Source organism: Dyadobacter sp. (assembly GCF_039919315.1).
Lineage (GTDB): Bacteria > Bacteroidota > Bacteroidia > Cytophagales > Spirosomataceae > Dyadobacter.
Genome location: NZ_JBDSFX010000024.1, coordinates 1 through 115,343, shown reverse-complemented (window position 1 = coordinate 115,343; position 115,343 = coordinate 1). Strand labels below are relative to the sequence as shown.

General features: G+C 46.1%; 100 protein-coding genes and 1 pseudogene (1 of these 101 running past the window's edge). 47 read left to right on the top strand and 54 right to left on the bottom strand.

Features of this window, described 5'->3' with window-relative positions; all coding sequences use genetic code 11:
* On the top strand, nucleotides 1-922 hold the end of the coding sequence (locus tag ABIO93_RS07490) for a T9SS type A sorting domain-containing protein (protein ID WP_348066089.1). The gene continues 1,250 nt to the left of window position 1, outside the view; only the last 922 of its 2,172 coding nucleotides appear in the window; its start codon lies beyond the left edge, outside the window; it ends in the stop codon at nucleotides 920-922.
* A 54-nt stretch (nucleotides 923-976) separates the two neighbouring features.
* Here the strand turns inward: ABIO93_RS07490 and ABIO93_RS07485 are convergent, their stop codons facing one another.
* From ABIO93_RS07485 to ABIO93_RS07465, 5 genes are all read right to left on the bottom strand, one after another.
* Nucleotides 977-2,461, bottom strand: coding sequence for an alpha-amylase (locus ABIO93_RS07485; protein ID WP_348066087.1), 1,485 nt, complete (start codon nucleotides 2,459-2,461; stop codon nucleotides 977-979).
* A gap of 64 nt (nucleotides 2,462-2,525) precedes the next feature.
* A complete protein-coding gene (locus tag ABIO93_RS07480) occupies nucleotides 2,526-4,283 on the bottom strand; it encodes an ABC transporter ATP-binding protein (RefSeq protein WP_348066085.1) in 1,758 nt (585 codons plus the stop codon).
* A complete protein-coding gene (locus tag ABIO93_RS07475) occupies nucleotides 4,267-6,012 on the bottom strand; it encodes an ABC transporter ATP-binding protein (RefSeq protein WP_348066083.1) in 1,746 nt (581 codons plus the stop codon). Before ABIO93_RS07475 ends, ABIO93_RS07480 begins: the two co-directional genes overlap by 17 nt.
* Nucleotides 6,013-6,123: 111 nt before the next feature.
* Nucleotides 6,124-6,552 (bottom strand): hypothetical protein, encoded by a 429-nt coding sequence (locus ABIO93_RS07470; protein ID WP_348066081.1) that lies wholly within the window; start codon nucleotides 6,550-6,552, stop codon nucleotides 6,124-6,126.
* Nucleotides 6,553-6,716: 164 nt separating this feature from the next.
* Nucleotides 6,717-7,400: an AAA family ATPase gene (locus ABIO93_RS07465; protein WP_348066079.1), complete on the bottom strand. Its 684-nt coding sequence runs from the start codon at nucleotides 7,398-7,400 to the stop codon at nucleotides 6,717-6,719.
* Between the two features lie 36 nt (nucleotides 7,401-7,436).
* On the opposite strand from ABIO93_RS07465, the gene ABIO93_RS07460 reads away from it, so the two are divergent.
* Together ABIO93_RS07460 and ABIO93_RS07455 are read left to right on the top strand one after the other, a co-directional pair.
* Entirely contained in the window at nucleotides 7,437-7,610 is a 174-nt protein-coding gene (locus ABIO93_RS07460) for a hypothetical protein (RefSeq protein ID WP_348066077.1), read from the top strand.
* Between the two features lie 462 nt (nucleotides 7,611-8,072).
* Nucleotides 8,073-8,609, top strand: coding sequence for a hypothetical protein (locus tag ABIO93_RS07455; protein WP_348066075.1), 537 nt, complete (start codon nucleotides 8,073-8,075; stop codon nucleotides 8,607-8,609).
* Nucleotides 8,610-9,086: 477 nt separating this feature from the next.
* Here the strand turns inward: ABIO93_RS07455 and ABIO93_RS07450 are convergent, their stop codons facing one another.
* A complete protein-coding gene (locus ABIO93_RS07450) occupies nucleotides 9,087-9,371 on the bottom strand; it encodes a hypothetical protein (RefSeq protein ID WP_348066073.1) in 285 nt (94 codons plus the stop codon).
* Between the two features lie 298 nt (nucleotides 9,372-9,669).
* On the opposite strand from ABIO93_RS07450, the gene ABIO93_RS07445 reads away from it, so the two are divergent.
* Nucleotides 9,670-10,296: a hypothetical protein gene (locus ABIO93_RS07445; RefSeq protein WP_348066071.1), complete on the top strand. Its 627-nt coding sequence runs from the start codon at nucleotides 9,670-9,672 to the stop codon at nucleotides 10,294-10,296.
* A gap of 43 nt (nucleotides 10,297-10,339) precedes the next feature.
* Here the strand turns inward: ABIO93_RS07445 and ABIO93_RS07440 are convergent, their stop codons facing one another.
* The gene (locus tag ABIO93_RS07440; protein WP_348066069.1) at nucleotides 10,340-12,970 is read right to left on the bottom strand and encodes an ABC transporter permease; all 2,631 of its coding nucleotides are present in this window, start codon (nucleotides 12,968-12,970) and stop codon (nucleotides 10,340-10,342) included.
* A 20-nt stretch (nucleotides 12,971-12,990) separates the two neighbouring features.
* Nucleotides 12,991-13,326, bottom strand: a complete 336-nt coding sequence (locus ABIO93_RS07435) for a helix-turn-helix transcriptional regulator (RefSeq protein WP_348066067.1) — start codon at nucleotides 13,324-13,326, stop codon at nucleotides 12,991-12,993.
* Nucleotides 13,327-13,640: 314 nt separating this feature from the next.
* On the opposite strand from ABIO93_RS07435, the gene ABIO93_RS07430 reads away from it, so the two are divergent.
* The 9 genes from ABIO93_RS07430 (at nucleotide 13,641) to ABIO93_RS07390 (ending at nucleotide 21,004) form a co-directional block, all read left to right on the top strand.
* The gene (locus ABIO93_RS07430; RefSeq protein WP_348066065.1) at nucleotides 13,641-13,961 is read left to right on the top strand and encodes a metalloregulator ArsR/SmtB family transcription factor; all 321 of its coding nucleotides are present in this window, start codon (nucleotides 13,641-13,643) and stop codon (nucleotides 13,959-13,961) included.
* Entirely contained in the window at nucleotides 13,958-14,458 is a 501-nt protein-coding gene (locus ABIO93_RS07425) for an SRPBCC domain-containing protein (RefSeq protein WP_348066063.1), read from the top strand. Before ABIO93_RS07430 ends, ABIO93_RS07425 begins: the two co-directional genes overlap by 4 nt.
* An 8-nt stretch (nucleotides 14,459-14,466) precedes the next feature.
* Complete coding sequence (locus ABIO93_RS07420; protein ID WP_348066061.1) at nucleotides 14,467-15,087, top strand: YdeI/OmpD-associated family protein; 621 nt, start codon at nucleotides 14,467-14,469, stop codon at nucleotides 15,085-15,087.
* 123 nt (nucleotides 15,088-15,210) lie between these two features.
* A complete protein-coding gene (locus ABIO93_RS07415) occupies nucleotides 15,211-16,443 on the top strand; it encodes a PQQ-dependent sugar dehydrogenase (RefSeq protein ID WP_348066059.1) in 1,233 nt (410 codons plus the stop codon).
* 103 nt (nucleotides 16,444-16,546) lie between these two features.
* The gene (locus tag ABIO93_RS07410; RefSeq protein ID WP_348066057.1) at nucleotides 16,547-17,461 is read left to right on the top strand and encodes an AraC family transcriptional regulator; all 915 of its coding nucleotides are present in this window, start codon (nucleotides 16,547-16,549) and stop codon (nucleotides 17,459-17,461) included.
* A gap of 81 nt (nucleotides 17,462-17,542) precedes the next feature.
* Nucleotides 17,543-18,439, top strand: coding sequence for an alpha/beta hydrolase (locus ABIO93_RS07405; protein WP_348066056.1), 897 nt, complete (start codon nucleotides 17,543-17,545; stop codon nucleotides 18,437-18,439).
* Between the two features lie 168 nt (nucleotides 18,440-18,607).
* On the top strand, nucleotides 18,608-19,108 hold the full coding sequence (locus tag ABIO93_RS07400) for a hypothetical protein (RefSeq protein ID WP_348066054.1): 501 nt from the start codon (nucleotides 18,608-18,610) through the stop codon (nucleotides 19,106-19,108).
* A 55-nt stretch (nucleotides 19,109-19,163) separates the two neighbouring features.
* Nucleotides 19,164-19,730 (top strand): sigma-70 family RNA polymerase sigma factor, encoded by a 567-nt coding sequence (locus ABIO93_RS07395; protein ID WP_348066052.1) that lies wholly within the window; start codon nucleotides 19,164-19,166, stop codon nucleotides 19,728-19,730.
* Nucleotides 19,731-19,732: 2 nt separating this feature from the next.
* Nucleotides 19,733-21,004, top strand: coding sequence for an outer membrane beta-barrel protein (locus ABIO93_RS07390; RefSeq protein WP_348066050.1), 1,272 nt, complete (start codon nucleotides 19,733-19,735; stop codon nucleotides 21,002-21,004).
* 22 nt (nucleotides 21,005-21,026) lie between these two features.
* On the opposite strand, the gene ABIO93_RS07385 is transcribed toward ABIO93_RS07390, so the two are convergent.
* Entirely contained in the window at nucleotides 21,027-22,217 is a 1,191-nt protein-coding gene (locus tag ABIO93_RS07385; protein WP_348066048.1) for a cytochrome c peroxidase, read from the bottom strand.
* A 226-nt stretch (nucleotides 22,218-22,443) separates the two neighbouring features.
* Here ABIO93_RS07385 and ABIO93_RS07380 point away from each other — a divergent pair, with 226 nt between their 5' ends.
* The gene (locus ABIO93_RS07380; RefSeq protein ID WP_348066046.1) at nucleotides 22,444-23,055 is read left to right on the top strand and encodes a gluconate 2-dehydrogenase subunit 3 family protein; all 612 of its coding nucleotides are present in this window, start codon (nucleotides 22,444-22,446) and stop codon (nucleotides 23,053-23,055) included.
* Between the two features lie 12 nt (nucleotides 23,056-23,067).
* The gene (locus ABIO93_RS07375) at nucleotides 23,068-24,783 is read left to right on the top strand and encodes a GMC family oxidoreductase (RefSeq protein ID WP_348066044.1); all 1,716 of its coding nucleotides are present in this window, start codon (nucleotides 23,068-23,070) and stop codon (nucleotides 24,781-24,783) included.
* 4 nt (nucleotides 24,784-24,787) lie between these two features.
* On the opposite strand, the gene ABIO93_RS07370 is transcribed toward ABIO93_RS07375, so the two are convergent.
* The 3 genes from ABIO93_RS07370 to ABIO93_RS07360 form a co-directional block, all read right to left on the bottom strand.
* Nucleotides 24,788-25,750: a TraB/GumN family protein gene (locus ABIO93_RS07370; RefSeq protein WP_348066042.1), complete on the bottom strand. Its 963-nt coding sequence runs from the start codon at nucleotides 25,748-25,750 to the stop codon at nucleotides 24,788-24,790.
* 236 nt (nucleotides 25,751-25,986) lie between these two features.
* On the bottom strand, nucleotides 25,987-26,718 hold the full coding sequence (locus ABIO93_RS07365) for a rhamnogalacturonan acetylesterase (protein WP_348066040.1): 732 nt from the start codon (nucleotides 26,716-26,718) through the stop codon (nucleotides 25,987-25,989).
* Nucleotides 26,719-26,852: 134 nt separating this feature from the next.
* Nucleotides 26,853-27,998 (bottom strand): TlpA disulfide reductase family protein, encoded by a 1,146-nt coding sequence (locus ABIO93_RS07360; protein ID WP_348066038.1) that lies wholly within the window; start codon nucleotides 27,996-27,998, stop codon nucleotides 26,853-26,855.
* Nucleotides 27,999-28,163: 165 nt separating this feature from the next.
* On the opposite strand from ABIO93_RS07360, the gene ABIO93_RS07355 reads away from it, so the two are divergent.
* Entirely contained in the window at nucleotides 28,164-28,550 is a 387-nt protein-coding gene (locus ABIO93_RS07355) for a transcriptional regulator (RefSeq protein WP_348066036.1), read from the top strand.
* 95 nt (nucleotides 28,551-28,645) lie between these two features.
* Here the strand turns inward: ABIO93_RS07355 and ABIO93_RS07350 are convergent, their stop codons facing one another.
* The gene (locus ABIO93_RS07350; RefSeq protein WP_348066034.1) at nucleotides 28,646-29,890 is read right to left on the bottom strand and encodes a hypothetical protein; all 1,245 of its coding nucleotides are present in this window, start codon (nucleotides 29,888-29,890) and stop codon (nucleotides 28,646-28,648) included.
* Nucleotides 29,891-30,108: 218 nt separating this feature from the next.
* Here ABIO93_RS07350 and ABIO93_RS07345 point away from each other — a divergent pair, with 218 nt between their 5' ends.
* Nucleotides 30,109-30,912 carry a pseudouridylate synthase gene (locus tag ABIO93_RS07345; RefSeq protein ID WP_348066032.1) on the top strand — a complete coding sequence of 268 codons (804 nt, stop codon included), beginning with the start codon at nucleotides 30,109-30,111 and terminating at the stop codon, nucleotides 30,910-30,912.
* A 16-nt stretch (nucleotides 30,913-30,928) separates the two neighbouring features.
* Here the strand turns inward: ABIO93_RS07345 and ABIO93_RS07340 are convergent, their stop codons facing one another.
* The gene (locus ABIO93_RS07340) at nucleotides 30,929-31,855 is read right to left on the bottom strand and encodes a polysaccharide deacetylase family protein (protein WP_348066030.1); all 927 of its coding nucleotides are present in this window, start codon (nucleotides 31,853-31,855) and stop codon (nucleotides 30,929-30,931) included.
* A 150-nt stretch (nucleotides 31,856-32,005) separates the two neighbouring features.
* Nucleotides 32,006-33,580 carry a VCBS repeat-containing protein gene (locus ABIO93_RS07335; RefSeq protein ID WP_348066028.1) on the bottom strand — a complete coding sequence of 525 codons (1,575 nt, stop codon included), beginning with the start codon at nucleotides 33,578-33,580 and terminating at the stop codon, nucleotides 32,006-32,008.
* Nucleotides 33,581-33,771: 191 nt separating this feature from the next.
* Here ABIO93_RS07335 and ABIO93_RS07330 point away from each other — a divergent pair, with 191 nt between their 5' ends.
* From ABIO93_RS07330 to ABIO93_RS07320, 3 genes are all read left to right on the top strand, one after another.
* Nucleotides 33,772-36,114: a GAF domain-containing protein gene (locus ABIO93_RS07330; protein WP_348066026.1), complete on the top strand. Its 2,343-nt coding sequence runs from the start codon at nucleotides 33,772-33,774 to the stop codon at nucleotides 36,112-36,114.
* A 178-nt stretch (nucleotides 36,115-36,292) separates the two neighbouring features.
* The gene (locus ABIO93_RS07325) at nucleotides 36,293-36,976 is read left to right on the top strand and encodes a hypothetical protein (RefSeq protein ID WP_348066024.1); all 684 of its coding nucleotides are present in this window, start codon (nucleotides 36,293-36,295) and stop codon (nucleotides 36,974-36,976) included.
* Nucleotide 36,977: 1 nt separating this feature from the next.
* On the top strand, nucleotides 36,978-37,331 hold the full coding sequence (locus ABIO93_RS07320) for a hypothetical protein (RefSeq protein WP_348066022.1): 354 nt from the start codon (nucleotides 36,978-36,980) through the stop codon (nucleotides 37,329-37,331).
* On the opposite strand, the gene ABIO93_RS07315 is transcribed toward ABIO93_RS07320, so the two are convergent.
* The gene (locus ABIO93_RS07315; RefSeq protein ID WP_348066020.1) at nucleotides 37,298-37,585 is read right to left on the bottom strand and encodes a hypothetical protein; all 288 of its coding nucleotides are present in this window, start codon (nucleotides 37,583-37,585) and stop codon (nucleotides 37,298-37,300) included. The genes ABIO93_RS07320 and ABIO93_RS07315 overlap by 34 nt on opposite strands.
* Before the next feature lie 151 nt (nucleotides 37,586-37,736).
* On the opposite strand from ABIO93_RS07315, the gene ABIO93_RS07310 reads away from it, so the two are divergent.
* Nucleotides 37,737-38,072, top strand: coding sequence for an XRE family transcriptional regulator (locus ABIO93_RS07310; RefSeq protein ID WP_348066018.1), 336 nt, complete (start codon nucleotides 37,737-37,739; stop codon nucleotides 38,070-38,072).
* 3 nt (nucleotides 38,073-38,075) lie between these two features.
* On the opposite strand, the gene ABIO93_RS07305 is transcribed toward ABIO93_RS07310, so the two are convergent.
* The 3 genes from ABIO93_RS07305 to ABIO93_RS07295 all read right to left on the bottom strand — a co-directional run bounded on the left by ABIO93_RS07305 (nucleotide 38,076) and on the right by ABIO93_RS07295 (nucleotide 40,183).
* Nucleotides 38,076-38,498 carry a hypothetical protein gene (locus tag ABIO93_RS07305; RefSeq protein WP_348066016.1) on the bottom strand — a complete coding sequence of 141 codons (423 nt, stop codon included), beginning with the start codon at nucleotides 38,496-38,498 and terminating at the stop codon, nucleotides 38,076-38,078.
* The gene (locus ABIO93_RS07300; RefSeq protein WP_348066014.1) at nucleotides 38,495-38,968 is read right to left on the bottom strand and encodes a hypothetical protein; all 474 of its coding nucleotides are present in this window, start codon (nucleotides 38,966-38,968) and stop codon (nucleotides 38,495-38,497) included. The genes ABIO93_RS07305 and ABIO93_RS07300 overlap by 4 nt, the downstream gene beginning before the upstream one ends.
* 339 nt (nucleotides 38,969-39,307) lie before the next feature.
* A complete protein-coding gene (locus ABIO93_RS07295) occupies nucleotides 39,308-40,183 on the bottom strand; it encodes a hypothetical protein (RefSeq protein ID WP_348066012.1) in 876 nt (291 codons plus the stop codon).
* Nucleotides 40,184-40,799: 616 nt separating this feature from the next.
* Here ABIO93_RS07295 and ABIO93_RS07290 point away from each other — a divergent pair.
* On the top strand, nucleotides 40,800-41,213 hold the full coding sequence (locus tag ABIO93_RS07290) for a hypothetical protein (RefSeq protein ID WP_348066010.1): 414 nt from the start codon (nucleotides 40,800-40,802) through the stop codon (nucleotides 41,211-41,213).
* A gap of 17 nt (nucleotides 41,214-41,230) precedes the next feature.
* Here the strand turns inward: ABIO93_RS07290 and ABIO93_RS07285 are convergent, their stop codons facing one another.
* The 9 genes from ABIO93_RS07285 to ABIO93_RS07245 form a co-directional block, all read right to left on the bottom strand.
* On the bottom strand, nucleotides 41,231-41,368 hold the full coding sequence (locus ABIO93_RS07285) for a DUF5522 domain-containing protein (protein WP_348066099.1): 138 nt from the start codon (nucleotides 41,366-41,368) through the stop codon (nucleotides 41,231-41,233).
* A gap of 32 nt (nucleotides 41,369-41,400) precedes the next feature.
* Nucleotides 41,401-41,586 (bottom strand): hypothetical protein, encoded by a 186-nt coding sequence (locus ABIO93_RS07280; RefSeq protein ID WP_348066008.1) that lies wholly within the window; start codon nucleotides 41,584-41,586, stop codon nucleotides 41,401-41,403.
* Nucleotides 41,587-41,642: 56 nt separating this feature from the next.
* Nucleotides 41,643-42,800 (bottom strand): sialidase family protein, encoded by a 1,158-nt coding sequence (locus tag ABIO93_RS07275; protein ID WP_348066006.1) that lies wholly within the window; start codon nucleotides 42,798-42,800, stop codon nucleotides 41,643-41,645.
* Complete coding sequence (locus ABIO93_RS07270) at nucleotides 42,797-44,029, bottom strand: AGE family epimerase/isomerase (RefSeq protein WP_348066004.1); 1,233 nt, start codon at nucleotides 44,027-44,029, stop codon at nucleotides 42,797-42,799. The genes ABIO93_RS07275 and ABIO93_RS07270 overlap by 4 nt, the downstream gene beginning before the upstream one ends.
* 14 nt (nucleotides 44,030-44,043) lie before the next feature.
* The gene (locus ABIO93_RS07265; RefSeq protein ID WP_348066002.1) at nucleotides 44,044-45,534 is read right to left on the bottom strand and encodes a sialate O-acetylesterase; all 1,491 of its coding nucleotides are present in this window, start codon (nucleotides 45,532-45,534) and stop codon (nucleotides 44,044-44,046) included.
* The gene (locus tag ABIO93_RS07260; RefSeq protein WP_348066000.1) at nucleotides 45,534-48,137 is read right to left on the bottom strand and encodes a sodium/solute symporter; all 2,604 of its coding nucleotides are present in this window, start codon (nucleotides 48,135-48,137) and stop codon (nucleotides 45,534-45,536) included. The genes ABIO93_RS07265 and ABIO93_RS07260 overlap by 1 nt, the downstream gene beginning before the upstream one ends.
* 47 nt (nucleotides 48,138-48,184) lie before the next feature.
* Nucleotides 48,185-49,126, bottom strand: coding sequence for a dihydrodipicolinate synthase family protein (locus ABIO93_RS07255; protein ID WP_348065998.1), 942 nt, complete (start codon nucleotides 49,124-49,126; stop codon nucleotides 48,185-48,187).
* Between the two features lie 158 nt (nucleotides 49,127-49,284).
* On the bottom strand, nucleotides 49,285-50,865 hold the full coding sequence (locus ABIO93_RS07250) for a RagB/SusD family nutrient uptake outer membrane protein (protein ID WP_348065996.1): 1,581 nt from the start codon (nucleotides 50,863-50,865) through the stop codon (nucleotides 49,285-49,287).
* A gap of 1 nt (nucleotide 50,866) precedes the next feature.
* The gene (locus ABIO93_RS07245) at nucleotides 50,867-54,253 is read right to left on the bottom strand and encodes a SusC/RagA family TonB-linked outer membrane protein (protein WP_348065994.1); all 3,387 of its coding nucleotides are present in this window, start codon (nucleotides 54,251-54,253) and stop codon (nucleotides 50,867-50,869) included.
* Nucleotides 54,254-54,434: 181 nt separating this feature from the next.
* Between ABIO93_RS07245 and ABIO93_RS07240 the strand changes: the two genes are divergently transcribed.
* Nucleotides 54,435-55,139 (top strand): FCD domain-containing protein, encoded by a 705-nt coding sequence (locus ABIO93_RS07240; RefSeq protein ID WP_348065992.1) that lies wholly within the window; start codon nucleotides 54,435-54,437, stop codon nucleotides 55,137-55,139.
* A 107-nt stretch (nucleotides 55,140-55,246) separates the two neighbouring features.
* On the opposite strand, the gene ABIO93_RS07235 is transcribed toward ABIO93_RS07240, so the two are convergent.
* Nucleotides 55,247-55,420 carry a hypothetical protein gene (locus tag ABIO93_RS07235; RefSeq protein ID WP_348065990.1) on the bottom strand — a complete coding sequence of 58 codons (174 nt, stop codon included), beginning with the start codon at nucleotides 55,418-55,420 and terminating at the stop codon, nucleotides 55,247-55,249.
* A gap of 222 nt (nucleotides 55,421-55,642) precedes the next feature.
* Here ABIO93_RS07235 and ABIO93_RS07230 point away from each other — a divergent pair, with 222 nt between their 5' ends.
* From ABIO93_RS07230 to msrA, 3 genes are all read left to right on the top strand, one after another.
* The gene (locus ABIO93_RS07230) at nucleotides 55,643-56,413 is read left to right on the top strand and encodes a cytochrome b/b6 domain-containing protein (protein WP_348065988.1); all 771 of its coding nucleotides are present in this window, start codon (nucleotides 55,643-55,645) and stop codon (nucleotides 56,411-56,413) included.
* 21 nt (nucleotides 56,414-56,434) lie between these two features.
* Nucleotides 56,435-57,178: a molybdopterin-dependent oxidoreductase gene (locus tag ABIO93_RS07225; protein ID WP_348065985.1), complete on the top strand. Its 744-nt coding sequence runs from the start codon at nucleotides 56,435-56,437 to the stop codon at nucleotides 57,176-57,178.
* A 94-nt stretch (nucleotides 57,179-57,272) separates the two neighbouring features.
* Nucleotides 57,273-57,764 carry a peptide-methionine (S)-S-oxide reductase MsrA gene (gene msrA / locus ABIO93_RS07220; RefSeq protein WP_348065982.1) on the top strand — a complete coding sequence of 164 codons (492 nt, stop codon included), beginning with the start codon at nucleotides 57,273-57,275 and terminating at the stop codon, nucleotides 57,762-57,764.
* A 50-nt stretch (nucleotides 57,765-57,814) separates the two neighbouring features.
* On the opposite strand, the gene ABIO93_RS07215 is transcribed toward msrA, so the two are convergent.
* Nucleotides 57,815-58,960 (bottom strand): membrane dipeptidase, encoded by a 1,146-nt coding sequence (locus ABIO93_RS07215; protein WP_348065979.1) that lies wholly within the window; start codon nucleotides 58,958-58,960, stop codon nucleotides 57,815-57,817.
* 447 nt (nucleotides 58,961-59,407) lie between these two features.
* Between ABIO93_RS07215 and ABIO93_RS07210 the strand changes: the two genes are divergently transcribed.
* Nucleotides 59,408-60,301, top strand: a complete 894-nt coding sequence (locus ABIO93_RS07210) for a DUF6528 family protein (protein ID WP_348065976.1) — start codon at nucleotides 59,408-59,410, stop codon at nucleotides 60,299-60,301.
* 214 nt (nucleotides 60,302-60,515) lie between these two features.
* Nucleotides 60,516-61,577 (top strand): ribosome small subunit-dependent GTPase A, encoded by a 1,062-nt coding sequence (gene rsgA / locus ABIO93_RS07205; protein WP_348065973.1) that lies wholly within the window; start codon nucleotides 60,516-60,518, stop codon nucleotides 61,575-61,577.
* Nucleotides 61,578-61,809: 232 nt separating this feature from the next.
* On the opposite strand, the gene ABIO93_RS07200 is transcribed toward rsgA, so the two are convergent.
* Complete coding sequence (locus ABIO93_RS07200; protein WP_348065971.1) at nucleotides 61,810-62,808, bottom strand: 2-hydroxyacid dehydrogenase; 999 nt, start codon at nucleotides 62,806-62,808, stop codon at nucleotides 61,810-61,812.
* A 180-nt stretch (nucleotides 62,809-62,988) separates the two neighbouring features.
* On the opposite strand from ABIO93_RS07200, the gene ABIO93_RS07195 reads away from it, so the two are divergent.
* The gene (locus ABIO93_RS07195; RefSeq protein ID WP_348065968.1) at nucleotides 62,989-63,792 is read left to right on the top strand and encodes an SDR family NAD(P)-dependent oxidoreductase; all 804 of its coding nucleotides are present in this window, start codon (nucleotides 62,989-62,991) and stop codon (nucleotides 63,790-63,792) included.
* 48 nt (nucleotides 63,793-63,840) lie between these two features.
* Here ABIO93_RS07195 and ABIO93_RS07190 read toward each other — a convergent pair whose 3' ends face one another.
* The gene (locus ABIO93_RS07190) at nucleotides 63,841-64,236 is read right to left on the bottom strand and encodes a hypothetical protein (RefSeq protein ID WP_348065966.1); all 396 of its coding nucleotides are present in this window, start codon (nucleotides 64,234-64,236) and stop codon (nucleotides 63,841-63,843) included.
* A 218-nt stretch (nucleotides 64,237-64,454) separates the two neighbouring features.
* Between ABIO93_RS07190 and ABIO93_RS07185 the strand changes: the two genes are divergently transcribed.
* Nucleotides 64,455-65,168: an outer membrane beta-barrel protein gene (locus ABIO93_RS07185; RefSeq protein WP_348065962.1), complete on the top strand. Its 714-nt coding sequence runs from the start codon at nucleotides 64,455-64,457 to the stop codon at nucleotides 65,166-65,168.
* A gap of 52 nt (nucleotides 65,169-65,220) precedes the next feature.
* On the opposite strand, the gene ABIO93_RS07180 is transcribed toward ABIO93_RS07185, so the two are convergent.
* Nucleotides 65,221-65,847: an intradiol ring-cleavage dioxygenase gene (locus ABIO93_RS07180; protein ID WP_348065959.1), complete on the bottom strand. Its 627-nt coding sequence runs from the start codon at nucleotides 65,845-65,847 to the stop codon at nucleotides 65,221-65,223.
* A 255-nt stretch (nucleotides 65,848-66,102) separates the two neighbouring features.
* On the opposite strand from ABIO93_RS07180, the gene ABIO93_RS07175 reads away from it, so the two are divergent.
* The 8 genes from ABIO93_RS07175 (at nucleotide 66,103) to ABIO93_RS07140 (ending at nucleotide 70,933) form a co-directional block, all read left to right on the top strand.
* Complete coding sequence (locus tag ABIO93_RS07175) at nucleotides 66,103-66,447, top strand: LytTR family DNA-binding domain-containing protein (protein ID WP_348065956.1); 345 nt, start codon at nucleotides 66,103-66,105, stop codon at nucleotides 66,445-66,447.
* A gap of 82 nt (nucleotides 66,448-66,529) precedes the next feature.
* Nucleotides 66,530-67,108 carry a Crp/Fnr family transcriptional regulator gene (locus ABIO93_RS07170; RefSeq protein ID WP_348065952.1) on the top strand — a complete coding sequence of 193 codons (579 nt, stop codon included), beginning with the start codon at nucleotides 66,530-66,532 and terminating at the stop codon, nucleotides 67,106-67,108.
* 96 nt (nucleotides 67,109-67,204) lie between these two features.
* Nucleotides 67,205-67,741, top strand: coding sequence for a YceI family protein (locus ABIO93_RS07165; protein ID WP_348065950.1), 537 nt, complete (start codon nucleotides 67,205-67,207; stop codon nucleotides 67,739-67,741).
* An 11-nt stretch (nucleotides 67,742-67,752) separates the two neighbouring features.
* Nucleotides 67,753-67,974: a 4-oxalocrotonate tautomerase family protein gene (locus ABIO93_RS07160; RefSeq protein WP_348065947.1), complete on the top strand. Its 222-nt coding sequence runs from the start codon at nucleotides 67,753-67,755 to the stop codon at nucleotides 67,972-67,974.
* Nucleotides 67,975-67,993: 19 nt separating this feature from the next.
* Complete coding sequence (locus ABIO93_RS07155) at nucleotides 67,994-68,740, top strand: SDR family oxidoreductase (RefSeq protein ID WP_348065943.1); 747 nt, start codon at nucleotides 67,994-67,996, stop codon at nucleotides 68,738-68,740.
* 78 nt (nucleotides 68,741-68,818) lie between these two features.
* Nucleotides 68,819-69,196, top strand: a complete 378-nt coding sequence (locus tag ABIO93_RS07150) for a nuclear transport factor 2 family protein (protein ID WP_348065940.1) — start codon at nucleotides 68,819-68,821, stop codon at nucleotides 69,194-69,196.
* A gap of 4 nt (nucleotides 69,197-69,200) precedes the next feature.
* Entirely contained in the window at nucleotides 69,201-70,292 is a 1,092-nt protein-coding gene (locus ABIO93_RS07145; RefSeq protein ID WP_348065937.1) for a nitronate monooxygenase, read from the top strand.
* Nucleotides 70,293-70,411: 119 nt separating this feature from the next.
* Nucleotides 70,412-70,933 carry a hypothetical protein gene (locus ABIO93_RS07140; protein WP_348065935.1) on the top strand — a complete coding sequence of 174 codons (522 nt, stop codon included), beginning with the start codon at nucleotides 70,412-70,414 and terminating at the stop codon, nucleotides 70,931-70,933.
* Nucleotides 70,934-71,107: 174 nt separating this feature from the next.
* Here ABIO93_RS07140 and ABIO93_RS07135 read toward each other — a convergent pair whose 3' ends face one another.
* Nucleotides 71,108-72,079, bottom strand: coding sequence for a helix-turn-helix domain-containing protein (locus ABIO93_RS07135; protein WP_348065932.1), 972 nt, complete (start codon nucleotides 72,077-72,079; stop codon nucleotides 71,108-71,110).
* A gap of 115 nt (nucleotides 72,080-72,194) precedes the next feature.
* Between ABIO93_RS07135 and ABIO93_RS07130 the strand changes: the two genes are divergently transcribed.
* Complete coding sequence (locus ABIO93_RS07130; RefSeq protein WP_348065928.1) at nucleotides 72,195-72,623, top strand: VOC family protein; 429 nt, start codon at nucleotides 72,195-72,197, stop codon at nucleotides 72,621-72,623.
* Between the two features lie 6 nt (nucleotides 72,624-72,629).
* Nucleotides 72,630-73,010, top strand: a complete 381-nt coding sequence (locus ABIO93_RS07125) for a DoxX family protein (RefSeq protein ID WP_348065925.1) — start codon at nucleotides 72,630-72,632, stop codon at nucleotides 73,008-73,010.
* On the opposite strand, the pseudogene ABIO93_RS07120 reads toward ABIO93_RS07125, so the two are convergent.
* The 4 genes and pseudogenes from ABIO93_RS07120 to gap all read right to left on the bottom strand — a co-directional run.
* A pseudogene (locus ABIO93_RS07120) lies at nucleotides 73,007-73,246 on the bottom strand (helix-turn-helix domain-containing protein); the annotation flags it as partial. The gene ABIO93_RS07125 and the pseudogene ABIO93_RS07120 overlap by 4 nt on opposite strands.
* A 56-nt stretch (nucleotides 73,247-73,302) precedes the next feature.
* A complete protein-coding gene (locus ABIO93_RS07115; protein ID WP_348065921.1) occupies nucleotides 73,303-75,954 on the bottom strand; it encodes a reprolysin-like metallopeptidase in 2,652 nt (883 codons plus the stop codon).
* Nucleotides 75,955-76,224: 270 nt separating this feature from the next.
* Nucleotides 76,225-77,232, bottom strand: a complete 1,008-nt coding sequence (locus ABIO93_RS07110) for a helix-turn-helix domain-containing protein (protein WP_348065917.1) — start codon at nucleotides 77,230-77,232, stop codon at nucleotides 76,225-76,227.
* Nucleotides 77,233-77,242: 10 nt separating this feature from the next.
* Nucleotides 77,243-78,238: a type I glyceraldehyde-3-phosphate dehydrogenase gene (gene gap / locus ABIO93_RS07105; RefSeq protein WP_348065914.1), complete on the bottom strand. Its 996-nt coding sequence runs from the start codon at nucleotides 78,236-78,238 to the stop codon at nucleotides 77,243-77,245.
* Nucleotides 78,239-78,519: 281 nt separating this feature from the next.
* Between gap and ABIO93_RS07100 the strand changes: the two genes are divergently transcribed.
* A complete protein-coding gene (locus ABIO93_RS07100) occupies nucleotides 78,520-79,284 on the top strand; it encodes a DUF72 domain-containing protein (RefSeq protein ID WP_348065910.1) in 765 nt (254 codons plus the stop codon).
* 36 nt (nucleotides 79,285-79,320) lie between these two features.
* Here ABIO93_RS07100 and ABIO93_RS07095 read toward each other — a convergent pair whose 3' ends face one another.
* Together ABIO93_RS07095 and ABIO93_RS07090 are read right to left on the bottom strand one after the other, a co-directional pair.
* Complete coding sequence (locus ABIO93_RS07095; RefSeq protein ID WP_348065907.1) at nucleotides 79,321-79,935, bottom strand: hypothetical protein; 615 nt, start codon at nucleotides 79,933-79,935, stop codon at nucleotides 79,321-79,323.
* A 75-nt stretch (nucleotides 79,936-80,010) separates the two neighbouring features.
* Nucleotides 80,011-80,697, bottom strand: a complete 687-nt coding sequence (locus tag ABIO93_RS07090; protein WP_348065904.1) for a GNAT family N-acetyltransferase — start codon at nucleotides 80,695-80,697, stop codon at nucleotides 80,011-80,013.
* A 132-nt stretch (nucleotides 80,698-80,829) separates the two neighbouring features.
* On the opposite strand from ABIO93_RS07090, the gene ABIO93_RS07085 reads away from it, so the two are divergent.
* The 3 genes from ABIO93_RS07085 (at nucleotide 80,830) to ABIO93_RS07075 (ending at nucleotide 84,615) form a co-directional block, all read left to right on the top strand.
* Entirely contained in the window at nucleotides 80,830-81,309 is a 480-nt protein-coding gene (locus ABIO93_RS07085) for an ankyrin repeat domain-containing protein (RefSeq protein ID WP_348065901.1), read from the top strand.
* A gap of 175 nt (nucleotides 81,310-81,484) precedes the next feature.
* Nucleotides 81,485-82,030, top strand: coding sequence for a ferritin-like domain-containing protein (locus tag ABIO93_RS07080; protein ID WP_348065898.1), 546 nt, complete (start codon nucleotides 81,485-81,487; stop codon nucleotides 82,028-82,030).
* Nucleotides 82,031-82,230: 200 nt separating this feature from the next.
* The gene (locus ABIO93_RS07075; protein WP_348065896.1) at nucleotides 82,231-84,615 is read left to right on the top strand and encodes an FtsX-like permease family protein; all 2,385 of its coding nucleotides are present in this window, start codon (nucleotides 82,231-82,233) and stop codon (nucleotides 84,613-84,615) included.
* A 70-nt stretch (nucleotides 84,616-84,685) separates the two neighbouring features.
* On the opposite strand, the gene ABIO93_RS07070 is transcribed toward ABIO93_RS07075, so the two are convergent.
* From ABIO93_RS07070 to ABIO93_RS07055, 4 genes are all read right to left on the bottom strand, one after another.
* Complete coding sequence (locus ABIO93_RS07070) at nucleotides 84,686-86,128, bottom strand: metallophosphoesterase family protein (protein WP_348065892.1); 1,443 nt, start codon at nucleotides 86,126-86,128, stop codon at nucleotides 84,686-84,688.
* Between the two features lie 7 nt (nucleotides 86,129-86,135).
* Nucleotides 86,136-87,974: a cytochrome c peroxidase gene (locus ABIO93_RS07065; protein ID WP_348065888.1), complete on the bottom strand. Its 1,839-nt coding sequence runs from the start codon at nucleotides 87,972-87,974 to the stop codon at nucleotides 86,136-86,138.
* A gap of 57 nt (nucleotides 87,975-88,031) precedes the next feature.
* The gene (locus tag ABIO93_RS07060) at nucleotides 88,032-91,112 is read right to left on the bottom strand and encodes a TonB-dependent receptor (protein ID WP_348065885.1); all 3,081 of its coding nucleotides are present in this window, start codon (nucleotides 91,110-91,112) and stop codon (nucleotides 88,032-88,034) included.
* Between the two features lie 267 nt (nucleotides 91,113-91,379).
* Nucleotides 91,380-93,011, bottom strand: coding sequence for a tetratricopeptide repeat protein (locus ABIO93_RS07055; protein WP_348065882.1), 1,632 nt, complete (start codon nucleotides 93,009-93,011; stop codon nucleotides 91,380-91,382).
* A gap of 152 nt (nucleotides 93,012-93,163) precedes the next feature.
* Between ABIO93_RS07055 and ABIO93_RS07050 the strand changes: the two genes are divergently transcribed.
* Entirely contained in the window at nucleotides 93,164-94,429 is a 1,266-nt protein-coding gene (locus tag ABIO93_RS07050; RefSeq protein WP_348065879.1) for a hypothetical protein, read from the top strand.
* A 32-nt stretch (nucleotides 94,430-94,461) separates the two neighbouring features.
* On the top strand, nucleotides 94,462-95,769 hold the full coding sequence (locus ABIO93_RS07045) for a TlpA disulfide reductase family protein (protein ID WP_348065876.1): 1,308 nt from the start codon (nucleotides 94,462-94,464) through the stop codon (nucleotides 95,767-95,769).
* Nucleotides 95,770-95,817: 48 nt separating this feature from the next.
* On the opposite strand, the gene ABIO93_RS07040 is transcribed toward ABIO93_RS07045, so the two are convergent.
* Together ABIO93_RS07040 and ABIO93_RS07035 are read right to left on the bottom strand one after the other, a co-directional pair.
* Nucleotides 95,818-96,186 (bottom strand): VOC family protein, encoded by a 369-nt coding sequence (locus ABIO93_RS07040; RefSeq protein WP_348065873.1) that lies wholly within the window; start codon nucleotides 96,184-96,186, stop codon nucleotides 95,818-95,820.
* A gap of 64 nt (nucleotides 96,187-96,250) precedes the next feature.
* Nucleotides 96,251-96,814: a Crp/Fnr family transcriptional regulator gene (locus ABIO93_RS07035; protein WP_348065871.1), complete on the bottom strand. Its 564-nt coding sequence runs from the start codon at nucleotides 96,812-96,814 to the stop codon at nucleotides 96,251-96,253.
* A 216-nt stretch (nucleotides 96,815-97,030) separates the two neighbouring features.
* Here ABIO93_RS07035 and ABIO93_RS07030 point away from each other — a divergent pair, with 216 nt between their 5' ends.
* A complete protein-coding gene (locus ABIO93_RS07030; RefSeq protein ID WP_348065869.1) occupies nucleotides 97,031-97,525 on the top strand; it encodes an ester cyclase in 495 nt (164 codons plus the stop codon).
* 2 nt (nucleotides 97,526-97,527) lie between these two features.
* Here the strand turns inward: ABIO93_RS07030 and ABIO93_RS07025 are convergent, their stop codons facing one another.
* The 8 genes from ABIO93_RS07025 to ABIO93_RS06990 all read right to left on the bottom strand — a co-directional run bounded on the left by ABIO93_RS07025 (nucleotide 97,528) and on the right by ABIO93_RS06990 (nucleotide 115,116).
* Nucleotides 97,528-100,686 carry a GH92 family glycosyl hydrolase gene (locus ABIO93_RS07025; protein ID WP_348065867.1) on the bottom strand — a complete coding sequence of 1,053 codons (3,159 nt, stop codon included), beginning with the start codon at nucleotides 100,684-100,686 and terminating at the stop codon, nucleotides 97,528-97,530.
* Between the two features lie 16 nt (nucleotides 100,687-100,702).
* Entirely contained in the window at nucleotides 100,703-102,865 is a 2,163-nt protein-coding gene (locus tag ABIO93_RS07020; RefSeq protein WP_348065865.1) for a chitobiase/beta-hexosaminidase C-terminal domain-containing protein, read from the bottom strand.
* Nucleotides 102,866-102,970: 105 nt separating this feature from the next.
* Nucleotides 102,971-104,431, bottom strand: coding sequence for a DUF1501 domain-containing protein (locus tag ABIO93_RS07015; protein ID WP_348065863.1), 1,461 nt, complete (start codon nucleotides 104,429-104,431; stop codon nucleotides 102,971-102,973).
* Between the two features lie 138 nt (nucleotides 104,432-104,569).
* Entirely contained in the window at nucleotides 104,570-106,891 is a 2,322-nt protein-coding gene (locus tag ABIO93_RS07010) for a PSD1 and planctomycete cytochrome C domain-containing protein (protein WP_348065861.1), read from the bottom strand.
* 279 nt (nucleotides 106,892-107,170) lie between these two features.
* Nucleotides 107,171-108,577, bottom strand: a complete 1,407-nt coding sequence (locus ABIO93_RS07005) for a sugar porter family MFS transporter (RefSeq protein WP_348065859.1) — start codon at nucleotides 108,575-108,577, stop codon at nucleotides 107,171-107,173.
* Nucleotides 108,578-108,602: 25 nt separating this feature from the next.
* Nucleotides 108,603-109,895, bottom strand: coding sequence for an ROK family protein (locus ABIO93_RS07000; RefSeq protein WP_348065857.1), 1,293 nt, complete (start codon nucleotides 109,893-109,895; stop codon nucleotides 108,603-108,605).
* Between the two features lie 291 nt (nucleotides 109,896-110,186).
* Nucleotides 110,187-111,503 (bottom strand): vanadium-dependent haloperoxidase, encoded by a 1,317-nt coding sequence (locus ABIO93_RS06995; protein ID WP_348065855.1) that lies wholly within the window; start codon nucleotides 111,501-111,503, stop codon nucleotides 110,187-110,189.
* A gap of 34 nt (nucleotides 111,504-111,537) precedes the next feature.
* Nucleotides 111,538-115,116 (bottom strand): VCBS repeat-containing protein, encoded by a 3,579-nt coding sequence (locus ABIO93_RS06990; RefSeq protein WP_348065853.1) that lies wholly within the window; start codon nucleotides 115,114-115,116, stop codon nucleotides 111,538-111,540.
* Nucleotides 115,117-115,343 lie beyond the last annotated feature (227 nt).

Sequence of the window (115,343 nt, the reverse complement as noted above, 5' to 3'; positions counted from 1 at the left end):
TATTTTTGGGAAAACGCTTACAGGTGTTGCTTTTGGAAACGGACGGTTTGTTGCAGTTGGGTACGATGGCCTCATCCTTTGGTCCCTGGACGGAAAGGCCTGGTATAAAGCCAATTCGGCAGGAACTGTCTCCTACAATAAGGTTCGTTTCGTGAACAACCAGTTTGTTCTGGTCGGTCGGGAGGGTGTTTTGGCCACTTCCACAATGGGAGCGAACTGGGAATTCAAAGCCACTGGCACCAAGAATAACCTAACCAGCATAGCTTATGGAGGAGGTAGGTCGATAGCAGTAGGCGCGTACAATACGATTGTTACATCATTGAACGGTTATGGCTGGAAGTCTCAGCAATTTTCGCCGTCAGATGTTCATTTTTCAGATATATGCTACGCAAACGGGCAATTTGTCCTGGTCACAAGTGGCGGTAAATTTTATACTTCCACGAGTACCAACTTCTGGGCCATAGTCCCCAACTATTATACCAACACGTATCTGAAAGCCATCACACATGGCAATGGTCAGTTTCTCGCGGTGGGTAACGCAGGTACTATCGTGACGTCTCCCGATGCAGAAGCGCCTTTCCTTTCCGATCCACCGAAGGCAATGCAATGTTACAATTGCCGCACTTCCGAAGCAGAGGGTACACCCGACGCAGATTCTGAAAGTAAGGCTGATTTCAATGTTACCACTTATCCAAACCCGGTCGATGACCAGTTTTCAGTCCATGTGGAAGGTGCTATCGGTGAAAAGGTACGGTTGATTTTAATGGACGTTTCGGGACGTACCATTCTCGACAAGCTGGTAGCTCCCGGAGCCGGCGACTACCAGGAATCCATTCCGATGACACAAAAACAGACCGGTATGTATCTTCTGCGTGTGAGCACACCTACACAAACGCAGACCGTAAAGATTATGAAACGATAATCATGATAGCGTTTTTGAAACAGCAGGCTTCGCGAGGAGCCTGCTGTTTTTGCTTTAAGATATCACCCACACACTTACGGAACGGCCTTTCACCCGAAACTCTCCATTTCCGTCTTCACCAATTATAACTGGTTCTCTCATGAATTGTAGCTGATCGATGAACGTCTTCCCAGCGTGTTGCACGCCTACATGCATAACCTTAGACGCCTCCTCGTGGTTGGAGACCAGAACGGCGCACCCGGAATTTCCATGCGCTTCGTCGCCCTCCCTCGTCCAGCCAATGCAGTTGACATCGTCGAAATAATCATGCTGAGGACCGTAGGCTAGGTGTTTTCTGGTGTGCAAAAGCGCTTCCAGGTTATCACATTTCTCCAAACTAATTTCATGTTCCTGCTCATCTGGTCCTACATCCCGGTATTTGGATCCGTACATATCCGTGTAAAAAATGCATGGATAGCCTGCTTCTCTCAAAAGGATAATAGCATAGGCAATCGCACGGAACCAGGGTTCGACGGTTTGTTCCAAAGATTGCAATGGCTGCGTATCGTGATTTTCCACCAGCGTCACTGCCAGCTCGGGCATGGTTTGAACCAATGTTCCGTCCAGTATGGTACGCATGTCATAATGCTCATTTTCTTTGGACGCCCTGAAAAAGTTGGCTTGTAAAGGCGCATCGAACAACGACATTCTGTGCTCGGTAGCTTCAATGTAAGCCAGCATGGAACCCAGGTCATACGGTGCCCAGTATTCGCCTACCGTGTAAAATTCCTTTTGATATTTCCCGCGAAGATGATCCAGCCATTCATTAAAAAACGCCGGATCCATGTGTTTGATGGCATCCAGGCGGAAACCGTCACAGTTTACAGTCTCGACAAACCATTCGCCCCAGTTTTTCAATTCCTGCCGCACGAACGGATTGCGGAACTCAATGTCCGAAAGCATCAGGTAATCATAGTTACCGTTTTCCAGGTCCAGCACGTCCTGCCAGCCCTCACCATATTCATTTTGAATGCTGAAAATCGAGTTTTGCTCACTTGTTGCATTAAAATCCACACCCGAAAAACAATGGTAGTCCCATTCAAACTGCGAATATTTGCCAGCCCGGCCGGGAAACGTAAACTTCGTGTAGGCTTCTATTTCAAAAGTATCGCTGACAAACTCGTTCCTGTTTTCAGGCGTAACTTCTTTGACGGGCACTGTTTCCTTTTCATCCGCTCCGCCCATGTGGTTCAGAACAATGTCACAATAAACTTGCATACCGGCCTCTTTTCCCGCCGAAATTGCCTCGATGAGCTCTTCTTTCGTCCCGTACTTGGTTCTGACTGAACCTTTTTGATCAAACTCCCCCAGATCGTACAAGTCGTAGGAATCGTAACCCGCCGAATCCGCACCCTGCATTCCTTTGTGCGCAGGAGGCAGCCATACCGAATCGATACCCATGTTTTTTAGGCGGGCGGCCTCATTTTTAAAATGTCGCCAAAGGCTTCCGTCCGCTGGGTAGTACCATTCAAAGAACTGAAGCATTGTAAAATTTTCCATAATAAGTCAAAAGCTGCTGATGTATTTGATACAGCATTGACTTACCAAAATAACCATACCTGTTCTAGCTGCTCCGCTTATCTTTCAGCAACATATGCATAGCATCGTCCAGTGAACCTGCGCGGTTGACTTCGCCGGAATTGACGAAAAAGATCTCGTCCGCATTCTCGATCGTATTCAGCCGGTGGGCGATAATGACCTGGGTCGTGGACTCGGGAAGTTGCTTCAAGATGTTACCCAGCAGCTTTTCGGTAACCGTGTCAATGTTGGCGGTGGCTTCATCCAGGATCAGTACCTCGGGGCTGCGCAGTACCGCGCGCATGAATGCGATCAGCTGTTTTTGCCCCAAACTAATGCTGTCCCCCGACGAAGTAACTTTCGTTTCAAGCCCATCCTCAAACAATGCCAGTATCTCACCCAAATTCGCTCCCTGAATGACCTGTTCCAGTTTTTCATTGGAATAACTGTTCAACTGATCATTGCCATAAAGGATATTTTCACGGATCGTTCCGCTAAACAGAAACGGTTCCTGCAAAATGAAGCCGATCTTTTGGCTGCGTTCCTCCGCGCTATAACTGCGGATATCCTTACCGTCCAGCAGAACAGTACCTTCTTTGGGATCGTAAAGACGGGCAATGAGTGATGCAGTAGTCGTTTTTCCGCCGCCGGTCGGCCCTACCAATGCGTAGGTTTTGCCGCGTTCCAGCTTGAAACTCACATGGTGCAAAATCTCCTTGGTATCATATCCAAAATTTACATTCCTGAATTCCAGCAAAGAAGCAACAGGCTCCGCCTGTACCTCAGGTATGGCAACCAGATTTGTTTCCAAAGAAAGAATGTGAGAAATGCGGTCCCAGCCCGCCATAGCCACTTGAAAGCTCGTCCACAATGCCGCCAGCTGTCTCAACGGATTATAAAAGTTGACCGCATACGCAATATAACTCACCAATAACCCAATGCTGAACTCGCCGGTACTGATCAGATAAATGCCATAAGTAAGTACGATCAGCTGCGCAATGTTGGAAAAGAGCGTGTACACCGGCATAAAGATGTTATTGGCAAGCCCCGCCCGGATGGCCGTCTGATAGTTATCAAGGTTCGCGGCCTGAAAACGTTTCCTGAAATAATCTCGCCGGTTGAACGCGATTACCACTTTGAAGTTGCTCAGGCTCTCCTGAATTTCGGCGCTCAACCCGCCTGTGCTTTTCAGGTTTTTCGCATTGGCGCTTTTGATCCAGGGCGACAATATCATTGTAAAAATTAATATCAACACCGCAGGCGATAATGCAGCGGCACCCAGCTTGAAATTGATCGCCAGCAGGAAAATACCCGCCCCCAGCATGGTGAAGATACTCCCTACAAAATTCATCAGCGACTGTGAAAAGAACTGGTTCAGCTTGTCGGTATCATTATTGACCCGCGATATGAGGTCACCTGCTTTGTTTTGATTAAAAAATGCGACGGGCAGCTGTTGTAATTTGTTAAAAATAGCATTGCGCAATGTGAACAAAAGCCGCTGCCCCACCCCGCCCATCAGCTTGGTTTGCTGATAAGACGTGACCAGTCCGATCAGGTACATACCCAGTAATATGGCCCCAAACACCAGCAAACCATGAAACTGTTTCGTCACCACATATTTGTCGATCGCGTGCCCGATCAGGAACGGGCCGAACAAATTGACGGATGTGTTAAGTATGATCGCTACAAATGCCAGCGACAGGTTACCACGCTCGTGGGCGATCAGTTTCAGCAGTTTCCCCAGCGCCTTGTAGGTAGACGTTTTCTGTTCCTCCTCCGAAAGCTTGTTAAGATCGTAATTCATAGTTGCTGGTACTTTGTTGTGAATTAAAAATCTGGACATACTCGGGACTCGTGGCCAGCAGGTGCTCATGCGTTCCATTTCCGATCACTTCTCCTTCCATCAGCACGATGATCTGGTCGTAATGCTCAATCGCCGCGATTTTTTGGGTAACTGAAATCAATGTAATGCCCGGATAATTGTGCTCTACATTGGCCAGGATCTTCTTTTCAGTGTTATTGTCCACCCGGGCTGTGAAATCATCGAGTAATAACACTTTCGGATTCACCGCCAGCGCCCGGGCCAGCATAATGCGCTGCTTTTGTCCGCCCGACAGGCTTGAACCTCGTTCCGAAACAATCGTATCCAGTTTCTCCGGTAAACTTTCAATAAAATCTGCGAGTTCTGCCGTAACAATAGCTTTTTGCAGCGCTTCGTTGGTAACGGTTGTACTGAAAGCAATGTTCTCCCGAATGCTCATATTGAAGACAATACTATCCTGAAAAACAAAACCGACCTGCTGATGAAACGACTCACTATCGTAATCGTCAATGGGTTTCCCGTCAAACTCCACAATGCCTTCTTGCGGGGCGATCAACCCGGTAAGCAGGTATAGTAGTTGTGTCTTTCCGGCAGCAGTCGGGCCGATCACCGCAATTTTGGAACCCGCTTTAACTGACATGGAAACGTCTTTCAGGGCAGGTTTTTCACCATACCGCAGCCACACGTTTTTCAGATCGATATCTCCTTTTAAAATTTCCTTAGTGCTGCCTTTCTCTTCCGGGTCCGGCGCATTCAAAATCACTGAGATCCGCTGGAATGAGGCCGTCGACTGCGCGATCACATTGCTCATAAATCCAATGATCATAATCGGAAAAATCAGCATCATCAGGTAACTGTTGAACGCGGCAAAACTACCGAGCGTCATCGACCCGTCTATCACGAAATGCCCGCCCAGTACCAAAATGGTCAGCCCGGACAAATTGGCCGTGAAAGTAATAACCGGGATCAGCGCCGCAAACAGGCCCAAAATAGCTAGCCCAAAGTCCTTTGCTTTGGTATTGGCTTCCAGAAATTTAGCATATTCCGCGCTCTGGGAGTTAACCACCCGGATCAATGCAGAGCCAAGAATGCTCTCGTTGATGATTTTATTGAGCCAGTCGATCACCTCCCGGCTTTGTACAAAAAGTGCACGCACTTTACGGAGTGTCAGGAAAAAAGTACCACCAATGATCGGGATGATCGCGATCACTGTCAATGCCAGTTTCCAATTGATACTCAATAAGAGAATGCTGGCCCCGATAATGATAAATAATGAAGATACGATCGACACGATCGCCTGGGAAACAAAAAGTTTGATAGAATCCGTATCAGCTGTCAGGTTAGTCAGGAGTTTGGATGGGTTCGCTTTTTCGATAAAAGCATGACTTTGCCGCGAAATCTTGTCCGATAACCTGGTGCGCAGGTCCCTCGCCACTTTTTCCGAAGCATATACCTGAATAATACTCTGAAGATACCCAAACACGAATATCAAAACCACCGCGACCGAAAACTGAATCAATGTGGTTTTCAGATCGAAGCGCTGGTGAGTATAGTCGTCTATCCCGTCGGCGATGATCCTGGGCAGCCAAAGGTTGATGCCATTGCTCAGCAATGCAAAGAGCAACAATAACACAATCAAGCCTTTATATGGAACCAGCAAGCTAAATATTCCAGGTTGTCCCGCTGCCCCGGGCTTGGCTTTTTCAGACATATAGGGGTTTAGTTAAATCCAACCGTAAATATAATGAGTTTGACTAGTAGCGATCAAAGAATCTGCTAATCTATCACGGTCGAATTTAACCTTACCCGATTTATTTGAATGCTAGCGCGTTTTTGCAAATTTCAGAATTTTGCTGTCCCGCACGCCCTGCTCGTTAACGATCGTAATGTCAGCATCCAGCGTCTGCTTGGCTACAAGCGTCGCCTGGCCATATATCATGCGGCCCGTTTCCGTTCCTTTGTACTTGTTATTGAATCGTAATGTAAACTCCGAATCGACCAGAACAGAATCCACTGACAGGCTTTCAACCTGATCCGCTTTCCCAGCCTGAGTGAAATCAGTTTTGACGGTAATGTTGATCTTTATTTTATCCTTGTATTTGTCCTGCCAGATTTCCCAGGTCGTATGAACCGACTCACTGGGTGACTGCTGTTCGCAAATGTATTTTCCAACAAATTTACTCGCGATGTCCGGGTTAGGATCCGAGCAACCCCAGAGCATTGTCAGTAAAAAAATGAAGCTACGTTTCATGGCTATTTTTCGAAAAGTAAATGATTGAACCCCGATACAATTTTGCTTGTACCACCTGGGTTTTACATCTACAATGATGCGTAACTTAATCTGCATTAATAAATTAGGTCTGCCGAAAACCTGTTTCGTCGACGAATGGCATTTGTATTTCGTAATGGCCGGGCCTATTGCAATTGCGCCTCCCTAATCAGCCGCAGGCGTTCATCGACAGTCGTGTCGCCTCTGATTTCAAGCACTTTGCAGGTAATTTGAGTTAACCAATTCTCATGTATCCGAATGTTCCTGCCCGTGAAATCCACATCATCATACTTTGATGCCCAATCCAGAAACTCCTGAAATAGCTGCCTACGCTCCGCGTCTGTGTAAATCATGTCTCCATAACGTTCCTCTTCCCTTTCCACCAAACGTTGGAGCCTGATCTCTTTTGGGATATAAAGAAACACGACCAGATCGAACATGGCCGCCCAATGCTTTCCCCAGCTAATCAAAGATCCGCCAAGTATCCAGTCATTTTGGCGGGCGAGGTCGTCCAGGAGCATTTGATTCCGGAGTTCCGCGTTTCGCTTTACTGTGTAGGGTGTTTCAGCCGGTTCCCAGAAATAGTCGTCCGTATCGAAATAGGGAATCCCCGATTGCTTTGCCAGGGCCATACCCAATGTGGTCGATCCCGCACAGGATGCGCCCATTATGTGAATTTTCATGGTTTTGATCGCGAGGTTTTTTGCAAAAATATGGAATGGGGTATAGAGCCTCCGCACGCCCTTGATTTTTCGCACCATACAAGCGAAATTTTTGAGATCTGACAAATACAACTCAAATTTTTGAAGCGTCTCTGTTGTTTTTTCCACAAAACATTGTTTTTTTAAACATAGAAACAAAAGATCATGAGCCAAACAGAAAGAAATCAATTTCTCGCTGCAATTCAAGATAAGAAAAAACAGCTGGCAGGGAAACAGAAAGAATCGCTTTCTTTTCTGAAAGAGGCTGGGATTGTCAACAAACAGGGAAAACTACGAAAAGAGTATAAAAACCTATGTATTCCACAAGAGCAGGCCTGATCTTGGGTTTTCATGGATGTGAACTGCATCAAGGGTTTCTTCCTCCCTCGCGAATACGATGAAAATTATGCAAAGTATAACTGATAGTAAAGCTCACCAGGTTGCACCTTACCAATTTGGCCATGCTTATGTCGTTGATTCGTATTTGAAATGCACCCCAGGCAATGGCCGATTGATCAGCCCAAATAGCTAACCTCAATGTGAATTTTTAATAGTTAAATTTACATATAGCAAAAAAATACAATCCTATTCCTTCTGCTTTAAAGTTCAAAACCATAACTAAGCCCAGAAATCCACCTTTGAGTCTTGATAACCGTTTTTATGTTAAACAACAAACACAGAACAAGAGGGGGAAAGGCAATAGGTGAAAGTTCTTGGTTTTGTACAAGGAGGTGGGACTTTGCCTATTTCGATCTGAAGAAGCAGCCTTGCATCACAAGGGATAAACGAGGATATATTACAATGGGAAAAATTATTAAGACTGCTTTTTTAATCGCAATTGCTATTTGGTCATGTAAGGCCAAAGTAGATAGAGATCACCTAGTTTTCAATAGTAGTGTCGCGGAAATAGAAAACAGTATTCTATTGATTGATAGCATATTAGTGAGCTTTCCTGAAACAAAGAAAAATGTAATCAGGAGTTTTTATTATAAAATTGATGAAGGTGACACACTGTTATTTATAAATTCAGAAAAAATCGGCAATATACATGACGTTGATACATCCTTGATCGCAACTACGCTCAATGTGACAAGAAATCAAGCAACAAAAGTTATAGATGCTTCCTTAATTTTGCTCCGTAACGATGTAAGTCATCGTCTTGAAGATCAATGTGGATGGATTTATGTGTACAAGTATAGTAATGAACGTGGTGAATTCAGGCCATTAGTTTATTCACGTGACTCTCAGTATATAAGTCAACTTGCTGATGGCCAGTGTGGCTACAATATCATTGATCGAAAAGGCAAGCTAGTTCTTTTTGAGTTTTCTAGGCCGTAAAATTTGTTTTGCCATCGACTATTAACTGAGATTAAGTCAATGGTTAGTGATTATTAGCAAAGTTTTCTGGACAACGCTTTGCAGGTCAAGCCAATAAACAAGAGAGTCGCAAATAACCTCCCTCTCCTGCGACTTGTGCCGGCGGACGCCAGGTGCGCTAAACCCGTCCAGAAGTGGCTTAAATAGCCGTCTCACCAATCAATGTACCACTTACAGGCTCGTGATTGAGTTTACAAAACATCAGATTTTATCCCCACTCCGGATTTTCGAAAAAAAAACATATGCAAATTTGTATTCGCAATCCTAACTGCATCAAGGGTTTCTTCCTCCCTCGCGAATACGATGAAAATTATGTGAAAGTATAAGTGACAATAAAGCTCACAGGCTCACACCTTACCAGATTGAATTACACGTCATTTTTTCAATACTAAGCAAAAAAGGCAATCAGCTCCTCGCCGATTGCCCCGTCTTAGTCTCTTACTTCTCCATCTTCCCTACGTCCTGGAAGAAAAACACCAACTCACGGAAAGACACGAATCTGTCACTACCTCGGGGATCGTAACCCGACTCCTGCACAAAAACCGTGTAGCCCGTGTACATCTGCCAGAGATCTTCGATCCAGGTCGCAGCGTCGCATTGAGAGAGCAAATCCTGTACTTTGCGGCCGTAGGCCTGCCGGAGCGAGTCCGCAGACGCGCAGTCCGCAGACGCGTAGTCCGCAGACGCGCAGTCTTCCGACTCGTCATTTTGAATTGTGTGCATTGGACTTTGTTTTTAAAAGGATTTAAAAAAAGCCCTGTCTAAGGTGTCCTTACGCAAACAAAGTGTGCGTCCGGGGGGTTTTCACCACACCCGCACCATAACAGGGCAAAACTTCTGAGATTTTTCATTGGACTTTGTTTTTAAAAGGAATGCGAATATTCGGAGGATTTTGGAGGAAAGCAAATTTGGTTAGGGGGATATTTTTCTACTCAAAAAAAATAAACCCCTGGTTACAAATAACCCTCAGACATTCAAAAGAAAGTTCTAGCTTACATCTCCAATCATCAAAAACTCACGGATGAAAAAATTATTACTACTCAGTATTTGCTTGCTATTAACCGGAAAATCCATTGGTCAGGGCGTTCACTCGCTTCCAGACCGTCTTTTGACCGCTAATATCGGTTTCGGCAAGGCTGGTACCGGGGATATTTATGGGGTACAGGTCGGGTTTGAATACGAAAAAAAGTTTCGTCCAAGGCTTTCGTGGTCGACGGAATTCACAACCACTATTCATGATGGTTCTGAACTTTTTCTCGTACAAGTGGAAGGTCAGCCGCAAGAAGATATGTCATACCGATTCAACACTACGGGAATGCAATTAGCTGGGAAACTGGGTTATCACTTCCTGAGGCAGAAAAGGGCTGATTTTGGCGTCAAACTTGGCGCATTGGCCCGGTATCAGACAAGTTCATTATCAAGCAACGAAATTCTTTTTCCCGCACTCACCGGATATCCGTTGCCTGTAAGAATCCTTAGAAACAATGAGCCCCAACGTACCATCGCGGCGGGAGGATTATTCCAGCTCTTTGGACGATACACTTTCAAGCGAAACATAGCGATTGGTGCTACGGCAGGTATGCAATTCGATACAAACGGAGATATTATTTTTCCACAATTTTCGCTGACCATTGGTAAACGGTTTTGAACCAGGCACGGGTATTTAAAAAATAAATACCCGGCCAAGCATATCACTCGCTCCGCAAACTCTTCACCGGATTCATCAATGCCGCCTTGATACTCTGAAAACTAATGGTAAGCATCGCCACCGCGAGCGCCATACCTCCTGCCGCAGCGAACATCCACCAGGAAATACTGATTTTATAGGCAAAATCGGCCAGCCAGCTATTCATACTGTACCACGCGATGGGTACTGCAATGACAATGGCAATGATGATCAGCTGGATGAAATCTTTGGCAAGCAGCCTGACAATGCCCGTAACACTGGAACCCAGCACTTTGCGGACGCCGATTTCGCGGGTGCGAACTTGGGCCGTATACGCTGCTAGACCAAATAATCCCAGACAGGAAATCACAATGGCGATCGCTGCGAACAGGTTGAAGAGCACGCCACTTTGCTGTTCGGCTCTGTACAGATCATTAAAAGCATCGTCCAGAAAAGCATAGCTGAATGCAAAATCACCATTGTATTGTTTCCATGAACGTTCGGCTGCTGCGATCACTTTCTCCGCATCCTGACTTTTTGTTTTGATATAAATCCGGTTGGCTTCACCAGCATCGTAGAAGAAAACAGCAGGATCGATTTTCTGCCTCATCGATGTGGTGTGAAAATCTTTGACTACACCGATAATGGTACCTTCCCGATCCCAGAGCTTAAACCGTTTTCCAATCGGATCCTTTATCCGGCTTGCTTTAATAGCAGTCTCATTCAATATAAAATGCGAGGAATCGGAAACAGAACCTGTAAACCCGGCACCTTCTGTTAGCTGCATTTTAAAAAATGACATAAAATCCTTATCAATAGCCATCGGGCGCGTCATCATCGTTTCCCCCTGCTCCTTCCCATCCCACTCATTACTACCGGTCTGGCTACCAATCCTGACGATGTTTGAATTCGCGCGGGTAACGCCTGCGACGCCTGGCTGACTAAGTAAATCCGCTTTCACAGCCTCATAATGGTTCCCCATATTTCGCATTGTGAATGACAGAACGTGGCTTTTATCGTAGCCCAATGCTTTGGATTGAATGTATTTCAGCTGCGTACTGATCACAAAAGTGCCAATGATGAGAATGACAGAAACGGCGAACTGTGCCACTACGAGCACTTTTCGTAACGCAACGTCGCCAATTCCTATCGATGCTTTTCCCTTAAATGCTTTCAGCGGATCAAAAGAAGACAGCAAAAATGCCGGATAAATACTGGACACCGCCAATGTTCCCAAAAGTGTCAATCCGATGATTTTCCAGATCTGAAAATTAGTCAGATCAAAAGCCAATTGTTTGCCTGACAGCTCATTATAAAATGGTAGCAATGTATAAATAAGGGTCACAGCGACTACCGACGATATGCCGAACACGAGCGCAGTTTCAATGATAAATTGCAGGAAAAGTTGCTTTCGCGCCGCGCCCACGATCTTGCGCATACTCACTTCCTTCGAACGAAGCATAGCCCGCGCGGTGGACAAATTAACGTAATTAATGCAGGCAATGCCAAGGATCAGTAATGCAATGATCATAAACATTCTGACGGTTGAAATGCCACCATCCGATCCGTCGGCTTTATATAAATGTTTGCTGGCAAGCGGTTGCAAAAGGTAGGTAAGGTCGGTATCGTCGGCTTTATTGCGTAAATGGATGTTCCGAAGCTTGTCGGCCAGGTTAGCAATATCTTGCCCGGGTTGTAAAAGCAGGTAAGTACTGTAATTGAACTGATGGAAATCATTATCCTTATTTCGACCATCCTGCCTTCTGCTGTACATATCTTTGAACAATTTGCCGATCGGCAGGAACAGATCGCCCTGAATGGTCGAATTCTTGGGAAAATCTTTCACCACGCCACTGACCGTAAAATTCACTTTGTTATTTGCTGCGAGAATTTTCCCGATCGGGTCTTCGTCCCCGAAGTATTTTTTTGCGGTGGTTTCAGTAAGTACCACAGAATTATCATCCGAAAACGGCTTTTCAGCATTCCCTTTGATGAGATTGAAATCAAAAACAGAAAACAGACTCGGATCGGTGAAAGACGAGTTCTCTTCGTTGAAAACCTTGTCCTTGTACCTGAACAAAATATAAGAATCGTTGTACGACATTCTCACGCCATCCTTGATCTCAGGCAACTCCCTTTTCCCCAATACTGCGATGGGAGCAACCGTCGAAGTCCATATCTGCTTGCTGGAACCCGTTCCGACACGGTTTTCAAGTTTATAAATCTCGTCAGATTGTTTGTGAAACCGGTCAAAACTGAGCTCATCCTGTACCCACAATAAAATCAGGATCCCTACGCCCAGTCCCAGGGTAAGTCCGGCACCATTGATCAGGGAATAGAATTTGTTTTTCAATAAATTACGCCAGGCGATCTTGAAATAGTTTTGTATCATGGCTATACTCAGTAATAAAGGTGAAGGATATTCATTTTTTTGTCTTTTGATAAATGCAGGCCTCATATACGCCATTGTTTCCAGCCAGTAACGTCTGCGGGCGCTGGCCTTCCCGTGTATCCGCATCCGTCGCTCGTACCGCTCGTGCAGGTCGCCCATAACGTGCTCTCGCAGGTGTGGGGCCATGAGCCACTCCACGAACCGGGTCAGGTGCTTCGGCGGCTGGCCGGGTGTTTTATTTGATGATGATCGTTCTGATTTCATAGCGTTGTTTTGCTCGGCGATCAGTTCCAGTCCAGGCGAATTGTGGGCAGGATCCTGTCCCACAACCTGTTGCGAACCGCTCTTGCCTCTTCCAGGATTCGACCGCCCAGGGCTGATACAGTAAATAGCCGCTTTCTGCGCCCGCCCCTTTCGGCGGTGGCCTCTCCCCACACCGACCGCACATATCCTTTTTGTTCGAGGCGTTGAAGAGCTGCATGTACTGCTCCGGAAGTCACCATATTGCCGGTTTCCCGTTCAAGTTCCTCGGCAACGGCCACGGTGTAGGCATTGGGCGACAGGGCTGCCACTGTTAGCAGCACCACTTCTTCAAACTCGCCTAAATCACTTCTTCTCATTGATCGATCAGGTCTGTGCTTTGCAATGATATATATAATCTCTTTCGGTATAACAAATCGTGTGCCAAAATTGAAAAGTGCCGCCATAATCTCAAATGGGCACTATTCCTACCTCAGCCTGATACGATTTGTCCAGAATCGGACATTTAACGTTCACCTTTGGACAGGGAAAAGCAACTCATTTTGCTTCTAATCTGAGCAGTTTTCAACCTTTTCTCTAACTTTTTGAAAAAAAAACAGGAAAACTTTTGCGCAACCGAAAAGTTGCTCATATATTCGCAACCGATTAGTTTCTTAAATATAAGAACAGACCTATGAGAAGAGATATTTTTCAGGCCATAGCGGACCCGACCAGACGGGCCATCATTGCGATGATTGCGCTGCAGGCGATGACGCCTAACGCCCTCGCCGATCACTTTAACATGACAAGGCAAGGCGTTTCCAAACATTTGAGAATACTGACAGAATGCGAGCTGGTACATCAGGAATTCCGAGGAAGGGAAATCTACTACCAACTCGAAATCGCCAAAATGAAAGAAATTGATAAATGGCTGGAACAATTCAGGAAGATTTGGGAAAACCGTTTTGATCAACTCGACGAACTATTATTTAAACTCAAAAACAATAAATCATGAACAGTAACCTGCAATTTGACTTCCTTGTGGATAAGGAAACCAACACCATCACCGTGAAACGTGAATTCGCCGCCAATCGTCAGCTCGTTTGGTCGGCCTACACGGAGAGCGAATTACTCGACCGATGGTTCGCCCCGAAACCCTGGAAAGCCAAAACCAAAACGATGGATTTTCGGGAGGGAGGTCACTGGTTGTATGCGATGGTCAGCCCCGAAGGAGACGAGCATTGGGGACGAATGGACTATGTGAAAATTCAGCCAATTACGAGTTTTAATGCACTGGATGGCTTTTGTGACTCGGAAGGTCAGCTCAATCCGAATTTACCAAGAGCCAACTGGCAGACCAGCTTTGAAGATTTTTCAGAAAATACGATTGTAAACACCATCGTAACCTATCAATCCCTGGGCGATCTGGAAACGGTCATTCAAATGGGTCTGAAAGAAGGATTGGCGCTGACTATGGAAGGACTGGATGAATTATTGCTGACATTAAAATAGCTTTCGGAATGGCCACAACCAATCAACAAGTCGCCGACTACATTGCAAAATCACCGGATTTTGCGCAGCCGATCCTGGAACATTTACTTCAACTCGTGCACGATGCATGCCCGGATGTGAAAGAAGTCCTGAAATGGGGCATTCCGCATTTGGATTACAAAGGTGAAATGATGTGCATTCTGGCGGCCTACAAGCAACATTGCTCGTTTAGCTTCTGGAAAGCGTCCTTGATGAATGATCCCAGGTTGCAGGAAAACGCCGATTTGGAAGCGTCGCAGCGGTTTATGGGAAAAATCAAGAGTTTGTCAGATTTGCCACCGGATGCCGAGCTGGTCGCTTTGATCAAAGAAGCAATGTCGTTGAATGATAATGGTATCAAATTAAAACCGCGGAAGTCGGACAAACCGGAGGCACCGAAAGTTTTAGAAATACCCGATTATTTTGCAGAAAAATTGGCGGCAAATCCCGCAGCGAAGGAAATATTCGAAACCAAACCGGCCTCATTTCGGAAAGACTACCTGGTCTGGATCATAGATGCCAAATCAGAAGCCACGCGGCAGAGCAGAATAGAGCAGTCATTGGAGTGGATTGCGGAGGGAAAAGGCAGGTTTTGGAAATACAATAAGTGACACGTTCTTGAATTATATTGATTTATTTTGATCGTAAAATCGACCTTTGCAGTTATAAGTATGGATATATGCTAAAATGACATATCACCGGTCCGATTTCGAAACCTATTAACATCAAGAACAATGACTAAAAGTATTTTGCTGATCATCGCAGGAGCTACTTTGGCTTTTGCGTCCTGTCAAAAAAAGACGTCAGAAACATCCGACGCTGCTCAAACCGACAGTACGGCGGCGCCTGTTGAAACCCAAAAGGCCAATTCCGATTACAAACCTGCATTCGAGGGGCAAACCAGGATCGCAGGCGTGAAATCAACTACTCCTTACGAAGGCAAGGTTTTGAACAGTGACCTGAAAAACCCGTGGGGAATTACGACGCTGCCGGATGGTCGCCTGATCATCACTGAAAAGGCAGGAACAATGCGCATTGCGACTACTGCCGGCGTAGTAAGCGCACCCATTACCGGTATTCCCGCAGTGAATGCCGAAGGCCAGGGCGGTTTGCTGGGTATCCGTGTGGACCCTGAGTTTGAAAAGAACAGACTGGTATACTGGGTATTCGCAGAAGCTCGCCCCGGCGGTAACCTGACTTCGGTAGCGAAAGGAAAACTGTCAGCCGACGACAAGAAAATCGAAGGCGCGACTGTCATTTACCGCGCCACGCCAGCATTTCCGAGCAATCTCCATTACGGTGGACGCATTTTGTTTGACAAAAATAATGACCTGGTCATCAGTACCGGCGAACGTTCGGATACCGTTTCCAGGCCACAAGCACAACATTTGAATTCCAGCCTCGGAAAAGTGATCCGCATTACCAAAGACGGTAAACCTGTGGCAGGTAACCCGTTTGAAGGCAAAGCAGGCGCGAAACCCGAACTGTACTCTTACGGACACCGCAATGTGCAGGGACTTGCATTTCACCCCGTAACAGGCGATTTGTGGGAAGTTGAATTCGGGCCAAGAGGCGGCGACGAGCTAAATCGCATTGAAGCAGGAAAAAATTACGGCTGGCCTACCATTACTTACGGAATTGAGTACAGCGGCAAGAAAATCGGTGACTCTATCCAGGTAAAAGAAGGAATGGAACAACCTGTCTATTACTGGGACCCGGTCGTTTCACCGAGCGGCATTACGTTTTATAGCAGCGACAGCATTCCTGAATGGAAAAATAACTTGTTTATCAGTGGATTGAGCAGCATGCACATTGCCCGGCTTGTCATTGAGAACAACAAGGTAGTGGGCGAAGAAAGGCTGCTTTCGGGCGAAGGACAACGTTTCCGTGACATTACGCAAGGCAAGGACGGCGCGTTGTATGCCGTTACCGATCAGGGCCGCCTATACCGCGTTTACAAAAAATAAAAGGACATTCGTAAGTATTTCAAATGGTCATTAAATTGTTGTCGATCGCCCAACAGCGAGTGGCGCGATTTAATGACCATTTGTATATCTCTTTAAAAAACGTATGTACTTCACAAGCTTGCCTGATCATAATGCTGCCGGATTTAATGAGGAGGCCCATTTTGGGCAGTTCAAAAAGCACAATGTGATTTTCAATGCAGTCAGTTCGGACAGTCATTGCGATGATCATGTGGGCTGTTTGTCATTTAAGACCGTGCTCAGCGGCGAGGAATGGTACGGGATCGGTCAGCGAAAACTGGCTGTAAGACCAGGTTTATTCCTGATATTGAACAATGAGCAAAATTATTCCTGCCGGATCGATGCCCACGAAAAGGTGAGGTGCTTTTCGATCTTTTTTAAAAATGATTTTGCGATTTCCGCATTCCGCGATCTGCTTCAAAGTGAGGAATCTTCACTGGACAATCCGTTTCAGCAGACTGGAATATTACCCGAATTCTTCCAGACGCTCAATCAAATCACACCAGAAATTCAGCTGCATGTTTTGGGACTAATCAGGGACCTCAACCAGCAAGGTTACAGCGATGCCATGGTAGACGAACACCTTTTATATTTTATGCAAGAGCTCGCGCGCACCTACCGGGCAGATGTGAGAGCCATGAATGAGGTGGAAGCCATCAAGTGCAGTACCCGAAATGAGCTATACAAACGTTTGTGCATTGCAAGAGATATGCTTCATTCGTCCTACGCCGCCAGTCCGGATTTGAATAGCCTCAGTCGGGAGGCATGCATGTCCATTCCACAACTAATCCGGCAGTTTAAATCGGTCTTTCGGCATAGTCCCCACCAATATTTAATGCGGATCCGACTGATGCGTGCGGCGGAATTGTTAGTAGGGACGAATTTAGCAGTTGCCGAAATTGCCGGTTCCTGCGGATTTGAAAGTTCCAGCGCATTCAGCCGGGCATTTAAAGTCATGTATCATGTCCAGCCTATCCATTACCGAAAAGCAGGGTTGTAAAAATTGAGAATTTTGGCACATTGTGTCTTCCATTCGTGCTGTAATTTCATCGGCAGTATTGATCTAAAATCATTAAAGCCATTGAAAAACATCATTTTCGCATTCGCTCTCATCCTCGTTTTTCAGTCTGCCCACGCTCAGGACGAGGTCATCCCTCTATATTCACAAAGCATCCCGGATTCGAAAACCCCACCGGTCGGTTATGTGGAGCAAACCGACAGTTCAGGGCTGATCAGTCAGGTAACCGTCCCAACATTGAGCGCTTATTTTCCTGCCAAAAAATCTTCATCGAGAACTGCTATGATCATCTGCCCAGGTGGAGGATATTTTGTGTTGTCTCCAAAGAAATGCGTCGAAATTGCCCGTGCCTTCACTGAAATCGGCATTACTGCCTTCGTGCTCAAATACCGCCTTCCCAGTGATCAGATCATGAAAAATAAATCCATCGGCCCATTGCAGGACGCTCAAACCGCTTTAAAAATCATTCGTGAAAAAGCCACAAAATATGGTATTGACCCGGACAAAGTAGGCATGATGGGCCTTTCGGCGGGAGGGCACCTGGTATCGGCTGCCGGAACCCAGTTTGATCGAAAAGTCATAGAAAACAAAGAAGGCACCAGCGTCCGGCCCGATTTCATAATACTGCTGTACCCTGTGACCATTACAGACCCGCAGGTACCGAGGACGAGGGAAAACCTGATCGGCAAAAACCCCTCGCCCAGCGCGCTGAATTTTTACAGCACCAACAAACACGTGACAGCTCGTACACCTCCGACTTTCCTCATCCACGCGCTCGATGACGACGTTATTCCGTTGAAAAACAGCTCACTATTTTTTGACGCATTGCTGAAAGCCGGTGTAAAGACGGAGATGCACCTGATCCAATCCGGTGGCCATGGTTTCGGCTTATATGATTTGAAAACTAAAATGCTCTGGTTCGAACTATGTCGCAACTGGCTGACTGAAAACGGATTTTAATGTTTCAAATAGCTTCATTTACCGCGCTAAACCTGACTATGCAGCGCTTTTCCGCAGAACCTGTGCTGTGTGATCCTGTTTCGGGTTTATAAATATTTTTCCCTAAAAATGTAGCGTTTCGCATCCCATTTCCGACATGGGTACAAAACAAACATTAGCTGGAAAAACATGAAACAAATCAAGATTACCGCTTCAAGCCTGTTCCTATTTGTAGTAGCGACGTTCTTACTATTTGCCTGTAACGACAAAGACGCTGCCCCACTAGGCGATCCAAAAGAGCTACAGTTACAGACCAATGCCGAAGAATTTGCTCGCTTACTGGCAGCCCGCGAAAAGCACGAAGGCCCCACTTTCGAAATCAAAAACCTGAAACGCGAAGGTAATGTCCTTAAAATCATTGTAGAAGGACCTGGCAGCGTCGCCAGTTATAAGGTGGTTTGGGACGGCGTTCTGCTCGAATCCTATCCGGCGCAGGCGCGTATTGTGCTCGCGTATAGCCAAACAGGCGAAGTTGAGCATACGGCTATTCTGACCCACGAGCTGACTGTTGACCTGAAAGAACTTTTCGGACCTAACATTGACCCGAAAGATGTGACAGTAAATGTTTCGAACGGTTCCCAACCTATCGACACTGCCATTGATCCTAATGGTTCGGTAAGCAACAAATAATTACTAATCGATTGCCTGTACGGTTCGCCCGTACAGGCAATGTTATGTTTTTAATGTGGAATGGTTATCTGATTGTACAGCTATTGAGCAGGCATGGATTGAAAGGTGCGCAAAGCGTGACCCAAAGGCGCAGGAATACCTATTCAAACATTTTTTTGGCTTCGCAATGGGTATAACCCTGAGATATCTCACCCATACCGATCTTGCCCAGGAAGTTGTCAATGATTCTTTTCTCAAAATTTTCAACCAGCTTCCCAAACAGGTCAAAGAGATCAAATCGTTTCGCGGCTGGATGCGCAAATTGATCGTGAACACTTCCATTGACTATTTCAGAAAGGAAAAGCGACACTTCTTTTTCGCCAGTCTTGACGATACCATTCCCAATTTTTCTACCCAGGATGATCAGAGCGACCACCAAAGCATTAACGATATCCTGCTACTGATGAACCAGTTACCGCCTCTATGGAAAGTGATTTTCAATTTAAATGAGGTCGAAGGATATAGTCATGAAGAAATTGGAAAGATGCTGAAAATACCCGCGTCATCCTCACGTGCATACCTGACGAAAGCCAAGCAGAAACTGCGCGAGCTGATTAATTCACAGAACCGAATCATTAAATAACCATGTCAGAAAAAGCACCTTTTGACAGAAAAACATTAGATGGATTAAAGAATTACAACATTCCTTACCAGGAAGGTTCATGGGATCATTTTGAGATATTCAGAAAGAAAAAAGACGACAGAAAGCGTTTGATATTCTTTTTCTACAAGATCGCAGCAATGCTTTTCCTTGCATTAGCTGTCGGCTGGGGCGTTAATAAACTGGTAGTAGATCATTCAAAAACCACAGTTGCAGGAAAACATCTACCTGAAAGTAAATCAATAAAAACCGCGGAACATTCACAATCTGACAGCATTCAAAATCCGGCCAATTTCTCAGTGGCTTCGGCCCCGAAAAGCGAATTAGCTTCAAGAAATTTGACTGTGATTCCAGAAAATAAGAAATCATCTGTCGGAATTAACGGCTCGCATCAGGTTTCAGATTTGACAGATCAGAAATTTAGTGATTATTCCAATACAGAAACCGGGGTAGTTGCCGACCAGGATTTGAGTTACCGACAAAATTCGGACTACGAATCATTGATTGCCAAGCAATTTACATACTTGGCTGTACAAATCCCAAAGCCCTTTATCCCATTCAGAACGAATGACTTACCAGAAGAAGCACCCAACCATTCTTCGCGGCTTGGGTACAGTATGGTTTTAAACCAAAATGTCAATCGCGCGACCAGCTCCTTGCCCGGATATAGTTTTGGACTCGGCGGGCTTGCCGACATTCCATTGTCCAAAAAAATAGACCTCAGTACCGGACTGAGTTTCGGCCAGCAATCGCTGCGGATACAAAAGGAAAAAGTAGCTTTCAGTCAGGCCCAAAGCGGAATCCCGCACCTGGACCAGGTAGATTACAGGTGGCTTCATGCGGAGATACCCCTGAATGTTCGCTATCGAATGCTTCCAGCCCGGAAATGGAACATTTACGTTTCCGGCGGATTGTCCGCACTCGGTACTTTCGGCCAGAAATTTGATTATACATATAGCAACAGCCGTGTTTTGACAACCGTCACTTATCTTGAAAACGGTTCGCCCATCGTGAAAACACAAACACTGGAAGAGACAAGTGTGGTAAGAGACGATCGCGTCCGTGACAAATTTGGCTTTGGATCGACAATCAATTTTGCATTGGGCTTCGATTATCCATGGAACGCGACCAACCTTTCTGTTGAGCCATTTGTGAAGTATCCTATTGGTACATTAACTTCTGAAAATCTGCAATTTCTGAGTCTTGGGATTCAGCTAAGATGGTCCATCGTTTCTTCTGGAAATTTCAAAAAGTAGATTCTGGAATGATCATTCTAAATCATCGCCCTGATACCGGCAGGCCGCTGGGTACTTTGGCCGGAATGGTGTTATCGAACGAGTCGTCATTCAATGCATTCAGAAACTCCACGATCCGGTCAATGTCTTTGAACTTCACATTCATCTGATTGATCAGCGTATCCATTTGATACATTGCCACATTCGGATTTTCTATTTTTCCACCGGCCAGGTCCTCATAGAACAACAGCACCTGATCCAGGGTTTTGAAGGCGCCGCTGTGCATATATGGGCCTGTGTAGCGTAGGTTCCGCAATGTAGGCGTACGAAATCCGTAATTTTCATTACCGCCGGTGTCACTTTCCTTCCGGTTGCGGGTATCAGGAACCCCGAGCGTGTGCAATTTAAAATCCGACAACATAGGCCCGGAATGACATTTGGCACAGCCCGATTTCAGAAACAGGTTTAGCCCTTCTTTTTCACCAGTGGTAAGCGCGCTGCTGTCGCCTCTCATATATTGGTCAAACCGGGAATTGTTGGCGATTAATGTTCTCTCGTACGATGCAATGGCTTTGCCCAGATTACCGGCATTGACGGGATCGCTTTCTCCATTGAATGCACCCGAAAACAAACTGCGATATTCGGGGATGTCCTTCAACCTTTTAACAATTCCTTCCACGACCCGATCTTCCTCATACCCGTGTCCCCTCATTTCTTCAAATGTCCTGATCGGGAAAAGTGCCTGTTCTTCCAGGCTTTTGGCACGCACGTCCCAAAACATCACAGCCGATTCGGGGTGATAGGGTTCATCATTACGGATGCCGTTAAAAGCCACATTCAAAAGACTTTGCGAATTTCGTTTGACGAAAGGAATGTCATTGGGATCTGGGAAAACACGCTTCGAACCCCTCCCTACCCCATTCACACCAATGGACGTTTCCAGAAACTCAGCATAACTGAATTCAGGCTGATGGCAGGTGGCGCAGGCTACATCCCTATTGCCAGATAATACCGGGTCGAAGAACAGCAACCGGCCGAGTTGTACCTTCTCCGGGCTCGTCGGATTACCGGGATGATCGGTAACAAACCGCGGCAACGCTCCCAAATCGGCGATAGTTTCTGTTTCAGCCTTCTCTTTCGGTTTGGAAGTTTCCTGACTGCGCCCACACGACCAGCCCGTCAGAAGTAGCAACGTCCAATAAAAACACAACCCACTGTCAAACAATTTACGCATACCCAAGTACCTGCAAGTCAAAACATTTCTTGTAATGCTAAGGCGGGACTGGTCTAGTTTTAACCATGGCAACGAATAATTTTGTACGCTCATGATTTTTTAACAATGACATTTAGAAAATGATCATTAAAAAAAGGTACTTCCCCGCTTTTACCACAGTCCGGAAATTTGTCTGTTCGGGAATCAAACAAGTGTTCAGTCCACCGTCGATATCAAATCAAAAAAAATGAACAGAAGAGATGCTATTCAGCGTGTTGCCTTCCTGATCGGAGGAACATTTTCGGCGCCGACACTGCTGGCAATGAATCATTGGGAACTTGACCCAGGTAAGGGCCGCGCATCTTTTGCTGATTTCAATGTTACCGACCAGCAAAAACAAATTATCGCCGAGGTGGCCGAAATGATCATTCCCAAAACCGCGACTCCCGGCGCGAAGGATACCGGCGTGCCTGCATTCATCGTCATGATGTTGCAGGATTGCTACAAAACGCCGGAGCATACCAGTTTTTTGGAGGGCGTGAAAAACCTCGAACAAAAAGGATTTCTAACACTGGATGCACCGAAAAGGACGGAAGTTCTTCAACAGGTTGAACGTGATACAGTTGAACAAATGAAGGCTTATCAGGTCCAGCAAACGAAAATGGGTGACAATGACGACAGGGAACAAATGGCGGCACAAGCCAAAGGCGTACCTTATTGGCGGTTGATGAAAGAGCTGACTATGCTTGGCTATTTCACTTCCGAAGCCGGCATTAAAGCATCCTTCGACTATGTTCCGATACCGGGTCGGCTCGAAATGATCCAACTGAAACCCAATCAAAAATCTTTCGCCTACTAGCCCGCTACCCCCATGAACCTGAATTTAAAAGCACAGAAAGCCAATACATATGACGCCATCGTGATCGGATCGGGTATGACCGGCGGCATGGCGGCCAAGGAACTTACCGAGCGTGGCATGCAGGTGCTCATGATCGAGCGCGGCCGGGAGGTGAAGCACATTGAAGATTATGACACGGCGATGAAAGGCCCCTGGGAGTTTGCGCACAGAGGCAAAGTGTCGATCCAATCCGCCGAAGAATACTGGGCAAACAGCCGTTTCGGTACCCTGGCCAATGAGGAAACCGGTGCGTTTTTTACCGACGACAAGAAAAATCCATACATTGAAAAACGCCCTTTTGACTGGATCAGGGCGTATCATACGGGCGGTAAATCGATGCATTGGGGACGGCAATCGTACCGGATGAATAAAAAAGATTTCGAAGCGAATGCAAAAGAAGGCATTGCCATCGACTGGCCGATCCGGTATGAAGATCTGGAACCCTGGTATACACACGTCGAAAAATTTGTGGGTATCAGCGGCCAGGCGGAAGGCTGGGAAGTGTTGCCCGACGGACATTACCTGCCTGCGATGCCAATGAGCGCGCCGGAACTCTATTTCAAGGAGACAATGATGAAAAAACTGAATCGCCCCGTGACGATCGGCCGCATTGCTAACCTGACCAAACCGCAGCCCTGGCACACTGACCTGGGCCGTGCATCCTGCCAGTATCGCAACAAATGCGCCAGAGGATGTCCTTATGGTGCCTATTACAGTTCATTGTCCGGCTCCATCCCGGCCGCGCGAAAAACCAATAAACTGACCGTTTTACACGATACCATTGCCAGCGAGATTATTTATGATGGAAAAACAAAAAAGGCAAAAGGTGTTCGCGTGATCAACCAGAATACCATGGCCGTGGAAGAGTTTTTTGCTAAAATCGTGTTCCTGAATGCCGGTTCAATGAATTCGGCAGCATTGTTATTGAACTCAAAATCAAGCCGTTTCCCGACAGGGCTGGGTAACGACAGCGACCAGGTAGGTCGTAATATCATGGACCACCACCTCGGCGTCGGCGCGAATGCTACGGTTGACGGATTTGAGAAAGATTATATATTCGGTCAACGACCCAATGCACTTTATATACCGCGGTTCAGGAATTGGGGAACGGATAAAAAAGATTTCCTGCGTGGCTATGGCTATCAGGGAGGCGCAAGCAAAAGTGACTGGAAGCGTGGGATCACGATGGACGGTTTCGGAGCAAATTTCAAAGAAGATATGACGCGTCCGGGAACCTGGACAATGGGCTTCGGCGGTTTCGGCGAAATCCTGCCCGATCCTTCCAACCGCATGTTTTTGGATAAAGATAAAAAAGACAAATGGGGCATTCCGATGATCGTTTTTGACGCTGCATTTGGAGAAAACGAGCTGGCCATGCGGAAAGATATGATGACTTCGGCGGTGGAAATGCTGGAAGTAGCCGGTTTTAAGAACGTTTCCGGGTTCAACCGCCAGGATACGCATCCGGGGCTGGGGATTCATGATATGGGAACCGCTCGCATGGGAAAAGACCCAAAAACGTCCGTTTTAAACAAATTCAATCAGGTACACGACTGCAAAAATGTATTTGTAACGGACGGCGCTGCGATGGTTTCCTCATCTTGCGTCAATCCATCCATTACCTACATGGCGATGACCGCGCGCGCTGCACATCATGCTGTGGGCGAGTTGAAGAAGCAGAATTTGTAGTGTTTTACTGAAACTTTCGTAACAGGACTGGCTCCACCGTGTAACCTTTGGAACGCAACAATGCTATCACACCGGTATTGTACCAAAGGTGCGCGGCTCCCACAGCAATTAGAGCACTTTTCTGAGAGATGCTTGACTCTATTAACGGCATCCAGCGATCATTCCGCTCACGAACTGTATGGCTGTTTAGGAAAGACTCTTTTTCAGGATCCGTCTTGGTTAGTTTATAGTCAAGGTTCATCATCTTGTAGTCATGAAGAAATTTCCCCACGGTGTAAGTGGTATCCGAAATATTCCAGCCAGGATCATTTCCTCCTTTGCTTAGTTCCACGAAGGACGACAGTATTTCCCTGCCCCGCTCCTTATTTGTATCATCAAATTCAAAGTTTTCGATGTGATCCAGGGCCAGCGTATTCATTTGCTTATCCTTGAAAATCTTGAACAACTCGCGGTCCATACAAGGTTTCTCGTTGGGATTATTCTTATCAGTAAGCAGTGTCATTAAAATGGCGCTGCTCATTTCCGCTACATTCATTTCCAGCGCCTCTTGGTTGTTTGTGATCCCTTCGCCTACCTTGGCTATAAAAAATGAGTCCAGGGTCGCATACTGTTTCGGAGTTAATAAGTCAACTGCCCGGAGATTAACCTTTGACCGGTTTTTGATATCCATTTCCCTAGTATTGCCAATGATCGCGCGGTCATTATCCCCAAACAATTCCGTCACCAATAGTTCCGAAGACTCGATCACATCTTTGATTTCGGGAAAAGTATAAAGCCAATCAGCCGAAACAATGTGGTTAATCCCCAGAAGATAAGATGGCTTCGATAAACCCGGTTTTGAAATCTTCCAGAGAATGGTTCTCGGATTAGCGCGGTCGACGGCATTAAAAGTAACGGCCAGTCCATTGACATCAGCCTTTTGAAAGACGAAAAGAATAGTCAGAATGCAGATAAAATTAATTTTCATAATTGATCGCTGCTCATGTAAATACGTTTCTATTCACGCAATCATTAAAGGTTTTTATTGATTTGATTTACCTTATTTTGATGTGATAGGTTCACGGTGATAATAATCCCAAAGTTGGGCATAGTCTCCGACTACGTCCGAGTGATCGCCGGTCTCCGACCGGCAGGAGCACAATATACGAAAATCGGTCAGAGACCTGATGTCGCCAAGACGTAGTCAGAGACTACGCCTAACTTTCATTTACTTTTCCGAATCCGCAGGGTCAAATCTATTTTTTGCCTTTTCAAATCCGCCAACACCAATTCCGCCATTTTCCTCGCGCCAAACTCACTGAAATGCGTGTTATCTTCTTTACCCTCAGGATAATTCGGATGTTCATCGGGTTGCAGGTGCAGGAACAAAAATTTGGAATTTTCAGGACCCATTTTCTGCAATAAATCCTGGCTGAGCTTGTCCAGATCAATGTAGGGCAGCTGATTTTTATTCGCTACGGCACGTACAAGTTGTGAGTAGGCAGCATGCGTATCCACGATTTTTCCGGAAGCATCAAAACTTCTCCGGGCCACTGGCGTTATCAATATCGGAATAGCCTTCTTAACCTGACTTTCATCGATAAACTTTTGCAGGTTCTCCTGAAACTCAACCTCAGTCGTATAACTTTTCTTCGTTTTCACCTCATCATTATGCCCAAACTGGATCAGGACGTAATCACCTTTTTGCAGCTTGTCGGCAATGGGCTGCCAACGATTTTCTTCAATAAAAGTGCGGGTACTGCGCCCATTCATCGCTGCATTGACCACGGCAACACTATCATCAAAAAAATAAGCAAACGGCATTCCCCATCCCGTTTCCGGATAAGCGCTCACCTGCTTGATAGCGATTGTTGAATCTCCGATTAGGTAAACGGAGAGCTTACCTTCTGGTGAAAAGCTTGTCATTAGAAAAAAAGCGAGAATGAGTGTTTTCATTAGTTTATGTCAAATTTGTTAGTCATGTCAATATCCCCGTCATAATAGACATCCCGCAGGTTTTCACTCTACCATCTTCGTCATCACAATGGTGTAGTGATAATACATTGAAAAATCCCAACCTCCCGCCTCGGTTACTGTTGCTCCATATAGCTTGCAACTTTGTAGTCAATGGCATCCTTGCCCTGATGTAGGCCCACCTGCTTATCGATCAGTTTGCCCTGCGAATCCAGCAAAACCCATACCGGAATGGCATTCAGATTGTATTTTTTGTCCAGCTTCACAAATGAGCTGTCACGTGTCATGAGCAGTTGAGACCATGGCATCTTTTCTTTTGCCACAGCACTTCTCCATTGATCCTCTTTCCGGTCAATGGAAATACTGGTGACGCTGAGTTTGTCTTGATGATCAGCGTACAACTTCTTGATTTGAGGAATTTCCTGTCGGCAGGGACCACACCAGCTCGCCCAGAATACCACCAAATTGTACTTATCAGGATCAAGTACCGAGCTGGTTTTGCTATTGTCAGGCTTTTTCAGCGCAATGTCAGTTGGGAAAATTTCACCCGTTTCATTTTTGTAACTAATGTATTTATTTAAGTTTCCAAACAATGTAGAACGGTGAACTGATGCGTCAAAGAGTGACAAAAGATGTTTCAAATCCGGATCTTCAAAATTCGACTTTTGCCAGTCCAGCTGCCGCAGGAGGTGTATGGAAGCCGGGTACTTTTCGATGATTGTCGTGTTATATGCGACTGTTTCAACTGATTTTTTTGGACCCGCTTTAAAGTTCATCATTTTATAGCACGCCTCAGTTTGCACATTCATGTTTGTGAATTTCAGCGCAATCATTTCCTTCTTTTTAACAGCAGATGAAGTATCGACCGTAAAATTCATTGTACCTCTGTCGACATAAAAGTTGCTCATAAAGGTTTTGCTACGAAATGGATTCTTGTAACCCAGCAACCAATATGGGTTTGATGGATTACCTGTGGCGTACAACATCGCCGCTTCAAACGGCACGAAATTCTTACTGGGGCTGATTGACAGCTTGAACTTTCCATTCTTAACGAGCGTCGAATCCAGGAATGCTTTGGTTTCCTGATCTCCCAGATACACCTTTTTCCCTTCGAGGTACGAGTGAGTATTTTGTAAATCTACCTGAATGACAACTGGTTTATTGGCGATGTAAGTCGTGGCAATCAGGTAGCCTGCCAAACCGGTCAGTAGCGTCACCACTAACAGTCTTACTTTTTTGTTCCGAATGATGATGTTTCTCATAATGACGATCAGGCTATTTAAAACATGCAGAAGAAATTTGATTGTAATGATAGCAATAAATTTATATATAATTTATTTGTATATAAATTTTGTAACCGCAAATATTAATCGGGCAGTAAAAAGCGGCAATTATCCTGGTAAGTATCGAGTATCATACCTCAATCTATGAGCACCGTAACTGTAACACCCATAAAAACGGCATTGGATTATCAAAATGCCCTTCATCGAATCGACGAATTACTTATTTTGGCCCCAGCCCCTTATTCTGAATTGGATGATGAATTGGATGTCATAAGTACCCTGGTACACGCTTATGAACAAACGCACAATCCTATACCCTGTCCTGATCCGATTGATGCACTCAAATATCTGATGGAAGAAAACGGTTGGAAAAACAAAGATTTGGAGCAATTCATCGGACCCAAGTCAAGAGTATCTGAGATACTTAACCGGAAGCGGTACTTCACTTTGCAGCAAATTCATAATCTTCACCGTCACTTAGGACTACCCCTGGAAATATTTATTAATGAAAAAATCTTCCAGGTAGTCTAGTACAAGAAAATATTTTACCTCCCTATCAAAAACGGCTACATCCCGTAGGTATGCAGCCGTCCATTCAGTTTAGTTTAAGAATTGTGCATGGATTTTTACCTGAATCCAAACAGGAATGGAAACAGGAAAGTCACAATAATGGCCCATAGGAAGTAGATTGGCAAATAATAGGCAATCGATTTACCGACCCCAATGATGTTGCCTTTATAGTAAAGTACCTTAAAAAGTTGGCCGGCCACCAGGAGCAAATTGATCAGGATCAGGACATTACTACCTAGTACCGCAGCGCGATTGGGCGTAATCCCCCACTCTGAGATCCGGAACAAGATCGCCGACAATGCGATACCATTAACAAGGATCGTGACGGCAGATAGCAGCAAAAGCACCCAAATTTCAATCTTAGTGTCAGTTGTCTTCGATGTTTCGGCTACGGAAAAGAAAATAATAGCCAATACCCCAACCAGTAATGCGTTGAAAATCAATAAAAACTCGCGGTCGTTATAGGGATCCTTGCCAGAATACACCATAGCCACGAGATAAATCACCAGCATCACCAAAACCAGCGGACTGAATATTCTGGCAATGACAGGTGATACTTTACCTACTAATTGCGGGTTGGTCTGTGTAAGGTAAGTGCCGACTATGGGTGCGGCCGCAAGCCCGAAAATGCCGAAATATTTGAAATAAATCTCTTCAATTTTGAAACCAATCAGATTGAAAAGATTAATGGTTATGGCAGTCATCATGAAGCCCGATATTAAAATAAGACCGGTCATGACGAGCAGATCGCCATTATACCGTAGATATCCAAGCCGCTTTTCGACGTCATTTCTCTTTTCACCTACGAAAGTAAAAGCCAAAATCCCCCACAGGAATAGCGCAAGGTGAATGCACGACAAAACGAGGGTATCGCTCTCTTTTACATTGGGAAGTAAATTAATGAAAATTGAACCGGCCAGCATCGCAGCGGCTATCAAAGCAATTTTACCGACCGACAATTTGTTTTTCCAGGCGAAATAGGCCGACAATGCTGGAAATATCACAAAACCAATGTTTCTCGAATAGAAAAACTCCTCATCAATCCCCAGAATTACTGGCATCTTGGCAATCAAACCTGCTACTATCGAAGCAACGATCACAAATACCAGGTCCTTACCAGTGCCCCAGGAAATTTCCTCGTTCGCAAAATTGAGTCGCTCATTCCAAAAACCAACCAGAGCATTGTCTTTCATCTCCGGATACAACGCTTTAAATGAGCGCCTAAAAGTGGGTTTGTCGGTCCGGTACAATCTTTCGAGCTGCCGGGGATTGTCGAGATTCAACAGGATTTCGTCTTTCATAAAACAATGTCGTGATTAAGTCGGTGATTTAAAAGTACTTTGTGATACAAAGTAAATAATTAATCGAGATCATTTCCAAAGCAATTTCAGTTTTTTTTTCGCTGATTGGCAGCGCCATATCAAACAGCACGCCGGGTACTTATAATTCGCTATTTTTGTGGGCGGATACGAATCAGGTATTCCACAGTATTATTGCAAATGAAGTATATACATCACTTTTGTTAACACCCACCATTTTATCGGCAGACGATTTCTTCACACCTTTTGAGGAAGTAATAACTGGTTATCTTTTACCCGATAAGTTTACCTATCCATTTAACTATCAACCGCATCCGCTCAGTTTGCAGGCGGCTGAAATGTTACAGCTACACCTGCAAAACCAGCAGGTATGGCAACATAATTTTGGATTATCGTGTGATAACGGGGAAGTGATCGGTAAAATGTTCGGCGTGCTGGTGGTGGAAACGGCGCAGCATGAGATCGGTTATCTTGCAGCCTTTTCAGGAAAATTGGCTGGGGGAAATCATCATTCGAAATTTGTACCTCCTATTTTTGACGGCGTTGCAAAGGACGGTTTTCTGAATGCCGGCATGACAGAACTCGCCAGGATCAATGATGAGATCAGATTGCTCGAAGAAAAGCAAGAAGAACAGGCAGCATTACAGATTGCGAATCTGAAAATCTTACGAAAAAAACATTCTGTTTCCCTCCAAAATGAGATTTTTGATCAGTACCACTTCTTAAACCAGGCTGGTGAGCTGCGAAGTTTGCGTGAAATCTTTACGGATGCGTCTTACAAGAATCCTCCCGCTGGTGCCGGTGAATGTGCTGCGCCGAAGTTGTTGCAATATGCTTTCCAAAACAAGATGAAACCGCTGGCGATGGCGGAGTTTTGGTGGGGAATGTCCCCCAAGTCCGACTACTGGAAGCACGGCCATTTCTATCCATCGTGCCAGGAAAAGTGTGCGCCCATACTCGCCCATATGCTAGCGGGAATTGAAATGGAGGAAAGTCCGGCCTAGCTTTCGAATGTCCCCCTTACGGATTTATAATAGTCGCTGGTATTTCCGGCTCCCCGTCACAGAAACTCTCCGGTTTCCCCTGTGTCAATGCCCATCTCTGGATCCATGAAATTCCTTCCGGGCCAATGAACCGATCCTGCGAACGATATGCGGGATGCGCAAGTACTTTTTCCATTGTCACAAACTGATACCCCTCCTTTTCCAATCTGGCGAGCAACGTTCCCAGGAAAATGGAATTAATCGTATTGGCATGAGTCAGCAAAACGTGCGGAATAGGGTGATGAAAAAGAGAATCAGCCTGCGATTCGTAAAAATGTACCGAAGCCATCATGTATTCAATATATTGTTTACCAATGCTTTCCGCCAGGACATTGTCCTTTTTAAGCAGTGCTTTTTCATATGCCGCTGAAAAAAGATAGTCCCTGTTGTTCATCGTAACGGGAGCTTCTTTATAGCCCGACTTGGCAAGAAATACGGTAAGAGAATCCATTTTCCCGATAGTATTGCCACGAGCAAGGTACGGGTGCCGAAAATAATGGAGTTGCTTATTATACCTTAAAATCAGTGGTTTTAGAAGTTTTTCGCCTTCTGAAATGTCCCGCTGATACATAACAGCCGACATAGCATTGTAGCCCTGGTGCGTGAAAGTATGATTTCCCAAGTCAAACCCGGCATCCAGCCAGTGTACCAGTAATTTCAGTTGGTTTTGATCTGCTACCGATCCATTCATAAGCTTCTCGCCAATCACAAATCCGATCGCAGGTACCTGATGCTGTTGAAGATGTGAGAGCAAACGGCGGGTTAATGAATCGCGGCTGCCAGCGGTTTGATGCAGATCAGAAACAGTTGGTAGGTCGTCGATGGTAATGCAGATTTGCTTTTGAGCAAGAATTGATAAAGATATGTTCGTAAGTAATATTAGCAGCAGCATTATTGATCTCATCAGTCGAAACGATATAAATGGGTTCAATTAAAACAGCAAAAGTTAAGCAATGTTTAATGAAGCGCTCGTTTTTTATTGAGTTTGTAAACTGTACTAAGTCCAAAGAGGATTACCTTGCCATTTTGGTGTAACGAATGCAATCCGTCGGTCCTACCGAACCGTATTCTCCAAAACAATCACCGAAGGCCCATCAGTAAGCCACTTCTTCCCTAACCCCGTCGTGTCGCCTTGCGGCAGGAAATAAACAAACGAACCCAGAACGAGGTCAATGTCCCCGTCCGCATCCATATCACCAGCGTCCATCACTACCCAACGTCCTTTGGTGGATTGGGGAAATGAGTAGTCCTGAAACTGCAACTTTCCTTTATTTTCCAGATAAATAAAACTTTCCTCAGGATAGCTCAGGTAGTCCGGGAAAAACGAAATGGCCGCTATATCCGGATCGCCGTCCAGATCATAATCCCGTACCATCGCTTTGTATGCACCATTTAACTGGTAGAAATAGGATTGCTTGAAATTTGATTTACCATCATTCAGGAAAATATAAATGCCATGGTAATCCTTCAATACCGGCGTCTTGTCCGCATTATCGCCACAAACATAGACGATGTCATCAAAACCGTCCTTATTAAAATCCGCCAGTTCAATGTACTGCGACCCATTGAGCGGCAGGAATGATAGTAACCGCTTTTCCTGAAATTTGCCCGGTCCCTGATTTTCATATAAGAAAACCCCTTCATCAGCTTGCGCCATGAGGACATAAATATCCGGCAGCCCGTCATGATTGGCATCTTTGATGATGGCCGTGATCGCGCCTGACTTTTCTCTGAGGATTCGTTTGTCATAACCACCTTTCCCATTGTTTTGGTACCAGACCAGTTGCCCGGTTTCATTTCCAAATTCACAGGCCACAATATCCTCAAAACCATCTTTATTCAAATCTCCGTATGCCATTGAAACCGGTCGGCGCAAATCCGAAATGGGCGTGTCCGTCGGTTTAAATCCTGGTTTTGTACCATTTTTGCCAAACCGATGTAATGCGCCATCCGCCGCGTCCGTAGGAAAAACACCTTTTCCAATTGTCGTCAGGTACAGCTCATTCGCATTTTCATAGTAGTCGATTGGCGTTGAGGCAAGCGGAATGCTGTAATTTTCTTTGAGATCGAGGGTTAGGAATGTCAGCACATTGCGTCTGTTTTTAGCGTCACCGTATACGATACCCCGGTTGTCAGGCAGGATTTTGACCATGCTTGTCAATGCGGGGCGGTTGTTGAATGATGCTTCCCTGTATTTGAAATTGGGTAATCCGATCCGGATCTTGCTTTTTCGGAATGGAGTCGCAATCGTGTCGGGTGCATTGTCGAGATAATGCTTTACAATTTTAGCCCAATCTTCTTTTGCTAAAACCGGCGTTTCGGGAAAAATGCCTGCCTTACGTACAACCTCGCCACTTATACCTGCATCAAACAAACTGTCTGGCCGGAACCCGCCACTATATACGCCCATTCTGTGACCCATTGCCGGAAGTACATCTTTCCAAGTCGCTTTGGTTAATAGTTCGGGTCTTACAAAAGCATGGCAGCGGCTGCAATGTGCGATAGAAAGCTCCTGTCCCGAAAGTCCAGAGGCGGGCGGATCCTTGAATTCAACTTTTTCATTTTGCTTTTTTGCCTTGCAGGAAATGATCAGGAATAGCATTATGCAGAACGGTACCAGTTGTCTCATATAGAAAAGCGAATTCGGGGAATAAGGCAAATGACGCAGGTCACATTCGAAAATGCGAGAAGTTGGCCAATAATTTTTAATTAAAATAAATATTCCGGAAGGTTATCGCCTAATATTCAGCCGTTTCCGATTAGAAATTGTATCTTAAGTCCGGCAAAGCAAAGCACCCTAAAAAGGCACCCCTACTCGATATGAAAGTAAAAATCAAGGATGTTTCCGGCTTTCAATCCCTGGGGCTGACGATCGATGTGGCGATATCATTTATGCCATTCATGCGGTTTGTAGAGCAGCGCGCCGCAGAGGAGACGACACCGAAGGCGTTCATTTATAGGCAACTACTGACCTATTTTCAAGAACATCAAATCCCGCAAAACGATATTTCGCTGGACGACATTCACTTATACGAGGGCTTTCTCGAACACATTTATGCATGCCTTTCTCCCGTCCATAAGTCGGAAGAGAGACTGGTTTGGGGACTTAGTCTTCCGCTGAATCCACGGATTTTTTACGGCACAGACCTGCTTTTTGAAATGCTGGAACAAAAGCCCGAGGATGCGGATCAATACATTACTAAGAAGGCTCCTGCCGATTTTTTCAAAGAACGGCTTCATGTTATCTATACACTGATTTTGGAGCGACTATATGGCTTCAAAGTTCCAGCCAAAATCCAGCAGTATTACGCTTGGACCAATCCCGAAACAGGCCTGAGACGTTATTTCGAGGCAAAATTGAATACAGATTTTGTTGAGATCACGCCAAAAGAAGAGCTACCGATGCTTGATTTCGCAGAGCTTTACGCCAGGTTTGCGAAGGAAAACGGAAATCTTTTGCTCGAAAATGTGCTTCCGCTAAACCTGTTCAGGTTCCGGGGATTCGCAGTGTTGAATGTATCGGATGTTACTAGCAAGATGGCCGTCGAAAATATCCGTAAAGTAAGGCTGAACCGCATTCCAGGCCAGGAAAACGAACGCTACAAAAACATTATCGAATCCCTGAAAACGCTCGTCCAAAACAGCCGGATCGAGTTCGATTTGTTCCCGTTTTTGAGGGTCAATAACAAGGCAGTTTATGGCTATGAGACTACCGGAACGGGCATTATGTCGCAGGTATGGGGTGAAAATCACGTGACGCAGGAAGCGTTTACGAGGCAAGCAGAAAGTTATTTTGCACGTCCGATTTCCTTTTTCTCGGCCGACATTGGTGGTGAAAAGGAATTGCGCATTGGATTTCTGGAACCGTTCCGCCATCTGGGCGTGTGCTCCCTGGCGCTTCTACCCGTTTTTTACGAGGATACCGTCGTTGGTGTTTTGTGTATGCATACCTGGCAAGGTGAGGTTTTTGACGAAAAAACCTTATCGCGGCTTGACCCTGCCTTTGATCCCATTGCCCAGCTCCTGCAAGTCTACATTGATGAATTTAATCTGGAACTGGATAACACCATTAAAGAACAGTTTACCTCTTTGCAGCCGTCGGTTCAATGGAAGTTTAATGAAGCTGCGTGGCTCGTTTTACATCAGAAAAAGAAGCGCCTGCCGATTGAAACACAAAATATTTGTTTTACAGAGGTTTACCCGCTGTATGGTGCCATCGACATCCGGAATTCTACAATTGAGCGAAACCTGGCGACCCGCAAAGATCTTCAATGTCATCTCGAACTGCTGGAAAAAACATTAAACACACTAGTTACCCAGGACAGCTCTTCGCTCATGCAGGAACTTTGTTACAACTGCCGGAAATGGCAGCAGACGCTGAACTCCGACCAATGGGGCAATGTAGGGGAAAATAACCTGAACCATTTCCTTAACATTGAAACGAAAGATTACCTTACTCATTTGTTTGAATATCAGCCCGAAACGCGGGAGTATATCAACGAATATTTTCATGCTGTTCAATCCGAAACCGGAGCGGTTTTCACCTATCGGCAGGCGTTCGAACATTCCATGCACAGGATCAATGATGCGATTAATAACTATTTTGAATCCGAAAAAGAAAAGCTGCAGCAGCCTTTTCCTTGCTATTTTGAAAAATTTCGGACCGACGGGGTCGAGTATGACATTTACATTGGTCAGTCCATTAGTCCCGACAAACATTTCAATCATTTTCACCTGAAAAACCTACGGCTCTGGCAGCTTTCGTCCATGATAGCGGTTGTAAAAATGACACATTCGCTTCAATCGGAAATGTCAAAAGTGTTGCAGACGACCCAGCTCATTTTCATTCACAACCACACAATCGACATCAGTTTCAGGCCCGATGAGCGGAAATTTGATGTGGAAGGAGCTTATAACATCCGCTACCACATGATCAAAAAGCGAATAGACAAAGCCCACATCCGCGGCACGGGTGAACGGTTGACGCAGCCCGATAAAATCGCACTGATCTTCTTCGAAAAAAAGGATGTGGAAGACTACTTGCCTTTTATCCGGTATTTACAGGAAACAAATGCGATTTCGGCAGAAGTTGAAGAAGTTGATCTGGAAGATTTGCAGGGGCTGAGCGGGCTGCATGCGTTGCGGCTGGGGTTGGTTTATTGAGTTGGGTAAAAATTATATTCATATTCATTCGCCGCCGTCGCGGTGCATTCGTGGCTGAATATTCTTTGTTGCCACGAATGCACCAATAAGGCACTAATAAAATGGAAATGATCTACAGCCTATGATTAGAAAACACTCAGTTCTTATTGGAATAATCATTTCAATTGCGTTGCGGGTCATGGCAACATTACGGTATCCCGGCGGATCGCAAGTTGATATAAACTCCGTCGGGTACGACTGGAAAAATAATTACATCAGTAATCTTTTCGGTGAAAAATCCTTCAATGGTACAAAAAGCGGGTCACGTTTTTGGGCAATGAATGCTATTTCTCTTCGGGTCAGGCATTTACATCAAATTTTTGCCGATTGTGCAGAAAGTTACTTTGGCGAGTATGATAATACTGGTATTAACACTGGAATACTACCCTGCTCGTTATCCACGCACTTTATTGAATCCATGAACAATAGTTATATAAAAAGGCATGAGGAGAGCCTCAAATCCTCGGAGTTGCTTATTTACGGTCACGCCCACTATTCAAACAGCATACATTGTTCCTATTATTCTGTATTTCAGTATATGCTGCATTTTCATAAAGTCAGGCGTTCGCGAATATTACAAGACAGACATAAATTGGCAAACACCGGTTCGCATGATTTAATCATAAATGCTACCTTTGATATTCTGCTAACAATAGACCGGCAAAAGGCCGGTTATTTCTATAAACAGATACACAGATTGAAGGCCGAGCGTGTAATTGCCGATTATAAAGAACAGCACATTGATCACGCAAGAGGCACTATAGCATACGAAATGGCGAAAAGGCTCACCTCGATTCTTTCAGAAACCATAGAAATCAAATGACATGAAAAAGGAAAACAAGCTAGTTATTAAACTCCTGGATGCACTTGCTGCAAAACATAGCCATATGTCATTTTTATACGGTTTTGACGAATGGGCGAATCAGCATGTTATTGAGGTGACGCCAACCGAAAGTTACGAAAATGAGCAGTATGTAATGGATGAAATAGACGCCACCGCGGAGTTTGTGTCCAATTTCCCAAATCAGGGTATCCTTTTTCTAAGCAATGACCCATATCTAAAAGTTGAGAACCCAATCTATGATACTTCGGTAACTGTGCGCAAAGTGAAGCCCGCGAGAAGATCTGTTTCCACTGCGGTTATTCATCGAAATTCCGGAACAAGATTACCGAAATAGCCAACCCGAACCCCTTCCTCCTCCAAACACCCCGCCAAAAACCCCTTCGCCGACAATTCCGAATAATCATCCACAAAAAACCGCGCAGACTTTTCATCCGAAAACCTAACTACCCGCTCCAACATCGGCTCAGTGCCTGATGAGCTGATTACGAATGCAGTAATCCTGACAATTTCTTCTCCTTCCTCGTTACGATCACGATGGAGGCATACTTCGGTTTGCGTTTGTGGCAGGATAATGATTTTGAAATTCATAGTGCATGTAGTTTGTTTATATTTACAAAAATCGATTCAGAAGCAATTTTAGAATCAAATTTATGAAACTTTTGGAACATGTATGAAATATTAGGTAAAATATTTTCCTTATAGTTTCATTGTTGTGTTGACTGGAAAAAACTATCCTTTAATGATTGAAAACACACGCATCCTTGCAATCTTAAAAGCGCATCATTTATCCCAAACTTCTCTTGGGAAGATGTTTCAGCTGTCGCATTCTAAGATGAGTAAAGTAATGGCTGGCGAGCAAACTCTTCCAGCAGACGCAGCAGGTATACTAATCAAAGAATTTGACATCCACCCCCACTGGCTTTTCGGCTACGAAGGAACTGCCGATGAGGTCATGTACATGAAAGATCTTGTCCCAAAAAGTGAATTGGAAAAGCGGGACAAGGTTATTCAGGAGTTGAAGAATGAATTGGGGGAAGTTTACAAGCAGTTGGCTGAGGAACGTCGGAGTAAGTGATCATCAATTAAGTGCATCGCTATTTGAGCCAGTTGGAGTGAAATTCAGTCTTCTATCTACGACTGTAACTTCAAATAAATCGTTGCTATCAATGGCTTCCAAGGTTTCTTCCATAATTAAGGTTTCAAATTCATCGTTAATTGCCATTTTGCCTACCGGCCCAGTCTTAGGATACAGATAGGACAAAAAAACCTTATTGTCGAGGACATAGGCATAAAAATAAACTCGATAGCCTCCACGCCCGGCAATTCGCTTTTTTACAAGCCTTTTAGTATTGGTACCCGAGATTTTTGCTCCATAACTAATCTGATCATCCGAACGGTAAAAAAAATTGTCGATGAGCTCATTTTGCAAATCTCTATATGCGTTTTGCTTAGTCAGCTTTTTATATTCTGCCTTAAAGCGTTCGGTACAAAATATAATCATTGCAAACCGAGTAATCGGTTCGCTGCCGCCATGAATCTTTTGTTATATGGTAGCACGAAAAAGATCCTATCGACGTCATCGACGACTTCATTCAGATCATCCAGCTTGCAAGTAAATAAGTCGTAGTACTCTTCTGAAATACCACCTCTTAACTGGTCGCCCATTTTACCAATATTTTCAGAAATGTGGCGCATAGACGCGATAATGCTATTTACTTTGGGAAAATCATTCGTGTAGCCTTGAAAATGTGTAAGCCGTTCCATCGCATACGTGAGAACATCCATCGCGTTCATCAAGTGCTCCGCAATATCGACAGGCTTATATTCCGTAGTTATTTCTTCCGAATGATCCCCGTGAAAAATACCTCGGATATTATAACTTATTTCATCCAGATACTTCCTTGTACTATCCAGGTCACTCAGTGCTAATTCTTCTTTTGCCGATAACATACTCATTGGTTTGATTTTCATAGGTTTGCAAATTTCATCCAATGGAACGTGAGGTAATCACCTACAATTTACGCATTCTTCACTCACTCCGCAAACTCTTCACCGAATTCAGCGGCGCCGTCTTAATCGCCTGATAACTAACCGTCCACAAAGTAATGAGCAACACAGTGCCCAACACCATGAGAAATACTCCAACAATGATATTGATCCATAAGAAGCATTTTTGAGATTGAGTACTGTAGAAAACCGGACAACTATTGTCCATGCATGAAGAACAGCAGGATGTGGAAATGATGGAAAACAGGCATCAAAAAAGCCAGATACCTGAATAGATACCTGGCCTGTATTTAGATTCCTGCATTAATAAGTTTCATACTCGTAAATCAGCGTTTCTTTCAACACTGGCGGCTGTTCCAGGGTAAACTTCACCCATGTTTTACGAATCGTGGGCAGGCCAGAGGCATTGTAGGTATATTCGTATAAGGTTTGTGACGCTCCCTTTACATTGGCTGAGGACAAGTTGTTTTTGCTCAGGTGGAGCAAATTATTGACACCGCCATAGTAAGTGTAAAGGTTAAAGTTACCCGACGATGGCATTGGGATTTTTTCAGGCGCGGGAATCAGGAACAAGCCATAGAACGGATTCGTGTGGTTATCATAGCCAAAATCAGTAGTGACGGTACTTGTAGTCGTAATATTCCGTTCCAGTTTTGTGACCGATGAAACGCTGCTCACATTATCCATTCCAAATGTAAGGGCGTTAGCCTGTTCATATTTAATGCCTGAAATACTGAACGATCTCCTGGTCGATAGCAGCTGACCACTACCATCATACGTTAAAACAAAATCATAAAAATCATTGCCTCCGCCTGTGTATTTAATAAATGTCAGTTTCCCCCAGCCGTCGTAGGTGTACAAATATAACTCAGATCCGCCCGTGCTGAGCGTCCTTTTCATCTGGCTTAGCCTGCCCTGGCCATCGTATTGATACTCGCTTTGCTCCGACGGCGAGCCCGGAGCGCCCCATTTCACAGAGGTAAGCAACGATCCCACCTTCCCTATTTGATTGTACAAAAAAAGGCTGACTATACTATCAGTTGGCGCATCCGGCAATACCCTTGTGAGCTTTGCTACACGCAGCCTGTCAGGATTAGGTTCCTCGTGATCGACGCAGGAAATGATGAGCAGCCAAAGGATCAGGCCCAATGACCAGATTGAAAAGGAAGGTGTTTTCATAACTATTAATGATTTGTTTAAGTAAATGATCGCCACCCGGCTTATCTAAGACCTCCCGGATTGATCAAAGCGTTGCATTTAGTACTATTTAATGTATTAATAGTAATAAATCAAAAGTATAAACTTTCATGACATCATGTTAGCTTTTTAAATTAATTTGATTATTACCTGATTGCAATCCGCGACAATGGAATAGGTTTTTAGAGAGTAGCTTGCCGGGGGGCATTGTAAGAGCTGATAGCAAGCCTGGACGTGGTGCTGCATTCAAGCTACTTTTACTTTTTGAATGGTGAATCAAGAAGCTGTCATCACATCACCTGATTTGTACCTCCAAAAACGAAACAGAATAACGTGAAATGATATACGCAATAGAGTTATCACGAAAAGCTCCGGTACTTTGAATGTGCAATACAATACTTTTAATACCTTACTGAACGTGGATTTTAAGTTCGTTGACCAGACACGACATGCGGAAGGCGGTCTTTATCGTAAATATTAGATTTGTTATAATCAGGTCCGGCACAGATACTTTCCTCGCCTGATCTTTTGTTGAAAGGCCAAGGCAATAGTTTTTGATTTGCCAAGCCTTAACTTTACAAAAACTCGAACCCACTGCATGATCTTAAAAAATAAAAAATTCGTATTCCTGATCCTCATCGTTCTCACCATTGGATTCATTATTTACGATTCCACTTCCTTACCGACTACCCGCGATCTCAAAGGTAATTTCAAAGAAGTAGCCGTTTACCGGAATCAAAATAACACGGGGCCGATTGTTCGGATCTATGCAGTATCCGTGGAAGGTCAGGTTTGGGATGAAATGAAGAAATATGGTGATCTGATGCCCTACACCAAATATGGTAGCACGACTGTTTACTTTTTCGACGCTTCCAAACCAGCTCCCAAGCAATTAGCAGCGACTAACCCTCATTTTGACACTACCCTTAATTCCGGCTGTATCGCTGTGTATTCCAAAGATCCGAACGGCGAAATTTCTTTCAAAAAATCGCCGTTTGGATCTGTTCAGTAAAGTTTTTGTCAAAAGTATCAGGACTGCTTTTGAGTCAATTGAAACGGGCAGTGCCTGCAACCATTTTTGCAGCAGTAGCCGCGTTGGAGGTGATATGCTTCGGTAAAAACAAAATTACCGCCCTCCTTGTAAAAGTGTAGCCTCTCAATCAGCACGGATTTTTCTCTTAAATGCAGTCCTTTTCCCGCTACCGGATTGATTTCAGCTTCATCGTGAGGCAAATATTTTGCTTTTGCCAAAGTATAATCTGCATTAATGTCCAGCCAGGCAGTGGATTACAGTGGATTTCAGCTTCAAAACCTGTCGATTCAGCCGATCCGATAGGTTTCCAAGTTCCGTCGGGCAAAGTTTCCAGCTGGTTGTTTTTACGCATGCCTTCCTGTTTGAAAAATAAAGCAAAGAGCTTTCTTGAACCTCAAATGTACGATATTATTTCCAGGCCATTTCCTTAAAAACTATGGATTGGTAGCCATTCAATTCATACAAGATCCCAACACTTTTTTTGCCCGTCTGCACCAGATCGGAATAAGCCGTGAAGTCCTTTTCGCCATTCTTGCTCTTGTCGACGAGATACTGCTTCGTCCAAGTTTTTCCGTCGTCAAAACTAATCCTTAGCGTCAGATTGTCCCGATTTTTGGTATCAGCGGCATTCGAAAAGGCTAGTATGTTCTGTTTTTTGTTTTTTCCAATGGTCAAAATACTACCTTGGCAAACCGGATCGGGCAGGTTATGGTCAAAATAGGTGGTGTCCCATTTTACGCCGCCATCACTGCTCACCGCTACGATCCTCGCCCGTATGTCGCCTTTCTGGTTGCGTGCATTGAACATGATCCTGCCGCCGGAAATTTCCGCGGCGGTAGATTCGTTGGAGCCTTCTATGGCAATGGTCTCGCTCAATTTGAATGTCTTGCCATGATCATCACTGTAAAATCCGTGCGCCTGATAGTCGGCGCCTTTTGGTTTAGGATCACCTGCCGAATGGTTGGCGGCAATGTAAAGCCGGCCTTTGTACGGGCCTTCCGTCAGCTGCGTACCGTGCCCTGGCGTGTTGGCGTAGCTTCTCCAATCCTCATTGAAATTGTAGGCCGCATTCACTTCCGGCTGTTTGGGTTTGTGGACCTGCATAGTAATGTTCACCGGCTCGGCCCAGGTTATGCCTGCGTCGGTAGATGTTTTGTACCAGACTTCCCGCAGTCCCTTGCCTTTCCTCACCTCGCCTTCATGGTTATTTCCGGTGTTAAAAAACAAGAACAATCTGCCTTTCGGAAAAGCAGGATCACTCAGATCAACGACCGCCGCCGGATTACCAGCCTGTAATTTGTCGTAGCCAGCCACAACTTCGGCAGCGGACCAGGTTTTCCCGTTGTCTTTACTGCGTTTCATGACAATGTCAATGTCCCCGAAATCGCCGCTACCGGCAACCCTACCCTCCGCGAATGCAAGCAGGTTACCATTCGGCGCACGAACGATCGCAGGTATACGGAATGATTTGTATCCTTCTGTTCCCGACACAAAAACAGGCGTTTGTGCATGAACTGTCAGGTGGCAAAAAATGAGGGTTATAAGGATCAGTTTCACGATTTTCATATTACAATGCTTTTATTTTTAGTTTCAAAAATTCCTGTTGCCTGGTCCATTCCGGCTACTTCTTTCATAAGCTGGGCGCAATACCATTCCTGCCTCGGCAAATGGAACGGCCCTTTGAACAAATTTCCTTTCGCCGTCTGCGACACGCTCCCATCCCGATGCAGATAACCAAACCATTCACCGTTTTCCGCATCATGAAAATGGCTGTAAGCATAATCATGCACCATTTTGTGCCATTTCGCGTACTTTTCGTTTCCGGTCAATGTATAAGCCAAAAGCGTGGCAATAATTACCTCATTATGCGGCCACCAAAATTTCATATCCTGCCAATACTCCTGCACCGGCCGGTTATACACATCCCTGAAATAGAAAATACCGCCAAATTCTTCATCCCAGCCTCTCGCCCACATGTAGTCCAGCATTTTGCAGCCCAGTGCAATCAAATGCGGATCATTGTTGCGGTACTTAGCTTCGTGTAAAATAAACCACGCGCCCTCAATCGCATGCCCGGGATTCAATGTACGGCCGTCGATATGGTCTATAATGCTGCCGTCCGGCGCTACTTGCTCCATCACGCACCGTATGTCGTCTTTTACAAAATCAGTGTCTATTTCTTTGATAAACTGATCGATAAGCCCGTCACAACGTGGGTCACCGATCGTTTCGCGCAGCTGCTGGGCCGTGTTCATCAGAATCATGGGTATGCCGATGCCTTTGGCGGGGCGGATTCCGGTGAATTTCGGTTCCAAAAGGCCCGGAATGGTCGCGTACTCGATGCATTTACCAAAAAGGTACCGTGCTTTTTCGGCCGCCGCCTCATCTCCGCTGGCTTTTGCATACGCCGCATTGGCGATTACAGCAAAGGTTTCTGAGAAAAAATAGCGGCGCTTACGGATCGGTTCACCAGCTCTGGTTACATGAAAAAACATGCGCCCGTCGGTATCGAAGCAATGGTCGTTCAAAAAATCAATGCCTGATTTTGCACCATACAGCCACTCTTTTCGGGGTTCGACGGTGTTATATAATGTCGCCAGCAGCCACGCGGCCCGGCCCTGAATCCATACGGCTTTGTCATCGTCGATCAACGCCCCATGGTCATCACGCATCAACAGGTAACCACCGAATTTCTCGTCCAGTGACCTGGGAAACCAGAAAGGAACCGTATCGTGAAGTAATTGGTGACGGTAAAAAGTACCCAGATTTTCCAGGTCTGATTTTGTATAACTCATTGAAATTCAAATTTTCATTGCACAGAAATTGAAAAGGTAGAAGCTGGCAATCCTGCTTCATTGTAAAGATTGGCCCTTGTGAAAGGTTGGTAGGCGTACAAAACTGTTTTGATTTTCTCTCCGGAGGGAATCGCAATGATCACCTTGTTTTTCCTTATTATCGCAGTCGTCGCCCGTCGCTCGCCAGCATCATTCACCAGTTCAAAACCAGTCAGCGGGCTTTCGTTTTTGGTTAAAAGCTTTTGGCCCGATGAAAATTCAAGTTCAATCGCGCCATTTTTCCGAACAGCTCTTTTGGCGACAGGGCCATTGAATAGGATGTTCTTTTTGTAAACATCATGGAGCGCCAAAGCTGCCAGCCGCTCGCCGATCTCCTTTTTACGAATCGGATGCACATTCGATGAATCGCCCAGGTCGTAGCTTACCGCCATTCCTGAATTTGGGATTTTCGTCAGCATTTGGTGCTGGGAATCCCTGAATTCCGGCCAGTTGGGTCTGTCAATACTTGACAATTGCACGTAATAAAACGGAAATTCATAACCCCATTGCTCTCGCCAGTTTTTGACCAGCATTTGAAAAAGCTGCTCGTGCGATTTCACATTGTGCACATTACTTTCACCCTGGTACCAGATCACCCCGGCAATCGGGAAATCTGTCAGCGGAGCGATGCCAGCCTGAAAATTGTAACCTGGCTTGTAAGGATGATTTTGCTCCGATTTTGCATGGGCTACATTAATTGCAGCCCGCTCGCGGCACCATTCCATCACCTGTTCTGAATTTTGCCAGTTTTTGAGCATTCCAGCGAACTGAACATCCCGTCCGAGTATGGCGCGATCGATCCAGGATTCTGTCGGTGAACCGCCCAATGCGACCTGGATCAGGCCGATGGGAACATTTTCTTGGGAGGTTATTTTTTTACCAAAATAATAAGCAACCGCAGAAAACGACGCAGCAGAAGCTGTATGCAGTGTTTTCCAGCTTTCCGCAAAAAAATGGAAACGATTGATCCTCGCAAGTGCTGCCGAATCCCAGGAGACATTCCCCGTTGAAACAAGTCCACCGAATTTCAGCAAACGAATGTTAGGATTGAAATCACCCTTTTTAAGTTCTTCCGCACCGGTTTGGGCATCTTTCAGTTGAAAATCCATATTGGATTGCCCTGAGCAAAGCCATACGTCACCAATCAGAACATCATTTAAAACGATCTTCTTATCTTTTGCAGAAACAGAAATCGTGTAAGGTCCGCCCTGATTCGATGCAGGAAAAACAGCTTTCCATTTCCCTGTACCATCTGCATTGGTAACTAATGTTGTATTCAAAAAACTGACTGTTACCTGCCCGCCCCCGATCGCTTTTCCATAGATCACAACCGGCTTATTACGCTGCAAAACCATATGATCTGAGTAAACCGGCGCCAATGTAAGCCCAGTATCGCTCGCATTTTGCGCATTAGCAAAGCCAACAAACGGGACAAACAGCAGGATATATAGCAGGATTCTAACCATTATGAGCGTATCGTTAACCCTTCCAGATTTCTCTCTGCGGGCATGAACAAACTGAAAATATAGCCAAAAATAACACAACTGACCAGTCCGGTAAAGGCGTACATCAGCAAATGAATGTCGGTGTATTGCTGGATCAGGATCTGTGTCACACAACTGATCGCCATACCCGCCATGACGCCATTTCCGCTCGCTCTTTTGGTGAAAATGCCCAGGATAAACGCGCCTCCAATGCAGCCAGTGAACAAGCCGAGAATGGTATTAAACTTATCCCAAAGCGAGGAAACGCCTTTGTGTGCCATATATAAGGCAATGCAGGTCACGAAGATCCCGAGGAGTAATGTGGCAGTTCTTGCAAAAAATAAAGTCTGTTTCGGCGTCACTTCCGGCCTCAATTTCTGGTAAAAATCCGTCGTCAGCAGCGTCGCAGTGGAGTTCATGCTGGCCTCGGTACTACTCATGGCAGCAGCAAAAATCCCGGCGATCAGCAAGCCCGACAGCCCGGCCGGAAGCTGGCTCACAATGTACCAGGGGAAAATATTGTCCTGATCATTCAAAGCCATATTGACCTGCTGCGGCTGCTCGCGAAAGAACAAAAACAGTAAAGTACCGATGGAGAAAAACACGAGGGTAGAAGGTAATGTCAGCCAGGCGCCCAGTTTCAGACTTTTGACGGACTCCTGCTCCGATTTGGTGGTCAGGTAACGTTGTACCGTCGTTTGGTCGGTGCCGTAAGTGAGCAAGTTGATCGCCAATCCGCCGATCACCACCACCCAGAATGTGGGCTCGGTGAAGTCGAAACGGAAGTCAAACACTTTCAGTTTTTCCGCCTCATCCAATGCGTGCATGCCTGATTTCCAGTCATTAATGTGAAAAGGCAGATAAAACAGGCAAAACAATGCACCCGTTGCGAGTATCAAAACCTGGATCACTTCCACCCAGATCACCGCCTCGATCCCGCCTTTGACGGTGAAGAAAATACTGATCGCGCCGATCATGATGATGCAAATGTTGATATTAATGCCTGTCACCAATGTCAATGCAATGCTCGGAAGCAGTACCACGATGCCCATCCGGCCGATTTGCAACAGCACATACAATGACGAAGCCATCACCCGGCAGCCGTAGTTGAAGCGTTTGCCGAGATATTCGTAGGCGGAAGTGACATTGAGCCTTCTGTAAAAAGGAATGAAGTAGCCAGCCACCAGCGGCATCACCATAATGATCGTCATCAACAGAAAAAAGTAGGTCCAGTCGGTCCCGTAGGTTTTCGCGGGGATGCCCATGAAGGTAATGGCGCTGAGCTTGGCCCCAAAAATACTGATACCGGCCGCCCATTGCGGGATACGCTCGCCGCCTTTGAAATAATCATTCGTATTGTTGGTCTTGCCCGTGAAAATAAAGCGACCGGCCGTCATCAAGAGAAAACAAATCCCCAAAACCGCCGAATCGATCCAGGAGAAAAATGGCTTGTGCTGAATGGTACCTTTCGTGATCATCGGCGTGCGCGTACCGGGCCGGATTTCGCCGCTTGGAATGATGATATCATCGCCCCACTTCACAGCGGTGGTCGTGACCTGGGCCGGGCCGGGAAGTTCCCCTATCCTGGCCCAGGCGTCAGTAATGGTGTTGTACAGATAAATTTCCTTGCTAAAACCCTTGTGAGAAGTCAGCAAAGCCACTTTTTCCGCTTGCAGCTTTTGTTTCAATTCCTGCGTTCCAGTCTTCGCAATCTGCGCATTGTAGGTTTCAATCTGATGAAAAACATTACCCTTATCGCCGCCGATCAGGAGAATGTAGGATGCGCCATTGGCCACACCAGTTCCGGCCGACCAGGTCGTAACCGCCTTACCATCATTGATATCGCTCAATTTCTTCCATTTCCTTTTATCGGGGTCGTAGCCAAAATTGCTGCTATGCAACTCGCTGATCCCGCTCGCATTGGCGCTCCTGCCTCCGAGCACATACACATGAGAACGCTTGCCATTATTCTGCGCTACTACCACCGAATGCGACATGGCCACAGGCAGTGAGGGTAAAACCTCCCATTTGGGATTGGTCGCCGAAAGGTTTAAAGCGAAAAAACCATTCGACGCTTTTCCGTTACTTTCCCCTCCCGCAATGTAGACCACATTGCCAATGCTGGTCGCTCCGGCATTGGCCAAAGCAACAGGCATGTCAGATAGTGATTTGAAAACAACCTCATTTTTTGAGGCGTCCCATTGCATCAGAAATACTTTTTTGCTTACTCCCCCCTCCTGTTCCCCACCCATGCAAACGATACCTTCTGTGACCGAAACGCTGGCACCATAAGCTGATTTCACTGTCAAATGGGGCATTTTCGTCGCGATCCATTCGTACGAATCCTGCTGCTTTTTCAGCACATAAATATCGTCCTGGTAAGCTTTCTTACCGCCTTCCCACGGCGTCCCATCCGGAAAATTAGCACCGCCTGCCACGATGAGCACGCCATTGTGAACGCCCGTGAAGGCACCGGCGAGTCCTAGCTGTTTTTGCCCGGCAGCAGGCGACGGCAAAGTGGCCATATTTGTCCAGACAATGTCATTTGCCTTTTGATCCTGGGCATGCAGGGTTGGTAACCACATAAAATGTAAGCAAAGGAGAAAACAAAAGAAGGAGATTTTGAGCTGCATTAAAATATGGTTTTCGCTGTGAATTGGCCTGACTTAAAAGAATCAAAATCCAGTGCCGCCACATCCGACCGGAACGATGCGAACTGCGCCTCACTCATATTTTTCACAGGCAAACGGAACTGTCCACAATCCATTCCGACAAGTTTCATATAGGCTTTACCGACAGAAATCCCGCCGTATTTACCCAGCAATCTGATCATATCAATGGATTTTTGCTGCAATGAGCCTGCTTTTTCGATATCATTTTGGTTAAAGGCTTCGATCAGATCGTAGTAGAGCGGCGCGGCATAGTTGAATGTGCTCCCAACCGCTCCTTTCGCGCCAACCGCCAGGGCAGAAAGCATATTTTCATCACGTCCCCAAAGCATATCGTATTTGCAATTTTTGTAATTCAGACAACTTTGAAAATCCATAAAATCCTCATGTGTGTACTTGATCCCGGCAAAATTCGGAACACGACCGTCAATGGCTTTTAACAGATCGAACATGGCAAAACCAACACCCGTCAGCACCGGAATATGGTAGTAGTAAAACGGCATATCCGGCACCGTTTCGGCAATGGCAATGATGCATTCGGCCAGCATTTCCACATGGGCCGGTTTGAAATAAAACGGACTGGTGAATGACACTGCGTCCAGCCCGATCTGTTGCGCATGTTTCGCCAGTTCAATACAGTCCGCAATGCAAGTGCCGCCGAGCAAAGGCATGATCGTAAACGCCTGATCATCCTTCGCACATAGCGCCCAGGCTTCTGCGACCTGCTTTTTTTCTGAAACCGTCAGCGACACGCCTTCGCCGGTGGAGCCGCAAATGAATGCACCGGTGATGCCGTTTTGTTTCAAAAACTGATAATAATCCGGAATCAAATCCAGGTTAAGGCTGCCGTCCTGGTTCATCGGTGTAAACGGAGCGGCAATGAGGCCTGTTAAATGTAAATTCATCGATACTAAATATTGAAATGAAAAATCTTCCTATGTTCTTTGAGTTCGTTCAGAATGTTCTCTGAGAAGGCTTGCGAAGGTTCAAAAAGCGCAGTTTACTTTCGTAAATGAGCATTTTTGAACCGAGCGTAACGCACTCAGGGGACATTCCGGACAACTCAATTAGGTCTTGCGGTTTGGTATCCGGGCGTCTGTGCTACGAGCGGATCATTGGTCCAAATGGCGGCTTCGATCGGCCACAGAATCCGGTAACCCTGCGTGGTTTTATCCAGCAATCCATAAGGCTGACTTGCACTCTTAAATATAAGAGGTTCAGCACCATATTTCATCCTGCGCAGGTCGTACCAGCGTTTTCCTTCGTGTACAAATTCTTTGGTACGCTCATTAAAGATCGCCAATTCATTGGCGTCCTTTCCTGCATTGACAAACGGCTTTGGATCTTTACCGGGCACAAAAGCACGGTCGCGAACGGGCTGAATGAATGTAGTGGGATCACCTCCTTCTGCATTCACGATCTCGGCCAGCATTAATAATCTGTCTGCCTCGCGGTATACAGGCCAGTCGTCTGTAAAGTAGCGTTTGTTGGCATCAATCGTGCCCAGAAACTTTACCAGCGCAGTATTTCTGATCGTGGCGACATATGGTTTCGCATCCGTATTGACTTTGTAATAATCATAAAAAGTCGCATTCCGTCGGCTGTCATTCACGTCGTATGACTGGAAAAGCTCGAATGTGTAGGCATAGCGCTGGATTACCTGCTGGGAGTTACTAGCGGCCAGTAACAGCGGATCCACCAGGAAATTACCTACTCCGGCACTTGCCAGAGAATCCTTGTAATGCAATCCATTGAAGTTAAATGTAGAGTAAGTGTAAGCAGCCACTCCCGTCATTTCGCTCTCTCCTACCTTGTAACGAATTGCGAAAATGATTTCGCTATTGTTTTTCTGGCCATAGGCAAATACGCCTGCAAAGCTTGGCAGCAATGCAGTTCCGGTCACTGCATTCAATGCTGTTTTGGCTTCTGCGAGATCGGCCGACGCATTATAGACTTTGGCAGACCATAGAAAAACCTCTCCTTTGAGCATGAGCGAGGCATTAGGAGACCACTGGCTTTTATCCCCGGTAACCCCCTGCGCACCGAACAATGTGATGGATTTGCTGACATCCGTTTTTATGACCGACAGTACTTCCGCCTCCGTCGCGCGGGCTTTGCGCAATAGTACAGCGTCGGTAGTTCCATTCAGAACATCGGCTTGCAAAATCAGCGGAACGCCGCCATAGGTACGCAGCAAATGGAAGTAATAGTAGGCCCGCATCGCATACGCCTGGCCCAGCAGGTAACTTTTGCGGGTTTCGGACAAAAAGCCGATCGCTTCCACTTTCTGGATAAAGAGATTGAGCTGTAAAATCGGGCCGTAAAACCCTGCCCAGTTGCTCACACCCGAAGAAGTTTCTTCCAAACGCTGCTCGATCACCGGAAGCTCGTTCAGAGAAGTGGCCTGCCTGTCGACCGTGCTGTAAGTGCCGCCGCGCATTTCGCCCAGACGTAAAAACTGGAACTGGTTATCGCGGAATTGTTTGTGCAATCCCACCATAAAATTGCTGACCTGCGCTTCGTTCTGCCAGAAATTGCTGTCTCCAAAATAATCCTGCGGCGTGAGTTCAAGCGCATCCTGGCAGGAAGTTGCTAGCACCGAAAGCAGTGCACAGCAAATATAAAATCTGATCTTTTTCATCATTTCAAAAAGTGAAGTTGGCTCCAAGAATAAGGGTTGTAGGAATAGTATAGGCACTGTTTTGCGAGCCGGTACGCTCAGGCAGGCTCAGCATTTTGTTGGTAATGTAACCCAGGTTCTGACCCGTGGCCGTAAATGTCAGTCCTGCGATTTTTGCTCTTTGCAGCAGCGACGTCGGAACGGTATAGCTCAGTGACACTTCACGGAATGCCAGGTAAGACGAATTGACCCAAAACATGTTACTCGGCCGGTCGAAATTCTTCGAGTTCAGCTGATCGGCCCAGGTGTAGCGCGGATATTTCGCATCAGGATTGTCGGGCGTCCAGGTATCTTTTACGAGCTGGGTAGCATTGAATTCCCCCTGAAAGCTCCCTAATGACCACATTTGCTGAAAATCCATTTGCCTGTGTCCCAGAGCAAAGTCCATTCTGGCAAAAAGTGACAGGTTTTTCCAACGAATGGTCGTGTTAAATCCGCCCGTCCACCTTGGAATGGTCCGGCCCATTGAAACCATATCGCGCGTATCGATGGTGTCGTTTTGATCCAGATCCTTCCACATCATATCGCCCAGTTGGGTAGAGATGTAGGTGGTTTTGCTCAAATTTTTGGAAGTAATGAGGGTAGTGCTGGCTACTCTTTTTCCAGCCGACGCACCATACTGTACCTCTCCCGCTGCCATGTCAATTTTGTTATACTTTGCCAGATCTTCTCCGGTGCGGATGATGCCGTCGCTCACGAAACCGTAAATTTCACCAAACTCCTGCCCTTCCTGCAAGCCACCCGCCCAAATCACCTGTCCCGATTTCGGATCGTAAATCCGCTGACCGCCCTGACGATTATTCGCATTTCCGTTGTATGGCAGTTTCAGTACCAGGTTTTTGTTCCAGGCTGCATTGGCACCAATTTGCACGGTAAAATCTTGTTTTTGAACTGCTTTGAAAACTCCTTCCAGTTCAACACCGCGGTTGCGCATGCTTCCGTTGTTGGTACGGACGCTGCTCACTCCGGCAGAAGTCGGCAAGATAACGCTGGCAATTTTGTCAGTCGTCACGCGGTTGTAAACGGCGATGTTGGTCGTGATCCGGTTATTGAAAAAGCCCATTTCCACGCCGCCTTCGAGGGTATTGCTTTTCTCCCATTTCAAATTAGGATTGGCAATGCCGGTTTGTAAGAAACCGATCGTTCCATTATAGGCAGTTTGCGAACTGTACGCACCCTGCAATTCATACACGCCGATACCGTTGTTGGTACCGATACCAATGTTACCATTTTTACCATAACTGGCCCGTACTTTCAGGAACGAAAGCCACTTTTGCGTTGCGGCCATAAAATCTTCCTTATGCAACAACCAGCCTGCCGAGAATGCCGGAAATGTGCCAAACTGGTTATCGCCGATCAGACGCGAGTAGCCGTCCCTCCTTACGGTAAATGAAGCCAGGTATTTGCCATCATAATCATAATTCAGTCTTCCAAATGCGGAAATAATGCGCTCCTGGCTGTGGTAGGAATCAATGGTGCGGGTGTTGGCATCGTTAATGGTCAGTGCCAGATCTTGGAAATCGTCGGTCGGTGCGAGCTTACCCGCGGCGTTGAACCCTTTATTCGCTTCGTCGTAATATTCGAAACCAGCCATGGCATCTATGTAATTTTTGCCGAAAAATGATTTTTTGTAGTTTAAAATGGCATTATAAGTCTGGCGGATGGTGCGGTCGAAACCTGCGGATGATGCCCTGTCGCGGTTCCAGCCGGTATTGGCATTGGTGGCATTCATGATACCGATCCTAAAATCGCGGTTGAATGACTCCGCCGCAGATTCGTCGTACATAATGATCCCTCCAATCTTGAAAAACAGGTCTTCATTAAAATCAACCTTGAAAGCCTGGCCCAGCGTGAATTTGTCCGATTGATTTTTTCTTTTATACTTGGCGATGTTCAGGATCGGATTGCCGTCGCTCGCATCACGGCCGAGTATCAGCTCACCGTTCGCATTAGTTCCGCGCATGGTCGGCGGGGCGGAGAGCATTCTTCCCCAGTAGTTTGCCTCGCCATTTTGCAGGGTTTGATCGCGCCAGTTTGCACGGGCAAAAGACAAACTGCTTTCCGATTTCAGCCAGCTTTTGATCTTGTAATCACCATTCAATGTGAACGTTAGCCTGCGATAAAAGGTACCCAGCGAGAGGCCGTCTTCATTGTAATAGCCCAAATTGGCATAGTAACCTCCTTTTTCATTCCCACCATTCATCCCAATATTATAATCCTGCGAAATGGCAGGCGATTTGAAAGCATAATCACCGTAGTTAAAGTCCTTGTAGAGTAGGTCCGCATTAGTACCGTTCGGGTCATAGGCACCGGCCTCGTTGGTTTTTACCGCATCCTTCATCGTTTTCCAGCCGTCATTCGCATTCAGCAGTTCCCGGTTTTGGTCGGTCAGGCGCATCGTGCTCCATATCGCGCGCGAATCGTAATTACCGTCCAGAATGGCACCGTTTGCATCTTTATATAAGTTACCGGTTCCGCGTGGCCCGACGCCACTCAGCAACGAGGAAGTCGTCACACCATTTTTGATCGCTTCCACCACGCCCATCCGCGTCCATTTAATATAGTCTTCGGCATTCAGGTAATCGTAAGGAACATTGAGAAAATTGATCCCGGTTTTGGATTTAAAAGTGATGGACGACGAACCTTCCTTACCTCTTTTGGAAGTGATCAGCACCACACCATTGCTGGCACGTGCTCCGTAAATGGCTGTGGCAGAAGCATCTTTCAACACTTCCATGCTTTCGATATCGTCGGGATTGATGTCGCTCAGCGATGCGCGGACTTGTCCGTCCACGACGATGAGCGGGCTTCCGCTGCCGTCGAAGTTGGTACCGCCACGCAATGTGATCGTAGGTACCGATCCTGGTCGTCCGGTGGCGGTGGTAACGCGCACACCTGCAATCGTTCCCGCGAGTGCCTGCGCCGGATTGGCGCGCATGCCCGTTTCCAGCACTTTGGAGTCCAGCTTGGCAATGGATGAGGTGATCTTGGCGCGGCTGCTTGATCCATAACCTGTTACCACCACTTCATTGAGGGCAGATACATCCGGTTGGAGGGAAATGTCAAGCGTTTCGGAAATGCCCACCGGTACCTCGTGAATCACATAACCGATCATTCTGAACTGGATCACATCACCACCACCTACCAGGATTGAATAATTTCCATCCACAGAAGTTTCTGTGGCAACAGATTTTCCTTTGAGCAGCACGGTCACATTCGGGAGGGGTTGCTTATCGTCGTCGGATACCACCTTACCGGTAAGCGTCCGGGTCGACTGAGCGTGCATGACCAGCGCGAGAAACACCCCGGCGAGGCTTAGCAGCACTTTTAAGCGCGTAATATTCAATTTCATAAAAGGATTAAGTTTAAGATTTGTATTATGTATGACATAATAAAGGTAGAAGAATTAGAATGTTGATTGCAAGCATCTTGCGAAAATTATTTTTGGGATTATCAATTTCTTAATTCGAAAACAACTTGCGGATTGCCCGAAAACCACCATTTTTGTCAGACATAATACGTTAAACGGTTCAATGGACGATATTTTTCAAAGCATCAAGAGCATCGATACCAGTTCGCTGGTGGACAAGGTGGAAAGCAACCTCATCGCGTTATTTATAGAAAAGGATTTCAAGGTAGGCGACTCGATTCCGAAAGAATTGGAACTTGCGCATTCGCTGGGGGTGAGTCGGACGGTCGTGCGGGAGGCGATGCTGCGGCTTCGGCTGATGGGATTGGTGGAATCGAAAAAACACAGGGGCGCTGTCATCACGAGTCCGGATTTAGTCTCGATTCTTGAAAAAAGCATGAACCCGAAAATCCTGGACGATAATACTTTGAGGGAGATTTTTGAAATGCGGCTGTCACTGGAAATCGGAATGGCCGATTTTATCATGGAACGTGTGACGCCTGATGATGTCGCGGCATTGAAAGTACTGGTGGAGACTGAACCTTCGGCCTCGGACCGGATGATTTTCCAGATTGAACACGAGATTGCATTTCACGGCAAACTGTATGAAATCACCCGCAATGAAACGATGAAAAAATTCCAGCGGCTGCTGCTACCGGTCTTTGACTACGTCCACAAAAGCGGGCTGCTTCGTAAGTATCCGGCTAATGCTAATTTCGTATCACACAAGGGATTAGTAGACATTATAGCGTCCGGTACCTCCGAGCAGTTGCGCAATGCGATGCGAAGCCACCTCGAAAATCATTTTGCCAGGCTATTTGAAAAATGAGTAAGCGAGAGGGAAATCACCCCAATTTCTCTCTCGCCGCATTATCTTTTATTGAAATTAAGTGTGCAGGCAATTGTCTTTATTGGAAAAAAATGAAACCGGTTTGACTAATCGGCGAATTCAAGTTCTTCCGCCGGTACTAATGTGATCCACATCACAGTTTGAACTAATTCACTATCTGTAAATAGAGACAGAAAAGAACTCATCAAATCAATATGTCGAACAGGGGCGCTCATTTCAACATTCAGCGCATTTTCTTTGGCAGAATTTAGTTTTTTCATTGCTACAAATTGTCCTGGTTTTTGAAAGCCAGATGTAATCCTTATTGATTATTATGTAACAAAGCTAATATGAGGTTTCCTACCTAACCAATGGTCTTGAGTGAATGCAGGTTTGGTTTAGTGGTTGGCCATATTCGTGAGTGAATGTAAAAGCACACCAGTGCTACTTGCTTTATTATCAAGTAGTTTATACATTTATCAAATACTAAATCACCCGCTATCATGGATCAGGAAGCGACAGCCCAACCTTTGGTTCCCTCCGACAATAGTCGTCACAGGACCTGGGTCAAAAGCACACATTGGGTTGGTACTGCTAGTTTTTTATTGTTGGTTTTTAGCGGGTATGTGATCCTGATGGTGCATCCCCGGCTATACTGGGGGGAGGTAGGGAATGATCTTACACCCGCCTTGTTTGAGTTACCGATCAGCAAAAATCACCAGCATGGAGGCTGGGCAAAAGCGGCGCCATTTTTCGATGCTCCGGGATCGCCGGTGAGTTCCAGCCGCACATTTGAGATCTTCAATCAAAATGGCTGGGGCCGGAGTCTGCACTTTTTGTCGGCCTGGTTTCTTGTTTTTACTGGATTGATCTATCTTTTGCTGGGTATTTTCAGCGGACATTTTCGCAAGAATCTGGTTCCCGGTAAGAAGGAGTTTTCGCTCGGATCATTCATCAGGGACATTGCGGGTCATTTACGAATAAACAGTTCCGCGTTTCAATATGGCCCCCAATATGGTCTGGTGCAGAAATGTACTTATATCATAGTGCTGGTTTTCCTCGTACCCGTGATCGTTCTGACCGGCCTCACCATGTCGCCTGCTGTTGCTGCGGCATATCCGGTGCTATTGAAATTGTTTTTTGGCGCGCAATCGGCCCGGACCATCCATTTCTTTACCGCTACATTACTGGTCATTTTTCTGGTTGTACATATTGTGATGATTATCCGAACGGGTTTTAAGCAACACATTCGTTCCATGACTTTTGGCAAATAATTGAAGCAAAAAAGCACATTCATGAAAAAAAACAACCTCCTCAATAGGCGCAACGCCATTATCACAGGTGTATCCGCGCTGGGTTCATTGCTGCTGAATGGGTGTTCGGAGTCTTCGCCGCCGACGTATGGCAATATTCTCCGGATGGGCGATATGCTCACGTATAACGCACACCGGACACTGCTGCCGGGCCAGTCTCTGGTCAAGGAATATGCTCATCGTGATATATCGTCTTTCCCGGCGACGGGTACTACCAATCCGGGCGATTCGTCCCGTTCCGGTTTCAGTGAGGATTACGAACGTTTTCATAGGAAGGCATTTGCGGATTGGAGCCTGAAAGTGGAAGGTAGTGTAAAAAGACCGGGCTCTTATTCAATGACCCACCTTCAGCGTTTTCCATTGCGAAAACAAATCACAAGGCATACCTGCGAAGAAGGATGGACGGCGATCGCGGAATGGACCGGCTTGCCGTTGCGCGTGTTGTTACAGGATGCTGGTATCCTTCCTACCGCACGTTTCGTCAATTTTATTGCCTACGACGGCTATATTGACAGTATTGACCTGCTAGATTCATTTCACCCGCAAACTATTCTCGCATACGGCATGAATGGCCGTAACCTGCCTGTGCAGCACGGTGCTCCACTGCGGCTGCGAGTGGAAACACAGATTGGTTATAAAAGCATGAAATATTTGCAGAAGATCGTGGTAACGGATGAATTTATGGATAACGGGGACTACGGCTGGGCCTGGTACACCGGCATTTGAACCTGGAATTAATTATCGTTGTATAGTCATTGAGCTTTGCCTGAATGAAGGCATGGGATTTGTACTATAGCATTACACATTAAAAACAGACTTTATGAATACTGAAAAAGCCATTTTGGCAGGTGGTTGTTTTTGGGGAGTAGAAGAACTTTTCAGACATCAGCCAGGAATCATTTCAACTGTGGTGGGATACACCGGTGGTGATGTTCCCAATGCAACTTACCGAAACCACGGAACGCATGCGGAAGGAATAGAGATCGAATATGATCCCGCACAGTTAACCTATCGAGGCTTGCTGGAATATTTTTTCCAAATCCACGATCCAACCACAAGAAACCGTCAGGGAAACGACATTGGAACATCCTACCGTTCTGCTATTTTCTATTCGGACGAAAGCCAGCGCGAAGTCGCGGAATCATTGATCGCGGAAATGGAAGCCTCAGGCGTATGGCCGGGCAAGATTGTCACTGAAGTGGTGCCTGTTTCTGATTTCTGGAATGCAGAAGTGGAGCATCAGGATTATTTGCAAAAACATCCTGGTGGGTATACCTGTCACTTTGAGCGGCCGGGTTGGAAGTTGAACTGAGTACGAGATTGATATTAATAGGACATTCGTAGTAGCGGCAGGTCACGAACTCAACGACCTGCCGTTGCCGCTTCAAACAGTCGACTGAAATTCCCACCTCCTACCTTCCCAATTTCATCCGCATTGAACCCCGTCTTCAACATCGCATCTACCACCGCGTAGTAAAATCCGAATTGCTGATCCTTCCACGCCAGGTTGGTGCGCTCACCGACTCTTTCAGGTCTTTGGTTCCCTTGGGCGCCCGGAGCTCTATACGATGGCGTGAGCTTGGTATCAGTACCAATGCAAACGTGGTCTATTCCAATGATATCGACCAAAGCCCGCACATTCTGAGCATATTCCAGCGGCGTCTCGGCAAGATGCGACCATATACCGATTACACCTCCTGCATTGGCTACTATTTTTGCCTGTTCCTTGCTAATAAGCCTTGGTTTCATCATTTTGGCCATTTCCGGGTTTTGTCCCAACTGGGTATCAAGGCCGGTGTGAGAAATGATAACCGGATGAACCGCCAGTTTGAGGGCAGCGCCCACCGTTTCAGGGTTGGCATGTGCCAGGTCGATGAGGATTCCCAGTCTATTGCATTCCCTGATCACGTCGGCACCGAAGGCAGTCAGGCCGCCCCAGCGTACCGGGTTGGTGTAAACATCACCCAATGGTACCATTGCATCATTGTCATGAAGCAGCCCGAGGTGTCGCAAGCCCCGCTTGTACGCTTCTTCCAACCTCTCCACTTTACCTTCCAGAAAGTGGCCGCCCTCAACGGACTGGATAATGGTTGGCTGGCGTTTCTGATGCGCGGTACGCAGGTCTGCGATGTTCAGAGAACGTTGTATATCATTTTGGGACAATTGTTTGTCCATGGAATCCATTGCATTCTTAAACCTTTCGTAAGCGTCGCCGGGGCTACGCAACTCGGGACGGTCTACGGCGAATGTCATACAAATAGCAGATAAGCCCGACTTTTTCATCTCGCCGGCCAGGTCGATATGGGGACCGGGTACCTCGGCTGCCACAAATGGCGCATCGATATGATTGTGCGTGTCGATGCCGATGGTATCGGCTACGATTTTGGCTACTCTTGGGTCAGGCTCGTCAGCTGCCCAGGCTGATAGTGGGTTCATTATGGTCATTGCACCTGCCCCGGCAACGGTCTTAAGGAACTCCCGTCGCGACCATTGAATTTGAAACTTCATCCTGAGTTAGATTTAAATGAACTGCCGATAGGGTCTCGATCCTAAGCAACTTGTTCAAATGTAATCCGTATTCCAGCCAAGGTTGGAGGAAATCTGCGTTTGGCCTCATTTTGCCGACGAACCCACAGGATATCCGGATTTTTCGTGGCGGTATAAAACTAAGGCGGCCGCTGATTGAAAAAGCGTTTGTTAGAAATTTATAGTTACATTTTTCAACTGCCTGTAAACGGATACGGTGATTTGTAGGCGTTGGATACTACTGTATTGTCATCCTTGCCCACAGATACACCATCTTTTCACGATTAATTAATCTAACGACACCGTAAAAACGCAGCCGGTTTGTCTTAATACAAAACCGGTAGTTACATCAATCGCTAAAACACAACGATCAACGCAGTTTCGCAACTCTGTCAGAAACAACCTCTGACCAAAGCATTCGTTAAAACCATGAAAAAGCAACTTCTGACAAAAGCCATTACATTCATTTTAAGCACATTGCTTATCAATTTTGTCGGCATTGCCCAAACGATGCCTCCCAAATCTTTCCTGGTGTGCGGAGATAGTCAGGTGCTGATCGTAGATTATAGTCAGTCGAAAGACAGCATTCCCGCCGTAATCTGGACTTGGGACGCCCGCGAGGCATTGGACATTCCTGAACTCTACCGGACTACGAAATTCAAAACCATGGACGATTGCAAGGCCATTGAAAACGGAAAGAAAGTGTTGGTATCCTCCTCTTCCGGCGCCGTAGCTATTGTCGACATTGCTACTAAAAAAGTAGCGTTTTACGCAGAAGTTCCCAATGCGCATTCCATTGCCTTACTGCCCAAAAACAAACTCATAGCAGCTGCTTCAACCGCGAAGACCGGCAATACAATCATGCTTTTTGACATGAACAAAGGAAATGAACCTGTTTTTACTGACACCCTGTATTCGGCGCACGGCGCAGTGTGGGATGATGCCCGCAAGCGTCTATACACACTCGGGTACGAGGTTTTACGGGAGTATAAAGTTTCCGGCAATAAACTCGACCTCGTGCAACATTGGAAAATACCTGGTGTTGGCGGACACGAACTTTCAATGTTACCTAATCATAATCAACTGTTTATAACAGAGCATCACGGAACGTGGGTCTTCGATATACAAAGTCAGAAGTTTGATAAAATAAAAAATTTCCCTGATCGTGAAAATGTAAAGAGTTTGGGGCTCGACCAATCCGCTCAGTACATTTATACCGTTCCCGAAGAAAGCTGGTGGACGTTTCATGTCAATTTCCACAATCCTGCAAGAAAACTGGCTTTTCCGAATTTGCATGTCTACAAAGCCCGCTGGTTTTACTAAAATTCCCCAAAACATCCGTTACCTTTGCAACGTATGTCACAGACTGTCAACACATACCGCCCAAACGCTGATATAGCAGCCTGACACAGGTAATCATAAAGCCATTGCTACGCTTTAATGGATTTCCTGTGCCCTTTCGCCTACCATTTTATTTTTTTGTAAAACCTGCCAGGCAAGGACCTCTGGGCGGCTATGGCTCAATTTTGACACAACCATGATTTTATCATCATACGGATGGAGTACCCATTTTCAAAACCATTTTATTTCATTAAAAGAACACGACCTGGAATGCGCGCGCGTGCTCGCCATTCAGGGTTTTAAACATATACTCGTCACCAGCCATGGTATGGTGGAAGCCCTGGTCTCCGGCGCCATGCTGAATATGCTTGCACCAGCCGCACTACCCAAGGTGGGTGACTGGGTCGCATTCAAGGCTTATACGGGCGAGGGGATTATCCTGGCTGTGTTGCCGCGCGAAACGGAACTCAGCAGACGCCTACCCGGAAAAGGCACTGAAAAACAGGTCATCGCAAGCAATATCCACGGCGCGCTGATCGTGCAGGGCTTGGACGGAAATTTCAATCTCATGCGACTTCAGCGATATCTGGTACAAGTGCATCAATGTGGGATCGATCCTATCGTTGTGCTGAACAAAGCGGACCTGGTCGACGACCCGGAAGCGTACCGGTTTGAAGTGGAACAGCTCGGTTATCATTGTCCGGTGATCCTCACCAGCGCCGCAGACAGGCAGGCGGGAGACTCACATATTGCCGGACACCTGCAAAAAGGTAAAACCTACGTGCTGCTAGGTTCATCCGGTGTGGGCAAAAGTACGCTGCTGAACACCTTGCTCGGTTATTCTTTGCAGATAGAGGGCGAAACCAGTACGGCTAACCACAAGGGAAAGCATACCACGGTTTTTCGCCAGCTGGTGATGTTACCGTCCGGCAGCATGATCATTGATGTGCCGGGGATGCGGGAGTTTGGGGTGACCCTGGACTCGGACGATGCCAATGAGATCCTTCATCCGCAACTGAGCGAGCTGGCAGGCGATTGCAGGTTCGACGACTGCACGCATCAGCATGAACCCGGGTGCGCCGTCGTGGCAGCGGTAGGGGACGGCAGCCTGCCTGCGCAGGTTTACCAAAGTTACCTGAAACTCACCCGTGAGCAATATCATTACCAAGCCGATACGGTGGACAAGAAGCGAAAAGAACGGCAATTTGGCAAAATGGCAAAACAAGTATTCGCCCATCGAAAAACACGTAAGTACTGATGGTTTTTCAGCTCCCTCTTGCTGGGTGAGAGGGAGCTGAAAATTCCAATCCCACCACGCCAGAAAACGTGTTTAAGACAAGCATTGATGATGGCATTCGCAGCTATTTTTGACGTCAGGAGAATTTGCCAGGTCATTTGTCATCAACCTGAATGAGATATACCGGTTCGATTTCAATGACCGTTCCATGTTCCACCCCAATTTTCAGCAAAATCCTACATTGCCTACTGTTCTAAATTAACATAACCGCCGCATTTTCTGGCGCTTCTCCTTTTCCTAGCGAATCGACGCTGTGTAAGGTAACCTGGGCAATTTCGGAGAGGGCATCTTCCGTAAAAAATGCCTGGTGCGCTGTGACCAGCACATTTGGAAAACTCATTAAACGTTGAATGGTATCGTCTTCTATGATGCTGCCGGAGAGATCTTTGAAAAATAATTTCTCTTCCTGCTCATAAACATCAATACCCAGATAAGCGATTTGTTTTTGCTTTAATGCATGGATCACATCGGTTGTGTTGATCAAACCTCCCCTGCTGGTATTGATCAGCGTAACCCCTTTTTTCATGAGCCCGATCGTCGCCTGGTTGATCAGATAGTGCGTTTTTTCGTTAAGCGGGCAATGCAATGATAGGATGTCCGAAATACGCAATACTTCATCCAGAGCGGCATAGGTCACCCCGGACGATTGAAGTTCCTCATTAGCGGCGATATCATATGCGACCACTTTACAACCAAACCCCAGCATAATTTTGCAAAATGCAGCCCCTATTTTGCCTGCACCGATCACGCCCACTGTTCTGCCATACAGGTTGAAACCAAGCAGGCCATTTAAAGAGAAATTCTGCTCCCGGACGCGATTATAGGCTTTATGCGTCTTTCTGTTCAATGTCAAAAGCATGGCAACTGCATGTTCCGCGACTGCCTGAGGCGAATATTCAGGGACACGGCAAACCCTTAATCCGTAACGACGGGCAGCTTCAAGGTCAACATTATTGAAACCTGCACAACGCAAAGCGATGATCTTCACGCCCTTCGCAGCCAAAACGGCTATAACTTCTTCGTTGACCTTATCATTAACAAAAACGCAAACAGCTTTGGTGTCCTCCACCGCATTGACAATGTGCGGCCCCAAATGTGTTTCCAGGTATTCCATGTCAAAACCGTAGGCGTCATTGTATTGATCAAAAAACTGTTTATCGTAAGGCTTCGCCGAAAAGAAGGTGATTTTCATATTTAAGTTAAATATTGAATCTGTATTTACGGTTAAAAGCCCATTATGCCAAATCGTACCGAAAAAATTGGGTGGTAAAATCAGTTCAAATGCAGGATCAGTGAAATGGATAAGTAATCCCTTTTTATGTTTAAATGTATGCCAGGCGCGTGAAGCAACTTTGTGTCATCAAAATTTTAAATGATGAACACAGAAAATAAAACACCGAAAATTGTACTGGTAACAGGCGGAAGCCGGGGTATCGGGAAAAGTATTGCACTTCATGCAGCAGCGCGCGGGCTGGGCGTTATCCTTACGTACAATGCGCACGCCGAGCAAGGCGTAGCAGTGGCTGATGAGATCAATGGAAACGGCGAAAGGGCGGTTGCGTTAAAGTTGGATTCCGCTAACATCGAAGCACTTACTGATTTCACTGAGCAGGTTTTACAAGTGCTCCGAAAAGAATGGGGCCGCGAAAACTTGGACTATCTCGTCAATAATGCAGGCATAGCCCAGCGAATGCCTATCAAGGACACAACCGAGGCGATTTTTGACGACCTGGTTAATGTGAATTTCAAAGGGGTGTTTTTTCTCACGCAAAAGGTGATCCCAATGATCGCAGATGGTGGTCAGATCATCAATATCTCGTCCGGTCTTGCGCGGTTTGCGTTTCCTGGTGTGGCGGTATATGGTGCACTCAAATCTGCATATTTTGCCCAGCCTTCGCTGATCGAATCGGGGCTGCCTGATGTAGGGTATTTTGCTTCCCGACTGAATTCGTCTGCGAATTACCTGTCCGATCTACTCAGCAAATACACCGGAAAATCAACGCACGAACACATTCATTTGAAATTGGTTGACAAAGCAAAATCCTTACTATGGAGCACTGAGAACTCGATCAGTGAAATTGCTTACGATCTTGGTTTTGAACACCCTTCGCACTTTACGAAGGTGTTCAAAAGCAAAACCGGCCTGTCACCGAGGGAGTTTCGGAATTTGAATTAGTTTGGATTTCCATAGATTACGCATCCTCCGACTTTATGCTGCCGGACCCTATTTTTTGGTCAGCTTGAAAGTACCGCCGTCGGAATCGTTGTTACCGTAGACCCACGTCCCCGTTAAAGTGCGTTCAGAGTTGTTGTAAACGGCTTTTAGCGAGTAGGTTGCATTATAGGGGGTGTCGTTATGATACGTAGAAAGAAAATTATCGCCCGATTTGGTCCATATACCATTGCCGATTTTCTCTCCTGCGCTGTTCATCTCTCTGATCACCCCGCCCGCGCCGATCTCAAAACTCCAGAAAAAGTCGGGTGTCTTTGTCCCGTTATCATATTTCCCCTCAAATATCCCTGCGATTGATTCTGAAACCGGTGCCGGATCGTCTTTCTGACAGCCTAAAAGCGTAACAAGTACCAGCAGGGTTAACGCGTAACTTTTTAAAGTTTTCATAGCTATGATGTTTGATTTTTTGAACCAAATCTTACATTTTCAATAGCGGTAGTCAGGAAGGGTTACGTGGATAGCGTATTTTTTGAGCAGACAGGTTTTTTGTGAGTAAAGGGAATGCCGACACCCACTTAGAATATTATCAGGCACGAACAACGTTTTAAAGATAATATGTGTCTGTCAGATACAACCATCCTACACTCTAAACCAATATTTCCGCGATGAAACGACTTCTGCCTATTTTATTCGTTTTTCTGGCCTCTGTAAGTGCCTATGCACAAAGTACCGAGTTATCTTTACAACTAAGCTCCGGGATTTATCGCTATGGCGGAAAATCTGCGGCAACGAACTCCTACCTTTTTGTGAGTGACCTGGCTCCTCATTACAACGTAAACACGCCATTTGGGAAGAACAGTGAGCTATCCTACGGAATCGGAATACAGGCACAACGCGTTACCCGAAAACATTTTCTCTGGGGTCTCCGGGCCGGATATGACAAACTTTCTGTCAGTACACGGATTGAAAATTACACCTCCATGGGCGGGAATCTGGTTGTGACGGAAATCGAAAATGGAAAAGCCAAACTCAATACACAAGTGATCCGCGCAAACCCTTATTTCGGCTACCGGCTCAAACTGAAACACATCAAACTGGATTTGACTACAGGGCTAAATCTGGGATACATTTTAAAAAGCAGCGAGTACGTTACTTACTACAATCAGAACAGTGTTTTTGACAAAAAATCCGACTATACCAAAGTCAATACCAAATTCGACTTCGGACCTACGGCTGGTCTGGCTGTTTCATACAAGCGAGTAGCAGTGAGCGCGGAATACATTCACGGGCTTATAAACTATCAGCGGATGATGGATGGAGCAAACCCGGAAGTGTATTCGCGTTATGTCCGGTTTGGGATAGGTTATCGTCTTTTCTAGCCAATTGCGCAGAGTGATGGCTTCAACGCAAAATTTTGAAGCGCGGCAAAATCTATTCTTTCACAGGGTAATCCGGGATGTTCTTCCCCAAATAAATATTCCGTTCGCCTTTGTACATATTGCCCACTTCAATGATCTTGACAATACCACTGCCGCCGCGGTTTTCAAGCTTGGCTTGTTTTTCAGATGTTAGCAGCGGGTCGTCTGAAAACACAAATTCGTCAATGTAGTATTCGTTAATGTCCGGTTCTTTGACGGTCACGTGAATGTGAGCGGGCTCGTCGCGGCCGGGATACGGTGCGGGACGCAGGCAACCGAATTTGTACTGACCTTTCTGATCGGTTTTCACCCAGCCGCGCAAATAGCCATGCCTTTTGGCCCAACCCTTTTCATCGCCTTTTTTGGGATAAATACCTTTTTCATTGGTGTGATAAAGATAAAGGACCACATTGGGAGCCGGTGTTCCATCCGCTTTGAAAACAGTCCCATTGATCCCCATTGGTTTCTTTCCGTCCCAGCTAACCTCCGGGAGCTCCACAAAAGACGGGAGCTGATCGAAGGGAACTGTGTTTTCGTAGATCGCCTCGCAGCCTTCACACGGCCCGCCTACTTTCTTAGTCTGCCCAAAACCGGTTGTTAATGAACTGATTGCAAATAATAAAGGAATTAGATTTTTCATGGTCGAATGTGGGTTGTTTTCGAAACAAACAAAATACAACTAATGGTCAATTCAAAAAATAGTAGAGCAACGACGCCTTTAATAGATGACCGGTAAGGCTCAAAAACACGGTCGCATTTCCTCTATTTTTTTCGCAGTTGGTCGACAATATTTCGCAGATCAAATTCTTTTGTTTTCATTTACACAACCTAAAATACGGGTTAATTTCCAGTAATTTAATGAACACCATCTATCACGATTTTGACTTGCCAGCAAATGGATTTCCCGGATAGAAACGTTGGCGAAATGCAGACTTCTGTTTTTGTCAAAAGCGGCGTCCAGCGCATTAAGCCGCAATTCGATGATATTACGCACATTCAGGGACTGAAAGACTATGCGATCATTTACACGCATTCAGCCAAAATCGTTATCAAAGGCTCCATTAAAGCGATGCTTGACATTTTTCCCAAGACCGCATTTCTCAGAGTCCACAAATCCTTCATTGTTTCTATTTCCAAAATCACGCGGATCGAGAAAAACCGTATCGCATTGAATGGCCACCAGATTCCTATCGGCAGAAATTTCAGGGAAGAGCTTGAAAAAGTGATGGGAGAGCGCTGAGACAATAAAGGAGATTCGTTCAGGAGACAGCTTTTTAATAGGTTTTGTACATTGCGCCAAGCATCGTTAAATACCCTGTATCATGGAAGCGAAAGAAATTTTAAAACAGCATATTGCGAAAACCGCCGCATTAACCGACGAACAGTTTGATTACGTTTTTTCATATTTTAAACCATTGTCTTACAAAAAAGGCCAGGTCGTGATCAGCGAAGGTGATCCGGTTGATCATGAGTATTTCGTCATTTCTGGCTGTTTGAAGGCATTTTATGTCAGTGATGAAATTAAAATGTATATCCTGCAATTCGCTATGCCAACCTGGTGGACATCTGATTATGGGGCTTTGTACAACCAGACGAAAGCAACCATCAACGTCGATTGTATCACGGACGCAGAGGTACTTTGCCTTTCCAATCAGGACCGTGAAAAGATATGCAGTGAATTCCACCAGGCTGAGCACTTTTTCCGCTGGCGGACCAACCGGGGTTATCTGGCGTCTCAAAAAAGGCTGCTGTCCTTTATGAACAACAACACCCGAACGCGCTACGAAGACCTGCTCGCGCAATATCCCCAACTATATAACCTAGTACCCAAACACCTTATCGCCGCCTACCTCGGAGTATCCCGCGAAACGCTCAGCAGACTTTACAATACGCATAAATGACCTCCGTTCGAAAGTGATCTACATCACGTAATGCCCCGCTGATTCCTGTCCAACTTTGTGCTATCAAATTATTAACAATTGATAAACATAAAGAAAATGGAAACTCAAACATTTGCAGTTGACGGTTCAAAAAGTAACATCGACTGGACAGGAAAAAAAGTAACAGGCGCGCACAATGGCAGCATCGACATTAAAGCGGGAAAACTAACATTGCAAGATGGTAAGCTCAGCGGCGGCAATTTTGTCATCGACACTACTTCCATTAAAATACTGGACATCACCGATCCGGCGACCAACGCACAATTTGCAGGTCATTTGTTCTCCGAAGATTTTTTCTCCACTGAACGTTTTACCGAAGCAACATTCGTCATGACCAGCACCGATCAGCAAAACGCTGACAACTACCTCATCACCGGTGACCTGACTATTAAAGGTATCACGCATCCGGTGAGCTTCCCAGCCAAAGTACATTTCTCAGAAGGCTCAGTTACTGCTTCGGGTAAAATCCTCGTGGACCGTACCCGTTACGAAATGAAGTTCCGTTCAGGCAACTTTTTCACCAACCTGGGTGATACACTCATCTACAATGAATTTGAACTGGATGTAACATTGACTGCATCTGCCACCCTTTAAATTTCACAACCATGCCATTCATCAAAATAGAGGTAACCCGGGAAGGCGTTACCCGCGAACAAAAACAAAGGCTGATCGCAGGAGTGACCGAGCTGATGACCGAAGTGCTGGACAAAGATCCTTCATTGACCCATGTGATCATTCAGGAAATTGACCTCGACGACTGGGGTTATGCGGGAGAGCAGGTATCCGTGCTACGCGAGAGAGGAATAACAGCAAATAAAAAATCCTGAAAAGGCATTTTCAAAAATCATGAAAAAGCAAACAATCATCATCACCGGTGCATCCACAGGAATTGGCAAGGCCATCGCCGGTTTATTCTTAAAAAATGGCTACAATGTTGTGATCAACTCAGCCAATGAAGCTAATCTGGCAGCAACGTTTAATGAGTTGGGACATCACGAAAGGCTGGCCATGGTTACAGGAGATATCAGCAACCCGGCCACTGGTCAACAGCTTGTCGATACGGCTGTAACACGGTTCGGAGCAGTGGATGTACTGGTAAACAATGCAGGGATATTTGAACCCAAAGGCTTTTTGGAAGTCGATGAGGCTTACCTGGACCGGTTTCTGAGTATCAATTTAAAAGGGACATTCTTTACTAGTCAGGCTGCTGTCAAACAGATGCTTAAACAAGGTGAAGGCGCTATCATTAATATTGGTACTGTACTGGTGGATCACGCGATCGGCGGGTTTCCGGCCACTGCTCCTATTTCCAGTAAGGGCGGTATCCACGCATTGACCCGACAACTTGCTGCTGAGTTTGGGAAAAACAACATTCGCGTCAATGGCATAGCGCCAGGTATAATCAGGAGCTCATTGCAGTCCAAAAACGGCATTAGCGATGCAGACAGTCTCGCGGGCCTTCACCTGGTCGACCGCATTGGTGAAACCAGCGACGTAGCTGAGCTGGCCCTCTATCTGGCAGGCAGCAATTTCGTAAGCGGCGAGATCATTAATGTGGATGGCGGCCATGTTGCCGGTCACCACATTGGGTAATCATCAATTGAAATTCTAAACACTAACCAGGTATGCGGAGGCAGAAAACCTGCGCATACCTGCTAACCTGAAAGCACAATGGACAATTACACAGATAATGCAGCGGCTATAACAGCCGTATTGTCAAACTACTTTAACGGCGTTTACAAAGGAGATAGTGACCTGCTTGCCAGCGCATTTCATCCTCAGGCACTAGTAGCCGGTGATGTGAACGGACAGGCTTATTTCAAAACATTCGACCAATATTTGGATGGTGTTAAAAACCGGAAGAGCCCGTTCGAGCTGGGCGAAAAGTTTCGTATGGAAATTATTTCCATAGAAATCATCAACATGATAGCGGTTGCAAAGGTGCGTCTGCCTATGTTTGAATTTAATTACCACGACCTCCTTTCTTTGAGTAAAATCAATGGCAAGTGGGTGATTGCAAATAAGTTGTTAACCAATGTAAGCATTTGAAATCATGTGGAACCAGACCAGGATAACGCAGCTTCTGGGTATCAGATATCCGATCCTTTTAGGCCCAATGGGCGGTGGCTTTTCAACGCCGGAGCTGCTCGCCGCGGTATCTAATGCGGGCGGATTGGGCAGTCTGGGTGCCTATACCCTGACCCCTGAACAGCTTCTCCTAGCAGACCAGACCATTAAATCTTTAACTGATAAGCCATATAATGTCAATCTTTGGGTTTCGGACGTCGATCCGGAGCTGGCGAGTTATTCAGCGGAAAGCCTGGAAAAAGTAAAGGCCCTTTTCAAGCCTTATTTTGATTCGCTGAATATCGCATTGCCCGAATTGGACCAAAATATTCCTTCCAAGTTTGACAAACAACTGGAAGTACTTTTCAAGATCAAACCAGCGGTGTTCAGTTTCATTTTTGGCATTCCATCTGCTGAAATACTGAATGAAGCACGCAGACTTGGCATTAAAACCGTGGGCGCTGCCACCACATTGGATGAAGCCCTGGCTCTGGAAGAAGCCAAAGTTGATGCTATCGTGGCAGCAGGATTTGAGGCTGGCGGGCACAGACCGTCTTTTTTGAAACCCGCACAAGATTCCCTGACCGGAACATTCGCGCTGATCCAGCAGCTGAAAGCCAGAATAAAGACACCAGTCATTGCAGCCGGCGGGATCACTGACGGTAAGGGTATAGCGGCTGCATTGACATTGGGTGCCGATGCAGTACAGCTTGGGACTGCGTTCCTGGTAACCAACGAATCAAATGCTACGGCACTTCACAAAGAAGCCCTGCTTTCGGAGGGATCGAATTATACGGTGCTTTCCAAATCACTCACCGGCCGACTGGGCAGGATGGTCCGTAACACGATTTCAGAGAATGTCCCCAACCAGACTCCGGTGCTGCCATTTCCGCTGCAAACTCGCTTAATCTCCCCGCTAAGAGAAGCCGCGATGGCGCAGGGTAGAACGGATATGATCAACTTCTGGTCGGGACAAAATCCGGTTCGTATCAAACTTTCGAAGGCAGGAGAAATAATGCAGGCACTGGTCACCGAAACTCAGGCTATACTGCAACGTGGTACTGACTTGCAAACCTGAATCCATTAGCCCAAACCTTTGACGGGATCATTCAGAAAGTAACCTTTTAAACGAATTTCTTTCTGGTTTTTTGGCTAACTTTCAGCAATAGCGCTTTTATGAACATCTTTTTGTAGTCTATGCTGAACCAGCTGATCAATGTATTCTGGACCCTCGCGTCTTTCATGGCGGTTGGTTCTTATTGGGGCGTGCATTTCGCTGAAAAAAGATCTCCCTCGGTACTCGGTGCGATCATTGTAGTGAGCGTACTCTGTTACATGACTCCAAGGCGATGGCTTTCAGCATTAACACTCAGTGAAAATCGAAGAACCTATGAACGGATCGGAGTAAAATTTATGCTTTGGTTCGTTCAAAATGGAACATTTGTCAACCGGATCCAACGAAAGTTTAGCAAGGAGAAAGCAATAATCACCAGTCGAAAAAAGGCATCGACTTACCTAAGCACGATTGATATGCAGGAGAGGTACCATTACTGCTGTTTCGTGTTCTTCATCCTGAGCGCAATCAGTGCGCTACTTATCGGGAAAACAGAATCAGCGTTTTTTATTATGCTCTGGAACATTCTTTACAATGTATACCCAATCCTGTTGCAGCAATATAACAGGCTTAGAATCAACTCGGTACTATCGGTTAAATCTTAGGTAAATGACTAATTGAATTAGCATATAATTGATACTGGTTTACGAATATAAAGCAAATTAAATCACTTCTCGCTTGCTCAGTATCGCTGGATGAAGATTTAATTCAGAAGTTTTTGCAACCAAACCAGATCAAAATGCTCGTCTAACATACTTTTTGCCAAATGTTCAAAAGCACTATATCGAGTAGTTAAACTTGTTCCTGTAATCGATCGGGCTCATACCGGCGACACGCTTGAAAACCTGGCGGAATGCCTGAATGTCAATGTAGCCCACTTCTGTCATGATGTCCAGAATCGATTTTTTGCCAATTTCCAGTTGCTGTTTCGCGGCTTCGACTTTTACACGCTGAAAATACTCCGAAACGGTATGTCTGGTGGCCTTTCTGAAACGGCGCTCCAAGGTCCTGCGAGTGACGTGGAATATTTCTGCAATGTTGTCGACCGTCAGTTTTGCGGCATAATTCCTCTCCACATACTCTTGTACTTTCAGGATCAGGAGATCTTTGTGATCTTTCAGACCGTTGAAAATGACAAATGGCGACTGACTACTCTTGTCAAGATCCACTACGAAATATTTGGCCGTACGGATAGCCATTGCGCGATCGGTGAAGCGCTCTACCAGATGTATCAACAGATTCCAATAGGCATTGCTTCCTGCGCTTGAATAAATTCCATTCTGGTCGGTGATCATCAGCTCATCCACCAACTTCACGGAAGGATAATAATATTTAAATTCATTGGCAAACTGCCAGTGCGTAGTACAGTGCTTACCCTTTAAAATACCTGAAAAAGCCAGCAAAAAAGAACCCGTGCACATACTGGCAACCTCCACTCCATACTTGTACTGGTCGGCCACCCAGACCCCAAACTCTTGATTTAAATGCGTTGCTATCAGCAAATTACCCATCATAGAAGGTATGATAATCAGGTCATTTCTCTCAACGTCACATAAAAGGACGTCCGCACGGACCGTAAACAGCCCGCCATTTTGCTGCACTTCTTTCGTCAGTCCTACCAATTGAACTTTGAAAAGTGGTGGTTTTCCATTTTCAGCCAAAAAATCATTGACTTTCACAAAAACATAGCCCGCATCGACGATTGACGACAGAACTGCATTTCTTAATGTTAAAATTGAGATTGTTACCATTTGACAAAATTAGGACTTGAAAATGTCGCAATCAACCACCTCAGAATGTCGCATTTACATAATTCAGGTATCAGGTCAAGGCAATAACTTTGCATTATCACAAAACAACCAAATTATGCTAAGCACAAATCCTTATTTCAATTTCAATGGCAACACCGAAGTTGCCATGAACTTTTACAAATCAGTCTTCGGAGGCGAGTTCACCAATTTCAAGCGTTTCAAAGAGGTCTTTGGTACAGATACCTTGCCTGCCGACGAACAAGAAAAGATCATGAACATCACGCTTTCTGTAAAAGACGTATTTACATTGATGGCGACCGATACACTCAAATCTATGGAGCAAAACGCGACATTTGGCTCCGTTTTTCATATCAACCTTGTTGCCGAAAGTGAAGCAGAAGCAGATGATTTGTTCACCTTATTATCGGAAAACGGGAAGGTTGAAATGCCTATGAATAAAACGTTCTGGGGATCCTATTTCGGAGTGTGTAAAGATCAGTTTGGAGTTTCCTGGATGATTAATTACTACAATCCTCAAAACTAGAACGCCATGAAGAAACTCAATATCTGGTACTGGATTTTCACAGTCAGCTTCGCTTTGCCGCTAGGTACAGGCTCATTTTTTGAACTGAGCTCTAATCCCGATTCAATCTTGCAATATACCCGACTCGGCTATCCAGCCTACTTAGCTCCTTTCTTAGGACTAGCAAGGCTTCTCGCGCTGATCGCCATTATCGCACCAGGTTATCCGCGACTCAAAGAATGGGCCTATGCGGGCCTTATTTTTGATGTAACAGGGGCAGCATTCTCTCAAATCGCCTCCGAACATCCATTTACAGACGCTCTTTTCCCTCTTCTCACCATCCTGTTCATTGGCGGTTCTTACATTTTATATCACAAGAAAATGGCATTTGGGGTTAGTCCCGACTAAGCAAATTCAACTTCATTTTTGCTGGTCCTGAACACACGCTTGTAATCGCTGGGAGTGACCACCAGGTTTCGCAAAAACACTCTCCGCATGGATACGAGACTGACTAGCCCGGTCTTTGCTGCGATCTGCTCCATATTCAGGTCACTTTCTTCCAAAAGTTTCCGGGCCATTTCCACACGAAGCTTTTTTACGAATTTGGCTGGCGTGAGGCTGGTTTCTTTTAGAAATACCCTGGAAAATTTCCAGGGCTCTCCTCTTCAATAGCACCTAATTGTAATGTTTTCGCGCCTTTTTAAAGTTTTACGAATTTTAGTTTCTCAATAAAATTAGCTCCTTGCAGGGTAATGTGATAAAGTCCGGTCGCAAAAGGTGTCGCATCGAGCTCGAAGTCGTTTGCATAACCGGTACTGGGCGGAAGTGAAAGGACAACCTTCCCGCTCTGATTGGTGATCTGAATGCTGAATGCCTGATTTTGATGCTTGCTTGGGCTAAATCTCAGCTTACCACTGGTGGGATTGGGGTAAATCGAAAGCATGTCACCTGTACCGGTAACTTCGACGGACCTAATCTGCGAATACTCGAATTTACCGTCGTAATCAAGCTGTTTTAAACGAAAATAATAAGTACCACCTGTCAATTCGCCGATTGAATACTGGTATTGGTGGGCGATTTTAGAGTCACCGTTTCCATCCACAAAACCAGCCTTCACAAAATTCCTCGCATCGGGGCTCATTTCAATTTCAAAACCGGCATTGTTCACTTCTGATGAAGTTTCCCACGTTAGCAGGGCTGCGTTTTTCTGTTTTAGCTTTGCATTGAACGAAACCAGGGTAACGGGCATCGGCGTCCCAATCGAAAAATTGACATTAGAAATGTCAAAGAAGATATTGGCAACGTTGTCGAATTCAGTGCTACTGCTTGGTTGGATTTTTATTCTCGCCTGCGATGTATTGACCAATGGTAGCACTACGACTACTGAACCAAGTATATTGAAAACGCTAGTCATCAAGGTTGTAGGAAATGTGACGCCGCCATCCGTAGACAGTAGAACGTCCACCAGCGTGCAGCTCACAGGGCTGGTATTAGTGCCGTTGACGCTCCAGTTCACGACCATTGGCCCACCAACGGGGTATGTGCCAATAGGGCCGAGTAAGCTTCCGGCAATGTCATTTGTAATCAGAAATGGGCCCGAAGGAGCGATGTTCACGGTTACCTGCTCAGAACTAACACCGCTATCATTATCCCGCACCGTTAGCCTGTGTGTGGTAGCGAGATTCGTGGATGGTAGCTTATCCCCGATCGCATAGTTGGAGCCATTCAAGATCGCAGAAAGTCTTGGATAGTACCTGGTTCCCGGATCTGTGCTTTCGCTGGCAGTAACCGGTGCGTAACTACGGAAAAATGGTGCTGCGGATTGATCTGCAAGCGTACCAGCAGTAAGCGCCCCGTTATCAGATTCGCCACTGATATTCGTTCCTTCCCATGAATAACTCAGGACATCGCCTCCATCCAAATCGGTAGCTGTACCGCTCAACGAAAAAGGCGTTGATTTAGGAATAGTCCAGCTAGGTTGCAAGCCACTGATGACGGGTACTGCATTATTGGTCGGGGTGGTAGTAAAACACACCAACGAACCGATAAACGTATTTGCCTGATCATAATTGACGGTATGAAAATTCAAAATGGGTGTGTACGGTGCCTCGTAATCGTCATTACCTACCAAACCGTCTTCCGGAGTCGAATTCGAGCAGGTATAACCGTAACTCATGATGGTAGTGCCGGAACCTGGTTCCACAGATGTCTCGTGTGATCGCGTCGTGCATACGGGCACATTGCTGTTGTAGCTGTGGGTCATGCCAAATTGATGCCCGATTTCGTGCTGGATCAATTGTTGGTCAAAAACATCGGCATAAGACCCATCTCCTACACCCGAAACGCCCCTGCCCTTGAACAACGGATCACAAACTGATTCAAGGGATGCGACTCCTCCCCCTGAGCCTCCTGCATAACCAAGTACATGGCCAATATCATAGCCTCCCGTGATGGCAAGGTCCAGGTTCGTCTGGTTTTCATTGAGCATGGCAGACTGGCTGGTATTCGTGTATGGATCTGTGAGCGGATCGGTGTACACGACCGATTCGTCGCTAACCAATTGAAGTGCTACACTCAGCTCCCTTCTATAAACAGCGTTCATGTTGTTTACATAATTGGTAAGTGCAACGAAAGCCAGGGCAGCAGTACCGCCTTTTTGGGCAGTGAATTCTGCATTAGCTGCCATGGCCAGCCGGAATGTTCTCAGCACATCACCTGTTGCCAGTGCTGCCGACGCGCGTTCATTCTTTCCATCTTTCACGAGTGGTTTCACACGGTTTTCTGTGTCCACGGTACCACAACGGTTATCAGATTTTTTGTTTTTATCTTCCTTTGGGCTTATGGCATCACGGGAGAAATAACTCCGGTATAGACTATCAGCTACATCATTCGTAATTTTCTCAAAATAAACGGCATCACCGCCCACGCCCAAAATGATGGCGTTGAATCCAACGGATGTCAGGTTAATGCGCAGCGAATATTCCCGGTGAGTTATTCCCCTACCCGCATAAGTTTTGATTTCGGGGTGTTTCAGGGCAATTTCAGGAGAGAGAATAGGCGATTCAAACAAAGTGAAACGTTCGACACTACCATTTGGCAGCGGAAGCTCTAATTCCAATCCCGGTGCGCCTTTAGTTTTAAATTCCATCGGTGCACTCAGCAAATAGCTTCTCAGAGCGCCGGTTTTCAATTGGTACACCGAAACTTTGTCGATGCGCTTTAACTGGCTGGTGTTTAGCCGTGCGTTAGAAACTGGTTCAAAGAACCCTGTTTGGGCAAAAGCGCTTAGGCCGCCCTGTACAACAAGTAGTGCCACAAGGACGACTATCCTTCGGTAAAATTTTAATTCCATGTACGGAAGTTGAATAAAATGAGAACTTAACGTTGGGAGAGCTCAATTTTGATCGGGAATGTTTGCTAACTATTTTACCGTAAAGTATAGTCGCAAAACAATCTACTGACCATAATCGACTGAATAACAGACTATTTAGTCATTAAAACTAGTTCTATGATTTCTATCTCAAATAGATATACGTAACCGGTAGCGACATCGCCACCTAGGCATTAAATTTCCGGCTCTTACATTTTATATAACAGGAAATTGGTATTTGAAACAGTTCGGCTAAGCAAACTGAAGGTCATTTTTGCTCGTCCTGAACATCCGCTTGTAGTCACTGGGCGTGACCATGAGATTTCGCAGGAACACTCTCCGCATGGATACGAGGCTCACAAGCCCGGTTTTTACAGCGATCTGCTCCATATTCAGGTCACTTTCTTCCAATAGTTTGCGGGCCATCTCCACACGGAGTTTTTCTACGAATTTCGCAGGCGTTAAACTGGTTTCTTTCAAAAATACCCTGGCGAAGTTCCTTGGGCTCATGTTGCTGTGCACGGCAAGTTGCTCCACGCTCAGATCTTTGTCCAGGTTGGCGATCATCCATTCCTGAATTTTGCCAAAAATACCGTTCTCCGGTTCAGGCAAAAGGTCTCCAAACTGCGATTGATACCCGGGACGTTTCAAATAAAGTACCAGGTGCCGGGCCACGGAAACGGCAATTTCACGGCCATAATCCTCTTCCACAAGCGCCAGCGAAAGGTCAGTGGCCGACGATACGCCACCCGAAGTATAAATATTTCCATCCCTGATGAACAACTGGGAGGAATCGACGCGAATGTCGGGAAACTCGCGGTGTAATTTCGAAGCCTTGTCCCAATGCGTGGTCACATTCTTACTACTCAAAAGCCCGGCTCTGGCCAGTGCAAAAGTCCCTACACAAATGGATCCGATGCGGCGGACTTTGGGATACATTTCTGAAACCCATTCATAAAAATCGGATGCCTCAATGGCCGGGTTTTCAAAATTATAACCACTAATGATAAGCGTGTCAATGGGTCCCAAGATCTCGTCGCGTTTGATGGGCGAGCTGATGGTAATGCCGGACCTCGTCACGATCTGTTCCGAACGGTCCGCGGCGACCACGATCACTTTATAAGCGTTTGCAACTCCGGTTTTCTCGTATATTTTTTTGGATGCCTGAAAAAACACATCTCCCGGACCTGCTATCTCCAATAAGGGCAGATCCGGGAATGCGACAATGACAACCAGCTTTGAATGCGCCGTAGCGTCCATTTAATTCACTTTATTTGACTGTGCTTGCCAGTTCGGAAACCAGTTCTGAGATACGGTTTGAAATCCCCACTTCGTTGTCGTACCAGGCAACTACCTTCACAATGTTACCGATACTTCTTGTCAGCGTTCCGTCGACGATCGATGAATGCGTATTGCCCAGAATGTCAACCGACACAAATTGTTCCTCCGTGTATTCCAGCACACCTTTTAACTGGCCTTCCGAATAAGACTTCAATATATCATTAATTTCCTGCGCCGATGCATGTTTAGTCAGATTGAGCGAAAGGTCGACAATTGAACCATCGACAACCGGCACACGATATGAAAAACCGTCCAATTTGCCTTTCAGGTTGGGTAACACATCACCGATTGCTTTTGCAGCACCGGTGGTAGTGGGTATGATCGACTGGCTGGCCGCTCTCGCTCTCCGCAAATCCCGGTGAGGCGCATCCTGCAATACCTGGTCGGCTGTGAAAGCATGCACCGTACTCATGTAACCCGACTCAATCCCAAATTCCTTTTCCAGAATATGCAGGATCGGTGCGATGGCATTGGTTGTACACGATGCGGTGGAGTAAATGTCGTCATCAGCCACGATAATGTCATTGTTAACACCACTGACGATGGTTTTGACACCACCCGTCGCAGGAGCAGTAATGAGCACTTTTTTCGCACCAGCATCAATGTGCAGCTGAGCCTTATCCCTTTCCGTAAACCGTCCGGTAGACTCAATCACCACATCAATTCCCAGGTCTTTCCACGGTAAATTTTCCGGCGCTTTTTCACTCAGCAGGATAATATTTTTCCCGTTGACCTGAATGTGAGTACCGTCTTCCGAAACCTGGCCAGGGAAATGCCCATGCGACGAATCATATTTGAGTAAATGAGTAAGCGTTTTAATATCGGTCAAATCGTTGATAGCCACTACTTCAACATTTTCCTTGTTTTGTAAGGCGCGTAGGGTCATACGGCCTATTCTTCCGAAACCATTGATTGCAATTTTCATGTCTGTGTAATTTAAGTCTCTATTGGGTCTCTTTTCGATCCCCTTTCATAACACAAATTTACAAAATGTAAATATTGGCAGAAATGACAATTTTTATACTATTTCTGCCAAATTTATTTTGGCACACACCTGGCTACCGATCCTTGTTCAAACCTATTAGACATTCCTGATTTGTACTGGCCTGAAATTTTATAGCATTGGACTTCACTTCACATTTCTGAAAAGATGGTGGAAGGGATTAACATTAAGTGGTTCAATTGAATGATCAAAAACAACTTGTTATGAGTGAGTCAGGGGCATTGTATCTGGGGACGAGCGGCTTGGTGCTTCCTTATCGGAACCGGCAGGATTATCCGCCGGAATTGGAAGGCCAGAGCCGTATCGCCATTTACGGCACATTCTTCAACTCCATTGAGGTGAATTCCATTTTCTACAAACTTCCCAGGGCGGCTACGGTTGCGCAATGGGCTGAGTCCGTGGGTGAAGACTTTCGGTTCACATTCAAGCTCTGGAAACAGATTACTCATAGCCCGGGGCTAAATTTCAGTGAGTCCGACCTGGATCAATATTTCAAGGTAATCGAAGGTGCCGGGCCAAAACGTGGCTGCATTCTCGTCCAATTTCCACCATCGGTGAAACCTCCGTTATTTCAGAAAGTACATTCGTTACTATCCAATCTGCAAGAGAGGAACTTGGGTCAATGGGCGATCGCGGTAGAATTCAGGAGCTCGCTGTGGTATACTGAACAAACCTACGATATGCTCAATGCGTATCATGCTGCGATCGTATTTCATGACAAAGCCGGCAGCGAATCGCCTCAGACAGAGCTGGACGCCTCTACTGTGTACCAACGTTTTCATGGGCACGGTGGCAATTACAAAGGCAGCTATGACCATGGGTTACTCTACGAATACGCAGGATATGTATCCGAGTGGGTTGGTGCCGGAAAAACGGTCTATGTTTATTTCAACAATACTATGGGGGCAGCGCTGGAAAATTTACGGACTCTTGAAAGGTTTTTAAAAGAAGATTTTTCAGAAGAATGAAACGTCTGCAATTTCCTTTCATGAACTTGAATGTGATCAGTCCGCAAGCAGTCCTTCCGTAAATACTTTCCATTGTATCACCGAGAGGGCCTTTTTCCCAATAAACCCGATAATGGCGTTACGCACCTTGTCAAACAAATTATCAGACTCCGGATTTGCTTCGAGGTTACGGTCATACACTCCCGCAGAAACGGTCAGTTGATCGATAGCAACGATGAATGTACTGGTCGATTCCTTTGAATAGAAGTGTGTGGTATCGTGCCCTTCAGAAGTCGGGTCGTCCGCGGGCCGCACCCGCAAAGCAAGCGACTCGGTGGTACCCGTGCGCTCTTCCTTCACTTCTTCTATAATCACCCAATCGAAACCGTCGCCCTTTTGGGTGCCCGGCCCTGGAATGTCAATTTTAATGTAATGCCCTTCCTGTGCCGGGCCTGGCACCTGATTACCGGTAGTATCCGCCAACATAAAGTGCGCTAACTGCTCTCCCGAACATTCGTGCCATCTGTTGACGTCGAACAGCCGCAACTTTGCTCTATTAAAAAGTGCCCGGGCTTCGGCAGTGTCCCGAAAAACTCTGGATGTTTCCGTATCAATCGAATCACCGTGACGGTTTTCGGGTACGCTGTGGCTGTGATTTTTCTCTTCCATCATCGTTGATTTGTCAAAAGACGGTTCTGACAAAAAAGGCATACCAGACGGCAAACGGCTTCGAAACTGATATAGAAATTAATTGGTGCCTTTCACCAATACATAGAAAAAGATCTCCGTACGGATCACAAAACCCAGCGATTCGTAAACTCCGATCGCACGCACATTATCTGCTTTGACGTGCAGGAATGGCTTCTCATTGGTCTGCTGAATGCGGTTCACCTGCCGGAGCAAAAGATGACGGGCATAACCCTTTCCCAGGTGATCGGGGTGCGTACACACGGCGCTGATCTCCGCAAAACCTTCGGGATGCAACCGCTGCCCTGCCATCGCCACCAGCCGACCATGATCAAAAATCCCTTCATAATGTCCAAAACGAATCGTTTCCCTTGCAAACGGGCCCGGGTTGGTCAGGCTGGTCAATGCGACCATTTCGGGAACATGGCCTGCTGTCAGGGAAACCACTTCCGGCCCCACCGATTCTGGATTTGCAGGCCCATTATAGAGCATTTGATATCCACCAATGGCCGCAACCAGCTTCCACGGAAGAAATTCTTCCACTTTTTGATTGCTCACAAATATCACATGACTGCTAAAAGGGAAAGTGTCGTGTAACACCTGTAAGCCCAGCGTCGCGGGAACGTCCAGGGCTGCGAATGGCGAAACTTCGGGCAGGAAATTGGCCACCCCGTCCCCTACCTGCCCCAGCGAGCTGTTATTCGTGCGAAGCGCATTCCAGACAGGGTTATCGAGTATATGTTTCATTCCAAATCAAGGTGGGATTTCATAAATGACTGACAATATAAGTGTATCTTCAAACTTATCGAAAGCGGTCACGGCACGATTTTACCAATATCCGCAATTTGCATTCAAATATATATTACGGACAATCGATCAATGGAAAATTTCACGCAAGTTTTACTGCATGCTGCCCGGCTGGGCGAAACAGCCGTCCTGGAAGAAATCATCACTGGCGGCGCAGACCTTAATGTTCAGGACGAAAAAGGATTCACGCCTTTGATCATTGCCTGCTATAACAACCGCTATGATGCAGCCGAATTGCTCCTGAAAAGTGGAGCCGACGTCAATGGTGCTGACTTAGGCGGCAACACGGCATTGATGGGTGTGGCGTTCAAGGGGTACACCGACATTGCCAGTTTGCTGGTTGCCAACGGCGCGGGAATCGACATGCAACACGGAAACGGAGGCACGGCGTTGATGTTCGCCGTCATTTTCGGCCGTAATGAGGTGGTTAAGCTGCTTCTTGAAAGTGGTGCCGACACTGCCATCCGGGATTATCGCGGATTAACAGCATTCGACCACGCGACCCAGCAGAACAATGCTGAGGCACTCAGCCTGCTCGGACACGCGGCATAAAACAACCGGGACGTTAATGTGTAGAAATTCATTTACAGATACCCACTGTTTACGCTACACGTACACCAAGCGGTATGAGGCTCAGGGAGCAGCCAAGGACAAAGAGATGCGCTGGTATGAAATTTTATAGGGAACGCCTGTAATTACCAATTTATTTTCAAACCATTCATCAATCATGAAAGCGACTAAGAACAGTACCAAACCCAAAAAACAAATTACGGAGCAAGACGGCGAGAAGCTGAAAGAACTGTTTGTAGACGGCCTTAAAGATATTTACTGGGCTGAGAAACACCTGACCAAGGCACTCGTTAAAATGTCAAAAAATACCACGTCGGAAGAATTAAAATCTGCTTTTGATCTGCATACCACCCAAACGGAGCAACACGTTGCGACATTGGAACAGGTGTTTGAAATCATCGGTGAAAAAGCACAGGCGAAAAAATGTGCGGCTATGGAAGGCCTCATCGAGGAAGCCAATGAAATTATCGAAAGTACTGATAAAGATACTCTTGTTCGCGACTGTGGTCTTATCATGGCCGCTCAGAAGGTAGAGCATTATGAAATGGCTTCTTATGGAACGCTCAGGAATATTGCCCGCACGCTTGGCTATGAAGAAGCTGCAACGCTTTTGCAACAAACATTGGATCAGGAGGGTGAAACAGATCACTTGCTGACCGAGATTGCCGAGTCGTATGTCAATCAGGAAGCGTCCGTAGAATAACAGATAAAGTTGTAACACAAAAAACGCCAGCGGGTCTCCGTTGGCGTTTTTTGTGTTATCTAAAACCGGACATTGGTGTTCATATCCGTACAAATGATCGTCAGAAAAGTGGCTCCATTGCATCCAGAGCTGCATTTGTGCAGGTGGTATGTAAATTGTTACTTTTGGCAAGTGACTGCCACATCATCTGAATCGAACCTATGCTCTCTAATTACTTCAAGATCGCTTTCCGTGTCCTTTGGCGCAATAAAATTTATGTGGTCCTCAATGTGGTAGGATTGGGATTTGCCATTGCTTGCTGCATTCTGGCTTACCTAAACTACAACTACCGGGCCAAATTCGACCAAAATCACGCCAATGCCGAAGGCATCTATCGACTAAATAGCGAGCGGCTGGTGGATGGTACAAAGCAAACCTGGGGCGTTGTCCCGATGCCACTGGGTGAGGCGCTGCAAACGGAATCAGGTGGTGCGGACAACATTGCCCGGCTCAGCAGCGCAGCTGTGATCGTCAGACAAAAGGAAAATACATTCAACGAACGTATTCACTACGCCGACAAGGAGCTGTTTGATTTTTTTAGCTTCCCTTTGAAATTCGGTAACATTTCGGGCTTTGAGAAAGCCAATCAGGCGATTATCAGCGAAGAATTAGCGGATAAATATTTTCCAAAGCAAATGGCGGTAGGCCAGTCTTTAACCGTTGTGGACGCTGAGGGCAACCCAAAGGTTCTCACTGTGGAAGCCGTTGCACAGAAAATCCCCGCTAATTCAAGTATTCACTTCGATATCATTACCTCATTTGAAAACAGGTTTGTAAGTAAAAAAACCTCCCCCGACGACTGGGCTAACCCCACGCTCATTACCACATTCGTACAGCTGAAAGATCAGAAAACCGGACCTGTCTTGCTATCCAACCTGCATACTTATATAAGCCGCCATAACAGTCATCGTACCGACTGGTCATTAGCAGGATTTTCCCTCCAACCATTCTCTGAATTGGCCACCAGCTCGGATATTGACATGTCTGGATACGTATATGGCAGCCAATTAACGTCCAATCCCCGCGGCGTCCTCGTGATCGTCCCGGCGATCATGTCCATATTTATTTTAATTATTACCTGCTTCAATTTTACCAATGTGTCCATTGCCTTCGCCAGCAGCAGGTTGAAAGAGATCGCTGTACGGAAAGTGATTGGCGGTGTGAAGAGAGAATTGATCTGGCAGTTTTTAACCGAGAACATTATCCTATGCCTTTTAGCGTCTGCATTGGCCTTGTTGTTTATCGATCTGTTAACGCCAACCATGGTCAGTCTCACGGGCGTGGACCTGTCGCCGGATCTCAACGACTATGGTTTTTGGCTGTTTTTGATACTGGTTCCGGTCGTAAGTGCAGTTTCTTCCGGTCTTTACCCGGCCGTGTATGTGAGCTCGTTCCAACCGGTTCGGATCCTTAAAGGAAAAACCACACTGGGTTCTTCCAACCGCCTTACCCGCTTTTTACTCCTTGCCCAGTTTAGCCTTTCGTGTTTTGCATTGGTGGTGGGCATTGTCATGACCCAGAATGCGACATTCCAACAAAAGGCCGACTATGGCTATGCGATCAATGAAATAGCGGTAGTAGAGATCAGTAATCCACATGAATACAGCGTTTTAAGCCAGAACATTCGGCTTCGCCCGGATATTAAAAGTTTTGCCGGGAGTGCCCAGCAAATTGGTGATGGCACCTACACGCTGAAAGCTAAAACCGAAAAAGGCGAGCTGGACGCACAGGTAGCGCATGTAGGAGGCGCTGATTATTTAAATACCATGGGGATCAGCCTGATGCAGGGGCGTCAGTTCTATGAAGGTGAAGGAGATGCGGATCAATCCATTATAGTGAACCAGACTTTTGTGCAACGCGCGGGATTGAAACAAGCACTGGGCCAGCAGGTTACGCTGGATAGTGCCACCTACACGATTGTGGGTGTTGTAAATGACTACAAGGAATATGGCTTACATGATATAGTGCCACCTTGCGTGCTGCGTATGGCGAAGCAAGATGAATATAAGTACATGGTGGTGCGCACTACACGGGAAAAATTGCCACAAGTATCCGCATACCTGCAAACAGCCTGGCACAAAGTGGCGCCCAATGCTCCTTACCGGGGATTTTTACAATCAGATTTGGTCGAAAAGGAGCTTCGCATGACCAATGGTTTCAAATCGATCGCATTTTTTCTGGCCATCGTTACCCTGCTTCTCTCTGCGTCAGGTTTGTTTGCCCAAATTTCGCTGAACATTGATAAACGCAGCAAGGAAATAGGCATGCGTAAGGTACTCGGTGCTTCGGTGCTGCAAATTATTGCTGCTGTCAACAAGCGATTCGCACGTATCCTGCTGATTGCATTTGTGATCGGTTCGATTTTAGGTTATCTATTCACCAGCAAATTTATTTTCCAGGTTATCTTCAAGTATCATCCTGCTGCGGGGCCTGAGCCATATATAGGAACATTTCTGGCCGTGGTACTATGCTGCTGCCTGATCATCGGTTCAAAAGTGTATCACGCCGCAACTGCGAATCCGATAGAGAGATTGCGTGCTGACTAACAGGCTCGCCGGAATACGCATACACGTATCCCGGCGAGCAAACCTCATGCGAAAACTGACTTTAAATTTTCTATTTGGTAAGCTTTTTATCCTGCTTCAAGATCTTCTCTTCCTCTTTCTTTACATCCTTCATCATCGTAAAATGGTCGCCGATTTTGCCGTCCGAGCAAATCCATTTAAGATCAAGCCTGTTTCCTTCTACTTCCAGCATCACGGCACCTCCTACTTCGTTATTGGAATAATACATGGCATTATGCGGATATGTTTCCTTGTGTCCGCCCAATGCACCTGCCGATCCGCTGACGACATAAACGGTCCCGTCGGTATTGGTTTTGCTCTTCAAATAAGGCGCTGAATTTTTGCTTCCGTCGTACAATGCAGTCGAAGAACTGATCTCATACTTTTTGGAGTCATAATCCGCTTCTTTTCCATAATATCCTTTGATCAGCCTGGTGCGTTCGTACACGTGGCTGTGCCCGCAAAGTACAAGGTCTACGCCGCCGTCTTCCAAGGTTTTAATGAAATTCTCCCTGATCTTTACCAGCAAGGATTCCTTGTCGGAGTCGTGTGAACCCATAGTATAGGGAGGATGGTGCCAGTATGCTACCACCCATTGTTTGTTCTGATTAGCCGCCAGATCCTTCTTCACCCACTCTACCTGCTCACCCATCTGGTCATAAATGTGCGTTCCTTTTTTATCAGGGCCGTAAGAGTCCAGGGCCAGGAAATGGACGTTTCCAATGTCATACGAATAATAGGATTCTGTATTGGATGCCACGCCGCCCGCTTCGGCCTGAGTAGGCAACGAAAAGTTTTGATAGTAAGCGATTTTGTTCTGATCAGTGGCATGAGAAGAATTAAAATCGTGGTAATCGTGGTTTCCCGGCACTGGGTACAATGGATATTTTTTAAGCAGGTTATCTTTATAAAGGTTAAAGAACTTTGCTTGAAATTCGGCATCCGTTCCATCAGAATAGGCATTGTCTCCCATCAAAATCCAGGCATTCAGATATTTATCTCCCAGATAATTGATAACCTGGTCCCTGACAGACCTTTGATTGATCGAGTTATTTCCGCAGTCGCCAAAGCCAGCAATACGCAGCAATTCGGTACTGCCGGTTTCGGGGAAGGTATAAAAGTAATTTTCGTCGTCGCCCTGCAAAGTGGTGTCAGCCAGGTTTCCGACCGTATAAAAATACTTTGTCGATGGTTTCAGGCCTTTCAAAGTCACAATGTGTTCGTTGACCAACGTCGAGTCATCGGTTTGCATATTGAGGTTATCGCTTGTCAGGCCGTACTTCACCCGGCTGCGGTCGTACACATTGGTCCTCCACCGCACCGTCATGCTGGTGGGTGTAGCGATCTGCAAATAGGGACCTCGCAGTAGATCCGCTTGAATACCCATCAAAGGGCCTTTTTTCTTCGCTACCGGTTTTGCCGCGGGCTGCACTTCCTGCCCGGAGGATAACAGGGGAAAAAGTAATGTGAAAAGTAAAATTCTGATTGCTTTCATGTTTTGGTTAATTTGAGAAAATTTGTTTTTCGGGGTTGGTATCTGTTAAGGATTCTAGGAATAGGATAATGTCACCGGTTTCACGATCGGACAAATTCAATGGTTTTGCAGATAATGTCTGCTCTTCAACTGGCAAAGCCAGTCCTCTCCCGCCGCCTTTATTGTAAAACTCGACTACTTTGTTCAGCGTTTTGAATGATCCGTTGTGCATATACGGCGCCGTCTTGGCTGCATTCCGGACCGTGGGTGTTTTGAATGCACCTTTGTAATATTTCATTTTGTACAAATCAAACCGACCCAAATCCTTGTCCAACATAGGGTTATCGAAGTCATCGGTGGTCGTAGTACCCAGTACCTCTACTTCCGACAGGTCGAAAAGTGGCGGGAGCAGCGAATTAAAAAACGGTGGAAAATGACAGGTGCCACATTGTGCCTTACCCATAAAAAGGTTGAACCCGCTTACCTGCCGGTCTGTCAGAGCTGCTTGCTCACCATTCATGTAGCGGTCAAATGGCGAATCCATCGGGCTCAACTGCCTGATGAAAGCTGCCAGCGCTTCTGAAATCTCACCTATACCCAAATTGCCTGCGCTTTTCCCTGGGTATGAGCCATTGACCACTGCTTTGTATCGCTCGTTTTGCAGCACACTTTTTAATGATGCATTGCTTCCATTCATTTCCAAGGGATTAAAAACCACGTGATGGATCTGATCGTTGAGATTGCCGACACGTCCGTCCCAAAATTGCATGTGCTGCCAACCCGCGTACATCAACGTCGGCGTGTTTCTCTTCAAAATCGAATCAGGAACCAATGACGGGCTCTTTTCCAGTTGATCCGTGAAGTAACGTGAGGGCTGGTGGCAAGTCGCGCAGCTCGTCGAAGCATTTCCTGATAGTGATTTATCAAAAAATAATAACCTGCCCAGCTCAGTCAATGCCTTGTTTCGAGCAGAATCTTGTCCATCACCGCCCCACGTACGCAGCGCATTCCTGCTGTAAATGTGAGGGGCGCGATAGTTTAGATATTGCGTTGTATTGATTTCTAACCCCAGCGCGGACACGAACTTCCCATATTCAGTTTGCATCGGCAGAGCGTATCGGGTCAGATATTCCATTCTATTAAAGGAATCGAAATCCTGGTGTCCTTCCAGATATGTCAGTGAACTGCTTAATAGAACTTTAAGCAAATTGCTTTGCCCGGGATTGGATTCGAAATAGGGATTTAATGTATTTTGCAACGCGCCCGTAGCGTCCATTGTTTCTGCAATGCCACTTTTAAGCGACGGTGCGTCATAGCCCGAAATATACAATGTAGACATTCGCACCAGTTCAATCCGCACGCTCTCCAGGACCTGCGCATCATTGATTTCAAGTCCGTAAAGTAGCGACTGCATGTCCCTGGCAGAAGTAAGCATGGCTTCGGACTGGGTCAGTAATGTCGTTTTGTTGGATAGTACGTCATCCTCAAACAGTAGTGCTTCTATTTGCTGCAATCCCATGGGCTCTACCAGTTCCAGCGTAGGTTCCTCAACTTCAAACTTGGGCGCGGCATTGTAAAACCTTGTTTCACTTGCAAAAAAATAAGTGGTAAAAAACGCTATCCGCTTGTAGCTGCGCCGGCATTCCAACAATGCCTTCCTTGCCTGAACGATCGTTCCAGAATCAGACTTGATGTCGTCAATCGCCTGGTAAAGTGCTTCATTGCGATCCAAAAAATCACTAGCCCCTTCCTTGAAATCTTTGATACTTTGCGCTACACCAATGGACGGATCAGTGGGAGAGCTGACTTTCAAAGAAAGTAAAACAAAGCTGGTAATAGCCAGGGCAAGGACTACCGTTTTCTTCATGCTTGATCAAAATAAAAAACAAGGGTGAGGCGCTCATGGCATCACCCCTTTTGAATGTCAGTATAAATTATATTTTAAACCAATGGTAGCGGTAGCTCCCGTGTATAGCGACGAATAGGTGTATTCGGGCTTGTACTGGTACCTGCGCTGGTCCTGGTTCAAAAGATTATTGGCCGATGCATAGAGAGACAATTTTGTTGTTAAAAAATAATTCACACTGGCATCCAGGTAATGTGCTTTATCATAATACACGTCTCCCTTACTATTCGTACCTAAAATTGTTATAAAATCTGATGTACTATTATAAGATAGCCTGATATTGAACTTCTTAACTTCATAGGCCAGCGAAAGATTTAAGATATCCGCGGCGGTACCCGGCAATTTTGGATCCCCTTTTTTGACAAAGATAAAATTGTGGGTGTAGTTGGAATACACCGTCAGGTTATTGAATGGTCTCGGAAGAAAAGACAGCCCCTGCTGAAACGAGAACTCCATTCCCAGTATGTTGGCCGTTCCCCCATTACCAGGCCGCGTCCGTTCCAGATTGCCATTGGATGCTTTCAATTTGTCGTAATCCGTTTTGTATGATGCGACGGTAGCCGGGTTAGCGCCCTGCTGCAGGAGCGATTCTGGCGATTCTGCGATGTCGATCACTTCACTGAATGGCACGAGGTCCCTGGACAGGATCCGGTAGTTGGTTATATTTTTGAAATACACACCGGCCGACACCAGGCCTGTATTGCCGGTATACAGTTCACCCAAGAGGTCAAAATTATTAGAAAGTGTTGGCTTAATGTCCGGGTTACCCTGGCTGATTACCTTGTCACGAACGTTTACGCTGATATATGGGGAAATATCTTTGTAATTAGGCCTTGAAATGGTACTGGTGTATGCGAACCGGTAAACCTGGTTTTTGGTAGGCGCATACCGTGCAAGAAATGCAGGCATGAAATTCAGGAACTCGGATTTGGTAGACTGTTTGGCTGGTATAAAATCAGCCCTTACATTGTAATTATAACCCTCGTATTTCACTGAGCTGTGTTCCAAACGCCCGCCCAGGATCAATGATAGTTTTTCACCAATATTCTGGGTTGACATCACATACCCGGCCGCGATCGCTTCATCGCCATAATAATTGTTACCTAATACATCCTGATAGACCCTGTTAAGCATAAAGTCTTCGGTATCGCCGTAATAACTTTTGTTCAGGTTAGAAATCCATTCTGACGAACCCGCATTGCCCACATTGTAATCCGATTCTATGTTAAGTGTTTTGCTGATATTGGTCGAATTATTGGCAAATCCAGACCAGAACGGCGCCCAACCTACATAATCCGCCACCTTGGGATTTTTACCTGCCGCAAGCTCGGCTTCATACTTGGCGCGCAGGGCCGGATCGATTTGCGGGGTCCATCTAACTCTCCGCGTAGTCTCATTATTCAGGGTCAGGCCACGGTATTTAGCACCGAATTTGAGGATGTTACTGAATTTCCCTTCCACAAGCGGGACAGCAATGTCGAGCTGGACAAGATATTGATTGGTACTCGCTCTTTTATCCGTTCCCGTGAAATTGTCCATATACCAGGTGTCGGCAGAATCTGCGCGGTACGAGGGTTTATCTTTAAGATTTTCCAGAATATTTTCCACTTCAAAGCCATTATTGGCTTTGATAAACCGTGGATTTGTATAGTCCATCTGAACACTCTTCTCATTTTCACTTTCAAGTTCCAATTCAATCACATCAGGCCTGTCGGTTACATTTTTCAGGTACGATCCTTTCCAATTTACCTTTACCTTACCCAGGATATGCTCACCCTCCAGGCCGAAGTTGATGATCTTTTGGATGATCTGGCTGCCATTTCTGTTGTTCAGACCGCCTTCAATGTGGCGTTCCAGTTCAGGCTGGTAAACAGGGTGTTTAGGATCATTGTTGACATTGAGATAGTACTCACCCGCAACATCGTCAATGTAGTCGTTGTTAGCGTCAGTGATTTTTCTGTTGCCTTCCCAACCGGCTGCACGCTGCCAATTTTTCGGATATCCAGCACCGATATCATCTACTTTCAGCGTTGATATTTTTCGCCAGTCGTTGTACTTATTGTAGATCCCGGTAAAGGTGAGCGTGTTTTTTGCATTCAATTTATAGTCAATACCAACCGTATAGCTCTGCCTGATCCGTTCCAGGTTATTTTGGACCATATTCAAAAACCGGGGCATAAAGTAAGTTTGCTGATCCACCCATTTGACATCCTCCCAGGTCGTCTGGTGATCGTCCGAGCCCAAAAACTGCTGATAGTAAGATACAGACGCCATCACGCCCAGCTTCTTGTCTTTCAAGAACCGGTCGCCATAAACTAGGTTAGCATTATAGGCAGGTTTTTGAACAATATCGCTATAACCGGTACCCGCTGTGATCGACAGTAATCTTGAAAAAGGTGCTTTTCTGGTTACCAGGTTCACTACCCCGCCAATCGCATCCCCATCCATATCCGGTGTGATGGCTTTGGTGACCTCCACCGACTGGACCATATCCGCAGGGATCGCACTGATACCGACGGCACGGTTTTCACCTGTACCCGCAATGCTCGACCCATTGATGTTGATCGTGCTTTTGGAAGGGTCTGTTCCTCGGATACTCACCAGCGATGCCTCTCCCTGGTCCAATTGTACGTAAATGCCCGGAACCCGTTTCAGCGCATCTCCGATATTCGGATCGGGAAACCGCCCTACCTGGTCCGCCGAAATCACATTCACGATCCGGTCGGAATTCTTTTGCTGATTCAGTGCTTTCAGTGTAGCACTTCTGTTTCCAGTCACCACTACCGCTTGCAGGTTATTATCGGCCAGGCTCAATTTGAAATTGGTCTTTACATTTTGTCCGGCAACAGTTATGATTTGTTTTGAAACCTCATAACCGATGTAGGTAACAGTAACATTGTAAGCACCGTTGGGCACATCAACTAATGCATAGTTCCCATTTTGATCCGAAACCGCTCCTCGTGATAACTCCTCGATTTTGATTGTTGCACCTGGTAAGCTCAGGTTGTTGTCGTCAATGATCCGCCCGGTAATAATGCTTTGGGAAAAGCTGAGGTAAGGGATTACTGACATGCATAGCAATAGTAAGATTCTTGTCATAGGTCTTGTGGAAAATTCAATTCAATGGTGAGATGATTAGTAAGTTTTGCCTGGCGATGTAAAGGTCTTCATGAAATTTAACGAAGCTAATTTTGGAAGGCTACCAAACGTCTACAAACGATTTTTACGCGTTATCAAACCGTTACAAGAGGGAAAAATTAAAGTTAAAGACCTATTAAATAGCCACTTACAAATCAACCGGATCGCCATTATCTTTATGTTAACAGATTAAGAAACGGTTAACGGGAAGGCAAAACAGCGGTCGAATCAGAGATTGTGAACGAATTTTTGAAGACTGGCATCCTCCGGCAATTGCAGCTTTTTGCGTAACCGGTACCTGGTTGTCCGCAGGCTCGTTTGGGAAATGGCCAGCATGGTAGCGATGTCAGCAGCGTTGAGGTTCATTTTGAGGAGCGCCAGAAAACGCAGGTCCGTGGTGGTAAGCAGCCCCGAATGCTTCATGAGTTTTTCGAAAAAGTCTTGATGAACATACTCGAAAACAACCCGGAAATCTTCCCAGCTTTTATCCTGGTTGCTGTTGAAGCTGATAAACTCCAGCAGCTGTTTCATTTCCCTTCGCTGGTCGCGTTTGTCATCCTTCACCAGGGAGGCAAGTTTGTTTTTCAGCTCTTCCAGCACCTCATTCTTTTTGATCATGTGCAGCGTAATGCTGGTCAATTCCTTGCTCCTCAACTCCAACTCGGCCTTCAAACCTTCCTGCTGCAAATGCCTGTTGCTCAATTCCAGTTCCATGGCCTGTTGCCGGCTTTCATACAAGGCCTTGCTGTTACGGATCTTCAATCGCTGCCGGCTTAGCAAGCTGATACCCAGGAAAGTAGCCAACAACCCGATTACAAATAGCGAGATGGTCACAGTCTGGCTTAGCCGGTTTTTGTTTTCAAGTTGCTCGATCTCATTGTCTTTCCGTTGAACGTCAAAAAGGGTTTGAATAAGGTTCAGCTGCTTCTCACTGTCTGTATTATAACTTTTTGAATAGGCCAGTCTTGATTTTTCGCTGTAATAATAAGCGCTGTCAAAACTTCCCAAATGCTCAAAAGTTTTGGCCAGGTCGCGGTGCGCGCTGCTAAGCTGACGGTTATCGTGCAGGCTGGTCGCCATTACCTCGGCTTTTTTGCTATAAATCAATGCCTGGTGATAGTTGCCAATTTTACGATAAGTGTCCCCAATGTTGTTCAGCACTGCGGCCAGCTCGACGACGGCAGGTCCTTCCCTGTACATTTCCTCTGCAAGTGAGAAGTACTTCAAAGCCGTGTGAAATTTGGCTTGGTCTTCGTAAATGCTTCCAATACGCGAATAGGTGTACGCTACATGACTTTTATCATTCAGACTTTTGAATTCCGACAACGCCCGTTCCTGGTAAATGCGGGAACTGTCATAAGCTTCCGTTTGCTCAAATACCTGGCCGATATGGCCGTAGGACTCCGCCATTCCTTTACGATATGCGTTTCCCCGAAACAAGCGCAGGGCTTCGCGGAAATTTGTGAGCGCCTGCGGATAGCGTTTATTTTTGAAATAGATCTTCCCGATCCTGTTCGAATTGTTTCCGCGGTGAACAACATTCGCCTCTTTTCCAAAATTTGCATGCGCTTTGTGGTAGTACGAAAGCGCCTGGGACATCGCTCCCTGTTCAAACAGCATATCGCCGATTTGCTGGTAACATAGGGCTGCCCGGTTCAAATCTCCGTATTTCAGTGCCCGATCCAAAGACTGCCTGATCTTGATGTAAGCAGAATCAGGCAGTGCTAAACGGCCAGGCCTAATTTTGCCATCCGCGAAAGCATTAGAACAAACCCCAGGCATCAGCGTCGTACCAAGCAACAAAAAGAGGAAAGTCGAAAAGTAAATGATAGCAGATAAGAGGTACTGTCTTGAAGGCATAGCGATTTGGAATAACCTTCAAAGGTAAATGTGCAGTATTAACTGGCTTTTAAGGATTAATTAACATTTAGCTGGAAATGGCCGGACTCCTATCCAACCTTACTGACCATTTTGGCGTCTTTAAAGCCTAAAAACATGTTAATGACTTGGCCATGAAACGTTTACTTCTAATATTAATTCTGGCTACGCTCTCGAACTCGTGCAAGGAAAAAGCGATTGATCCCTCCAAACGTGTGCGACCAGTGTCTTTGAAAATTACTACCAGTGCTGCTAGCTATGATCTCAGCTGGGAAGAAATTCGAATCGTTTGCATTACCACACCCTGCCCTGATGTTGCGGATGTGGAAGCTGAGAAATATGAAATACAGTTCTCCGACAGTGAGTTGGGGCCTTTTCAAGCTTATAAAACCGTCGATGCGGGGCAAAAATCGATTAGCATTCCGGTCGCCGTACCAGGTGAGCAGTTAGTAGCCCGCATCATATCTAAGGCCGAAGGAGCGCCGCCAGTGAACTCGAATCCGGTTATGGCCACGAAAGGGTTTCTATCCCAGTCTGCCTATTACCCGGCATTTGGGACTTCCGGGGATCTGACGGGTGGGGACGTAACGCCGGACGGCAGGAAGGCGACGTATTTTTCATTCATAGAAGAAGGGCCGGGCCAGTCGGTAAGTCCGCTGCATGTGGCGGAATTGGAATATGAACGGATCGTTTCTACAAAACTCGTGACGCGACAGGGCCGGACAGCGAAATTTTCAAAGGATGGGCTGCAACTTGCCTATTCAGCCGAAACGGAGAATGGGCTGATCATTTACGATATTGTCTCTGGACGCAAGCAAACCCTTCCGGTCACCAACGCTGGCAAAATACAAGGTCTGGAATGGTCGCCCGACAGCAAGTGGCTAGCTTTCCTGACGGCATCCGATGAAGAATCCCGCCTATGGAAAATAGCAGTATCAGGTGGCGCCGCAATACCATTGACACCTCCATTGTCTGTTCGCCGGGCAAAACATATTCGACAAGCCGACATTGACTGGTCGCCAGACGGCCAATTTATTGCAACATCAACGGCCCAGACCGAAAACACCGATAAACAATGGCGTACTGCCATATCCTTTTATTCGCCCGAAGGAAATGGCGAATTGAAATATTTTGAGACGCAACCCGGCTGGATTGATACGAATCCCGCGTTTTCGCCGGATGGAAAACTGCTCGCATTTCTAAGCACACGAACAGACCCTTCTGCTAGGTCGTATAGTTTGTGGGTCAGAAGCCTGGCGACGGGCAAAGCGCGACGGATCGAATTATTACCCGGACTCATTCCTTCAAACGATTACGTACCACACTGGCTGGGAAATGAAAGGCTCATGTTCATGGCCACTCAACAGGATAAAAGGGGCTATTTTACTGTCTTTTTGTGAGGTCGGTCTCATAGGTGTTCAAAAATCAAACAATGATAGAAATTTGCAACTATATGAAGCACCATTCAAAAAAGTTGATGCTACTATTCATTGGCTTGTCTATTGCATCCATATCCAGCAGCCAAACGATAGATGTCCAACTAAGATCGAGATACGGAAAGAGCAATGTGTACTCGCATTACCTGGCAACCGGTCGAATTATGAACGTTGCTGGATATAAAGGGCTTGATACAACTAATTTTAGCAACTGGCGACTTCGATATATTAGTTTTAATAGCGTGCAGAAATTAAAAGAGATGGTGCTGGATCGAAAAATGAAGCAGATTGCATTCGTTGAATACATCCAACAGAATGCCGTCGATACAACTAACATCAGCCAGCATAAAATAGCAGGAAATACCCTTGCGGTGTTTGTTGGATTCAATGAAAAAGGCCGCAAAGTAGTGATCGCTGATGCCAACAATGACTCCAATTTTGTTGGAGAGCGACAATTTATTTTTGATCTGGACAGTGCGAAAAAGTTTCCGGTTATCGATTTAAGCTTTGATTACATTCAAAATGATACGATCAAAACCGCCACAATTCCCTTGACGATAGATGTTTACGACGATGCCAAGAATCCCGATATATCGTTCATAAAGGAGTTTTACCATGAAGGAAATTTTGTCAGAAACAAAAAAAAATATGTAGTTCAAATATCCGATGCATATTATGGACTATACGACCATGTTCCGGTGAACATTAATGTACGAGACGTTCCGGTTGACTCACTGACCAATTACAAATACATTCATGATTCATCGGATGAAATACCTGTCGGGGACTACGAATTTTACAAATTAAAAAACCTGACCAAAGCGGCAGCCTCATTTGAACTTGTCAGAAAAACAGAGGGTAATGTCGCGAAAATCAACTCTGCAGCACCGGATATCAATTCGCTCTCATTAAAAACCGGAGATGAATTCCATCTCAAAGCCATGCTTGGAAGATACGTCATTGTGAATTTCTGGGGCACCTGGTGCGGTCCCTGCATCAAGGAGATTCCCTATCTGAAACTACTACATCAAAAATACAAAGTCAAAGGAGTAGAGCTGTTAAGTATTGCATATGATCAAAAAGCGGATTACGAAAAGCTGCTGAGCATAATCGAAGAAAATAAAATGCAGTGGGAGCATTTATTTGCTGATAAGGGAAAGAAAACAGGAGTAACCAAGGATTATCTGGTCAATGTTTTCCCAACAAGTTTCCTGATAGGTCCCAGCGGAGTAATTTTGCTTCGCGGCGAGGGAAGTAGTGCTCTCACGGAAATTGACACGTATCTGACATTGAAATTATATTGAATAGCCGGTAATCATCGGTTCAGTACAATTTCAATGTCATACTTCTTCTCATTTCGCGAAAAACTCTCCGAAGTGCCAGAGGACGCCTGATGGATCATGTACGAAGCATTCGCGGCCCCAATAATCTACCCGAATCGGGGTCAGTCGAACGTTTTCGTACTTACTCGTCAGGTCGAGGGCGACGAGCTCGTCCCAGAAACGGTTCACATCGTCCACTTCCAGGAAAAGCATGGTGTTGTCGATCCAGTCCTTGACATATGCATCTTGCAGATAAAACCCCATACTCCCCGTTTTGAATAAGGACATATCAGGCGACAAAACGACTTCCTGAAAACCGAGGTCCGTGTAAAAGCTTCTTGATACATTAAAATCCTTAGCGCCGACGAATGGCCTGATAGACAATGCCTTGTGTTCCATATCAATTTTCGATTTTGCAAAACCAAAAATAGAACATTGCACCGACTACTCCTCTTGATCGTAATCAAGAAATGCCCCTGGCGAGCTTCTCCCTAACCCTGCTCAATGTTTCGGGTGTGATTTTCAGGTAAGAAGCGATCATTTTCAATGGAAAAACCTGGATCAGCTGCGGACGGTTGCTGAGGATGTACTGGTATTTTTCCAATGGCGTCATTGCGTTATCAAAAAAATGCAGCTTCGATACAGCCCTTTCCAGTACTTTGTTCAGCTGCAAAAATGCCACCGACTTACCTGTGAGGTAATGCAGGGTTTCTAGGCTCAATTCTAAAACACTAGCATCGTTAAATGCTTCCACGTCACATTCAGATGGTTTTTGGCTAATGAGGCTGGTGTAGTTGAACAGCCATTCATGGTCAAGATGCAGGTCAAAGACGTCGCGTTCCGTTTCCGAACCTGTTTTATATTGATAAAAAGCCCCTTTCAAAATGAAAAACAGAGACCTTGCCACCTCTCCTTTCCGAAGCAGAACTTGCCCTTTTTCAACCTGACGAACTTTTACTTCCTTCTCAAAAAGCTGGAAGTCCTGGTCGCTGTAACTCCCGGTTGCCCGCAATATTTCCGAAAACATAGGTGAATAGGTGTAAATAAAGCAACCGTAAATCAATGATTTTTTACAATGATCGCGTTTCTCAATAGCTCAATTTTGTATTAACAAAAACAGAGAGCGAATATGAAATCAATGATCATTGCAGGAATCGTTCTGTCTGGGGCATTACTCTTTGAAGTGCCTTCATTTGGACAGAAAAAAACAAATCATTCAACTACCCATTTAAATAAGGAAAAAATGAGCGCCATTCAAATTTCAGAAAAAAACAAAGAAACCATTGCAAGCCTGTACAAAGAAATCCTGAACAAAAGGCAATTTGAATTGCTGAACGACATCGTTGCAGACGACTATACTAATCCACAGGGAGAAAAAGGGGCATTGGCGTTTCAAAAGCCATTGAAATCATTGATAAATGCATTGCCCGATGCGCAATGGAAGGTGATTGACCTTATTGCAGAAAACAATAAAGTGATCGTCATTCAACAGTTTACCGGAACCCACACTCAGCAGTTTGAAACTGTCCCTACTCCCGGCCCGACCATCGTCAATTTTCAAAATATCCCTGTTACCGGCAAATCTGTTATTAATAACGGAATTGGTATTTATGAATTTAGTAACGGAAAAATCGTTGCTTCACGGGTGCAGACTGACCGTCTTGCTTTTTTACAGAACCTGGGTGTGTTACCTACTGACCTGACGTCATTCACTCCGTCAAAACCAGGTGTCAAATAGGTCTACTCATTCTTCGTCCCCCATTGCTTATTAGGCTTAGGGCCCATTTCCAACACTAGCGAACCACCTTTTAAAAGTTCGGAAGATTTAAACCAGAAGGTTTTCAGAGGGGTACCATTCAATGTTGCACTTTGTACATAAACATTTTTGCGGGAGGTATTTTTGGCCTCAATTGTAAAAGTTTCACCCCGCCCGAAAAGCTTACCCAGGTCGATGACAGACTTTTTAAACATTGGGCTTCCAATTTCATAGATCGGGTCAACGCGGGTACCGCCGTCGGTCTGGAAAAGTCCGAGGGTGGTCATCACAAACCAGGCGCTCATTTGGCCCTGGTCTTCATCGCCGAGATATGCATTGGAAACTTCGTGACCGTAATATCTGTCCACCACCGAGCGGCTCCATTTCTGTGTCAGCCAGGGCTTTTTAACCCAATTGAAAAGAAACGCAAAATGCATCGACTGCTGATTTCCCTGCACAACCGGATAGTCCCAATATTGATCATTGGGGCCATTGTAACGCCATTTCACACTTTCCTGGAAACCCCAGGAAAGTCTTTTTACAAACACCTTTTCCCCGATCGTTTTGGCGAGGCCCGGAACATCCTGTGGAACAAAAAAGGTCAGCTGCCAGGCATTTCCTTCAACATAATGGTGATTTGCGCCTGATTTGAACGGATCGAACTCGGCCAGCCAATTACCTTTTGCATCTTTCATCCGGGCAAAGCCAGTTTTCGGGTCAATCACATTTTTCCACCAGTTGGCCCTGTCACCGAATGTCTGATAATCTGCCGTTTTATTTAATGCTTTTGCAAACTGGGCGACCGTGTAGTCGTCGAAACTATATTCCAGCGAATTGGAGAACCTGCCTTCATCATAAGGCACATAGTGATGTTTCAAATAGGTAACCAGGTCTTCGTTCCCAGCCCGCCCGCCGCCAATTGGCTCAGCAGCTGTGGTTTGCATCTTATGAACAGCCTTATAAGCTTTCTCCACGTCATAGCCCCTAATACCCATTTGATAGGCCCCTACGATCAGCGGTACCTCGTGCTCCGCCACCATGACCGGGATGTACTCCATGCCAGCCGGGCCTTTTGCCAGCCAGCCTCCACGGTCGTACATCGCAAGCTGCGACTTCACCCAGCGGTTAGACCATTCGGGAGTAACGAGATTCCAGAACTGGTTCAGGTTCCAAAATGTATTCCAAAAAGCGTCACATCCCAGAGCGACATCGTCTTTATTTTCAAATTTATTGACCACTTCATCCGCATCACGCCAGCTCCCGTCCACATCACTGAATGTGTTCCTGCTCGCCAATGAGCGGTACATATTGGTGTAAAAGCGCTCTTTTTCGCGCTTGTCGTTGCTCGATATGGCCACCCTTCCAAGCAGGTCATTCCATACTTTTTCCTGGTTGTCCCTTACCTTGTCGAAATCCCAGTTGAATGGATCAGAAATTTCAGTTTTTAAATTGAGTGCAGCATTTTCGACGCTTACATAGGAGATTCCTGATCTTACCTGCACGACCCTGTTCACTTTTGTATCAAATTCAAGAAACAATCCTGCATTTTTGGCACTATCTGCGGAAAGGCTGGTTTGCTGTGTTATTTCATCATTTAACCAGACGCCGTAGTTTTGAATAGGCTGGTCAAATTCGATTACGAAATGTACCTTATACTGCTGATCGATCCCGCCCGACCATACATTGCGTGAAAGCTGGTCACTATAACCCTCGATCCGCTGCGGGCTGACCTTATCAACCTTGATGTTCTTTAACTTGTAGCCGTACTCGGTGGGAATCTGAAGATCGACCATGACACGACCTACGTCGCTATTTTGGTAAGTATATTTTTGAAAAGAAGAACGCGTGGCTGCCGTTAATTCCGCGGTAATGTTGTGATCCGTCAAATTCACCTTGTAGTAACCCAAAGGCGCCTCCTCCGTACTTTTGTCGATTCGGGAGCGGTAACCTCCGTCGGGGTTGTTCTGATCACCCATTTTGATCTGCAACGCTCCTGCGGTAGGGAAAATACCGAGGCCCGTCATGGTCCATTCGTGAATGTGGCTGAATGTACCGATCGATTCAAATGTAGGATCATAACCCGCCTGCCAGCCGCCATTCTGATTGTCTGGGCTTAATTTTACCATTCCAAAAGGCATCCACGGACCTGGCGCGATCATCCATCTGGAATGTCCCGCACCGAGCATGGTATTGACATAACCCGCCGGCGTTTGAAGTTTCTTCTTGGCACGGTCAACCTTTCCCGAACTGATCAGCCTCTTATCTGCAAAAATTTCAAATGTTCCTGAAACCGGCTGACTGACAGCAGGCATCGGAGCTTCCAATGTATATCGGCCTTGTTCTATTTTTTCGGTTAAGATCAGGTTACCGTCCAGTTTGACTTCGAGTATCGGCTGCCCTTTAAGCTGAGTAACATCCACTAGCAGCGGCTGTACCAGACTTCCGTCTACATTAACTTCGTACTCCGCCGCTTTCACATTGCGGAGTAAAACCTTACCGGGAGCAGCCAATGTGGCCTGCGCCGGACCGTCGAGTTTCACCTGATCAAATGCTAACCACCCGCCTTGCAGCGTTGTCATCACAATTTCATTGATCCCCGTTTTGATCAGGTCTGCGGGAATGTCAATTTTAACGAGCTGCTCTTTGGGATTGGCAGTAAACCTGCCCGGATCTTTAAAACTGGATCCTTTTGCCAGCTGGAACTCCCACGATTTACCATTGACCAAAACTTTAAAAAATGGCGCCGAAAGCGAATCCGTTTCCAGAATATCAACCAAAAGCTCCCATTTACCAGAAGCTGGTTTGTCCTTGATATCAAATAAAACAGTCAGAAAATGTGACCTGATGCCGGAAGTGTTGCCTGTACCACCCCAGCCATTTACCGGCCCGGGCAACACATAGGGCCAGTTTTTCTTACTATTGGCATGACCAATCAGAAAAAAATTGTCTTCATAGCCGAAATCCTTTTCCAGAAAACGCTTGAACTGATCCGGCGCCAAGGCCATGCCTGACGCGGAATTATCGGCCTCCCCGATCTTCCATATCGTTTTTTGCTGACCGTAAGTTTGCTTTACAACTAAATTTAGGATTAGAAAAAAGCAAAATGCTTTTGCAAAAAAACGGAGACCGTAGTGTTGAACCATTTGATTTCGGGATTATTTAATTCACAAGCACCTCGTCCACAAACACCCAGGCCTTTTGCCCCTTGCCTGCATGCCACTCCGGTAATTTGGCCAGTGGCTTGGCTATTACTTTAATGCAGCTCAGCTCCTGAGGTTCGAATGAGGCTTCATAAACCAGGTTCTGGGCACCGGCCATATCCTTCGCAGGTACTGTCTCGGTGATTACTTTGAGCAGTTTAAGCGACTTTTCATTTGCACCTCCCCATACTTCAATCCTGGTAGGAGGAAAAATAGAGCTTCCGAGGTTCCGAAGCATGCTAAGGGTAACATTGGCCGCCTTGACGGGTTTTTTGAAGAACAAATAGCTTTGAAAGTCATTTTCGACATAACCCAGCCAATTCCCGCTAACCCGCTCTGTATCTCCTACCTTCCCATCGGAAATCGAGGACGCGCCCTTGGCTTTGTAGCGCTGGTCCACCGGTGTGATCAATTGTACACTGTCAATATGGTAGCCTGCTTTGAAGAAATATTTATCCACACCGCTGCTGCCGTACCATCCGGTTTTGAACGCTTTCGCTTTCAGGTCTACGTTTTTGGTGATAGGAATCGGTTTATCGTAAACCAACGATTTCGCGCTGTCGGGCTCGGTGCCGTCCAGGGTATATCGAATGATGGTACCGGCGATCTGATGTTTTAGGGCCACCGTTCCGTTGTTGGCAACGAGTTGATTTTCAGTTACAATGATCGGCGCATTGAGTGCAAGGATCAGCGTATCGCTCCGGAAACCGGTTTCAAATGTAATTTTCTGTCCTTTCTTCAAGGACGCCAGCTCCTGTGTGCTCAGACCGGTACTCCATATATACACCCTTTTCAAAGATGGTATACCTTCCAACGATTTCATGTGCGCCATTTTGACCGCAGTACCACTTAGCGAAAGCTCGCGAAGGTTTTTTAGTTTTTTCAGCTCGCCCAATGTCGCGCCTGAAATATCGGTGAAGTTCAGGATCAGCTTGCGGAGTTCGGGAAAATTGGCCAGTGTTTTAAGGTCTTCATCTTTCAAAGGCATTTTACTCAAATCCATCGAAACGATCTGTCCTTTCAACGGCATTAATCCCTCAATATCTTCGCTTTTGAAATTGGCTCGGTTATAAAAATTCACAAACAATGCCGGCGACTCGGCTGACAATGGTTTGATCAGTCGGTAAGTAGTGTTCAGTTTTTTGACCTCGTCCGCATCGGCAGCACTGAAATCGTATTGTTCTTCTGTCCGGTCACCGCCTAATACATTTTGCGCATAAGCATATACCGGATTTTGCGGAGATAACGAGCTCACCAGCTGGTCAAAACGCGACCCGCCTTTGACCCATGCGGCCAGCAGCACTATCTCTTCCTCAGTCAGCTGCACTTTTCCACGTGGCGGCATGTGTTTTTTGTCGTCCAATGGTAAATGCAACCTGCTGATCAGAACGCCGAGATCGGCTTTGGTGGTATCCCAAAGTATTCCTCCTTTACCCCCTTTGGTAAGCAATGCCTGCGTCTGGATCTGCAAACCTCCTTTGGCTTTTTCCTCATTGTGGCAAGAGAGGCATTTTTGTTCGAGTACAGGCCTAACCAGATCATTGAAAACCTTGGCTTCTTCAAAAGCGACCTTAGGGCTTTCGTCCTCGGATGGTCCCAGCGGTGAAATCAAAAAGTCCTCACCATGCGTCAGGTTCCCACCCAAATGACCTCCGACAAAAAGTAAAACCAAAAACGAAGCCGCAACTACTTTCGAAGTTAACTTCCACGGTTCTAGATACTTTCGCGATCCATACCAGATAACACTGGTCAGTGAAATAGCGATCCCCAGCCATTTATGCCACTGTAATGTATCAGATTCGTAACCATCTTCTTTGGACAAAATGAAACCTGAAAATGCCGCAACCACCGCAGTAAGCGTACCAATGATCAGTAAACTGTCGGCCAGTTCCGCATTCCAGCGGGTGGATTCGGGCTTTTCGACGACCACTACCCACAAACTATACAGTATTAACACAACCAAAGGAAAGTGTAAAACCAAAGGGTGCATTCTTCCCACCGCCTGCATCCAGATCGGGACGGTAAAGCGGCTTTCAAAAAGCAAAAGAAATACGAGTAACCCGTTCAGGAAGAAGGCTAAATTGTAAATCAGCCCTTTCCAATCTGACAAATATCTGCGCACTGTATTAGAGGTTAATTCTTGATTTATACTTGCCACGAATACACAAATGCACACGAATAATTCGTGTCAATTCGTGTATTTGTGGCATTTGTTTTATTTGTCACGTTAAGCAATTATCCCTTTCACCAACTTACCTGCTACGTCCGTGAGGCGGTAACGGCGTCCCTGATGTTTGAAAACGAGTTTTTCATGGTCCAGACCAAGCTGATTGAGTATCGTAGCATGGAAATCATGAACATGGACAGGATCTTTTACGATGTTGTATCCAAATTCATCGGTTTCGCCGTACACAATGCCGGGCTTCACGCCGCCACCTGCCATCCAGACAGTAAACGCCCTCGGGTGATGGTCGCGACCATAATTATCTTTGGTCAGCGTTCCCTGGCAATAGTTGGTCCGCCCGAATTCCCCACCCCATATCACCAGTGTTTCATCCAGCAGGCCGCGTTGTTTCAGATCCGTGATCAATGCAGCCGATGCCTGGTCCACATCCATACATTGTCCTTTGATCTCAGTTGGTAGCCCGCCGTGGCTGTCCCAGCCCTGGTGGTACAGCTGTACAAACCGTACGCCCTGCTCGGAAAGTTTTCGCGCCAAAAGGCAGTTGGCAGCATAAGTACCTGGTACCAAGCATTCCGGGCCGTACATTTTCACAATCGATTCGGGCTCCTTGGTCATGTCAGTTATTTCCGGGACAGCAGTCTGCATACGAAATGCCATTTCGTACTGCTGTACTTTGGCTGTGATTTCGGGGTCACCAAACTCATTATACGTTCCCTGATTCAGCTCAGCGACCTTATCGAGCATGGTACGGCGCTGCGTGCGGTCCATTCCGTCAGGATCATTGAGATACAAAACCGGGTTTTCGCCGCTGCTGAACTGTACGCCCTGGTGAACGGAATCTAAAAATCCATTTGTCCATAATTTTGAATATACACCCTGACCATTCCCTTTTCCGCGCGACAACAACACGCAGAAACCGGGAAGGTTCTGGTTTTCACTTCCTAAACCATAGCTCAGCCAGGACCCAAAACTAGGTCGGTTGCCCACCTGCGCACCCGTTTGAAAGAATGTAAGGGCAGGGTCGTGGTTGATCGCTTCTGTGTTCAGGGTTTTGATAATGCAAAGATCATCCGCAATACTCGCCATATGCGGCAGCAGCTCACTCATCCACGCGCCACTCTTACCGTGCTGCTTGAAGTTAAATACCGAACCCGCCAAAGGGAATTTGGCCTGATTGGCCGTCATTCCCGTTAACCGCTGGGTACCCCGGATCGATTCCGGCAGGTCTTGACCATGCATTTTGTTCAGCATGGGTTTGTAGTCAAACAAATCCAGCTGCGACGGCGCCCCGTTCTGGAAAAGGTAAATAACACGTTTGGCCTTTGGTGCAAAATGCGGCAAACCGGCCATCAGCGCTTCCACATCGCCGTCTCCGCCACCACCTTTAAAAAGATCCGGTATAAGTAGCGATCCCAGGGCCGCGCTTCCAAGTCCAAGGCTTAGTTTGGACAGGAAGTGCCTGCGTGTGGTATTCATTCCAAAATCAAATATTGGCTTTTCCATGTTTTTATTGGCTATCAGCTGTCGGCCATTGGCCTTCAACTTTTAAAATAATTAATGTCTATTCTTTACCTAAATACTCCCAATCGCTTTCTCTCAAAGTATCAGCATGTAACTGATAGCCGAAAGCCGACCGCCGTACTAACTTTTTGTAATCGTCTCTTCCATATTATACAGCGCATTGATCACCCGCATCAGCGCAGCTGCCTGTACCTCGTTCGTTTTCGTTTCGTGCGGATATTCACCCACATTCAACACTTTGAATGCGTGTTTCTTATCCTTCAAAAACATCGAAACTTCGCTATTATAATAATCCGTCAGCAGTTTCATTTCCTTATCGGTCGGCTGCCGGCAGACAATCCGCTGAAACGATGCTCTGATATTGGCTTCCACGTCGGTGGATTTTACTACTGTTCGTTCGGCGAGTACACGGGACGCTTCCAGCACCGTCGGGTCATTCAGCATCACCAATGCCTGCAAAGGCGTGTTGGTTTTGGAGCGTTTGATCTCGCAATGGTCACGGTTACTGGCATCGAAAATGATCATCGAAGGCGGTGGTACCGTCAGTTTAATGAACGTGTACATGCCCCGGCGGTACAATGCTTCGCCCCTGTCCTGCTGGTAGGTGCGCAAGGTGCCACGACCCGAAGTTGCCGCTTCCCAAAGCCCTTTTGGCTGGTAAGGCTTTACGCTGGGTCCACCTATTTTCGGATTTAGCAGCCCGCTTGTAGATAACACCATATCCCGGACCAGCTCCGCTGGCAAGCGGTAACGCGGGCCGTGGGAAAGGTAAATATTGTCAGGATCGGCTTTGAGCTTTTCGTCCGTTACCTTGGCCGACTGCCGGTAGGTAGCCGATGTCACGATTTGTTTTACTAATCTTTTAATGTCCCAACCGTGGTTCATAAAATCCACCGCAAGCCAGTCGAGTAATGCCGGGTTCGTAGGTAGCTCGCCCTGCATTCCGAAATCACCTGTACTTTTTACAATGCCCCGACCGAAGAATTCCTGCCAGATCTGGTTCACAAAAACCCGCGCCGTCAATGGATTACTTTTGCTTGTCGTCCATTTGGCAAGGCCGAGCCTGTTTTGCGGAAGTTTGAGGGTATCAAATTTCATGACCGCAGGTAGCGCCGATGCGGTTACCACCCTGCCAGGCGCGTCATACACGCCCCTATTGAGAATATGCGTAGGCCTGAGTGTGTCCAGATCGCCCATCACAGACACCATCAGCCGACTGGTATCCGGCCTGTTGATGAATGATAACAATGTTTTTGCCTCTTCATCAGAAATCGTCATGACCGGGTTTTTAGCAAGCTTTGTCCGGGAAATGTCGCCTTCAAAACCCTGCTCTTTCGAGTTGTTAAAAAACGCGAACATGCGGTAATAATCTTCCTGCGAAATGGGGTCATACTTGTGATCGTGGCATTGGGCGCATTCTACGGTCAGCCCCAAAACCCCGGTACTGAAAGTTTTGGTTTTATCAATGTTATATTCAATCCGGTATTCCTCAGGGATTACCCCACCTTCTTCGGTGTATTTGTGGTTCCGGAAAAATGCAGTGGCCAGAATCTGCTCTTTGTTTGCATTTGGCAGCATATCCCCCGCTATTTGCCATGACAAAAACTGATCATACGACATATTTTTGTTGAAAGCATTGATCAGCCAGTCCCGCCACGGCCACTGCGTACGGTACTCATCATCCTGGTAACCATATGAATCGGCATACCGGGCTACGTCGAGCCAATAAACCGCCATTTTCTCGCCATAAGTCTTTTGAGCAAGCAATTCATCTACAATCTTTTCGTACGCTTTATCGCTTCCGTCGGCTTCAAATTTCTTTTGCATTTCCAGCGTCGGTGGCAAGCCCGTCAGATCCAGTGCCGCTCTTTTCAGCAAATGGCTCTTATCCGCTTCCTCGTTAGGTGTCAGTTCCGCACCTTCCATTTTCTGCAACACAAAATGGTCGATTTCGTTTTTGGACCAATCTTTATCAGACACCTCAGGCACGGCCGGCAATACCGGCGCAGTAAACGCCCAGTGCTTTTCGTACTTAGCACCCTGCTCGATCCACTTTTTCACTAACCCGATTTCATTTTCATTCAAAAGTCCCAAATGCGACTCAGGAGTCGGCATCTGGTATTCCGGGTCTACGGAAGTAATCCTTTTATAAAGTTCCGACTGCTCCGGTTTGCCCGGAAAAATGGCGAAGCCTTTTCCATCTTTTAACTTGGCATAAGCACTTTCCGCAACGTCGAGCCTCAGCCCTGCTTCCCGCTTCTTCGCGTCCGGCCCATGACATGCATAGCATTTGTCGGACAGGATCGGACGAATGTCAAAATTATAACTCACAGGATCATTGCCCGATTTGGTCTGCAATGTCCCGTTCTTTTGAAAACAAGACACTACCAGAAAGGCTACCGCGCCAGATAATATGGCTAAAAATAAAAGCTGCTTTTTCATTTATCAATCACTAAAACTGAGCAAAAACTCACAATACACGCTAACATACTACCAGTAACTCCGGCAGTTCACCCCGGACAACCACGCTATCACACAACCCGACATATTAAATTCATAATCAACTTATTGTTAAATAAAACAAAATACAGCCAAAGACAATACTTAAAATACAAGCTTATGCACCTTTGAAAGACAAGGAAATTATACAAATTTATTGCAAATTAGTCCATTGAGTTAGTTACAGATTACCAATTTATGATACTATGTTAGCTCCTACTTTCAAACCTTTATTTCGTTACTGATACTACCCGAATTCAAAAGCTGCTCGATCTCTTCCAGTCTCTTTCCTTTCGTTTCAAACAAGTTTATTTTGGCATAAACATACGAGCAGACGCAGAAAAAGGAGAACACGAAAAAAGTATTGGCGATACCCAGCCCATCCCGCATGATTGGAAATAAAAGGTTAACGATCCAGTCAGATACCCACATCGTCATGATGCAGATAGATAATGCCGTCCCCCTGATATGCATCGGAAAAACTTCAGTCGCGATGACGAATTTCAATGGCCCCAGGGAAAATGCAAAAAACAGGAGAAACAGCATGATACACAGCAGCATACCCCACCCGTTGACATTGTACATAAAACAAATGCCAGTCAAGGCCAGCGCGACTGCCGCCCAGAACGACCCAATTAAATAAAGCGACCTGCGGCCCCAGGTATCAACCTTCCAGATAGCAATGAGTGTAAAAAGCATACTCGCCGTTCCCAGCATTACCTGGTACAGCAATGCGTCACTGGTAACGATCCCAGCCGATTTCAAAATCGTGGGACCATAAAAAATCACTCCGTTGATACCGCTGAATTGCGATAATGCAGTCAAAACCATCGTCATCACCAGCAATCCGCGCAACGGGAACCTCATCAGTTCCTTGATACCGCCTGACTTTTGAGCAGCGACCTCCTTGATCGCTCCTAGCTCGAAATGCCCCTCTTCCTCACCACTTATTTTGACCAAAACATCCAATGCTTCTGCATCGCGTCCATTCTTCACCAACCAGCGCGGACTTTCCGGCACGATCATTAGCAAAAAGCAAAACAGAGATGCGGGGATTACGCTCACAAAGAACATACCCCGCCAAACCTGTTCTACAAACAACCAATGAATCAATCCACTACCTGTTCCGGCTTGCGCGACCGCATATCGTTGCAAAAACAAATTGCTGGTGTAAGCAGCGAGTACACCAATGGTGATGGCAAGCTGGTAAAAAGTCACTAACCCTCCCCTTTTTGAGGCAGGTGCAATTTCAGAAATATAGAGCGGGGACACATTAGAAGCTACCCCCACGCCGACACCGGCAAGTATTCGAAAAACAATAAGGACCGTATATGAGCTGGACAACGAGAATCCAACAGCACTGATCAGGAACAAAATAGCCGCTACAAACAGGACTTTTTTCCTTCCTATTTTGTCGCTCAGGTAACCTGAGAAAGCAACCCCCGCGATACAACCCAATAACGCAAATGACACAAACAAACCTTCCTCAGGAGCTGACAAGCCGTATTGCGCCCTCACCGGTTCGATGATACCGCTCACTACCGCCATATCAAATCCAAATAGGAAGCCTCCCAGTGCCGCAATGAGCGTGATCAGAGAGATAAAATGTTTCACCTGCTTTGTTTCCAAGATATCATTAGTTTAAACTTCGGTATCAGCCCAGCCCCTCGTGCAACATTTGCTTTTGGACCAGGTTCAGGTTAACCAATTCTCCTTTCCATTTACTTAAAGCCGCTCCCGTGCCATATACAATGCACAAATCGACCGCCTCGTCAGGGTGCAACATGCTGATCTTCTGTTCGTCAAAAAACTGCGACAGATTACCTGATCCGTCTATCAGCATTTCGCTGTGATCAATGCCAGATTTCAGACAAGCATTGATATCATACCAAAAAACGCGCTTGCCTTTTTTATTCAACGCATGATGTAGTTGCCTCCGGACATTCTCCCAGGATTCTATTCCAACGCCGTCAATCAGGCCGATTTTTTTATCGCATAACTGCTCCGCAACTGAACTAATGTTGAATTCCAGAGCATTGCTCACGTCGGTGAAGTCGTCATTGACACTACTATTTTCCAGTTTCGCCAGATGAGCCGCGCCTGTTAAAATGCATTCCTCAGTGTCTTCGCAAAAAATGATATTTAGATTGCTACCCAATGGGGCTAACTGTTCTCTTAATGAGGCTATAAACAATGTATTGGCCCTGGAAATATTCCCTCCAATTACCAGTTCGTCACATTCAAACTTTTCAAGCCAGGACAACAGGAACAAGCCCAGATTAGCACCGAATTCATTAAAAATACGCTTTGATATCTCATTATCCAGCTCGGCCAGCTCCCGCACACCTGCAATCTCGCAACCCGTGGCCTGCCTGTATGCGCTATGAAACCACCGCGTTGAAAAATAGTCGTCGGCGCTGGAAGTCAAAAACGGTTCGTTATAAAATGCCCCTATCGCTGGCAGCGCGGGGTGATGCATAAGCAGTCGCCCATTTTCCATAAATGCCGATCCGAAACCGGTACCTAAGGTGAGAAAAACAGTCCGTTTGCTACTCAGACCGGCACGGGCATAAGCTCCGGCAGCAAAACAATGTGCATCATTTGAAAACCGAAACAATGTATCGCGTAGGCCAGTGGCATCTTTCAAAGCCTGTTTCAGGTGAATGCCAAAAGTGAATTCAAACTTCCCGCCCACATTGCGAATGGTACTCACACCTTTTTGGTAATCGAAGGGACCAGGAAATGCGATACCGACTTCGGCGACCAAAGTCCCATCATTCAATATTTCGATGATACAATTACTGATGGCTTCAATAATATTAAAAGCAGTGTCGAAACTATTGATATCCTTTCTCACCAAACGCAGGGGCTGCTTGCCAGTAGCCGACGTTTCAATGACACTTGCTGTCACGTGACTTCCGCCGATATCCAACCCGAGACTCATCATGAAAGCGTTATCAAATTGCCAATTTTCGTACTTTGTATTATATGTTCAAATATACTAACATATCATTAACTTACAAGAAATTGTGTTAATTATGATATTAAAAAAATGTGACAAAAACGATACAATTCACTTATAATCAACTATATAACTTATCAAACAAAGCAGAAAATCATTTTTAGCTAATCCAAAACTCAATGGGCCAATGGCAAGTAAATCACTTAATTGGTTCTTACATGTATGTAATGTACATACATGTAAGCAAGTAGATTTACCAATTAGTATGGTACGGCCTCATTGAAGTTTATCAATAATATGATTCCCGACTTTCTTCCCTTGCTTGGCACCTTCTTCCACACCTTGCCGATAATGAATCCCTCCGTACAAGCGACTGATAGATGCTTCCGCCGCAGCTTCTTGAAATGAGTTGAAATGCCGCTGCATACCTATGTACCTGAGATCGCTCGTGTCCTGGAATGAGAAACTGCCCCCGTACAAGTGCGCAAGCACCGTGGATGCGGACGCGGTAATGCCGCTATGCCCGCTAGGGTACTCCGGGAATGGTGGTGTTTGCAAAAAGGGTACAAAATCCCGGCTGATCATTTCGTTGATGACTGTCACCGGCCTGACCACGCTGCTCCGGTATTTCTCATCCCAGCATGCAATGAATGCATCAAACAACGCAATGGCCGTAAAAGCATATCCCTGAGCCGTTTTAACCTGATCTGCCTTGGTTTGCTTTGCCGCAATGGCCGCAATACCCATCCAGTGACCGCCCGGGGTGATCTTCTTTTTACCCACGGTCAGGTGCCCCGAATGCTCGGTTACAAAAGGATTATCATCCCAGTAGCGCGCAATCTCAATCTGCTTTTCGGTTAAATTCTTCCCTAACGTAAAAACCTCCTTCGCTTCCTTGTAAAACGCGCTGTTGGTATCCTTGCTGAATGTCGGCGGCCGGGGTGGCATAAATTGCGACGCTGAGTCGAGCGCCATAGGCAGCATCTCGTTCCAGCACCATTCCACGCCATCCAGATAATCGGGCGGAGTAGGTCTCCATTTGCCGGGATCAGCGCTGCCGAGGTATTTGGGCTTGCCGCGTGATTTGATATAGCCATCTATCTTCGCCCGGGCAAGGATGGTTTTACCGATCGTATCCCCAAAAGCAACAGACCGCTGATAAGTTGAATCGTCGAGGTTTTCCTTGAAATTATGGTAGACAGACTCTTCATAGGCGCTCAGGGAGTCGACCGAAAACACCTTCACCATCCTCACGACAGTAAAAAACGCTTTGGTAGCGGCTAATGTATAATTGTAGGTTTTGCCGTTTACAGGCTGCGGCATCTTACCAAATCCATTAAGTTTATCCGTAATCGATGGACTTCCTTTTTTCGCAAAACGCACAGCTTCATAGGATGCAAGGGAGGAATAGACGTAAATGCGGGCTGCCACCGGCGGCGAAAATACGTCGTAAATGATAACCTGCGTAAGCATGTCCTGGTTTTGGTGCAATATCTCCGGATCATCCGGATTGAATGTGTTTTTTCGCGTACAGCCTATGATCAAACTCAACAAAATGATCGAAACACAGCACGATTTTCCTGATATCTTCATATTCTCTTTTCTAGTGGGTTCACGGGCAACCGCATCAAAAATCGATTCTTCTTATTTCGCCGGTACTTTCGGTAATAGATACTGACTTTACAGTTTTTCCGATACTGAGAAATCTGGCTGATTGTGAAAGGAATGAGGAGCCGTAATTTACCTCCATTTTCTGTTCTCTACCATCGATGAATGTGATATTAGCACGCAGATCGCCCGGTTTCAGAGGCACATTATTGGTGCGCTGTTTCAACTCAAACATCTTCAAAGGCCCCCTGTTTTGACCCGCTGCCGCCAGGTATCGCCCACCTTTTCCTCTCAGTTTCACGAGTGCTTTTCCATTACCCGGGATGAAAATGCCACTTTCAAGAATCGATTTGGCTACAAAATTCCCTTTGCCGTCGCCTTTCAGTATCAGGCCATTCAATGCATCGTATCGTCCTATGCTGACGTCGGTTCCGTAATCATTCGTATTTGCAATCAGGTCGAGGTTACCATCGCCATCAAAGTCATCGGTGATCATGCCATTCAATGCGGACAATTGCGCTGTAAACGGCAAAGGCGTTAATGTAAATTTGCCGCCACCATCATTCCGGCAGTAACTTGAACTGAGGTTACTGGCCTTCAATACCAACGCGCCTTCCAGCTGCTCGCTCGTGAAAAGCTTGTCCATGGTAGCATTGGCGTACGTTTTATAGTTTTGAAATTTCGCCCGCATCCCGATCATCTGCTTAACTGCGTCGTCCCGCATATGTGCCGGATATTCTTTCCAGGCAGGATCCTCCTGACTAGTCCGAATGTACAGGGAAGGAAAGGCGTCGTAACTGCCGTTATTATCAAAATCTTTGGCATAAATGGAGACCGGATGTTGTTCCGTCGCCTGAAAGAACGAATTCCGGCCAAGATTCCCGACGATATAATCCGTATCGCCATCGTTATCAAAATCACCGGTTGTCAGACTGTTCCACCATCCTTTCTGATTCGAAACACCGGTTGAAGCAGTCACATTTTTGAATGTGCCTTTATCATTTTTGAAAAAAGTAACAGGCATCCATTCACCAGTCAGCACCAGGTCCTGCCAGCCGTCATTATCAAAATCACTAAAAACAGCGTCACAGACCAATCCAATGCTGCCTAACTCACTTGCTACCTGCTTGGTAACATCCGTAAACCTGGCTTTGCCATTCTTCGAGTCATTCCTGTAAATGAAGCTGGAAACGGGTTTGGGATAATTCCATGGTTCTACCCTGCCGCCAACGAACAAATCCAAATCGCCATCCTTATCATAATCCGCAGCCCTGACACATGACTTGCTCGTGAAATTCTTCGGAAAAGCCAGACTATCCAATGCAAAATTCCCTTTACCGTCATTGACGTAAAACTGATCGCGGTAAGCTGACGTCTCGGATTTGGCATTGTACCCACCGCGCGCAATGTAAAGATCCTGATCACCGTCGCGATCTGCGTCGAACAACAGCATTCCCATATCCTGATAATACACATTAGGGTCCGCACCTGGCGGTACAATCGATTTTTGTGTAAATGAGCCATTCAACTGTTGCATGAGCACGGCAGTACCGGACGCAGAACTACCTCCGACCACAATATCATCCAATCCATCCGCATTCAGATCTCCGGCAGCCAGTGATGGGCCATATTCGGAAAGTTTGTGAGGAAGTAATTTTTGAATGGTAAAATCAATTTGGTCCATTTGTGTGTGTACGTATTGTACGCCGAGTGAAGATGTTATCTCCCGAAACAAGCTGTTTTGTACCATAGCGGGACGATTCCAGTCATACTTTTCGTGGGCACCTGTTTTACTAACCTTCACGGTCTGATCTGCTTTTACCTTGGTCATCAGCTGCTTGCCGCCGTCAGGCCATTTGACAACCAGCGAATCGATCACCGATACTGCTCCAAGGCCAAAATAGGGGTTCAGCTGAACGGATGACAGGTAACCACGGTAAGGTGTCTGCTCATACGCCTGATGCCCGCCCGGGTAATACAGCTCGACCCATGCACCCATTCCGTTCCGGTTCAGTGAATCACCCGCAAGTTGTACGGTCAGGTAATGCTTGTCAGCAGGCTTCTCGTCCATCATCGTATTTTCATAGAGCGAGGCCGCATCATTGATATTATTCACAACCATATCCAGATCGCCATCGTTATCCAGGTCCGCATAGGCGCCACCATTCGCAAAGCTGTTCGCAGTGAGGCCCCAGCTGTCGGAAACATCCGTGAATGCGCATTCTCCTGCATTTTTAAATGCATAATTATGCAGCTTCACCTCTGGTATTTGTCGTAAGGTTTCTGATTGCGGAGTTACTGGCGCTGCTTCCAGCCGGTAGGTCATAAAATCGTGATCGGTCACATCCTTCGGAAAACCATTGGTCACGACCAGGTCCCTTAACCCATCATTATCAAAATCCGCCACAAGCGGTGTCCAGCTCCAATCAGTTGCAGAAATGCCGGAAATGTAACCCGCTTCACTGAAAATCGGGTCGCCTATCGAGTCGTTTGCATTTACCCTCGGCCCCTGGTTCAGCTGGATCGTGTTTCTTACGTATTGGTATTGATATTTATAAAAATCATTGAGCTGAAAGCTTTGGTAACTACCAGGCCCCAGCATCATTTTCTTGCGGTAATTATCCTCCGGGTTCATGTCCAATTCCACAATATCCGACAGCCCGTCATTGTTAATATCGATCACATCCTGCCCCATTCCATTCGCGGAAGTATGCTTGAAGTACGACGCAGCCTTATCGGTGAACGTGCCGTCATGGTTATTGATATACAAAAGATCGTTTGAGATAAAATCATTGCTCACGAAAATATCCTTCCAGCCATCCTGGTTAATATCCGTCACATTCACGCTATGCCCGTAACCTTCTATGGTCAGTCCGGCTTCAATGGTCACATTTGCAAATACCGGATGATTTAAGGCTTTATCGAAGTCGTTTCGGTAAAGTCGCCCGGTACTTGGGAACGAGCCGTCGGTAATTTTGACTTTAAAAGTAGAGGGATCTACTCTTGGAAGCATTTGATTGACAACCAGATACACATCCAGATCACCATCATTATCATAGTCAAAAAAACTCGCCATGGTCGTATGTGAAGTATCGTCGAGCCCGTATGCAGCCGCTGATTCTTTAAAGGTAACAGACCCGTTTTCAGTCTTACCCTGATTAATGTACAGCAGGTTTTTCCTTTTCTCCGGGTCGCCATACACGGACGCGCACACGTACATATCCATCCACCCATCGTTATTGATATCGATCACGGCCACTCCCCTGCACCATTTTCCGTCACCACTCACTCCCGCACTCGCCGTAATGTCTTCAAACTGCATTTTGCCTTTGTTCAGGTACAGTTTATTAGACACCATATTGCCGGTGAAATAGATATCCTGCAATCCGTCATTATTGAAATCACCCACACCCACACCGCCTCCATTGTAAACATTGATCAGGCTGATCGGATTGATCGAATCGTTCTCTATAATCCTGTTGTTGAAATCAATGCCTGATTGATCCGAAGTTATCAGCTGGAAAAGTTTATTACTCTTTTTACAGGAACCACAAAGTAGCACGGTGCCAGCGAAGAGAAATACTAGAATGGGTTTCATATAAAAGTCAAATGGTTTCAATGGTATATGGAAGGGCAGATATTAAAAAAACCAATGGCGGCGCAATTGCCCGCCACTGGTTGAAAATACATTTACTAATTTAACGTGAATTCGGGTTAAGCGGCGGTTAGAAAAAGTTGGTTTGTTTTGACTTTTTGAATATTAAGTGACGGTTTTTTGGGAAAGAAGCAGTAAGCAACTAATGCGCCTAAAATGTTCATTATAAA

Bases quoted from the DNA above. Each gene is read 5' to 3' on its own strand.
- ABIO93_RS07355 (WP_348066036.1), top strand. From the start codon at position 28,164: ATGAGCACCGTAACTGTAACACCCATAAAAACGGCATTGGATTATCAA.
- ABIO93_RS07065 (WP_348065888.1), bottom strand. From the start codon at position 87,974: ATGAAGAAAACGGTAGTCCTTGCCCTGGCTATTACCAGCTTTGTTTTA.
- ABIO93_RS07080 (WP_348065898.1), top strand. From the start codon at position 81,485: ATGAAAGCGACTAAGAACAGTACCAAACCCAAAAAACAAATTACGGAG.
- ABIO93_RS07100 (WP_348065910.1), top strand. From the start codon at position 78,520: ATGAGTGAGTCAGGGGCATTGTATCTGGGGACGAGCGGCTTGGTGCTT.
- ABIO93_RS07110 (WP_348065917.1), bottom strand. From the start codon at position 77,232: ATGGACGCTACGGCGCATTCAAAGCTGGTTGTCATTGTCGCATTCCCG.
- ABIO93_RS07180 (WP_348065959.1), bottom strand. From the start codon at position 65,847: ATGAAAAATCTAATTCCTTTATTATTTGCAATCAGTTCATTAACAACC.
- ABIO93_RS07455 (WP_348066075.1), top strand. From the start codon at position 8,073: ATGGGAAAAATTATTAAGACTGCTTTTTTAATCGCAATTGCTATTTGG.
- ABIO93_RS07215 (WP_348065979.1), bottom strand. From the start codon at position 58,960: ATGAAGTTTCAAATTCAATGGTCGCGACGGGAGTTCCTTAAGACCGTT.
- ABIO93_RS07470 (WP_348066081.1), bottom strand. From the start codon at position 6,552: ATGAAACGTAGCTTCATTTTTTTACTGACAATGCTCTGGGGTTGCTCG.
- ABIO93_RS07265 (WP_348066002.1), bottom strand. From the start codon at position 45,534: ATGGTTAGAATCCTGCTATATATCCTGCTGTTTGTCCCGTTTGTTGGC.
- ABIO93_RS07260 (WP_348066000.1), bottom strand. From the start codon at position 48,137: ATGTGGTTACCAACCCTGCATGCCCAGGATCAAAAGGCAAATGACATT.
- ABIO93_RS07090 (WP_348065904.1), bottom strand. From the start codon at position 80,697: ATGAAACATATACTCGATAACCCTGTCTGGAATGCGCTTCGCACGAAT.
- ABIO93_RS07150 (WP_348065940.1), top strand. From the start codon at position 68,819: ATGGACAATTACACAGATAATGCAGCGGCTATAACAGCCGTATTGTCA.
- ABIO93_RS07440 (WP_348066069.1), bottom strand. From the start codon at position 12,970: ATGAAATCAGAACGATCATCATCAAATAAAACACCCGGCCAGCCGCCG.
- ABIO93_RS07370 (WP_348066042.1), bottom strand. From the start codon at position 25,750: ATGAAAATTAATTTTATCTGCATTCTGACTATTCTTTTCGTCTTTCAA.
- ABIO93_RS07015 (WP_348065863.1), bottom strand. From the start codon at position 104,431: ATGGAAAAGCCAATATTTGATTTTGGAATGAATACCACACGCAGGCAC.
- ABIO93_RS07130 (WP_348065928.1), top strand. From the start codon at position 72,195: ATGCTAAGCACAAATCCTTATTTCAATTTCAATGGCAACACCGAAGTT.
- ABIO93_RS07010 (WP_348065861.1), bottom strand. From the start codon at position 106,891: ATGAAAAAGCAGCTTTTATTTTTAGCCATATTATCTGGCGCGGTAGCC.
- ABIO93_RS07045 (WP_348065876.1), top strand. From the start codon at position 94,462: ATGATAGAAATTTGCAACTATATGAAGCACCATTCAAAAAAGTTGATG.
- ABIO93_RS07145 (WP_348065937.1), top strand. From the start codon at position 69,201: ATGTGGAACCAGACCAGGATAACGCAGCTTCTGGGTATCAGATATCCG.
- ABIO93_RS07235 (WP_348065990.1), bottom strand. From the start codon at position 55,420: ATGAAAAAACTAAATTCTGCCAAAGAAAATGCGCTGAATGTTGAAATG.
- ABIO93_RS07305 (WP_348066016.1), bottom strand. From the start codon at position 38,498: ATGATTATATTTTGTACCGAACGCTTTAAGGCAGAATATAAAAAGCTG.
- ABIO93_RS07430 (WP_348066065.1), top strand. From the start codon at position 13,641: ATGAGAAGAGATATTTTTCAGGCCATAGCGGACCCGACCAGACGGGCC.
- ABIO93_RS07225 (WP_348065985.1), top strand. From the start codon at position 56,435: ATGAAAAAAAACAACCTCCTCAATAGGCGCAACGCCATTATCACAGGT.
- ABIO93_RS07300 (WP_348066014.1), bottom strand. From the start codon at position 38,968: ATGAAAATCAAACCAATGAGTATGTTATCGGCAAAAGAAGAATTAGCA.
- ABIO93_RS07450 (WP_348066073.1), bottom strand. From the start codon at position 9,371: ATGCACACAATTCAAAATGACGAGTCGGAAGACTGCGCGTCTGCGGAC.
- msrA (WP_348065982.1), top strand. From the start codon at position 57,273: ATGAATACTGAAAAAGCCATTTTGGCAGGTGGTTGTTTTTGGGGAGTA.
- ABIO93_RS07025 (WP_348065867.1), bottom strand. From the start codon at position 100,686: ATGGTTCAACACTACGGTCTCCGTTTTTTTGCAAAAGCATTTTGCTTT.
- ABIO93_RS07165 (WP_348065950.1), top strand. From the start codon at position 67,205: ATGGAAACTCAAACATTTGCAGTTGACGGTTCAAAAAGTAACATCGAC.
- ABIO93_RS07340 (WP_348066030.1), bottom strand. From the start codon at position 31,855: ATGAGATCAATAATGCTGCTGCTAATATTACTTACGAACATATCTTTA.
- ABIO93_RS07210 (WP_348065976.1), top strand. From the start codon at position 59,408: ATGAAAAAGCAACTTCTGACAAAAGCCATTACATTCATTTTAAGCACA.
- ABIO93_RS07230 (WP_348065988.1), top strand. From the start codon at position 55,643: ATGGATCAGGAAGCGACAGCCCAACCTTTGGTTCCCTCCGACAATAGT.
- ABIO93_RS07245 (WP_348065994.1), bottom strand. From the start codon at position 54,253: ATGAAATTGAATATTACGCGCTTAAAAGTGCTGCTAAGCCTCGCCGGG.
- gap (WP_348065914.1), bottom strand. From the start codon at position 78,238: ATGAAAATTGCAATCAATGGTTTCGGAAGAATAGGCCGTATGACCCTA.
- ABIO93_RS07290 (WP_348066010.1), top strand. From the start codon at position 40,800: ATGATCTTAAAAAATAAAAAATTCGTATTCCTGATCCTCATCGTTCTC.
- ABIO93_RS07030 (WP_348065869.1), top strand. From the start codon at position 97,031: ATGAGCGCCATTCAAATTTCAGAAAAAAACAAAGAAACCATTGCAAGC.
- ABIO93_RS07280 (WP_348066008.1), bottom strand. From the start codon at position 41,586: ATGCGTAAAAACAACCAGCTGGAAACTTTGCCCGACGGAACTTGGAAA.
- ABIO93_RS07295 (WP_348066012.1), bottom strand. From the start codon at position 40,183: ATGAAAACACCTTCCTTTTCAATCTGGTCATTGGGCCTGATCCTTTGG.
- ABIO93_RS07115 (WP_348065921.1), bottom strand. From the start codon at position 75,954: ATGGAATTAAAATTTTACCGAAGGATAGTCGTCCTTGTGGCACTACTT.
- ABIO93_RS07140 (WP_348065935.1), top strand. From the start codon at position 70,412: ATGCTGAACCAGCTGATCAATGTATTCTGGACCCTCGCGTCTTTCATG.
- ABIO93_RS07460 (WP_348066077.1), top strand. From the start codon at position 7,437: ATGAGCCAAACAGAAAGAAATCAATTTCTCGCTGCAATTCAAGATAAG.
- ABIO93_RS07195 (WP_348065968.1), top strand. From the start codon at position 62,989: ATGATGAACACAGAAAATAAAACACCGAAAATTGTACTGGTAACAGGC.
- rsgA (WP_348065973.1), top strand. From the start codon at position 60,516: ATGATTTTATCATCATACGGATGGAGTACCCATTTTCAAAACCATTTT.
- ABIO93_RS07075 (WP_348065896.1), top strand. From the start codon at position 82,231: ATGCTCTCTAATTACTTCAAGATCGCTTTCCGTGTCCTTTGGCGCAAT.
- ABIO93_RS07435 (WP_348066067.1), bottom strand. From the start codon at position 13,326: ATGAGAAGAAGTGATTTAGGCGAGTTTGAAGAAGTGGTGCTGCTAACA.
- ABIO93_RS07095 (WP_348065907.1), bottom strand. From the start codon at position 79,935: ATGATGGAAGAGAAAAATCACAGCCACAGCGTACCCGAAAACCGTCAC.
- ABIO93_RS07415 (WP_348066059.1), top strand. From the start codon at position 15,211: ATGACTAAAAGTATTTTGCTGATCATCGCAGGAGCTACTTTGGCTTTT.
- ABIO93_RS07360 (WP_348066038.1), bottom strand. From the start codon at position 27,998: ATGAGAAACATCATCATTCGGAACAAAAAAGTAAGACTGTTAGTGGTG.
- ABIO93_RS07275 (WP_348066006.1), bottom strand. From the start codon at position 42,800: ATGAAAATCGTGAAACTGATCCTTATAACCCTCATTTTTTGCCACCTG.
- ABIO93_RS07390 (WP_348066050.1), top strand. From the start codon at position 19,733: ATGTCAGAAAAAGCACCTTTTGACAGAAAAACATTAGATGGATTAAAG.
- ABIO93_RS07170 (WP_348065952.1), top strand. From the start codon at position 66,530: ATGGAAGCGAAAGAAATTTTAAAACAGCATATTGCGAAAACCGCCGCA.
- ABIO93_RS07135 (WP_348065932.1), bottom strand. From the start codon at position 72,079: ATGGTAACAATCTCAATTTTAACATTAAGAAATGCAGTTCTGTCGTCA.
- ABIO93_RS07310 (WP_348066018.1), top strand. From the start codon at position 37,737: ATGATTGAAAACACACGCATCCTTGCAATCTTAAAAGCGCATCATTTA.
- ABIO93_RS07050 (WP_348065879.1), top strand. From the start codon at position 93,164: ATGAAACGTTTACTTCTAATATTAATTCTGGCTACGCTCTCGAACTCG.
- ABIO93_RS07445 (WP_348066071.1), top strand. From the start codon at position 9,670: ATGAAAAAATTATTACTACTCAGTATTTGCTTGCTATTAACCGGAAAA.
- ABIO93_RS07350 (WP_348066034.1), bottom strand. From the start codon at position 29,890: ATGAAAGACGAAATCCTGTTGAATCTCGACAATCCCCGGCAGCTCGAA.
- ABIO93_RS07315 (WP_348066020.1), bottom strand. From the start codon at position 37,585: ATGAATTTCAAAATCATTATCCTGCCACAAACGCAAACCGAAGTATGC.
- ABIO93_RS07425 (WP_348066063.1), top strand. From the start codon at position 13,958: ATGAACAGTAACCTGCAATTTGACTTCCTTGTGGATAAGGAAACCAAC.
- ABIO93_RS07320 (WP_348066022.1), top strand. From the start codon at position 36,978: ATGAAAAAGGAAAACAAGCTAGTTATTAAACTCCTGGATGCACTTGCT.
- ABIO93_RS07055 (WP_348065882.1), bottom strand. From the start codon at position 93,011: ATGCCTTCAAGACAGTACCTCTTATCTGCTATCATTTACTTTTCGACT.
- ABIO93_RS07000 (WP_348065857.1), bottom strand. From the start codon at position 109,895: ATGATGAGTCTCGGGTTGGATATCGGCGGAAGTCACGTGACAGCAAGT.
- ABIO93_RS07475 (WP_348066083.1), bottom strand. From the start codon at position 6,012: ATGTCTGAAAAAGCCAAGCCCGGGGCAGCGGGACAACCTGGAATATTT.
- ABIO93_RS07250 (WP_348065996.1), bottom strand. From the start codon at position 50,865: ATGATGAAAAAGATCAGATTTTATATTTGCTGTGCACTGCTTTCGGTG.
- ABIO93_RS06995 (WP_348065855.1), bottom strand. From the start codon at position 111,503: ATGAAGATATCAGGAAAATCGTGCTGTGTTTCGATCATTTTGTTGAGT.
- ABIO93_RS07485 (WP_348066087.1), bottom strand. From the start codon at position 2,461: ATGGAAAATTTTACAATGCTTCAGTTCTTTGAATGGTACTACCCAGCG.
- ABIO93_RS07420 (WP_348066061.1), top strand. From the start codon at position 14,467: ATGGCCACAACCAATCAACAAGTCGCCGACTACATTGCAAAATCACCG.
- ABIO93_RS07380 (WP_348066046.1), top strand. From the start codon at position 22,444: ATGAACAGAAGAGATGCTATTCAGCGTGTTGCCTTCCTGATCGGAGGA.
- ABIO93_RS07240 (WP_348065992.1), top strand. From the start codon at position 54,435: ATGGACGATATTTTTCAAAGCATCAAGAGCATCGATACCAGTTCGCTG.
- ABIO93_RS07375 (WP_348066044.1), top strand. From the start codon at position 23,068: ATGAACCTGAATTTAAAAGCACAGAAAGCCAATACATATGACGCCATC.
- ABIO93_RS07330 (WP_348066026.1), top strand. From the start codon at position 33,772: ATGAAAGTAAAAATCAAGGATGTTTCCGGCTTTCAATCCCTGGGGCTG.
- ABIO93_RS07060 (WP_348065885.1), bottom strand. From the start codon at position 91,112: ATGACAAGAATCTTACTATTGCTATGCATGTCAGTAATCCCTTACCTC.
- ABIO93_RS07070 (WP_348065892.1), bottom strand. From the start codon at position 86,128: ATGAAAGCAATCAGAATTTTACTTTTCACATTACTTTTTCCCCTGTTA.
- ABIO93_RS07190 (WP_348065966.1), bottom strand. From the start codon at position 64,236: ATGAAAACTTTAAAAAGTTACGCGTTAACCCTGCTGGTACTTGTTACG.
- ABIO93_RS07125 (WP_348065925.1), top strand. From the start codon at position 72,630: ATGAAGAAACTCAATATCTGGTACTGGATTTTCACAGTCAGCTTCGCT.
- ABIO93_RS07400 (WP_348066054.1), top strand. From the start codon at position 18,608: ATGAAACAAATCAAGATTACCGCTTCAAGCCTGTTCCTATTTGTAGTA.
- ABIO93_RS07270 (WP_348066004.1), bottom strand. From the start codon at position 44,029: ATGAGTTATACAAAATCAGACCTGGAAAATCTGGGTACTTTTTACCGT.
- ABIO93_RS07185 (WP_348065962.1), top strand. From the start codon at position 64,455: ATGAAACGACTTCTGCCTATTTTATTCGTTTTTCTGGCCTCTGTAAGT.
- ABIO93_RS06990 (WP_348065853.1), bottom strand. From the start codon at position 115,116: ATGAAACCCATTCTAGTATTTCTCTTCGCTGGCACCGTGCTACTTTGT.
- ABIO93_RS07480 (WP_348066085.1), bottom strand. From the start codon at position 4,283: ATGAATTACGATCTTAACAAGCTTTCGGAGGAGGAACAGAAAACGTCT.
- ABIO93_RS07410 (WP_348066057.1), top strand. From the start codon at position 16,547: ATGTACTTCACAAGCTTGCCTGATCATAATGCTGCCGGATTTAATGAG.
- ABIO93_RS07255 (WP_348065998.1), bottom strand. From the start codon at position 49,126: ATGAATTTACATTTAACAGGCCTCATTGCCGCTCCGTTTACACCGATG.
- ABIO93_RS07335 (WP_348066028.1), bottom strand. From the start codon at position 33,580: ATGAGACAACTGGTACCGTTCTGCATAATGCTATTCCTGATCATTTCC.
- ABIO93_RS07155 (WP_348065943.1), top strand. From the start codon at position 67,994: ATGAAAAAGCAAACAATCATCATCACCGGTGCATCCACAGGAATTGGC.
- ABIO93_RS07175 (WP_348065956.1), top strand. From the start codon at position 66,103: ATGGATTTCCCGGATAGAAACGTTGGCGAAATGCAGACTTCTGTTTTT.
- ABIO93_RS07085 (WP_348065901.1), top strand. From the start codon at position 80,830: ATGGAAAATTTCACGCAAGTTTTACTGCATGCTGCCCGGCTGGGCGAA.
- ABIO93_RS07200 (WP_348065971.1), bottom strand. From the start codon at position 62,808: ATGAAAATCACCTTCTTTTCGGCGAAGCCTTACGATAAACAGTTTTTT.
- ABIO93_RS07365 (WP_348066040.1), bottom strand. From the start codon at position 26,718: ATGAAAACACTCATTCTCGCTTTTTTTCTAATGACAAGCTTTTCACCA.
- ABIO93_RS07035 (WP_348065871.1), bottom strand. From the start codon at position 96,814: ATGTTTTCGGAAATATTGCGGGCAACCGGGAGTTACAGCGACCAGGAC.
- ABIO93_RS07385 (WP_348066048.1), bottom strand. From the start codon at position 22,217: ATGCGTAAATTGTTTGACAGTGGGTTGTGTTTTTATTGGACGTTGCTA.
- ABIO93_RS07160 (WP_348065947.1), top strand. From the start codon at position 67,753: ATGCCATTCATCAAAATAGAGGTAACCCGGGAAGGCGTTACCCGCGAA.
- ABIO93_RS07040 (WP_348065873.1), bottom strand. From the start codon at position 96,186: ATGGAACACAAGGCATTGTCTATCAGGCCATTCGTCGGCGCTAAGGAT.
- ABIO93_RS07325 (WP_348066024.1), top strand. From the start codon at position 36,293: ATGGCAACATTACGGTATCCCGGCGGATCGCAAGTTGATATAAACTCC.